General features: G+C 53.9%; 106 protein-coding genes and 3 pseudogenes (1 of these 109 running past the window's edge). 59 read left to right on the top strand and 50 right to left on the bottom strand.

Annotated features, from left to right (window positions below; genetic code table 11):
* Nucleotides 1-118, bottom strand: the 5' end (the start) of a protein-coding gene (locus tag ACZ5FM_RS25120) for a GMC family oxidoreductase (RefSeq protein WP_464041153.1). The gene continues 1,505 nt to the left of window position 1, outside the view; only the first 118 of its 1,623 coding nucleotides appear in the window; it begins with the start codon at nt 116-118; the stop codon falls past the left edge of the window.
* A 132-nt stretch (nt 119-250) separates the two neighbouring features.
* Between ACZ5FM_RS25120 and ACZ5FM_RS25115 the strand changes: the two genes are divergently transcribed.
* The gene (locus ACZ5FM_RS25115) at nt 251-715 is read left to right on the top strand and encodes a hypothetical protein (protein WP_464041152.1); all 465 of its coding nucleotides are present in this window, start codon (nt 251-253) and stop codon (nt 713-715) included.
* A 26-nt stretch (nt 716-741) separates the two neighbouring features.
* On the opposite strand, the gene ACZ5FM_RS25110 is transcribed toward ACZ5FM_RS25115, so the two are convergent.
* Both ACZ5FM_RS25110 and ACZ5FM_RS25105 read right to left on the bottom strand, forming a co-directional pair.
* Nucleotides 742-1,914 carry a sensor histidine kinase gene (locus ACZ5FM_RS25110; RefSeq protein WP_464041151.1) on the bottom strand — a complete coding sequence of 391 codons (1,173 nt, stop codon included), beginning with the start codon at nt 1,912-1,914 and terminating at the stop codon, nt 742-744.
* A 136-nt stretch (nt 1,915-2,050) separates the two neighbouring features.
* Nucleotides 2,051-4,141, bottom strand: a complete 2,091-nt coding sequence (locus ACZ5FM_RS25105) for a response regulator (RefSeq protein WP_312950895.1) — start codon at nt 4,139-4,141, stop codon at nt 2,051-2,053.
* Nucleotides 4,142-4,354: 213 nt separating this feature from the next.
* Here ACZ5FM_RS25105 and ACZ5FM_RS25100 point away from each other — a divergent pair, with 213 nt between their 5' ends.
* Together ACZ5FM_RS25100 and ACZ5FM_RS25095 are read left to right on the top strand one after the other, a co-directional pair.
* Nucleotides 4,355-5,479: a PAS domain-containing protein gene (locus ACZ5FM_RS25100; RefSeq protein WP_464041150.1), complete on the top strand. Its 1,125-nt coding sequence runs from the start codon at nt 4,355-4,357 to the stop codon at nt 5,477-5,479.
* Nucleotides 5,476-5,898 carry a response regulator gene (locus tag ACZ5FM_RS25095; RefSeq protein WP_275643596.1) on the top strand — a complete coding sequence of 141 codons (423 nt, stop codon included), beginning with the start codon at nt 5,476-5,478 and terminating at the stop codon, nt 5,896-5,898. The genes ACZ5FM_RS25100 and ACZ5FM_RS25095 overlap by 4 nt, the downstream gene beginning before the upstream one ends.
* 125 nt (nt 5,899-6,023) lie before the next feature.
* On the opposite strand, the gene ACZ5FM_RS25090 is transcribed toward ACZ5FM_RS25095, so the two are convergent.
* Together ACZ5FM_RS25090 and ACZ5FM_RS25085 are read right to left on the bottom strand one after the other, a co-directional pair.
* Nucleotides 6,024-6,200 carry a hypothetical protein gene (locus tag ACZ5FM_RS25090; RefSeq protein ID WP_464041149.1) on the bottom strand — a complete coding sequence of 59 codons (177 nt, stop codon included), beginning with the start codon at nt 6,198-6,200 and terminating at the stop codon, nt 6,024-6,026.
* 256 nt (nt 6,201-6,456) lie between these two features.
* Nucleotides 6,457-7,215 (bottom strand): inositol monophosphatase family protein, encoded by a 759-nt coding sequence (locus tag ACZ5FM_RS25085; protein ID WP_464041148.1) that lies wholly within the window; start codon nt 7,213-7,215, stop codon nt 6,457-6,459.
* A 148-nt stretch (nt 7,216-7,363) separates the two neighbouring features.
* Between ACZ5FM_RS25085 and ACZ5FM_RS25080 the strand changes: the two genes are divergently transcribed.
* From ACZ5FM_RS25080 to ACZ5FM_RS25045, 8 genes are all read left to right on the top strand, one after another.
* A complete protein-coding gene (locus ACZ5FM_RS25080) occupies nt 7,364-8,371 on the top strand; it encodes an extracellular solute-binding protein (protein ID WP_464041146.1) in 1,008 nt (335 codons plus the stop codon).
* A 121-nt stretch (nt 8,372-8,492) separates the two neighbouring features.
* Nucleotides 8,493-9,584, top strand: coding sequence for an ABC transporter ATP-binding protein (locus tag ACZ5FM_RS25075; protein WP_464041145.1), 1,092 nt, complete (start codon nt 8,493-8,495; stop codon nt 9,582-9,584).
* Nucleotides 9,581-11,272, top strand: a complete 1,692-nt coding sequence (locus ACZ5FM_RS25070; RefSeq protein WP_464041144.1) for an ABC transporter permease — start codon at nt 9,581-9,583, stop codon at nt 11,270-11,272. Before ACZ5FM_RS25075 ends, ACZ5FM_RS25070 begins: the two co-directional genes overlap by 4 nt.
* A 58-nt stretch (nt 11,273-11,330) precedes the next feature.
* A complete protein-coding gene (locus tag ACZ5FM_RS25065; RefSeq protein ID WP_464041143.1) occupies nt 11,331-12,272 on the top strand; it encodes a sugar-binding transcriptional regulator in 942 nt (313 codons plus the stop codon).
* 127 nt (nt 12,273-12,399) lie between these two features.
* Entirely contained in the window at nt 12,400-13,020 is a 621-nt protein-coding gene (locus ACZ5FM_RS25060) for a flavodoxin family protein (RefSeq protein WP_464041142.1), read from the top strand.
* 129 nt (nt 13,021-13,149) lie between these two features.
* Nucleotides 13,150-13,326, top strand: coding sequence for a hypothetical protein (locus ACZ5FM_RS25055; protein ID WP_275643594.1), 177 nt, complete (start codon nt 13,150-13,152; stop codon nt 13,324-13,326).
* Between the two features lie 104 nt (nt 13,327-13,430).
* Nucleotides 13,431-13,601: a hypothetical protein gene (locus tag ACZ5FM_RS25050; protein ID WP_275643593.1), complete on the top strand. Its 171-nt coding sequence runs from the start codon at nt 13,431-13,433 to the stop codon at nt 13,599-13,601.
* Between the two features lie 92 nt (nt 13,602-13,693).
* Nucleotides 13,694-14,209 (top strand): MgtC/SapB family protein, encoded by a 516-nt coding sequence (locus ACZ5FM_RS25045; protein ID WP_275643592.1) that lies wholly within the window; start codon nt 13,694-13,696, stop codon nt 14,207-14,209.
* 23 nt (nt 14,210-14,232) lie between these two features.
* Here ACZ5FM_RS25045 and ACZ5FM_RS25040 read toward each other — a convergent pair whose 3' ends face one another.
* From ACZ5FM_RS25040 to ACZ5FM_RS25030, 3 genes are all read right to left on the bottom strand, one after another.
* Complete coding sequence (locus ACZ5FM_RS25040) at nt 14,233-15,024, bottom strand: formate/nitrite transporter family protein (protein WP_464041141.1); 792 nt, start codon at nt 15,022-15,024, stop codon at nt 14,233-14,235.
* Nucleotides 15,021-17,300 (bottom strand): FdhF/YdeP family oxidoreductase, encoded by a 2,280-nt coding sequence (locus ACZ5FM_RS25035; RefSeq protein WP_464041140.1) that lies wholly within the window; start codon nt 17,298-17,300, stop codon nt 15,021-15,023. Before ACZ5FM_RS25035 ends, ACZ5FM_RS25040 begins: the two co-directional genes overlap by 4 nt.
* 73 nt (nt 17,301-17,373) lie before the next feature.
* Entirely contained in the window at nt 17,374-17,850 is a 477-nt protein-coding gene (locus ACZ5FM_RS25030) for a hypothetical protein (RefSeq protein ID WP_312950913.1), read from the bottom strand.
* A 221-nt stretch (nt 17,851-18,071) separates the two neighbouring features.
* Here ACZ5FM_RS25030 and ACZ5FM_RS25025 point away from each other — a divergent pair, with 221 nt between their 5' ends.
* On the top strand, nt 18,072-18,776 hold the full coding sequence (locus tag ACZ5FM_RS25025; RefSeq protein ID WP_464041139.1) for a cytochrome c oxidase assembly protein: 705 nt from the start codon (nt 18,072-18,074) through the stop codon (nt 18,774-18,776).
* Nucleotides 18,776-19,276 (top strand): CopD family protein, encoded by a 501-nt coding sequence (locus ACZ5FM_RS25020; RefSeq protein ID WP_464041138.1) that lies wholly within the window; start codon nt 18,776-18,778, stop codon nt 19,274-19,276. Before ACZ5FM_RS25025 ends, ACZ5FM_RS25020 begins: the two co-directional genes overlap by 1 nt.
* Here the strand turns inward: ACZ5FM_RS25020 and ACZ5FM_RS25015 are convergent.
* Entirely contained in the window at nt 19,254-19,751 is a 498-nt protein-coding gene (locus ACZ5FM_RS25015) for a DUF2231 domain-containing protein (protein ID WP_464041137.1), read from the bottom strand. The two genes, ACZ5FM_RS25020 and ACZ5FM_RS25015, sit on opposite strands and share 23 nt — an antisense overlap.
* Before the next feature lie 12 nt (nt 19,752-19,763).
* Between ACZ5FM_RS25015 and coxB the strand changes: the two genes are divergently transcribed.
* The 3 genes from coxB to ACZ5FM_RS25000 are packed head-to-tail and all read left to right on the top strand — an operon-like array spanning nt 19,764 to nt 23,295.
* A complete protein-coding gene (coxB, locus tag ACZ5FM_RS25010) occupies nt 19,764-20,474 on the top strand; it encodes a cytochrome c oxidase subunit II (protein ID WP_464041136.1) in 711 nt (236 codons plus the stop codon).
* Nucleotides 20,474-22,969, top strand: coding sequence for a cytochrome c oxidase subunit I (ctaD, locus tag ACZ5FM_RS25005; RefSeq protein WP_464041553.1), 2,496 nt, complete (start codon nt 20,474-20,476; stop codon nt 22,967-22,969). The genes coxB and ctaD overlap by 1 nt, the downstream gene beginning before the upstream one ends.
* Nucleotides 22,970-22,971: 2 nt before the next feature.
* A complete protein-coding gene (locus tag ACZ5FM_RS25000) occupies nt 22,972-23,295 on the top strand; it encodes a hypothetical protein (RefSeq protein WP_275643585.1) in 324 nt (107 codons plus the stop codon).
* A 119-nt stretch (nt 23,296-23,414) separates the two neighbouring features.
* Here the strand turns inward: ACZ5FM_RS25000 and ACZ5FM_RS24995 are convergent, their stop codons facing one another.
* From ACZ5FM_RS24995 to ACZ5FM_RS24980, 4 genes are all read right to left on the bottom strand, one after another.
* Nucleotides 23,415-24,104 (bottom strand): superoxide dismutase, encoded by a 690-nt coding sequence (locus tag ACZ5FM_RS24995; protein ID WP_464041135.1) that lies wholly within the window; start codon nt 24,102-24,104, stop codon nt 23,415-23,417.
* A gap of 421 nt (nt 24,105-24,525) precedes the next feature.
* Nucleotides 24,526-25,086, bottom strand: coding sequence for a DNA-3-methyladenine glycosylase (locus tag ACZ5FM_RS24990; RefSeq protein WP_312950927.1), 561 nt, complete (start codon nt 25,084-25,086; stop codon nt 24,526-24,528).
* A 61-nt stretch (nt 25,087-25,147) separates the two neighbouring features.
* The gene (glgX, locus tag ACZ5FM_RS24985; protein WP_464041134.1) at nt 25,148-27,217 is read right to left on the bottom strand and encodes a glycogen debranching protein GlgX; all 2,070 of its coding nucleotides are present in this window, start codon (nt 27,215-27,217) and stop codon (nt 25,148-25,150) included.
* A gap of 145 nt (nt 27,218-27,362) precedes the next feature.
* The gene (locus tag ACZ5FM_RS24980; protein ID WP_464041133.1) at nt 27,363-27,752 is read right to left on the bottom strand and encodes a cupin domain-containing protein; all 390 of its coding nucleotides are present in this window, start codon (nt 27,750-27,752) and stop codon (nt 27,363-27,365) included.
* Between the two features lie 212 nt (nt 27,753-27,964).
* Here ACZ5FM_RS24980 and ACZ5FM_RS24975 point away from each other — a divergent pair, with 212 nt between their 5' ends.
* The 3 genes from ACZ5FM_RS24975 to ACZ5FM_RS24965 all read left to right on the top strand — a co-directional run bounded on the left by ACZ5FM_RS24975 (nt 27,965) and on the right by ACZ5FM_RS24965 (nt 29,908).
* Complete coding sequence (locus ACZ5FM_RS24975) at nt 27,965-28,714, top strand: hypothetical protein (protein WP_464041132.1); 750 nt, start codon at nt 27,965-27,967, stop codon at nt 28,712-28,714.
* Between the two features lie 89 nt (nt 28,715-28,803).
* On the top strand, nt 28,804-29,127 hold the full coding sequence (locus ACZ5FM_RS24970) for a hypothetical protein (RefSeq protein ID WP_464041131.1): 324 nt from the start codon (nt 28,804-28,806) through the stop codon (nt 29,125-29,127).
* Between the two features lie 118 nt (nt 29,128-29,245).
* A complete protein-coding gene (locus ACZ5FM_RS24965) occupies nt 29,246-29,908 on the top strand; it encodes a TetR/AcrR family transcriptional regulator (RefSeq protein ID WP_464041130.1) in 663 nt (220 codons plus the stop codon).
* 56 nt (nt 29,909-29,964) lie between these two features.
* On the opposite strand, the gene ACZ5FM_RS24960 is transcribed toward ACZ5FM_RS24965, so the two are convergent.
* A complete protein-coding gene (locus tag ACZ5FM_RS24960; RefSeq protein WP_464041129.1) occupies nt 29,965-30,435 on the bottom strand; it encodes a BA14K family protein in 471 nt (156 codons plus the stop codon).
* Nucleotides 30,436-30,619: 184 nt separating this feature from the next.
* On the opposite strand from ACZ5FM_RS24960, the gene ACZ5FM_RS24955 reads away from it, so the two are divergent.
* The 3 genes from ACZ5FM_RS24955 to ACZ5FM_RS24945 all read left to right on the top strand — a co-directional run bounded on the left by ACZ5FM_RS24955 (nt 30,620) and on the right by ACZ5FM_RS24945 (nt 32,801).
* A complete protein-coding gene (locus tag ACZ5FM_RS24955) occupies nt 30,620-31,705 on the top strand; it encodes an alpha/beta hydrolase (protein WP_464041128.1) in 1,086 nt (361 codons plus the stop codon).
* Between the two features lie 198 nt (nt 31,706-31,903).
* Nucleotides 31,904-32,392: a cupin gene (locus ACZ5FM_RS24950; RefSeq protein WP_464041127.1), complete on the top strand. Its 489-nt coding sequence runs from the start codon at nt 31,904-31,906 to the stop codon at nt 32,390-32,392.
* Between the two features lie 148 nt (nt 32,393-32,540).
* On the top strand, nt 32,541-32,801 hold the full coding sequence (locus ACZ5FM_RS24945) for a DUF2188 domain-containing protein (protein ID WP_312950949.1): 261 nt from the start codon (nt 32,541-32,543) through the stop codon (nt 32,799-32,801).
* Between the two features lie 54 nt (nt 32,802-32,855).
* Here the strand turns inward: ACZ5FM_RS24945 and ACZ5FM_RS24940 are convergent, their stop codons facing one another.
* From ACZ5FM_RS24940 to paoA, 5 genes are read right to left on the bottom strand one after another with little or no spacing between them, the layout of a single operon-like run.
* Nucleotides 32,856-33,482: a nucleotidyltransferase family protein gene (locus tag ACZ5FM_RS24940; RefSeq protein ID WP_464041126.1), complete on the bottom strand. Its 627-nt coding sequence runs from the start codon at nt 33,480-33,482 to the stop codon at nt 32,856-32,858.
* On the bottom strand, nt 33,479-34,396 hold the full coding sequence (locus ACZ5FM_RS24935; RefSeq protein WP_464041552.1) for an XdhC family protein: 918 nt from the start codon (nt 34,394-34,396) through the stop codon (nt 33,479-33,481). Before ACZ5FM_RS24935 ends, ACZ5FM_RS24940 begins: the two co-directional genes overlap by 4 nt.
* Nucleotides 34,397-34,443: 47 nt before the next feature.
* Nucleotides 34,444-36,642 (bottom strand): aldehyde oxidoreductase molybdenum-binding subunit PaoC, encoded by a 2,199-nt coding sequence (gene paoC / locus ACZ5FM_RS24930; RefSeq protein WP_464041125.1) that lies wholly within the window; start codon nt 36,640-36,642, stop codon nt 34,444-34,446.
* A gap of 3 nt (nt 36,643-36,645) precedes the next feature.
* Nucleotides 36,646-37,596 (bottom strand): FAD binding domain-containing protein, encoded by a 951-nt coding sequence (locus ACZ5FM_RS24925; RefSeq protein ID WP_464041124.1) that lies wholly within the window; start codon nt 37,594-37,596, stop codon nt 36,646-36,648.
* Nucleotides 37,593-38,111, bottom strand: coding sequence for an aldehyde dehydrogenase iron-sulfur subunit PaoA (paoA, locus tag ACZ5FM_RS24920; protein WP_464041123.1), 519 nt, complete (start codon nt 38,109-38,111; stop codon nt 37,593-37,595). The genes ACZ5FM_RS24925 and paoA overlap by 4 nt, the downstream gene beginning before the upstream one ends.
* A 270-nt stretch (nt 38,112-38,381) precedes the next feature.
* On the opposite strand from paoA, the gene ACZ5FM_RS24915 reads away from it, so the two are divergent.
* Both ACZ5FM_RS24915 and ACZ5FM_RS24910 read left to right on the top strand, forming a co-directional pair.
* Nucleotides 38,382-38,564, top strand: a complete 183-nt coding sequence (locus tag ACZ5FM_RS24915; protein WP_250985766.1) for a hypothetical protein — start codon at nt 38,382-38,384, stop codon at nt 38,562-38,564.
* Nucleotides 38,565-38,669: 105 nt separating this feature from the next.
* On the top strand, nt 38,670-39,368 hold the full coding sequence (locus ACZ5FM_RS24910) for a glutathione S-transferase (RefSeq protein ID WP_464041122.1): 699 nt from the start codon (nt 38,670-38,672) through the stop codon (nt 39,366-39,368).
* A 125-nt stretch (nt 39,369-39,493) separates the two neighbouring features.
* On the opposite strand, the gene ACZ5FM_RS24905 is transcribed toward ACZ5FM_RS24910, so the two are convergent.
* From ACZ5FM_RS24905 to ACZ5FM_RS24895, 3 genes are all read right to left on the bottom strand, one after another.
* The gene (locus ACZ5FM_RS24905) at nt 39,494-42,637 is read right to left on the bottom strand and encodes a PAS domain-containing protein (protein WP_464041121.1); all 3,144 of its coding nucleotides are present in this window, start codon (nt 42,635-42,637) and stop codon (nt 39,494-39,496) included.
* Nucleotides 42,638-42,704: 67 nt separating this feature from the next.
* Complete coding sequence (locus ACZ5FM_RS24900) at nt 42,705-43,088, bottom strand: response regulator (protein ID WP_312950969.1); 384 nt, start codon at nt 43,086-43,088, stop codon at nt 42,705-42,707.
* 635 nt (nt 43,089-43,723) lie between these two features.
* Nucleotides 43,724-44,959, bottom strand: a complete 1,236-nt coding sequence (locus ACZ5FM_RS24895; RefSeq protein WP_464041551.1) for a benzoate/H(+) symporter BenE family transporter — start codon at nt 44,957-44,959, stop codon at nt 43,724-43,726.
* Nucleotides 44,960-45,067: 108 nt separating this feature from the next.
* On the opposite strand from ACZ5FM_RS24895, the gene pdxR reads away from it, so the two are divergent.
* Together pdxR and ACZ5FM_RS24885 are read left to right on the top strand one after the other, a co-directional pair.
* Entirely contained in the window at nt 45,068-46,558 is a 1,491-nt protein-coding gene (pdxR, locus tag ACZ5FM_RS24890) for a MocR-like pyridoxine biosynthesis transcription factor PdxR (RefSeq protein WP_464041120.1), read from the top strand.
* 369 nt (nt 46,559-46,927) lie between these two features.
* Nucleotides 46,928-48,061 carry a glucoamylase family protein gene (locus ACZ5FM_RS24885; RefSeq protein ID WP_312951049.1) on the top strand — a complete coding sequence of 378 codons (1,134 nt, stop codon included), beginning with the start codon at nt 46,928-46,930 and terminating at the stop codon, nt 48,059-48,061.
* Nucleotides 48,062-48,794: 733 nt separating this feature from the next.
* On the opposite strand, the gene ACZ5FM_RS24880 is transcribed toward ACZ5FM_RS24885, so the two are convergent.
* The 3 genes from ACZ5FM_RS24880 to ACZ5FM_RS24870 all read right to left on the bottom strand — a co-directional run bounded on the left by ACZ5FM_RS24880 (nt 48,795) and on the right by ACZ5FM_RS24870 (nt 50,692).
* Complete coding sequence (locus tag ACZ5FM_RS24880; protein WP_275643563.1) at nt 48,795-49,133, bottom strand: hypothetical protein; 339 nt, start codon at nt 49,131-49,133, stop codon at nt 48,795-48,797.
* 644 nt (nt 49,134-49,777) lie between these two features.
* Complete coding sequence (locus ACZ5FM_RS24875) at nt 49,778-50,047, bottom strand: DUF1488 family protein (RefSeq protein WP_275643562.1); 270 nt, start codon at nt 50,045-50,047, stop codon at nt 49,778-49,780.
* 186 nt (nt 50,048-50,233) lie between these two features.
* Entirely contained in the window at nt 50,234-50,692 is a 459-nt protein-coding gene (locus ACZ5FM_RS24870; protein WP_464041119.1) for a hypothetical protein, read from the bottom strand.
* A gap of 221 nt (nt 50,693-50,913) precedes the next feature.
* On the opposite strand from ACZ5FM_RS24870, the gene ACZ5FM_RS24865 reads away from it, so the two are divergent.
* The 6 genes and pseudogenes from ACZ5FM_RS24865 (at nt 50,914) to ACZ5FM_RS24840 (ending at nt 56,619) form a co-directional block, all read left to right on the top strand.
* Complete coding sequence (locus tag ACZ5FM_RS24865) at nt 50,914-51,123, top strand: cold-shock protein (RefSeq protein ID WP_250985757.1); 210 nt, start codon at nt 50,914-50,916, stop codon at nt 51,121-51,123.
* A 130-nt stretch (nt 51,124-51,253) separates the two neighbouring features.
* Nucleotides 51,254-51,478: a hypothetical protein gene (locus tag ACZ5FM_RS24860; RefSeq protein ID WP_192490323.1), complete on the top strand. Its 225-nt coding sequence runs from the start codon at nt 51,254-51,256 to the stop codon at nt 51,476-51,478.
* A gap of 173 nt (nt 51,479-51,651) precedes the next feature.
* A complete protein-coding gene (locus ACZ5FM_RS24855) occupies nt 51,652-52,461 on the top strand; it encodes a transglutaminase-like domain-containing protein (protein WP_464041118.1) in 810 nt (269 codons plus the stop codon).
* Nucleotides 52,462-52,580: 119 nt separating this feature from the next.
* Complete coding sequence (locus ACZ5FM_RS24850; protein ID WP_464041117.1) at nt 52,581-53,654, top strand: AI-2E family transporter; 1,074 nt, start codon at nt 52,581-52,583, stop codon at nt 53,652-53,654.
* A 268-nt stretch (nt 53,655-53,922) separates the two neighbouring features.
* Nucleotides 53,923-54,204: a hypothetical protein gene (locus ACZ5FM_RS24845; RefSeq protein ID WP_312950993.1), complete on the top strand. Its 282-nt coding sequence runs from the start codon at nt 53,923-53,925 to the stop codon at nt 54,202-54,204.
* A gap of 423 nt (nt 54,205-54,627) precedes the next feature.
* Nucleotides 54,628-56,619 (top strand): annotated as a pseudogene (locus ACZ5FM_RS24840) (BCCT family transporter).
* 159 nt (nt 56,620-56,778) lie between these two features.
* Here the strand turns inward: ACZ5FM_RS24840 and ACZ5FM_RS24835 are convergent.
* The 8 genes from ACZ5FM_RS24835 to ACZ5FM_RS24800 all read right to left on the bottom strand — a co-directional run bounded on the left by ACZ5FM_RS24835 (nt 56,779) and on the right by ACZ5FM_RS24800 (nt 67,799).
* Entirely contained in the window at nt 56,779-58,041 is a 1,263-nt protein-coding gene (locus ACZ5FM_RS24835; RefSeq protein WP_464041116.1) for a glycerate kinase type-2 family protein, read from the bottom strand.
* Nucleotides 58,042-58,077: 36 nt separating this feature from the next.
* Nucleotides 58,078-58,929, bottom strand: coding sequence for a 2-hydroxy-3-oxopropionate reductase (locus ACZ5FM_RS24830; RefSeq protein ID WP_464041115.1), 852 nt, complete (start codon nt 58,927-58,929; stop codon nt 58,078-58,080).
* Nucleotides 58,930-58,942: 13 nt separating this feature from the next.
* Complete coding sequence (gene otnI / locus ACZ5FM_RS24825; RefSeq protein WP_464041114.1) at nt 58,943-59,719, bottom strand: 2-oxo-tetronate isomerase; 777 nt, start codon at nt 59,717-59,719, stop codon at nt 58,943-58,945.
* A gap of 9 nt (nt 59,720-59,728) precedes the next feature.
* On the bottom strand, nt 59,729-61,441 hold the full coding sequence (locus ACZ5FM_RS24820) for an ABC transporter ATP-binding protein (RefSeq protein WP_464041113.1): 1,713 nt from the start codon (nt 61,439-61,441) through the stop codon (nt 59,729-59,731).
* Between the two features lie 11 nt (nt 61,442-61,452).
* Entirely contained in the window at nt 61,453-62,628 is a 1,176-nt protein-coding gene (locus ACZ5FM_RS24815; protein WP_464041112.1) for an ABC transporter permease, read from the bottom strand.
* Nucleotides 62,629-62,639: 11 nt separating this feature from the next.
* Nucleotides 62,640-63,626: an ABC transporter permease gene (locus tag ACZ5FM_RS24810; RefSeq protein ID WP_192490204.1), complete on the bottom strand. Its 987-nt coding sequence runs from the start codon at nt 63,624-63,626 to the stop codon at nt 62,640-62,642.
* A gap of 26 nt (nt 63,627-63,652) precedes the next feature.
* The gene (locus ACZ5FM_RS24805) at nt 63,653-65,767 is read right to left on the bottom strand and encodes a family 10 glycosylhydrolase (protein ID WP_312951013.1); all 2,115 of its coding nucleotides are present in this window, start codon (nt 65,765-65,767) and stop codon (nt 63,653-63,655) included.
* Nucleotides 65,768-65,873: 106 nt separating this feature from the next.
* The gene (locus tag ACZ5FM_RS24800) at nt 65,874-67,799 is read right to left on the bottom strand and encodes an ABC transporter substrate-binding protein (RefSeq protein WP_312951016.1); all 1,926 of its coding nucleotides are present in this window, start codon (nt 67,797-67,799) and stop codon (nt 65,874-65,876) included.
* 194 nt (nt 67,800-67,993) lie between these two features.
* On the opposite strand from ACZ5FM_RS24800, the gene ACZ5FM_RS24795 reads away from it, so the two are divergent.
* A complete protein-coding gene (locus ACZ5FM_RS24795) occupies nt 67,994-69,007 on the top strand; it encodes a LacI family DNA-binding transcriptional regulator (RefSeq protein ID WP_192490201.1) in 1,014 nt (337 codons plus the stop codon).
* A 126-nt stretch (nt 69,008-69,133) separates the two neighbouring features.
* Here the strand turns inward: ACZ5FM_RS24795 and ACZ5FM_RS24790 are convergent, their stop codons facing one another.
* Complete coding sequence (locus ACZ5FM_RS24790) at nt 69,134-69,406, bottom strand: hypothetical protein (protein WP_312951019.1); 273 nt, start codon at nt 69,404-69,406, stop codon at nt 69,134-69,136.
* A gap of 590 nt (nt 69,407-69,996) precedes the next feature.
* Here ACZ5FM_RS24790 and ACZ5FM_RS24785 point away from each other — a divergent pair.
* From ACZ5FM_RS24785 to ACZ5FM_RS24750, 8 genes and pseudogenes are all read left to right on the top strand, one after another.
* Nucleotides 69,997-70,300 (top strand): annotated as a pseudogene (locus tag ACZ5FM_RS24785) (PepSY domain-containing protein).
* A gap of 27 nt (nt 70,301-70,327) precedes the next feature.
* Complete coding sequence (locus tag ACZ5FM_RS24780; protein WP_464041111.1) at nt 70,328-70,936, top strand: hypothetical protein; 609 nt, start codon at nt 70,328-70,330, stop codon at nt 70,934-70,936.
* Between the two features lie 75 nt (nt 70,937-71,011).
* Nucleotides 71,012-71,518: a YciE/YciF ferroxidase family protein gene (locus ACZ5FM_RS24775; RefSeq protein ID WP_250985743.1), complete on the top strand. Its 507-nt coding sequence runs from the start codon at nt 71,012-71,014 to the stop codon at nt 71,516-71,518.
* Between the two features lie 94 nt (nt 71,519-71,612).
* Complete coding sequence (gene katE / locus ACZ5FM_RS24770) at nt 71,613-73,757, top strand: catalase (protein ID WP_312951026.1); 2,145 nt, start codon at nt 71,613-71,615, stop codon at nt 73,755-73,757.
* A gap of 182 nt (nt 73,758-73,939) precedes the next feature.
* Nucleotides 73,940-74,500: a DJ-1/PfpI family protein gene (locus ACZ5FM_RS24765; RefSeq protein WP_312951029.1), complete on the top strand. Its 561-nt coding sequence runs from the start codon at nt 73,940-73,942 to the stop codon at nt 74,498-74,500.
* 102 nt (nt 74,501-74,602) lie between these two features.
* Entirely contained in the window at nt 74,603-74,965 is a 363-nt protein-coding gene (locus ACZ5FM_RS24760) for a ribbon-helix-helix domain-containing protein (RefSeq protein ID WP_192490195.1), read from the top strand.
* Between the two features lie 366 nt (nt 74,966-75,331).
* On the top strand, nt 75,332-75,541 hold the full coding sequence (locus ACZ5FM_RS24755) for a cold-shock protein (RefSeq protein ID WP_192490079.1): 210 nt from the start codon (nt 75,332-75,334) through the stop codon (nt 75,539-75,541).
* A 160-nt stretch (nt 75,542-75,701) separates the two neighbouring features.
* Nucleotides 75,702-75,977, top strand: a complete 276-nt coding sequence (locus ACZ5FM_RS24750; protein ID WP_250984718.1) for a hypothetical protein — start codon at nt 75,702-75,704, stop codon at nt 75,975-75,977.
* Between the two features lie 947 nt (nt 75,978-76,924).
* Here the strand turns inward: ACZ5FM_RS24750 and ACZ5FM_RS24745 are convergent.
* The gene (locus tag ACZ5FM_RS24745; protein WP_192490192.1) at nt 76,925-77,644 is read right to left on the bottom strand and encodes a fumarylacetoacetate hydrolase family protein; all 720 of its coding nucleotides are present in this window, start codon (nt 77,642-77,644) and stop codon (nt 76,925-76,927) included.
* 173 nt (nt 77,645-77,817) lie between these two features.
* Here ACZ5FM_RS24745 and ACZ5FM_RS24740 point away from each other — a divergent pair, with 173 nt between their 5' ends.
* The 10 genes from ACZ5FM_RS24740 to ACZ5FM_RS24695 all read left to right on the top strand — a co-directional run bounded on the left by ACZ5FM_RS24740 (nt 77,818) and on the right by ACZ5FM_RS24695 (nt 85,331).
* Entirely contained in the window at nt 77,818-78,831 is a 1,014-nt protein-coding gene (locus ACZ5FM_RS24740; protein WP_464041110.1) for an ABC transporter substrate-binding protein, read from the top strand.
* Complete coding sequence (locus ACZ5FM_RS24735; protein ID WP_464041109.1) at nt 78,828-79,634, top strand: ABC transporter ATP-binding protein; 807 nt, start codon at nt 78,828-78,830, stop codon at nt 79,632-79,634. Before ACZ5FM_RS24740 ends, ACZ5FM_RS24735 begins: the two co-directional genes overlap by 4 nt.
* Nucleotides 79,631-80,503 (top strand): ABC transporter permease, encoded by an 873-nt coding sequence (locus tag ACZ5FM_RS24730; RefSeq protein ID WP_275643538.1) that lies wholly within the window; start codon nt 79,631-79,633, stop codon nt 80,501-80,503. Before ACZ5FM_RS24735 ends, ACZ5FM_RS24730 begins: the two co-directional genes overlap by 4 nt.
* A 25-nt stretch (nt 80,504-80,528) precedes the next feature.
* Entirely contained in the window at nt 80,529-81,269 is a 741-nt protein-coding gene (locus ACZ5FM_RS24725) for a GntR family transcriptional regulator (RefSeq protein ID WP_464041108.1), read from the top strand.
* Nucleotides 81,270-81,278: 9 nt separating this feature from the next.
* Nucleotides 81,279-82,868 (top strand): gamma-glutamyltransferase family protein, encoded by a 1,590-nt coding sequence (locus ACZ5FM_RS24720; protein ID WP_464041107.1) that lies wholly within the window; start codon nt 81,279-81,281, stop codon nt 82,866-82,868.
* A gap of 236 nt (nt 82,869-83,104) precedes the next feature.
* Nucleotides 83,105-83,395 carry a hypothetical protein gene (locus tag ACZ5FM_RS24715; protein WP_464041106.1) on the top strand — a complete coding sequence of 97 codons (291 nt, stop codon included), beginning with the start codon at nt 83,105-83,107 and terminating at the stop codon, nt 83,393-83,395.
* Entirely contained in the window at nt 83,395-83,661 is a 267-nt protein-coding gene (locus ACZ5FM_RS24710; protein ID WP_464041105.1) for a DUF1488 family protein, read from the top strand. Before ACZ5FM_RS24715 ends, ACZ5FM_RS24710 begins: the two co-directional genes overlap by 1 nt.
* 336 nt (nt 83,662-83,997) lie before the next feature.
* Nucleotides 83,998-84,252: a hypothetical protein gene (locus ACZ5FM_RS24705; RefSeq protein ID WP_464041104.1), complete on the top strand. Its 255-nt coding sequence runs from the start codon at nt 83,998-84,000 to the stop codon at nt 84,250-84,252.
* Between the two features lie 149 nt (nt 84,253-84,401).
* Nucleotides 84,402-84,593, top strand: coding sequence for a hypothetical protein (locus tag ACZ5FM_RS24700; RefSeq protein WP_275643531.1), 192 nt, complete (start codon nt 84,402-84,404; stop codon nt 84,591-84,593).
* A gap of 294 nt (nt 84,594-84,887) precedes the next feature.
* Nucleotides 84,888-85,331 (top strand): hypothetical protein, encoded by a 444-nt coding sequence (locus tag ACZ5FM_RS24695; RefSeq protein WP_464041103.1) that lies wholly within the window; start codon nt 84,888-84,890, stop codon nt 85,329-85,331.
* Between the two features lie 329 nt (nt 85,332-85,660).
* Here ACZ5FM_RS24695 and ACZ5FM_RS24690 read toward each other — a convergent pair whose 3' ends face one another.
* Both ACZ5FM_RS24690 and ACZ5FM_RS24685 read right to left on the bottom strand, forming a co-directional pair.
* Nucleotides 85,661-86,245, bottom strand: coding sequence for a GNAT family N-acetyltransferase (locus ACZ5FM_RS24690; RefSeq protein ID WP_464041102.1), 585 nt, complete (start codon nt 86,243-86,245; stop codon nt 85,661-85,663).
* Nucleotides 86,246-86,630: 385 nt separating this feature from the next.
* On the bottom strand, nt 86,631-87,125 hold the full coding sequence (locus ACZ5FM_RS24685) for a single stranded DNA-binding domain-containing protein (RefSeq protein ID WP_464041101.1): 495 nt from the start codon (nt 87,123-87,125) through the stop codon (nt 86,631-86,633).
* Nucleotides 87,126-87,259: 134 nt separating this feature from the next.
* Here ACZ5FM_RS24685 and ACZ5FM_RS24680 point away from each other — a divergent pair, with 134 nt between their 5' ends.
* The 7 genes from ACZ5FM_RS24680 to ACZ5FM_RS24650 all read left to right on the top strand — a co-directional run bounded on the left by ACZ5FM_RS24680 (nt 87,260) and on the right by ACZ5FM_RS24650 (nt 99,266).
* Nucleotides 87,260-87,922, top strand: a complete 663-nt coding sequence (locus tag ACZ5FM_RS24680; protein WP_464041100.1) for a response regulator transcription factor — start codon at nt 87,260-87,262, stop codon at nt 87,920-87,922.
* On the top strand, nt 87,919-89,292 hold the full coding sequence (locus tag ACZ5FM_RS24675) for a sensor histidine kinase (RefSeq protein WP_464041099.1): 1,374 nt from the start codon (nt 87,919-87,921) through the stop codon (nt 89,290-89,292). Before ACZ5FM_RS24680 ends, ACZ5FM_RS24675 begins: the two co-directional genes overlap by 4 nt.
* A gap of 296 nt (nt 89,293-89,588) precedes the next feature.
* Nucleotides 89,589-90,776, top strand: a complete 1,188-nt coding sequence (locus ACZ5FM_RS24670; protein WP_464041098.1) for a glycosyltransferase — start codon at nt 89,589-89,591, stop codon at nt 90,774-90,776.
* Nucleotides 90,777-90,955: 179 nt separating this feature from the next.
* Nucleotides 90,956-93,196, top strand: a complete 2,241-nt coding sequence (gene glf / locus ACZ5FM_RS24665; RefSeq protein WP_464041097.1) for a UDP-galactopyranose mutase — start codon at nt 90,956-90,958, stop codon at nt 93,194-93,196.
* Nucleotides 93,189-96,431: a glycosyltransferase gene (locus ACZ5FM_RS24660; RefSeq protein WP_464041096.1), complete on the top strand. Its 3,243-nt coding sequence runs from the start codon at nt 93,189-93,191 to the stop codon at nt 96,429-96,431. The genes glf and ACZ5FM_RS24660 overlap by 8 nt, the downstream gene beginning before the upstream one ends.
* A complete protein-coding gene (locus tag ACZ5FM_RS24655; RefSeq protein WP_464041095.1) occupies nt 96,428-98,689 on the top strand; it encodes a glycosyltransferase family 4 protein in 2,262 nt (753 codons plus the stop codon). Before ACZ5FM_RS24660 ends, ACZ5FM_RS24655 begins: the two co-directional genes overlap by 4 nt.
* 109 nt (nt 98,690-98,798) lie before the next feature.
* Nucleotides 98,799-99,266 (top strand): MarR family winged helix-turn-helix transcriptional regulator, encoded by a 468-nt coding sequence (locus ACZ5FM_RS24650; RefSeq protein WP_464041094.1) that lies wholly within the window; start codon nt 98,799-98,801, stop codon nt 99,264-99,266.
* Between the two features lie 127 nt (nt 99,267-99,393).
* Here the strand turns inward: ACZ5FM_RS24650 and ACZ5FM_RS24645 are convergent, their stop codons facing one another.
* The 6 genes and pseudogenes from ACZ5FM_RS24645 to ACZ5FM_RS24620 all read right to left on the bottom strand — a co-directional run bounded on the left by ACZ5FM_RS24645 (nt 99,394) and on the right by ACZ5FM_RS24620 (nt 105,764).
* Nucleotides 99,394-100,488, bottom strand: a complete 1,095-nt coding sequence (locus ACZ5FM_RS24645) for a polyamine ABC transporter substrate-binding protein (protein ID WP_464041093.1) — start codon at nt 100,486-100,488, stop codon at nt 99,394-99,396.
* A gap of 303 nt (nt 100,489-100,791) precedes the next feature.
* The gene (locus ACZ5FM_RS24640; RefSeq protein ID WP_275643519.1) at nt 100,792-101,121 is read right to left on the bottom strand and encodes a hypothetical protein; all 330 of its coding nucleotides are present in this window, start codon (nt 101,119-101,121) and stop codon (nt 100,792-100,794) included.
* A gap of 240 nt (nt 101,122-101,361) precedes the next feature.
* The gene (locus ACZ5FM_RS24635; RefSeq protein WP_464041092.1) at nt 101,362-102,963 is read right to left on the bottom strand and encodes a GMC family oxidoreductase; all 1,602 of its coding nucleotides are present in this window, start codon (nt 102,961-102,963) and stop codon (nt 101,362-101,364) included.
* Nucleotides 102,964-103,185: 222 nt separating this feature from the next.
* Nucleotides 103,186-103,962, bottom strand: a complete 777-nt coding sequence (locus ACZ5FM_RS24630) for an alpha/beta fold hydrolase (protein WP_275643504.1) — start codon at nt 103,960-103,962, stop codon at nt 103,186-103,188.
* Nucleotides 103,963-104,269: 307 nt separating this feature from the next.
* Nucleotides 104,270-105,327 (bottom strand): annotated as a pseudogene (locus ACZ5FM_RS24625) (amidohydrolase).
* 191 nt (nt 105,328-105,518) lie between these two features.
* Nucleotides 105,519-105,764: a hypothetical protein gene (locus ACZ5FM_RS24620; RefSeq protein WP_464041091.1), complete on the bottom strand. Its 246-nt coding sequence runs from the start codon at nt 105,762-105,764 to the stop codon at nt 105,519-105,521.
* 176 nt (nt 105,765-105,940) lie between these two features.
* Between ACZ5FM_RS24620 and ACZ5FM_RS24615 the strand changes: the two genes are divergently transcribed.
* Nucleotides 105,941-107,020, top strand: a complete 1,080-nt coding sequence (locus ACZ5FM_RS24615) for a helix-turn-helix domain-containing protein (protein WP_464041090.1) — start codon at nt 105,941-105,943, stop codon at nt 107,018-107,020.
* 24 nt (nt 107,021-107,044) lie between these two features.
* Here ACZ5FM_RS24615 and ACZ5FM_RS24610 read toward each other — a convergent pair whose 3' ends face one another.
* The 7 genes from ACZ5FM_RS24610 to ACZ5FM_RS24580 all read right to left on the bottom strand — a co-directional run bounded on the left by ACZ5FM_RS24610 (nt 107,045) and on the right by ACZ5FM_RS24580 (nt 115,203).
* Nucleotides 107,045-107,416 carry a hypothetical protein gene (locus tag ACZ5FM_RS24610; RefSeq protein ID WP_464041089.1) on the bottom strand — a complete coding sequence of 124 codons (372 nt, stop codon included), beginning with the start codon at nt 107,414-107,416 and terminating at the stop codon, nt 107,045-107,047.
* Nucleotides 107,413-108,273, bottom strand: coding sequence for a DODA-type extradiol aromatic ring-opening family dioxygenase (locus ACZ5FM_RS24605; protein WP_464041088.1), 861 nt, complete (start codon nt 108,271-108,273; stop codon nt 107,413-107,415). The genes ACZ5FM_RS24610 and ACZ5FM_RS24605 overlap by 4 nt, the downstream gene beginning before the upstream one ends.
* A gap of 256 nt (nt 108,274-108,529) precedes the next feature.
* Nucleotides 108,530-109,270: a response regulator gene (locus ACZ5FM_RS24600; RefSeq protein WP_275643513.1), complete on the bottom strand. Its 741-nt coding sequence runs from the start codon at nt 109,268-109,270 to the stop codon at nt 108,530-108,532.
* A 790-nt stretch (nt 109,271-110,060) separates the two neighbouring features.
* The gene (locus ACZ5FM_RS24595) at nt 110,061-112,586 is read right to left on the bottom strand and encodes a two-component system VirA-like sensor kinase (protein ID WP_464041087.1); all 2,526 of its coding nucleotides are present in this window, start codon (nt 112,584-112,586) and stop codon (nt 110,061-110,063) included.
* Nucleotides 112,543-113,571, bottom strand: coding sequence for a cytochrome-c peroxidase (locus ACZ5FM_RS24590; RefSeq protein WP_464041085.1), 1,029 nt, complete (start codon nt 113,569-113,571; stop codon nt 112,543-112,545). The genes ACZ5FM_RS24595 and ACZ5FM_RS24590 overlap by 44 nt, the downstream gene beginning before the upstream one ends.
* Before the next feature lie 129 nt (nt 113,572-113,700).
* A complete protein-coding gene (locus tag ACZ5FM_RS24585; RefSeq protein ID WP_464041084.1) occupies nt 113,701-114,432 on the bottom strand; it encodes a phosphatase PAP2 family protein in 732 nt (243 codons plus the stop codon).
* Between the two features lie 384 nt (nt 114,433-114,816).
* On the bottom strand, nt 114,817-115,203 hold the full coding sequence (locus ACZ5FM_RS24580; RefSeq protein WP_464041083.1) for a hypothetical protein: 387 nt from the start codon (nt 115,201-115,203) through the stop codon (nt 114,817-114,819).
* Nucleotides 115,204-115,343: the final 140 nt, after the last annotated feature.

Here is a 115,343-nt window from a genome sequence, read left to right as displayed (position 1 = left end):
GCAGCAGGACACGCACGGTTGGATCTTCTGTAAGGCGGGCGGCCAACACACAGCCTGCCGTCCCTGCCCCGACGATCACATAGTCATATTGGCCATCCAGGCCTGTCGTTTCCGCCATGGTTCCTATCCTCATTGGCAAGGGTAGTCGCGTTACATCCTTGCGAACCACCTCACCCTAATTTTGCAAAGCGTTCCAGAAATTCCGCATCTGGCCTGTGAGGGCCGCGTGGATGGCATAGCATCTGCGACAATGTTCGAACCGCTTGGCTTCAGGGCGAAAGTCGCGGGCAACCCGGGTCATTGCCTGGACGGCATCTTCGTAAGAAGGATAATGTTTGACGGCGACTGTCACGCCAATCGCAGCCCCCAACGCTGCAGTCTCCTCGCCTCTGCCACGGTCAGCGGGATTTCCAGAACATCCGCCATCATCTGCGGCCAGTGTGGGCTTCGCGAGCCGCTGCCCGACATGACAGCCCTACTGACAGACAGTCCGGCATTTTCCAGCACATATATATATCGATTGCGTGAGCCCCAATTTTCGCCTGATCAAAAATCACCACCTTTGACTCCGGTCAATCCATCGACCGATGCCGTGTATCCACCAGGGAAAGTCGTTTGGATGATTGGAATTATACACGGCAATGTGTCGGCGCCGATTATGAACCAGATTGCGACTGAAAAGATGGCTCGAACGCTTCAACGCAACACCGCGTAACCGGACAGGGTTTTTGTGAAAACCAGTCAGACCAGAAGCGTGCCGAACGGCAGGTCGATGACGATGTCTACACCGTCATTACGCCATTCGTATGTAATCCTGCCGTTCAAATTGCCCACGGTGCGCTTGATCAGCGTCGAACCAAATCCGGTATGATCCGACACACTTTTTGCCGGTCCACCCCGTTCACTCCAGGTTATTTGCACGCTGTCAAAATGTCGACATGAAATGACGAGGTGCCCTTGATCAGAACTTAGCGCCCCATATTTCGCGGCGTTGGTGGCAAGCTCATGGAGGATCAGGGCAATACCGGTAATATGTGCCGACGGAACCCGAATATCATCCGCTCCGACAAAGGTAATCTTTTCAGAGGACGCTTCACCGTCATAGGGTGCCAGAATATCCACCATTATCTGCCGAAGCGGAACGGCAGCGTCCGAAACGTCCTGTGTTGCAGAGTTCGTTTTGGGACGAACGAGATCATGGGCAAGTGCAAGTGCACGCAGACGCCCCCTGACCGCTGCGGAAAAATGATCCACGCCGGTCGCAGATTTCGCGGTCATTGCAACCATCGCATCTGCCAGCGCAAACACGTTTTTCACCCGGTGGTTCAGTTCATGAATGAGAAGAAGACGCTGCTCTTCAGCACGCTCGCGGGCCAGTTCGTTGCGATAGCGCTCAATGGCAATCGCGGTCGTTCGCGTCACCATGCCAATGACTTCGAGGTCTCGCTCGGTCGGCTCACGTGGTTCCCGGTAGTAATTAGCGAAGGTTCCCAGGATGGTGCCATCCGCGGCGCGGATAGGCATTGACCAGCAGGCACGTAAACCATGCTTCAGCGCAATATCACGGTAGTTTATCCATAGCGGATCGACAGCGATATCGCTGACCATGACCTGCTCTCCGGTAAAGGCAGCAGTACCACAGGACCCAACCCCGATGGCAACCGGGATACCATCCACCGCCGCGTTATATTCTGCAGGCAGGCTTGGCGCCGCTCCTTCAACGAGAATTTTGCCATCCTCTGTGGTTAGAAGTATCGACGCAAGCAACTCGCCATTCGCCGGCTTTTCAACGAGGAGAATGATGTCGTTCAGCACATCCTTGAGTGGGCCACCCAAGGCAACACGCGCAAGAATGTCACGCTCGGCAATTATGAGGTCAGAGGAAACCGACGGGTTGTTTATGTATGTCATCATCCATTCTACTCTGTTGAAGAGAGCCGAATGTCCACGACAGCGGCAAGCTTGTTACAATAGGGTATTTCAATCGAAAGTCATCTGAATTGCGGCGATGAAAGAAGCCTGAACAAAAATGGGACTTCAGCAGCAACCGTCACGACTTACCCGTTAACTCCGCAACGCGTCTCGCAAGTGCATCAGCTGCCACCGGTTTGGTAAGCACCTGCATGCCGCGCTCAAGATGGCCATGGTTCAAAACGGCGTTTTCGGCATAACCTGTTACAAACAGCACTGGCAGATCCGGCAGGGTGGCACGTGCAGCATCGGCAAGCTGTCGACCATTCATCCCGTTTGGCAGGCCAACATCCGTGACGAGCAGGTCGATGTCATTGCGGGAGGCCAGGACCTTCAACGCGGTGGGTGCGTCTTCCGCTTCAAGAACAAAATAACCAAGTTCCTCAAGCACTTCGACCGCTACCATCCGGACCAGAGGTTCGTCATCCACGACCAGAATCGTTGTTCTTCCTGATGCTGGCGCTGCAGGGGTTTCCAGCGCAACAACCTCTACCACTTCACCATCAGCGTGATGCCGTGGCAGATAAATACAGATCATAGAACCTTTACCAACCTCAGAGTAGATCCTGGCCGCGCCACCCGATTGACCCGCAAAGCCATAGACCATTGAAAGCCCAAGTCCGGTTCCCTGCCCCGTCGGCTTTGTCGTGAAAAATGGATCGAAAGCCCGGGATATAACGTCCTGTGTCATACCCGTTCCGGTGTCGCTGACGCACATTGAGACATATTGGCCGGGCTGGACGCCGCGCTCCCTGGCGGCACGTTCGTCCAGCCAGCGGTTTCCCGTCTCAATGGTCAGCTTGCCACCGTCCGGCATCGCATCTCGGGCATTGATGCAAAGGTTTAGCAGTGCATTTTCGAGTTGGCCCACATCAACGAAGGCCGTCCAAAGCCCACCTGCGCAGGCAATTTCGACATCGATTGCCGGTCCAACGCTCCGCGTCACCAGATCCTGCATGTCAGTGACGACGCGATTGATATTCGAGGGTTTTGGATCAAGTGTCTGGCGCCTTGAGAACGCCAGCAGACGCTGTGTCAGACCCGCGGCCCGTTTAACGGCGCCCTGTGCTCCCGTCAGATAGCGGTCAATGTCGCCAATTCGCCCCTGCGCCATGCGCATCTTCATCAGTTCGAGGCTACCGCCAATACCAGCCAGGATGTTGTTGAAGTCGTGAGCAAGTCCACCCGTGAGTTGCCCAACGGCCTCCATTTTCTGAGACTGTCGCAAAGCATCTTCGGCCTGCATGAGGGCTTTCGTTCGATCCTCGACGCGCTGTTCAAGCGTTTCGGTCAAGGCACGAAGTTCACTTGTCGCCCTGTCCCGCTCCTGCTCAATGGCACGGCGATTTTCGATATCGAGCAGCACTCCAGGAAAAAGCATCGCACGGCCGTCGGGGCTAAGGTCGACACGACCATTTGCCTCCAGCCATCGGTAGTGTCCGTCCGACCGCCTTGTTCTATACTGGTGAAGAAACGGTCCTCCCCTTTTCAACGCCTCATCGATCGCTTTGGACAAACTGGCCTGGTCGTCAGGATGGACCGTCTCGACAACCTGCGCCAGACTGAGCCCTGTCCGGCCAAGCGAATGGTCAAAACCGAAAGCTGTTGCAAAGGCATCATCGACGGTGAATTTGTCCGCTTGAACATCCCAAGACCATGTGCCGATAATGGCCCCGGCAGCCAGCGCAAGCTGAACACGCTGGATGTTCTCTCTGGCCACAGCCTCGCTTTCGCGCAGAGCTTTTTCTGCTTGTTTGCGGGTTGTGATATCCCGGAAGAGAACAGAGACCTGCTTGAGGCTTGCAGGCTCAAGTCGCGTTGCAGATACTTCAATGTGGCGATTGATCGCCTTGAACTCCTGCTCGAAGCGCACGGTCACGCCAGTTGTCAGGACATCCCCGTAGATCTTCAGCCAAACGTCGGCGTTATCAGGTTCGATCTCGCGAAGACGCTTGCCAACAATTCCCTTGATACCAGTCTGGCGTTCATACCCCGAATTGGACTCCACATGTACATAGTCACTCATCGGGCCATCGGGACCGTCGATAAATTCTATGATGCAAAAACCGTCGTCAATCGCTTCGAACAAAGCACGCCTGCGAGCGTCGCTGCGAAACAGCGCATCTTCGTCATCACGTTCGGGCTGCTTGACCAAGTTTTCGTTTGTCACCGATGATCCTCAAGGCACACTCGTCCGCTAATAGATATGTGGCTCCGTCTCGAAGTCAATGAAAACACTTGACGATTCGAAAAATTACAATGGACAGTACGTCTCTTGGCTTAAGGGTTGCGTACGACTTTGGCCTATTCTAGTTTTTGCGGCTCAGGAACCAAAATCAACCAACTTCATTGTGAAGTAAGTTGTGCAGAGTACGGAACCAGAATGACGGATAAAGAGCAGCAACAGACTAATGCCCGCAGTGCCGGTGATCGCCTAGTGTCCGGGCACGTTAGCGAAGATCCATTTGCTGCAGCATTCAAGGCAACACGGATGCCGATGATCGTCACCGACCCCAATCAACACGACAATCCCATCATCTTCTGCAATGCTGCGTTCAATAAACTCACCGGCTACACCAATGAAGAAATCATTGGGCAGAACTGTCGCATCTTGCAGGGTCCGAAAAGTGACCCCAAGGCCGTCGAAAAGATGCGAAAAGCAATTGCGGCTGGCGAAGATGTCGCGGTCGACGTCACCAATTACCGCAAAGACGGATCGACATTCTGGAATGCCGTATTCATCAGTCCCGTACGAGATGATAGCGGCAAGATCATATACTTCTTCGCTTCTCAACTTGACTTCACGCACGTGAAGAGCCGCGAGGCAGACCTTGCCGCCGCACGACACAAGGCTGAGGAGGAAGTTGCCAGCCAGACTGCTAACCTTCGATCTGCACTGTCTGCCAAATCACTCCTGGTTCATGAGGTTGATCATCGCGTAAAAAACAACCTTCTGACGATGGCATCCATCGTAAAAATGCAGGCGCGCATAACCACTGACCAGGGACAGAAGCAGGCGCTTGAATCCGTCCTCAACAGGATCGAAGCCCTGAGTACCGTTCAGCGCAAACTTTTCACCTTGGATGATGTCTCGAAGTTCGACATTTCCGACTTCACCCGTGAGCTGGTCACTGACCTGGTCGAGGCAACTGGCCGAAAAGACATACACCTGTCCCTTGATCTTTCGCCAGTGCATGTTCCGGCTGTCAAAGCAACACCGCTATCGCTTGTCGTCAACGAGCTGGTCGGCGATGCGGTATTGCGAGGGCTAAGCCAAGGGGGAGATATACATGTTGTCGTCCGGCGGACTAACGGTCATTTTGTCATCCTGGTTGAAGACACATCAGAGCCGGTTGAGGTGAATAAGGAGCGCGCGCAGTTCAGTCGAAAGCTGCTTGAAGCTTCTGCGCTGCAGCTTGGTGCAAAAATCGAGCGGACCGTACAGAACCGAAAGACAAGTGTAAGCGTTACTGTGCTTGTTGATGTAAACTTGGAGACGACGCATTGAAGGTAATGATAGTTGAGGATGAAATGCTGCTCGCAATGGAGCTTGAGAGCGAAGTCGAGCTGGCAGGTCATGAGGTCACTGACATGGTAATGAGCAGCGACCAAGCCCGGAGGGCACTAGCCTCGACAAAACCTGATTTTGCATTTGTCGACATACATCTCATGGACGGAGCTACCGGGATAGATTTCGGACGCGAACTATCCGAAAACGGCGTACCCTACGTTTTCGTCAGCGGAAACATCAAAAAAATCCCGGACGATTTTGCTGGTGCACTCGGTGCGATCGAAAAACCGTATACCGCAAATGGGATGAAAAATGCTCTGACCTATCTCTCGGCAATTGTTGACGGAGACGAAAGTCTGGAGCCGCCTGCAAGCCTTGTATTGGCGGATGATGCGCGGGCAAGCCGCCGCTCTTGAAAGTGAGACCAGCGTCTGCCACGGCGCTGGCTAGCTCCCAGCGTCCGACCTGTCAGCAGTTCGGAAACGACCTCGTATAACGAACGCAGTTGACGCGGAAAATCTGAAACACCTACCGAAGTGGATCAGATCTCTGCTACCTCGTCCTGGCTGCTCTCTTCGTCAACAGCGGAATGTGCGACAGTCTTGTGATAGCTGTCATCGGAAAGCTCCGCCGCTTGCTCTGTATTCATGATGCCGAATGGCGTGAGATTTCCGTCCGAGTCAGATACGGACACCTCGATTAGCGTTTTTTTCGTCAACGTTTTTTCCTCAGCAATTTACTCGAGCGGCCACAGACCAATCAACCAAAAAAGTCAGCCACCTGTGCAGAAAATGAATTTGCGGAATCATTGTTCCATTATGTAATCCCGCAAAGGGACGATTTCTGAGCTAAAGCTCGATGGGTGAGTCCGAGATACCTCTGCGAACAGAATGAGGCCCGTGATGACCTCGTCGATTTGCGCAAATTAGCTGAGGAATTGCGTTGCAGTCGACTTCGCAGTTGTCGTACCGGGCCTAGAGTACTGGGTCGAAAAGACCGACAATTTCGGGCGTCCCTGCAACGTACGCAAGCCTATCTTCCAGGCCTGTCTCATTCCAGTCGATTGAACATTTACCGCCCATTCGATCAACAATTGCCAGTCCTGCCATCACGTCCCAGCTGCGTGCGCCAAAGCCAAGAACTGCATCGATTTGACCCGTGGCCAACATCATGAAGGCGACTGTCGTGGAGCCGCAGTTGCGGTAGGAAAACTTCAGGTCCTCGAGGATAAAGCGCAGCGCCTCAACTTCCGAAGCGACAGGGGTGTCGGTGCTAAAGCCAAGCGACACCACCCCTCTTGAACGATCAAGAGGCGCCAGTTGGTCCAATCTCTTTCCGTTGAAGATAACGTCATCACCTACTCCCCCCGAAATGGTCTCCTGCCGTGCGGGGGCGTGGATCACGCCGAAAATCGGCTTTCCGTTTTCAAAAAGGCCAATTGAAACAGCCCACTGATCCATTTTTCGTACGAAATTAAATGTGCCGTCTATCGGGTCAATCACCCACTGCCGTGCCGCCGCAGGATTGATCACGGATCCTTCCTCGCCAACTATTCCGTCGTCCGGATAGCGTTTCAGCAGTTCTGCAACAAGGAAGCTCTCCACATCCTTGTCGGCGCGGGTAACAAGATCGAGGTGACCCTTCTCTTCAACTTCTGGAGCGATGTCTCCGTTGAAATAAGCCAGTGCGATCTCGCCAGCCTGCTGCGCAATTCCGATTAGTTCATCCCGCATTTGTTCTCTCCCTTAATGCTGACAACACAAATGTCATACGGCATTGACAACTGTCAACGGCCGTGACTAACATTGTGACAGTCGGGAGGAGAGACCGGCTCGTCCGGTCAATGCCGGACTAATTTCTGGTTTGTGGAGGACCGAAATAATGTCAAAGACGCTTTTGAACGTACTCGCATTGACAGGACTATCGTTGCTGGCGGGGACTGCTGCATGGGCGCAAGGCGCCGATCACGAGAAAAAGCTCGTTGTTTATGCTTCCCACCCTTCGGAGATGGTGGATTATTTCACGCAGGAATTCGGGAAGAAATACGGCATCAACGTCACGACTGTGAAGGCCGGAACGGGTGAATTGCTCAACCGTATTCGTGCTGAAAAAGACCGCCCGGGCGGTGATGTGCTCTGGGGTGGATTTTCCGACACCGGGGGGTCGGCCCCTGAACTTTTCGAGCAGTACAAGTCAGCGGAACTTGCCAATATTGAGCCTGCTATGCTCGACGCGAAAGGTTACAATACACCGTTCGCCGCCAGTCTCATGGTCATCATGAGCAATTCAGGCCTGGTCAAGCCGGAGGACGCACCGAAAAAATGGACGGATCTCGCCGCTTCTCAATGGAAGGGCAAGGTCGTTCACGCCGATCCATCCAAATCAAGCTCGTCGCTTGCGGCACTGAATACCTGGCTCATGATCTACGGTCGCGGTGACGAGGCATGGAAAATCGTCGAGGACATGACGGTCAATATGAACATCGTTCTCAAGTCGAGCCTTGTTTTCCAGCAGGTCGGCCGTGGCGAATATCCTCTCGGCGTCACCTATGAAGAGGCAGCCTTCAATTACGTGCTCGCCAACACGGCCAATATCATCTACCCGGAAGACGGTACCCTGGCACAGCCGGAAGGCATGTTCCTGATTAAAGGCTCTACCAATCCCAATGCTGCCAAGCTGTTTTCGGATTATCTGTTGTCTGAAGAGGCGCAAAAGAAACTGGTTGAGCATTTCCCAGGTCGCAGGCCGACCCGTAAAGGCATCGAGAGCCATCCTAAGATGACGCCTTTGAGTGAAATCAAGATCATTGATTACGATAGTGACTGGGCAAGCGCAAAGCGCGGCGAGATCCTCGCACGGATGCAGAAAATCATCATCAAAACCCAGTGAGATTAAAATGATGCTGGGGCTTGAATGCCCCGCATCCTCTCCAGCGACTTTCTAACCTTCGCTTGCCTCGTGGTTTTCTCCGCGCGGACAGGGACATTCATGCAATCAAGGTGCCTGCAAGATGACGACATCTGTCACGATCAATTCTGTAACCAAACGTTTTGGCGATACGACCGCGGTCAACAACGTGAATTTCGAGATCGCCAAGGGTGAATTCTTCACGCTGCTCGGCTCCAGCGGTTGTGGCAAAACCACGCTTTTGCGCATGATCGCCGGCTTTATGCGTCAAACATCCGGCAATATCAGCTTCGGGGACCGGATCATCGACGATGTGCCGCCGCACCAGCGAAATACAGGCATGGTATTTCAGAATTACGCGATTTTTCCCCATCTCACCGTCTTTGACAATATAGCCTACGGTCTGCGGGCGCGCAGGCGCAGCGCTGCCGACATTGAAAAAGAAGTGCGCCGAATGCTTGATCTCGTCCGCCTGGGCCATCTTGCCCACCGGCGACCGCGTGAACTTTCCGGGGGGCAACAGCAAAGGGTGGTATTGGCCCGTGCCATGGTCATCCAGCCGGACGTGTTGCTGATGGATGAACCACTTTCCAACCTCGATACCGAAATGCGTGTGCATCTGCGCTCGGAAATTCGAAGCCTGCAACGGCAGATCGGCATAACCACGATTTACGTTACACACGATCAGGAAGAAGCCCTGCTGATGTCCGATCGCATCGCGGTGATGAGCGGCGGGCAGATCGAACAGATAGACACGCCGCACAGGACCTACTCGGAACCACAAACGCTGTTCGTTGCGGGCTTCATTGGCGAGAACAATCTTCTTCCGGCATCTATTATTGCCACCGACGCGGATGGCACAACTCTGATTGAGCTTCCGGGCGGCGGACGCATCAAAGGTACAGGTTTTGGCAACCGACAAGTCGGCAGCAGCTGTACAGTATCCATCCGCCCTCAAGACATCGATATTTCGCCCATCGACGGCTCACGCGCCGACGCGTTTCAGGGAACGCTCTTTGACTTGCAGTTTCTGGGCGGAGCATTGAAGTTGATCTTCGACATCGGTGCAGAACGATTGCTGACAGTTTCCCTTCAGGGAAGACGCGGCATGGAAATGCCGATCATAGGTGGGCGATATCTCCTCAACGTGTCGCGACAGGCTGTCAGAATATTCGAACAGGGGGCGCAATCATGAGCCCTTCAAAGACAAGCCAGATGCAATCCGGGCAGAGTTCCATCGGAAGAATCTTCAGCTTTTGGCCCATTGTTACCGTGTCGGCGCTGGTTATCACCACCCTGCTGCTGCTGTTACCAGTCTACAACATTATCGGCCTGAGTTTTTCAGGCAAGGATGCCCATCAAAGCATCTTTGATAACTACATCATGTTCTTCTCTGAACCGTATTACTACCGGTCCATCATAAACAGCTTCATTGTCAGCATAAGTGCAACCGTACTAGCGCTTCTGGTCGGGATACCCGCAGCATATTACGTCAACCGCTATAACATCTGGATGCGCAGCCTGATCAAGACGGTTGTGGTACTAACCTTTGTTTCGCCGCCATTTATCGGGTCGTATTCCTGGGTGATCCTGCTCGGCCGAAGCGGCTTGCTGACGACATTTTTCGCACAATATGGCATACCGCTCCCTTCAATCTATGGCGCACCTGGCATCATCTTTGTCTTCACGCTGCAATATTTCCCCTTTGTATTCCTGCTTGTCTCGTCCGGCTTGAAATCCATCGATCAGAGTGTCGAAGACGCGGCACGTAATCTGGGTTCAGGGGAGTTTGCAACCTTCGTGAAGGTCATTGCTCCTCTGCTGCTGCCCTCGATCACAACAGCTGGTTTGCTGGTTTTTATCGCATCCTTTACCGATCTTGGAACGCCAATTATTCTTGGCGAAAAGTTCCGCGTTCTGCCCGTACTCATTTACGGCGAGTTCGTGAATGATTTTGGCGGACAGCCGGTGCTTGCCAGCACACTTTCAGTATTGCTTTTGGCGGTGACAACTGCGGCATTGCTGTTACAGCGCTGGTTTTCGGCCCGCTTTTCCTATGCGACGGCTGCCATACGCCCTTTGACCTTGCAGGAGCAGACATTTGGCAAGCGGCTCGCCGCAGCAGCATATGTCTATACGTTGATGGGTATTGCGGTTTTACCGCTTATCAACATCGTCGTGTCGTCGTTCCTGAAGTCCAACGGGCCCGTTCTGACTGCAGAGTTCACGCTTGACAACTATCGCAGGATTGCCGCTACGATCTCGAAACCCCTCTGGAACACCATTCTTTACACCAGTAGCGCGACAATATTGTGCGCAGTAATCGGCACTATGATAGCCTACATTATTGTCAGAAGACCGGGCAGGATCAGTGCACTACTCGACACGATCGTCATGTTCTCCTACGCGGTTCCAGGCATCGTGCTGGGCGTTGGGCTGGTGGTGACATACCATCATCCTCCCTTTGCCCTGACAGGGACAGCACTGATCCTTATTCTGGCCTATTTCATCCGCCGCTTGCCATTCTCTGTCCGCTCGTCGGTCAGCACGCTTCAGCAATTGTCACGCGACACGGAAGAGGCTTCGGTCAATCTGGGGGCCGGGCCAGCCATGACCTTTGCAAAGGTCACGGTTCCCCTTCTCTCGATGGCAATCCTGTCGGGCGTGCTTCTTACGTGGTCGAATACGATCCGCGAACTCAGCGCCACGCTGATCCTGCAATCGGGAGCAACCACGACAGTGAGCATCGAAATCTTCAATGAGGTGGTCAACGGCAATTTCGGGGTGGCATCGGCGCTTGGCGGCGTCCTAATTTTGCTAACATTTTTACCCCTTATTGTACTTTTCACATTCATGGGCAAAAACGAGGAAGCATTGGTATAATCACTACCCTCCAGCCAGATCCCAGGAGCAAAAGGTGCCGCCAAAAAAAGCAGTATCAATGAGCCGCGGCCAGCCGTTTGTTGATGACATCATCCTCGAGGCGGCATGGCTCTATTATTATGAAGAGCGTAACCAGAACGAGATCGCTGAAGCTCTTGGTGTTTCCAGAAGTTCAGTGGTTGGTTATCTACAGCATGCCCGTGAGCGCGGCATCGTTGAGGTCCGCCTCGATCCTTCCAGCTTCGCACGCCATCGATATGCCCGTGAGATGAAGGAAAGATATGGCCTCAATGATGTTCAGATTGCGCCTGGCGACGGTTTTTCGCTGGATCGGGTCGCCATACTGGCAGCGCGCTGCCTGCCCGATCTCGTCGTGGCAGGCGATACACTCGGCGTTGCCTGGGGACAAACTGTTTTCACGCTGTCCGAACATATCGTGCCGCGGCTCATTCCTGAACTGACCGTTGTGCAGATGGTTGGTGCAATGAGTTCGCCCTATGGCTTCGATACCGAAAGCTGCGCGTCCCAGATTGCCGCATCGCTGGGTGGGCGCTGCGTCAATTTGCATGTGCCCGCCATCGTCTCCAGCCATGCCATGGCAGTTGCCATCCAGCAGGAGGCCATTATTGCATCGCAGCTTGAAGAGCTGACGCATATCAACAAGGTGCTGTTTGCCGCCGGGTCTTGCAATGCAGACAGCCATATCGTTTCCAGCGGCATAGCTTCTCTCGAGGATCTCGCGGAATATCAGCGCAACGGCGCAGTCGGTGTCGTCTGTGGCCGCTTCATTGACAACCGTGGTCAGCACATCAAAGGCCACCTTGATGATCGGCTGATCGGGGTAACACCGGACCGGGTACGCGGACTTGAGACTGGAATACTGGTCTCCTGTGGTCCGGACAAGATTGAGGCGATCCACGCAGCACTGCTGGGCGGCTATGCTACCCACCTGTTTACGGACATGCCGACTGCGGCAGGTATTTTGCGTTTGAACCAGTAGGAAACTCTGATCCCGGCCGTTGCGACCACCGTAAAATGTCTATGTGTCTGCAAAGCGGGAACAACATCGGCCCTCGATGGTTCGGCTCAACAACCAACAGCCGACGGTTTGACCGAGGAGATGCCACATGCCCCTGAAAGCTCTTGCCCTGAACGGAACTCTGAAACCATCCTCGACGAAAGACAAATCATCCACGGACAAGATGCTGCAGCTTATCGCTGACGAATTCTCCGCCCATGATGTGCAAACAGAAATCTTGCGACTGGCCGATTACGACATCAAACCGGGCGTCACATCAGATGAAGGCGACGGCGATGCATGGCCGGAAATTCGCGGGAAGATTCTTGCCGCCGATATACTCGTTGTCGGAACTCCAATCTGGCTTGGACAACCATCCAGCGTCTGCAAACGCGCAGTAGAACGCATGGATGCCTTTCTTGAGGAAACCGACGACAACGGAAGAATGGTGTCCTACGGAAAGGTCGCTGCAGTTGCGGTTGTTGGGAACGAGGACGGAGCCCACCATGTATCTGCCGAGTTGTTCCAGGCCATGAACGACGTCGGTTTTACACTTGCCGCCAACGCAGTGTCATATTGGGTCGGTGAAGCTATGGCCAATAAGAACTTCGCTGATTTCAAAAAGCCGCCTGAAACAGTGACAACCATGGTTTCCATGTTGGCGCGCAACACGGTTCACCTCGCCACGCTGCTTAAACACAAACAATATCCCGGAGAAAGCGCGAGTTAAGGCGCTGCGAGCGATCAAAGCCAGCAACAACCGATCGCTATGTTGACTGGTATTGTCGGATGCAATTCAAGGCCTTGCACTCATTTTAAAGCTTCCCATCTGAGCGTTATCACAGAAGGGAGCATCGTCATGAAACAGTCCAAAGCCGATACTCTGTCGGAATGCAAGATCGAAATCCTGCCACCTGACCGCAGATGCGCACCGGGTCCCGAAACCGTCACCTGCCCTTGCTGCCAAAAAGCGCGACCCGCCTCGACCATGGACGCTGATGGCTGCGGTATTTGCGATGAGTGTCTCGCACCATGATAAATGATGTAGTTGACGAGCCAAAATCTCGACAACCGTCTCCTTTTTGGAACTCCAGGGCGTTCGCGGCGTTTGTGATGGGAGTATTTAAGGAAAGGTATTTCATGACGCCGAACGCCCCTGACGATCCAATCTTGCGCAAAACGGAACCGAACGACAGCAAACCGGAAAAGCGGCGGGCTGGTAAATTCGTAATGGCGGCAATCATTATTGTCTGCGTGGTGGTCGTCATAATTTACGCAGCTCTCATTGGCTTCAGTGTTTCGGGGGCTTAGGTGTCTAAATCGACCGATTGCCGTGACCCATCGCTGACAGCTTCGCACCGCGAACTTCCAGATGAGCCCCTGCAATGCGGGGGCTTATCCTTATGATCGAATGGCTCAACTCGTTAGGCGTTCAAATCAATATCGTCCCACACCTAGTGGCACTCCTCTTCGCCTACATCCTCGCATTGCCGATAGGATGGGACCGCGAACGCAACGAACGGAGTGCAGGCCTTAGAACGTTTCCGCTGGTGGCAATTGCTGCCTGTGGCTTTATCCAGGCAGCCGAAACAGTGACAGCCGACAATCCCGAGGCCACAGCACGCATTGTCGAAGGCCTTATCAATGGCGTTGGCTTCATTGGTGGTGGAGCAATCCTCGTGGGCAAGGCGAGTACCCGTGGTACCGCGACAGCCGCCAGTCTTTGGGCAACCGGGGCAGTGGGCGCCGCTGTAGGCTTAGGGGCTTACGACACTGCAATCGTATTATCGATCATGACATTTGCAACCTTGCGGCTCTTGTCCGGCTTCAAGTCGGAAGCCAGTGACAAGGAGCCATCCGCCGGTGATAACGCTGGCGAAACGGTGGCTTCCTCCGTCAAAAGCAGTGCCGAACCATAGCCAGTAATTCGCCGTTATCGTGGTTATCGGTCTCGCAAATAGAGATAACCATAGGTCACGCCGACGATCGCGCCTCCGAGGATGTTTCCGAGTGTCGCGGCTGCGATGTTGCTGACGATTGAAGACATCGCAATGCCGGACAATTCATCTGAGCCGAGTTGAACAATATACCCGTATGGCAGCAAAAACATGTTTGCAACCGAGTGCTCGAACCCACCTGCCACGAAGGCAGCAACCGGCATAAGCAAACCCAGCAGCCTTTGTGAAACAGTATGTCCGGCAAGCGCCAGCCATACACCCAGACACACGAGGAAATTGGCAATTACGCCGCTAAAAAACACCGTCGTGAATGCCTTGTCACCCTTGGTAACGGCAAGTTCCACTGCAGCACCGGCCACGGCATCATCACCGCCAAGATGAAAGCCGGAGAGAAACACTATCACTGCCAGTAACAGCGAACCGGCAAAATTCGCCAGGTAAGCCACGCCGAGAACACGCATAACGGGCAAGAAGGCCAAGTTGCCGAAGGCAACTGACCCAAAGAACAGAGTATTGCCGGTGAACAGCTCTGCTCCCGCGATAACGACCGCCACCAGGCCAAGCGCAAAAACCAGTCCGGAAAGCAACTGGGCAACACCAAACGGCATGGCGTCAGCACCCGATAGAACTGTGATCGCGAAAACGCCCCCCAGACCAATGAACACGCCCGCAAGGGTGCCGAGGATTGCTACCGTCTTCAGCGGTTGAGAGGCTTTGTCCTCAAGCGTTTCAAAATTTGACGCTGTCAGTTCTGCAGGTGTCGGGAATGTACTCATACCGGCACCACGCGCACCGGGACCGATTTGGCAGCGGGTGTTTTACTCTCTTCAGCGAATTGCCACAGAGGGATTAGATTATTGCATTCAGGGTAATAGGCTGCGCAGCTGCCTGGAGGAATATCGTAATCGATAACCTGCAGAACGATATCCCGGATGATGCCGTCATCAACGGCAGTGGACACTTTCGCAAATCCGTCCTTTTGAATGCCTGCGCGAACTCGATCATCGGCGTTCATCATGATGATCGATCGGGACTTGTGAATGCCCCTCAGACGATCATCATAGCCATAGACCGTTGTATTGAACTGGTCATTCGATCGAAGGGTTATCAGCCGGAAGATGTCACTGTCGTCAATGCTTGCGAAACTCGAAGAAAGCGCCTTCGGCAGCAGAAAGTTCGCCTTGCCGGTTTCCGTCTCCCACTCGCGGGTACGCGCTGCCACAGGTCTGGGAAATCCTCCTGGAATGTCCAGTCGCTTGTTGAATTCACGAAACTGCTCTGGGAAGGTCGCTTCAATAGCATCTCGAACCAGGGCGTAATTACCAACCCATTCGTCCCACGGAACCGCCGGGTTTGGTGACAGTGCATGTTTGGCGATCTCTGCAACAATGGCGGGTTCCGACAGAAGCGTATCGCTCGCTGGCTGGTATTTGCCGCGTGATGCATGAATACATGTTGTCGAATCCTCCATCGACACGATCTGTGGTCCCGATGCCTGCTTGTCGATCTCGGAGCGCACAAGGGTGGGCAGGATATAGGTCGTCGCAGCGGTGATCAGGTGGCTGCGATTGAGCTTGGTGGCAATCTGCACGGAGAGATCGAGGTCACTCCATTTTTCTTCCATCAGGTCGCGCTCAGGAATGGCACGCACGAAGTTGCCGCCGAGACTGATGAATGCCTTGATGTGTCCTTTGACGATACCTTCACACGCCTCGACTGTGTTGAGACCGTCATTGCGTGGTGGCTCAAAGCCATACTGCTCGGCAAGCCGGTCCAGCGGCACCAATTCGGTTTTTTCCGCAATGCCGACTGTTCGCTGGCCCTGGACATTCGAGTGTCCGCGCACAGGACAGATGCCGGCGCCCGGTCGACCGATATTGCCGCGCATCAACAGCAGATTGATCAACATCTGCACATTGCTGACACCGTAACGATGCTGTGTCAGCCCCATGCCGTAGATGGCGATGACGGATTTCGCATTCGCGTAGGTACGTGCAGCGGCCTCGATCGACGCCCGGCTCAAGCCGCTGACGTGGAGAATATCCGTCCAGCTCGTGGTGCGGACCATTGTCTCGAAATCAGAAAAACCGTGCGTATGCTCTTGAATGAACGTTTGGTCGATGACCCTTTCGCGGCCATGTAGCTGTGCCTCATCATCCCATTCCAACAGGAACTTGGCCATTCCCATCATGACCGCGATATCGCCACCGGCATTGACCTGATAATATTGCGTGGCAATTTCGGTAGGTTTGTTGGTGATCATCTGGCCGGGTCGTTGTGGATTGACGAACTCTTGCCAGCCGCGTTCTTTCAGCGGATTGAAAACGATCACTGGAGAACCGCGCTCCCGCACCTCCTGCAAACTGTGAAGCAAGCGCGGCGCATTTGTTCCGACATTTTGACCGAAGGAAAGGATGCAGTCCGTATGAGCATAATCCTCCAGCAGAATGGTGCCGACAGGCGTGCCGATACTCTGGGGTAGTGCAACCGAGGTTGTCTCATGACACATGTTGGAACTGTCGGGCAGATTGTTGTTGCCATAAAGTCTGGCCAACAGCTGATACATGTAAGATGTCTCGAGAGATGCCCGCCCCGAGGCATAAAATACGACGCTCTGCGGATCGTAGCTTTTCAGCTTTTGACCAATATCGGAAAAGGCCTCCGCCCAACTCACTTCGACATATTTGTCGCTTGAGGGATCGAAGCGCAACGGGTGCGTCAAGCGCCCCTGGTTTTCCAGTTCGTAATCAGACCAGCCAAGCAATTCAGTAACCGTATGACGCGCAAAGAAATCGGGTGTTGTTCGTTTCGCCGTTAAATCCCAGAAGGTTGCTTTGGCACCGTTTTCGCAGAATTCCGCCAGATGTGGCTTGCCAGGCTTTGCCCACGCACAGCTGGTGCACATGTAGCCGCCTGTCTTGTTATGATCCTTCAACAGTCCTGGCAAAGTTTTCACGGCTCGTTGCTGCACCGCGTTTTTTGCCAGCGACTTGACGGAGCCCCATCCTCCCGTTGGCATGGTATATTTGGCATATTTGACTTTGTCTTTCACTGGTACAACCTTTCGCAACTGGCGGGGAGAGCGCCATTCTGACAACCTGCTGGGCTCAATTTGCGCAGCCGCGCTATTGGGCGTTGGCCAGCTTTTGAAATGCATCCTTCACTTCGAAGAAGCGCTTTTCGGGCACCATCACCCTGACGATGGTCGAGCCTTGTCTGAGTTTATGGTCCACGTCTTCGGGTTCTTCGAAGCCACTGCTCATCAGAAACCCAAGTGCCCCGCCTGCGGTTCCCCCGGTTGCGGCACCCGCCATACCTCCCGTGATCGCAGTCACCAGCCAGCCGGACGCGACAAGTGGGCCAGCACCAGGTATGGCGACCAGCCCAAGGCCCGTGAGAGCACCGCCAACCGTACCCAAAACACCACCAATACCAGCGCCGGCTGTCGCACCTTGCTTGGCGTCCGGATGCGGGGCCAGATCGGCAGTTGGGTCATAAGCGATGACTGAAATTTCAGCGGGATTGATGCCGATATCCTCAAGGTATTTCACCGCGCGGCGGGCACCGTTGAGATGTTGAAACAACCCTGTGACATCTGGCATACGAACCTCCTCAAGTACAATCCAAGGTTATGTAACGAGGAAAATATCGGCATTGTTCCAAGCAAATGCCTATTTTAGGTTGTTTCTCGCAATTTTGTGACAAATCTTGGAACCGTTGGGAGCCAGACGCGTTGCGATAAGTGAACGGATCTCCGAAATCGGAACAAAGGGGGCAACAGAATTTGTCGCGCGTGTTTGAGCCCTACTGCGGCGCTGCTCCTATGCCTGCTAACCTGTCGTCCTCGTGGAATTTTGATCCCGCCTTGATCATCATCTTGGCTGCGGGGCTAACCGCGTTGTATTTCGGGCAATCGCGCGCGCAACGCGGATTGACGACAGCACTTGGCATCGTTGTGTTTGCCGCCTTCATCTCTCCGCTTTGTGCCCTTTCAAGCGCCTTGTTTTCAGCCCGCGCGGTACATCATATTCTTGTTGGAGCAGTCGCCGCACCAATGATTGCGATGATGCTGCCCCGCAACCTCACTTCTCGTCTAAAAGTGCCGGTTGAGGTGGTGTTTGTGCTGCACACCGCAATTTACTGGTTGTGGCACCTTCCCTTCGCCTACGACTTTGCGCTGTCTGGCCCCTGGCAATACTGGGTGATGCAATGCGGGTTAATTCTCGCATCTGTCTGGCTGTGGACTGTCATGTTGTCACAGCGCACATCTGTTTTTGCAGCGCTCGGTCTGTCGGTCGGCACAATGGTCCAGATGGGATTTCTGGCCGCAGTCATAACCTTCGCGCCCTTTCCGATTTTTGAAGCGCACTTTTTGACGACCGAAGCATTTGGTCTCAATCCACTTCAGGACCAGCAACTTGCCGGCCTTTTGATGTGGACCGTTGGCATTTTGCCTTATGCCGTCACTGCAATCTGGATGGTAAGTGCACGGTTGATGGCCCCCGTTGAGCGACGGGGCGGCAGCTGATGGTGATGCTAGTCAAGTTTATTCATCTGGCTGCAATATCGATCTGGGCCGCCGGCATCGTCAGTTTGCCGGGTCTTTATGTTCAAAGAGCCCATATCCGCAAAGATGATGAACTGTACCGTCTGCAGAAGATCGTCCGGTTTTCCTATGTCAGGATTTTGTCTCCCGCAGCCTTCGTCGCCATCGCCACAGGCACTGGCCTGACGTTCCTGCAACATCCCTATAGTAGCTGGTTCTCTGTGAAGCTGGTCCTCGTCGGGATGCTGATTGTCATCCATGTCCTGACGGGCCTCGTCATTATCCGCCTGTTTGGAAAGGGAGAGGTATATCCCGTCTGGAGATTTATCATTGCCACCGTACTGAGCTGCCTGGTGGCCGGCGGCATCATTTTTGTGGTGTTGGCACGGCCAGATATCAACTTAACCCTTCCACCTGGCGTTTTTGAACCTGGTGGGTTGAAAAAAATCGTGTCGGAAGTCAGTCCTTGGGAGATACCATGAGGCCGATACCGTGATCAAATATCAGCTTACCGCCGTGCCAGCCCGCCAATCCTGTGAGCATTGTCGCCAGCACCGACAGACCCAAGCCATGTGGCAAGACAACAATCACATCCGTGACGCGCCCTCCCCAGTTCGCTCCCGCGACGGCGATAAGGCCCATGGCTGCGATGCCATGCGCCCAGCTTGCAACCCGCGCCCTTATGCCGGCTACCAGCAAAAGCTCTGCAGTACCGATCAAACCAGCGGCAACACCACTAAAAAAAGCACCACCGGCTGCCCACAGCCCGGCTCTTTGCCAGAAGGTGTCAGCCGTCCACCAGAACATGATATCGGCTGCAAGGGTGGCGATGACCAAAGCTATGGGAAAATGAACCGTCATGGCATGAAGTGGATGACCGGCGACGGCCACTGCAGAACTCGTCGTTTTCTCTTCAAGTTTGGAAATGACCGGGTTCGGACCTTCAGTCTCTGGCATATTTTCTCTCCTGTGTTCAGACCAACACGCGAAGCACTGATCAGGTTCCAGCATCTCTTGGTTGCAGGCTTCGCCACATCCCTGTTATCCAGCTGCCGCAGTGATCTGTCGACACTCGACCCTGCTGGACCTTCCGCAAGCATGGTCGCCGATCTCTGGTGGGTCATGTTCGGTGGGGCCACGGTTATTTTTGTTCTGCTCATGGCTCTGTTCGCGATGGTGATGTTGCGCACGGACAAGGTACGCCACATCAGCGCAAAACACTGGATCGGAATTGGCGGCATCGGCATGCCTGTTCCGATCCTTATCGCGCTTCTGATCTTTGCATTTTTTCAGGGCGAAACGCTTTTTGGGGCCAACACACCAAAACCCGACGTCACGATAACGGCGACATCGCGCATGTGGAGCTGGGAGTTTACTTACACCATCGATGGAGACCAGGTGCACAGCCGTGACGTGCTTCATATGCCGGTCGGACAAACAGTCCAGATCGACACGACCAGCATCGACGTCATCCATAGTTTCTGGGTGCCAAGGCTAGGCGGCAAGATCGATTCCATCCCCGGACAGGTCAACAGCATCGTCCTGAAGGCAGATGTCGAGGGTACGTTTGGCGGTATCTGCTCAGAATATTGCGGAATAGGCCACGACCAGATGAGCTTCCGCGTCAACACGCACAGCCCGAATGATTTCGAAGAACTGCTAAGGAATTTGCGCCAGTGATGGATCGAACAGAAACCCGACGAACATCATCTTTGGCACTGCACCGCCAGCTGGAACACATCTGGGAAACGGGAACTGGTCTGCGCCGCCTTTCAGCGGTCAATCACAACGTCATAGGCAAACGGTTCATGGTAACGGCCCTGGCTTTTTTCGCCATTGGGGGCTTTCTCGGCATGCTTATCCGCACACAGCTTGCAACCTCTGCAAGCGCCTTCATGGACGCTGGCCAATATGCACAAGTGTTCACCATGCACGGCACTATCATGATGTTTCTGTTTGCCATACCATTTTTCGAAGGTCTGGCGATCTATCTTTTGCCCAAGATGCTTGGCGCGCGAGACCTCGCATTTCCCCGCCTGTCAGCCTATGGCTACTGGTGTTACCTGTTTGGCGGTTCGATGCTTGTTATTGCCTTGCTTGGTGGTGTGGCGCCATCGGGCGGTTGGTTCATGTACACACCCCTATCGTCGTCAAAGTTTAGTCCTGGCATCAACGCCGACATATGGTTACTGGGCATCACCTTCGTTGAAATCTCGGCAATCAGCGCCGCTATCGAAATCGTCGTGACCATCCTGCGCATGCGCGCGCCTGGTATGTCGCTGGTTCGAATGCCAATCTTTGCATGGTATATGCTGGTCGTTGGCGGCATGATGCTGGTTGGTTTTCCGCCACTTATCCTCGGCTCAATCCTGCTTGAGGCAGAGCGGGCATTTGATCTGCCATTTTTCGATCCAGACAGGGGTGGTGACCCGTTGTTATGGCAGCATCTGTTCTGGCTGTTCGGGCACCCCGAGGTCTATATCATATTCCTTCCGGCAGCCGGCGCGCTATCAACGATTATACCGGTTCTGGCGCGCACGACATTAACGGGCTACCACCTGATTGTTGCATCTCTGATTGCCATGGCGTTTCTTTCGTTCGGCCTGTGGGTACATCATATGTACACAGTGGGCATTCCGCACGTTGCCCTCTCGTTTTTTTCTGCCGCCAGCGCTTTGGTTACCATACCGACGGCCATTCAGATTTTCAGCTGGCTGGCGACACTTGCCCAGGGGCGCCCTCAACTCAACGTCCCGATGCTTCACGTCTTCGGGTTCTTTTTCGTCTTTATCATCGGCGGTTTGACCGGCGTCATGCTGGCAATGGTGCCGTTCGATCAACAAGCCCATGATACCCACTTTGTCGTCGCTCACCTGCATTATGTGCTGGTTGGCGGATTCCTGTTTCCCATGCTTGCAGGCCTTTATTACTGGGTGCCCCACATGAGTGGTCGCCAACCCGTTCAGCACCTCTCGCGTGCGGCATTCTGGATGATATTTTCTGGTTTCAACCTGACATTTTTCATGATGCACCTGACTGGTCTGCTGGGGATGCCGCGCAGGATTTCTACCTATCCCGACGCGTCACCATGGGAGTGGCTGAACCTGTTGTCATCCTTTGGCAGTTTCGTCATGGCGATGGGCTTTGTTCTCGCCGCCCTGGATATCGTGCTGATCTTCCTCTACGGCAAACCCTTCAGGAGAAACCCGTGGAAGGCCGGAACACTTGAATGGGCAATGCCTACGCCGCCAGCGTCCTACAGTTTTGCATCGATCCCGCATGTTTCAAAGAGAGCGGACGATTTGCCAATCGATCAGTTGGGGGCAGAGCTAGCAGCGGGAAAGGGCTACCTCGGCTTTGCACGCAACGGCTGGATGGAATCCATCGGGGTCGACGCGGTATCCGGAGAGGCCAATCAAATCATCATCTTGCCCAGACAAACCTACCTGCCGCTACTGACAGCTATTGCGACCGGCGGATTTTTCCTATGTCTCCTGCTCAAATTATACGGTCTCGCGGTCGTGTTTCTGCTCGCCACGCTCGGCATCTTTCTGCTGTGGACGAGAAATGGCGATGCGCGCCAGGATCGCGGCCCTGTGTCTGCGTCACCTGAAAGCACGCTTCCCTTGAACTTCGAGAGCCGGGATGCGCCCAGCATACTTGCAATGCGCCTAACACTGGTCGCCAACTCCACCTTGTTTTCGTCCCTGCTGTTTGGCGGTCTTTTCCTCTGGGTTTCCGCAGCACCGGCGACAAGCGCGATCACGTCCGACAACAACATTATCTGGATCACGGCCACCGCCATGGCCGCGGGCCTATGCGGAATACTGGCCGGATATCGCAAAACATGGAATTACGCGTTTCTGGCAGTCGCTTTTGTCGGTTATCTGATCTCGTCGGCTCTGACGTTGAATGAGTTGCTTCAACAGACATTGGCAACCTCGCACGCGCTTGAGGCGGTGAAGTTCGCCGTTTTCACCTATTTGACAATTCATCTCATGCTGGGGGCAGTGTTTTCCGCCTTTTGCGGCTTCAGACTGTATAGCGGCTACATTTCGTCAGTCCGCCAAAATGACCTGCTGATTGCACGCCTCTGGCACGGTTACTGTCTGGTAGTCACTGTCGTTGCAGCCTCATACCCCTTCATTTTCACGGTCGCGCTGAAGGGGAACTGACGATGACGCGTTATCGAATCATGATGATATTGATCGGACCTCTCCTGCTTTGGGCCATGTTCTTCAGCCTGTTTTATGCAGTGCAATCCGTTGGTTGCCGCGCCGGTTGGGATCTCGTCCTGTGGGGAGACATCAGCCAGTTGCGCGTCCTCATCGTCGCCGTGCTGGGTCTGGCCTTGATCGTGTCGGCCTATGCCTATTTCGCGGTGATCAAAAGCGAAGCGGCAAGCGGCGGCATCAACCGTATAGGACGGTATTGTGCCATCGCCGGAATGGCATCGACAGTGCTTGTGTTCCCGGGGATATTCTGGCTGCAACTGTGCTGAGAGATGACGGCCGCGTGGCGCAGAAGACCGTAAATACGCTTTAGACATGAGCCCTTCAAAGCCGCTTACGATAATGCCCTCGGCGGCACCGAGGGCATACTCAACAATGCCTTTTGCGACTAGGCAGCATTGACCCGATCAGCGACAATTTTCCAATTGATCAGATTGGTCAGCACAGCTTTGATGTGTTCTGGTTTTCGATTTTCATAATCAACGTAATAGGCGTGCTCCCAGATATCGATGCCGAGATAGGCCGGGCGTCCGACTGCCACAGGATTGTTGCCGTCTTCATACCCGACAAGTGCCAGTTTGTTGCCATCGTCTCGTGTCAACCACACCCAGCCGGTGCCAAATACCTCGTCGGAGGCCGCCACGGCCTTGTCGATAAAAGCTTCATAATCGCCGAACGTCGAGGTCAGCTCTTCTGCAAGTTTACCATCGGGCCTGTTGGGGCCACCCGGTGTGAACTGCTGCCAATATACAACGTGGTTCCAGGCCTGTGCAGCGTTGTTGAAAACCTTAGTGTCCTTGTTCTTGGCGGAAGCAACAACGATGCCTTCCAGCTCCATATCCGCGTAGGGCGTGCCTTTCACCAAGGGGTTCAGCTTGTCAAAATATCCCTTGTGATGTTTTCCGTAATGCAGGGCGACGGTTTTGGCCGAGATATGCGGGGCAAGCGCATCCTCCTTGAACGGAAGGGCAGGAAGCTCAAACGGTGCCGCGGCAGAAGCCACATGTGGACTGCTCAAGATGCCCGCAGCCGCAGCTGCACTTGTGACGACCATTAGGTCGCGTCTCGTCATATGCATGGATCTGTCTCCTCGTCCGGTTCTACAAGTAGGGCTAACCATTTTGAGGATCAAAAGTTCGCCAATTCTTTTTGTCTCACCGAAAAATGCTGCTGAGCATGCCCCGACGTGTTTTGATCGGGCGTTCATATTCTGCTGGCGCCTGTTGCCAGTGCTGAACATCTTTGCCGTGCTTTTGCCCATCGAGTTCCCCCATGCGTAAGCTCGCGCTCTAATCCAGTCATTCCAGCATCGGTGATGAGTACGACCTTTGAATAGTGACAAATGGATGGTGGCATGTTGGATCGCGTAGCAAGTCAACCTTTTCGGAAAAGCTCTGGCCTGAAGTATTTCTTGATCGGCCCCTAGCACCCACGTTTTACCACTCGGGAGGATATGGCAGCCTGCGGCATTGATGCCGAGCGAAACGAGCTTGGCTGGTTTAAACCGTGAATGGCGGGAAAGACTTGCTGAGATAGTTGGATCCGCTCAGTCCAAACCGCCAGGGCACATCTTTTGCCTTTGAAATACCTATCCGCGGCCCGCATTGCAGCGGCGAGTGCGACACAGGGATCGTCAGCGAAAAAATCGGCAACTCGAGGGACAGGCCATTGAACTTGCCGGTGATGTCCAGTGCCTGGCACAGTCTGCCCGGCCCGGCACACAGTAGTGTATCATTATGCATTTTCCTGCGCGCATACATCTGGGCCAGTCCGTGCTCGGGTGCAATTGCCCGGATCAGGACGGCACTTGCAGGTAGACACACGAAATTGAGACACCAATGAAGGCCATAGGAACGATAGACATAAACATCCCCTGGCTTGCCAAACATGACGCTGTTGCCTGGCGTTTTACCTCTGAAGCTATGAGAGGCCTCGTCATCGGCCGTATAGGCTTCTGTCTCGACGATGACGCCGCCAACATTGTCGACGGTGAAGGTCGCACCAACAAGATCTCTCGCGACATCAGCAGCGTGTCTGGCAAAAAACTGTTGGTGTGACATCGACGTTACCCTCGCCCGGTTTGCCTCAAGCAAGCATGTGATCCCCTACACATTTCATGCCTCAGTCTGATCGCAACAAAACCACACTGCGATCGGCCACCACATACTCATTGGCGTCTAGCTGCTGTTCCTTGACATCTGGATCGGTCGTCGTGAGCACCGCCGTCCATTTCCCGTTCGCTTGAGGAAGAACGAAGGGCACAGAGGCATCGTGAGGATTGAACAATATCAGAACGTCTTTCCAGCCCTCTTCGTCACTGTCATCTCGGGATAAACGCAGCGCCATGGTCCTGCTTCTCGCATCTGCCCATTGTTCGCCACCACGCTCACTTCCATCGGGATTATACCACGTCACGACTGTTCCGTCGTGCCAGCTGTCGCGCCGGAGGATGGAGTGATTTTGCCGCAGCGAAATGACCTCCCTAGTGAACTCGCGCAAACCATGCGTGCTTTCAGGGAGGTTGTCCCAATGCACCCAGCTCAATTCGTTATCCTGGCAATATCCGTTGTTGTTACCCATCTGGCTGCGGCCGAACTCGTCGCCTGCCAGCAGCATGGGCGTGCCGTGAGAGAAAAGGAGCGTCAGGAGGAAATTGCGCTTCTGTCTTTCGCGTACCGCAATGATATCCTGATTATCGGTGGGGCCTTCCGCGCCGTAGTTGAAGCTGCGGTTATGGTCGTGGCCGTCCTTGTTGTCCTCTCCATTGGCTTCATTGTGCTTGCCATTATATGAAACGAGGTCGTGTAGCGTAAAACCATCATGGGCCGTCACAAAATTGACGCTGGCCCAAGGACGCCGGCCGCGCTGGTCGTAAATGTCGGCTGAACCCAAAAGTCGTGACGCGAATTCCGGGGCGGTGCCATCTTCGTTTTTCCAGTATTCGCGCACAGTGTCCCGGTATTTGTCATTCCATTCCGCCCATCCCGGTGGAAAACCACCAACCTGGTAGCCCCCTGGGCCAATATCCCACGGCTCTCCGACCAGTTTCAGACGGGAAAGCACGGGGTCCTGCCCGACCGCATCGAAAAATCCGCCGCGCTGATCAAAACCCTCCGGTTCACGTCCCAGAACGGTCCCAAGATCGAAGCGGAAACCGTCGACATGCATCTCCTCCGCCCAATAACGCAGCGAGTCCGTGATCAGCTGCAAGACGCGCGGATGCGAGGTGTTTACCGTGTTTCCGGTCCCGGTATCATTGATGTAATACCGCGCCTCATCGGGCATCGTGCGATAATAGGAAAAATTGTCGATGCCTTTGAATGAAAGCGTCGGCCCGAGCTCGTTACCCTCGGCTGTGTGGTTGTAAACGACATCGAGGATGACCTCGATCCCTGCGTCATGGAAGGCGCGTACCATATCGCGGAAGCCCGCAAGGCCGCGCGGCCCGTAATAGCGGGGTGCGGCGGCAAAAAATCCAAGCGTGTTGTAGCCCCAGAAGTTTTTAAGCCCATTGTCGAGCAGGTGGGCATCATCTGGAAACCAGTGGATGGGCAGCAACTCGACAGAGCTGATGCCAAGACTTTTGAAATAATCCACAATCTGTCGGTGACCGAGGCCCTCGAAAGTGCCTCTCACCTCCTCCGGCAACGCAGAGAAAAGCTGCGTGAACCCTTTGACATGGGTCTCATAAAATATGGTCTTGGACCATGATATTCCGGGCTTGATATCACCCGCCCAATCATAGTCCCTGGGATCGATGATCCGCGCCTTCGGCATAACGGGCGCGCTGTCCGTTTCATCGAATGACAGATCCTTGTCTTCACTGTCGAGACCATAGCCAAAATGCGGTTGGCCCCACTCGATGTCGCCAACAATTTCGCGTGCATAGGGGTCAACGAGCAGTTTGTTGGCGTTGAAGCGGTGACCTTTTGCGGGATCATAGGGGCCATGGACGCGGTATCCATAAAGGGTGCCCGCCTTTAGAGCGGGGACAAAACCGTGCCAGACCTCGTTGGTGTATTCTGGAAGCTCAATGCGTTCGATTTCACTTTTTCCATCCTCACTGAAAAGGCAAAGCTCGACCCGTTCCGCATGGGCGCTGAAAATTGCGAAATTCACGCCGTCATCATTGAGCGTTGCACCTAAGGATGTGTAGTCTCCCGCCGTTATACGGGCATTGTTTTTCGGCATCGATCGACCTCGCGTAGATCCAACAAGAAAGAGATGAAGACACGCGAAGCTGATCAGCCTGCGATGAACCGAAAGGAGCGGTTCACGGTTGGCATAACCACATCAGGCGAAAATGGTTCCCGCGATGCAAACGCGACAGCGGTTCTCACTCCAGGTCGGTCTGAATCCAGCGCGGCGAATGGTGAATGTCGATCGTCTGCAATCGACCAGGCCCGAGATTGATAAAACGATGCGGTACGCCTGCGGGTCCCAGAACTGCCTGTCCGGCTTCGGCCTCGATGACCTGATCTCCGACAAAAAAGCGGGCTCGACCGGCGACAATGACGAAGGTTTCATCATAGGGGTGAACGTGAAGGCGCGGACCTTCCCCCGGCGTGTCGTTACCATAGGCCAAAACGGTAACCGCTGAGCCCAGCATTTCTCCAGGTAGCGAGCCACGCCATGGGCCATCTGTTTCGAGACTGAAAAGCGTCGCTTTCGCAGCTGGCCGACCATCTTGTCTGACTGTACCGGGATCAAAATCCTTGCGTGCCATCGCAACCGTCCTCCGCACTGGATGCCATCCTAAGCGGAATTTCGCCAACAGCGAAGTGAATTGATCATCGCGACCAAACGCTCAACTATGTCGAAGGTCAAACGTGAGTGGAGGGGTGCGTTGGCACGACACCATTCCCCAAAGAACGACTGTATCCGACGGAACAGAATGCCTCGCATCCGGTTTGTTGTTTACAACAGGAGGAATGCCCCATGAGTATCAGCTATAACAACGATGCGCCTCGATCGGGAGATGCAGCTACCACGAGCAATTTGACCGCCCTATTCGATAGTCGCGCCGATGCCGACAGTGCCGTAAAGCGACTGAAGGCGGCTGGAATTGACGAAGTGCGGCTACTGCCCGGATATGAAGCCAGCGAAGGCGCTGCAACGACGCTCGATCAAAGTGGCTTTTGGGCTAAGCTAGAGGACTGGTTTTTTCCGGACGATGACCGGGCGACTTATGCTGAAGGATTGAAACGAGGCGGTTTCCTTGTTTCGGTCGATGTCGATCGCAAAAGATACGACACCGCCCATGACATCCTTGATGATGACGGCACGATCGACATCGATGACCGGGCCGATCTATGGCGGCGTGAGGGCTGGGATACTGACAAGGCAATCTCAGAATTCAGACATGTGCAAACGGACCCTGTTTCCGCTGTCGCTGACGCGGACCGACGTCAACAAGCCGCCGGCGCGACGGATGATATTTTTGCCGGAAATCCATCAGGCAATGCTGGCGTCGGGCGGCTCACGCGCACAGCAGAGCCCCGCTCGGGGCGGGTCCGGTCTTACGATGTAGATATGTCGGATATCCCGGAGGATCTTAGAGACGATATCCTACCGACTGGCCATCAGCTTTCGGTAGATGAAGCGAACGACACGGCCAAGAGGGAGATGCGTCAGTCTCAGGACATTGACGGACTGCGGCAGGATCAAATCCTCAACCGTGATCGATGACATAATATCGGGCGTCCATCCCGTCAGTGGGCGCCCGACATTGTCCGCTGGTAAACAACCCGACCGAATTTTTGACTGGTGAGGTGAGGATGATTGAGAAAGTCGAGGCCACACGAGGCACAGAGCGATCAACGGCAACACGGGTCGGCGAGAGCATGTCGATCACGTCAGAGCCGGACAATACGTGGTTCGCCAAACGCCAGTCGACAATCAACGAAAATCTGCACAAGCGGTCCGTGCTTGCAGACACTGATGATGATCGCTCACCCGGTGGGGAAAACGACGCTAGTCAGAATTCAGCCGACGGCGAAAACTCCAACGACGATAAACTGTTTTCAGGCGAAAGCCCCCGAATTGGAACCGGAAATTGGGATGACGATGTCCCGGATGGTGAGCACGTTGGATATCTGTAATCTCCGCTTTGCATACGAACCGGGCACAGCAACCTCGTGACGAATTTACGCATCATAGACGGATAATATTGCTATCATTGATGTCTCCCGCCAAGGTGGAGAAATAGGGGCGGCAGATATGATTACGACGAAAGCCATCGCAAAAACGCCCATAAAGAGTGCCCCTTCTTGCCGACCTCGTGGTCGACCTGTCAAAGGTAGTGAGATGGCGGTGGTTCAGGACATCGTTACCGCAGCCCTGACATTATTTTTCAAGAATGGATATGAGCGCACAAGCATAGACCAGGTGGCGGCGCTTGCGAAGAGTTCAAAGAGAACTGTGTACTCCAAATTCGCGACCAAGGCTGAACTGTTTGATGCCGTGGTCCGACGTTTCATCGGAGAAAAACAGGCTATTGCAGATCCGTATGTTCTATCTGGAACGACGCTGCGAGACCGGCTGATGAACATGGCTGAAAAATCGGTTGAAGGCTTTTTGCAGAACGATGTAAGGGCACTGTACTTTCTCGTGCATCGGGAAGCCAACATGTTTCCCGAGTTGGTCCGGATCGTCGAGGAGGCAGGGCGTAAACCCGCTCAGAGGCGGATCATGAATTTACTCGCCGAAGGTGGAATTGAGGGAGATCATAGCTTCCTTGCTGAGCAGTTTTCATCTCTCCTCTATTGGCCACTGACGCGTCGCGTCATTGCTGGCGACACAGATGTCACCGAAGAGGTGCTCGCAAGTGCACGAGCATCTGTAGACTTTTTCTTGCGAGGGTGCGGCTACACCTATCCTTAAAAACCCCGGCCTTTGCAGGCCGAGGTGATAATCTTCACTATTGGTAATCAACGTCATCAATAATAGGGCGACTGGCACGTTGCACGGACGCCAACCCGCGGTACGTATGTGTTGTCGTACGCGCGATATGTGCGGTAGCGCGCAGAGCACCACTGATAATGACGTGGATTTACACCAGAAGCTGATGGCCGCGAGTTACTGATTGCACCACCGATCACCGCACCTGCTCCGAACGCGGCCAGCGGATACCACCAGCCATCGGAATGACGACGATACCCGTGGCGATACTCGCGGTGGCCGCGGTGACCACCATACCAGCCTCTACGATCGTGACGATCATGGCGCCGGAAATCTCGGTGGTCTCGCCGAAAATGACGATGGTCGCGCCGGTACTGAACAGTCTCAACGTCTTTTTGGTCTGAGATTGTCGGCTTCATTACAGTCATTGGTACTGCGGATGCGGGAATGACAGATGTCATCACGGTGACAGCGGACAATGCTGCGATCAAAGTCTTCTTGAAAAGCATCTCGTTCTCCTGATTTCCATGTCCCTAACTATCGATGGATAAATATTGTTCCCGACAATATAAACTCATCAGTACCTTTTTACGTCACGTTACGGTGAGCACCGTATTTTTGCCGATCGCAACGGGGGTTCTTTTTTCAAGAATTCGAGATAGATATCAGGCAGTTTCAGTCAGAGGTTTTTTCGTGTTCCGTATCGTGGTCCTGTCCTGCGTTCTCTTCCTCAGTGCATGCGCGCGTCCTGGGCCAGCCACCCTCGCCCTCGTGGCACCACTCCAAGATGCGAAGACCGTATCGATCCTCGTGGCTTCAAATCGCGTTCCCGCCAAAGATGACTTCCAGTCTTTTACCTCCGGCAGGTCGGATCGGCTGCACTATCTGGAAGTAACGGTGTCGATCCCGCCGGGTCACAAGCCGCCGAATATCGAATGGCCTACCACCAAGCCTGATCCCCGCACATCTTTCGCAGTCGTCGCACACCGGAATCTTACGAAGACCGAGTTCATCTCGCGTGCGAAACAACGCGCCAAGGAAACTCCAACCGGAATATTTGTGCACGGCTATAACTACAGCTATCAGGAGGCTCTGTTCCGGCTTGCGCAGATGGCCGCAGATTCTTCCGCCGCAGATGTACCGATTTTGTTTGACTGGCCGTCGCAGGGATCAGCGACCGGGTACCTCGCCGACAGAGATTCTGCTGCATTTGCGCGAGATGATCTCGCATCCGTACTGACCGATCTTGGCCGAGCAGATGTTCGCAGCATCGTGCTGGCCCACAGCATGGGAGCCTGGCTTGCCGTTGAGGCGGTCAGGCAATTAAGCCTGACAGGACGTAAGGGTGGCCTCAGTAAGATCGATCAAATTGTACTGGCGGCGCCAGACATCGATGTCGATCTTTTGAGCAAACAACTTGCCATGACCGGCCGCCTGAAAAATCCGATCGTCATTCTGGCGGCCAAGGACGATCTCGCACTTAATTTGTCACGCAGGCTCGCAGGCTCGGAATTCAACGCCGGTGCTCTTGATGTAAATGACCCACGAACTCGCGCTCTTGCCGTACGGGAAAACCTTCAGATCATTGATATTTCAAGCCTTCCATCTGCCAATGGGAGTAACCACGACCGTTTCGCAGCACTGGCGGCAGCTTACCCGCAATTGCGGAATGAAAGAATTGCCAATCCCGTGGCAGGTACCGGCTCGCTTGTCCTGAATGGAGTGGGTGCGGTTGTCTCTGCTCCGTTCCGGTTGGGCGGCGCGCTACTCAGCCAATGACATCGATCGATTATCGCGGGAGCAATCTTCGCTTTGCTTGGATCTCTCAGCAAGTATGGACAATTACAAACCTGCGAGGGCGCATTTCGATCTTGTGACGGAACTGCAAACATCTTCTGAGGGTTATGTCTGCTTCCGAAGCAAGCCAGCCGCTGACAATGTGAAAATTCCGGCCGACTTTATCTCAAACGGGGCCATATGAACGTTGAACACGTAATTTTCCAATCAAGCGCCTGGGTCCCGAACAATCCAGACCTCCCGGTTTTACTTTATCGAGCCGCGTTGCAGGAGTTAGACTGGTCGGACTTCGAAACGGCCTTCGCCGCCAATGGCTGGACGGGAATATGGCGAGACGGCGTATTTGATTTCCAGCATTATCATTCTGGCGCTCATGAAGTGCTTGGAGTGGCCAGCGGTGACGCCAAGCTGTTGATTGGTGGCGTTGGTGGTCACGTCTTCCATGTCGTGAAAGGTGATTGTCTCATTCTGCCAGCAGGTACCGGTCATCGGAATTTGGGAGCATCACCCGACTTCGAGATTGTTGGGGCTTATCCGAAGGACCAGTACGCGGATATTCAAACGGCCGCCCCTACGCAGGCAATGCAAACGACAATTTCAACACTGCCAATTCCCGATACAGACCCTGTGTTCGGTTCGAACGGTGGGGTGCTGGAATACTGGCGCTAGAACGACAGGATCTGGTCGGCAAGAACGCGCCCGTCATTAGCTTCACCCCAACCAACGCAGCCCTTCTTGTCGTACTTTATCGTTTAACAGGAACCACAGCATTAGCGCGAGCATTATAAGTGGGGAATATTGCAAAGGAGCGTATTGAATGGCACTTGTTACCTATCACGTCGACGAGCATGACGGCGGTTACGCATACCGGTCTGGCGATGTCTGGTCTGAAACATTTCCAACTCACGATAATGCGCTGGCCGCTGCCAGATCTGCGGCCGAGCGACAGCAGCTTGAAGGCAGCGATGCAGAGATTTCATTCCAGCTCTCTGACGGTAGCTGGAAGACCGAACATGCATCGGGTGGCGACAGGCCTGACACAGAGATCGTCGATGACACTAAGGCGAGCAGCAAATGAAAGCCGTCAGGTTCTTACAGTAGCCCTTTTAAAATGGGTCAGCCGACAGGGCTGCTACATACGTAGCAGTCCGCCAGCCGAGACGATAGCTTGAGCAGTGTCTACGTCAAACCTTGCAGCGGATCCGATATCGACCAGCCTGGTATCTAAACCACTCCTTTTGATCGCCATTTTGCCCCCATCTTCGTCCCCCAGTGTTTGCATGGCCCCGAACAATGTCCTTGGAATGATGACCGGATGGCCGGGCATACTGCCATGGGCTCCTCGCACAACGACTTGGCCGTCACTCCACGTGAATGCTAGCAGCAACTGGTCGATGTGCTTGGCCTCTATGATGGGCATATCCGCCAGCATAATGAGGACACCGTCACAGTCGAACAAACCCTGATACCGAAATCCGCTGGCGATCGATGTTCCGAGGCCTTTCGCAAAATCGGGGTTGTTCAAGGTGATGACAGGGAGTCCACGAAGGGCCGCTTTCACCTCATGTCCCCGATGCCCGGTAACGGCAACAACACGCGACAGTTTGCTCTCCAATAATGTCGATGCAGACCGCCGAACAAGGGGTATGCCATCAAACTCAGAAAGCAATTTATGAAAGCCTCCTGCAACGCGACTTGATTGTCCCGCAGCGAGAAGTAGTCCTGCGACATTGATATCATCTAGTCTCATCGACGTCATGCAAATGCCTCAAGCCGGGCTGCGGCGACGTCGGCCAAGATCGAAATGGCCAGCGAAACGGCATCACGTGTCGGCCCAAATATACCGATAGGTGCTTTGATCCTGTTGAAACTCTCTGCGGGGACGCCATTGGACCGCAACCTTTCCACACGAAGGCGATGAGTACGCGTACTGCCGAGCGCCCCGATGTAAAACGCCGGCGATGAGAGCGCCTTATCCAGAACGTGCGTTTCCCGATCGAGATCATGATGCAGTAGAACAACCGCGGTAAACGGATCAATATTCAATTGCGCTTCCTGATCACCGCAAACGACTTGATAACCCGCAGCTTCTGCAAGGCGGCAGACCACCTCCACCTCCCCGGTCTGACCTGAAACGACCAGACGCGTCCTCGGGCGATAAACCGTCAGAAACTCGCCTCCTCGCCATCCGCATCTGGAAGGTATTCTGTCAGAGAGCGTAAGCTGCTGGGCCTCAGTGTCCAGGACAAGTCCGGCCGACTGCCGTTTGGAAATTGCCGCAAGTATTCCGGCAATAGGGTCAACGGCGCGCAGCACATGGATGGCCACCGTAATGCCTCCGCCGCAGGGCAGAGCGATGTCGAAAAACGGCGAGCCTTCACCAAATTTGACGATGCGGTCAACACCCTCAGCAATGGCTTCCAAAGCTTCTGCAGCAACCGCGGTTTCAACGCAGCCCCCTGAGACATAACCGCAATATCTGCCGTCGGCTGCAACCGCGACGTGCGCACCCAGTGCGCGAGCTGCACCTCCCCTGATTTCAACAAGAGTGGCAAGCGCCGCCCCGCCACACCGCATTGCTTCCACAGCGAACTGCAGAATCTCTGCAGGATCATCTCCGGCACGAGCTCTAACAGGTATAACTCTCGGCGTTGATGTGACATCACACAACATGTTGCCTCCGACACTTGACGCTTGTTCGGCCAACTCATCGAGTCCAATCATCCGAATTCGGGCAGCTTGCTTATCAGCTTATCCAGAGTGATGGGGTACTGCCGAACTCTGATGGCGGTAGCGTTATAGATAGCGTTAGCGATTGCCGCTGATACACCACACAGGCCAAGCTCCCCGATGCCTTTCGCTTTCATGGGTGATGAATATGGGTCCGTTTCATCCATGAAAATAACGTCCTGGTGTGGGATGTCTGCATGAACAGGCACCTCGTAGCCAGCGAGGTCATGATTGACGAAGAAACCGTGGCGGGTATCGACAGCGAGTTCCTCCGACAAGGCCGCTCCCGCTCCCATTGTCATTGCGCCAATGACTTGGCTTCGAGCCGTGATCGGGTTCAAGATACGGCCTGCTGCACAAACCGCGAGCATACGCCGGATCCGGGTTTCGCCGGTTGCGATATCCACGGCAACTTCAACGAAGTGACCACCGAAAGTCGATTGCTGGTGCGTCTCGGTTAACTTCCCCCATTCAATCGTGTCTTCGCCAACAAGCCCCTCAACTCCGGCAGCATCCGCCAGAGCTACCATCCGGTTGCCACTTCTCACCTGTCCGTTTTCGAAAACAACCTCAGAGGAATTGAAACCGAGTTTACTCGCAACCGCCTCTCGCAACTTTACACAGGCAGCGTATACGCCAGACGTTGCAGAGTTGGCACCAAATTGTCCACCTGACCCTGCCGACACTGGAAAGCGCGAATCCCCCAGCCGCACGTCGACACGCGTAACATCAACGCCAAGCATCTCTGCTGCGGTCTGCGCAATGATGGTATAACTTCCAGTTCCAATATCGGTCATATCGGTTTCCACGGCGATCATTCCGGTTTTATCGAGCATCACCCGAGCGCCGGAAGGCATGACAAGATTGTTGCGAAATGCCGCAGCAACTCCCTGCCCGATCATCCATGTACCTTCGCGCCGTTGAGCAGGTAGCATACGCTTTTTCCATCCGAATTCTCGGGCACCACGCCGTAGGCAGCCGACAAGGTCACGATGGGAAAATGGCCGTTTGGGATTTTCGGGGTCCACGAGTGTGTCGTTTAAAATACGAAACTCGATCGGATCCATGTCTAGCTTCTCAGCCATCTCATCCATTGCAATCTCGAGCGCCATCAATCCCGGAGCCTCGCCGGGTGCACGCATTGCATTGCCCTCAGGAAGATCAAGCGTCGCCAGTTTCGTCGCAGTCATCCGGTTTTCGCCTGCATAAAGAAGGCGTGTTTGCATGACGGCTGTTTCCGGTCCACCGCCTGGCAGATCGCCTGACCAGCTTTGGTGTGCGATTGCCGTGATCTTCCCGCTGTTTTCGGCGCCGATGCGAATTCGCTGAATTGTCGCTGGCCTGTGGGTGGTATTGTTTGCGATCATCGGGCGTGGAAGGGCAACTTTGACCGGGCGCCCCACTGCCTTTGCTGCAAGGCACGCGAGAACACAATCTACCCTGAGAAACAGTTTACCCCCAAAACCTCCGCCGATGAACGGCGACTTCAGATGAATTTTTTCTTTGTCTACTCCAAGCGTCATTGCCAGGTCAGATCGCCACCAATCGATCATTTGACTGGAAGTCCAAACGGTAAGATCATCGCCGTTCCACTGAGCGATAGATGCATGCGGCTCCATCATTGCGTGAGATTGGTCAGGCGTAAAATATTCCGCGTCCAGCGTCACCGGAGCAGTGGCAAACGCACGTTCAAAATGCCCGACAGATGTATCAGGCTCCACTGAGGGGTCTGGCGTGGTCGCATTTTCAATTTCAGATCTGAGGTCAAATCTGCCTTTTTCTGGCGCATACTCGACCTTGAGCAGGGCTGCGGCAGCACGCGCCTCCTCAAACGTGTCGGCAACCACCACCGCAATAGCCTGATGATAATGCTGAACTTCACGTCCACCAAACAGCTTCGCGGTATTGAGTTTGCCCTTGTTCAGCTCAGGTCGATCAAGTGTTGTAACGATGCCAAGAACGCCGGGGGCGGCTTCGGCGGCAGATGTGTCTATTGAGATGACATGGCCTTTGGCGATGGTGGAACCGACGGAATAGCCATAGGCATAAAGCAGGTCTGGATCTGACCACTCGTAAGCATAAACGGCACGCCCACTGGTTTTCAGCTCGCCATCGACACGGTGGACAGGTCGTCCAACCACTTTGAGCTGATCGATTGGGTTGATTGTTGCTGGCTTGTCAAATTGCATGACTTATCCCCTTGCCTCGGCCAGAACGGCCGCAATTGTCCGTTGGACCAGCTCGATCTTGAATTGGTTCTGATCTGTGGGACGGGCACCCGCCATGAGCATGGCGTTCACGGCACGTGATCCCTTTGAAATCTCCTCGTCGGCGGCTTCGATCCGCCATGGTTTGTGCGCTACGCCCCCAACGGCGATTGCGCCTTTTGCATTGGGTTGGATAATTGCAGCGACCGAGACCAGGGCAAAGGCGTAAGAGGCGCGATCACGAACCTTTCGGTAAATCTGGCGACCACCAACTGGTGGCGGCAATACGACGCCGGTAATCAACTCATCTCTGGCCAGTGCTGTGTCGATGTGGGGTTTATCTCCTGGCAGCCGATGGAAATCGGCTATTGGAATTGAGCGTTTCTGGCCATCAGGCTTCACGGTTTCAACCACGGCATCCAGAGCCCGCATCGCAACTGCCATGTCGCTTGGATGCGTCGCAATACAAGCCTCACTGACACCCACAACGCCAAGCTGGCGACTAATCCCGCCGATTGCAGAACAGCCACTTCCGGGACTACGTTTGTTGCAAGCTTGGGCAGGGTCGTAAAAATACGGGCAGCGTGTGCGCTGCATAAGATTGCCCGCGGTGGTGGCCTTGTTGCGCAACTGGCCAGAGGCTCCGGACAAAAGGGCGCGAGCCAACACGCCGTAGTCGCGCCGGACCGTGTCATCGGCAGCAAGATCGGTATTGCGCACGAGCGCCCCAATTCGAAGGCCACCGTCCGAGGTCTTTTCCACTTTGTCGAGACCGAGACCGTTCACATCGACGAGGTGGCTTGGGGTTTCGATTTCCAGCTTCATCAGATCCAAGAGATTGGTACCGCCGGCGATAAATTTTGCATCCGGATTATTTGACACCGCATCCGCAGCTGCCTGCGCAGATGAAACTCGTTCATACGAAAACGCTCTCATGCCGGCACCTCTGCAACTTCGTTGATCGCGTCAACAATGTTTGAGTAGGCTCCGCACCGACAGATATTGCCACTCATACGTTCCCGGATTTCCTCCGATCCTATAACAACCGGGTCTGTCAGGCTTTCGGTGACGTGGCTGGGGATATTTGACCTCATTTCTTCCAGCACCGCCACCGACGAACAGATTTGTCCGGGCGTACAGTAACCACACTGGAAACCGTCATGCTTGATGAATGCCGCCTGCATCGGATGAAGGTTGCCGGGGGCTCCCAATCCTTCGATCGTGGTGATTTTATCATTCTCATGCATCACCGCCAGCGTCAGGCAGGCGTTGATGCGACGCCCTCCTACGATCACCGTACAAGCGCCGCATTGGCCATGATCACAGCCTTTTTTTGTCCCAGTCAGGTGTAGATGTTCGCGCAATGCGTCGAGCAGTGTCGTTCGATTATCCAGTGTGAGATGAACGACGTTTTCGTTGACCTGGAAGGAAACCTCGGTTTTCGTTTGCAATATTCCCACTCCCTAAACGGGCGCGCCAAAGAAGTTGCCGCTGGCGCTGAAGTTCATGACCCTGGACAAAAGCAGTTGCGGTCCCGAAAGTTCCATGAAGCGCACGCTGCGCTTAAGCTATTTCAATGGCTAAGAAGCACCTCTTTGGCCGAGAGCGGCTGAAAGCCAAGGTCCATCACGCTTGGCGATGGAACAATCCAATACTCAAAGCAATTTAGCCCCGAAGATCAGTCTCAAAACTGACTGAAGTGTTTTGGAGGAAACATCACTATGATCTTTAACCAGCCTACATCCCCTGACGAACAAGATACTGGCACATTTCCCGACGGTCTGATCCGCTTCGACAAGCAGCAAATTGTACCAAGCAATCAGTTCAAGCGCCGCGAAACGGCACATGAGCGCGACTATGGAGAGCGTCGCACTATCAACACGCGCGCTGTCGGATTTGTTTGAAACCCGCCATGACTGTTAGATTACGGCTAGTCTCTCTCTGAATAGCAATTGCTCTTTCCGCGTGCCGACAAGTGCGGAGGAGCCCCCCACCCACGGACGTAAAACATGGCGGATTTCGATCTTTACTACTGGCCGGTTCCTTTTCGAGGACAATTCGTCAGAGGCATTCTGGCCCATGGAGGAAGCTCTTGGGATGAACATGATGCCAACGCCATTGAAGAAATGATGGGCCGTGACGTCGACAAGCAGCCGATTGGGTTTATGGGACCACCAGTTCTCATTGACCGAGACCGTGGATTTGCAATTTCTCAAATGCCGGCCATCGCGATGTATCTTGGAGAGCGTCTTGATCTTCTTCCCGCCACCCCAGAAGGTCGAGCCCTGACTACGAAAATCGTAAACGATGCTAATGACGTCCTTGATGAGCTCACCCTCGACGGCGGACGAGAAATGTGGACGATCGAAAAATGGGATAAATTTGTCCCCCGTTTACAGAGGTGGATCACTATTTTCGAGGACACTGGAACGCGAAATGGTCTTTCGGCTGGATCAGGGTTTATGCTTGGTACTGAAAATCCCGGTGTTGCTGATATCGTTACCTCCATCCTATGGATAACTGTCGCTGACCGATTTTCTGTCATAAGGCGTATAATCGAAGACACCTCGCCGACGATATGGTCACTTTCCAAACGAGTTGGAGATACCGCACGCCTGGCTGCGTTAAATCAAAAAAGTTTCCAGTATTATGGAAATGCCTATTGCGGCGGGGAGATCGAAAAATCTCTCCGCCATGTATTGGCCTAGTTAGCCAATAGAAAAGTCAGCGCCACAGGCAGTTGAGTGATACGATCACCCACATCCTGAAAAGCACAGCCCGTAACAGACACAAGATCGCCGGCATAGACAGGAGAAAAAACTCCCGTCTTTTGTCAACGATCAGACTCCTCCTCTTCTTTCAGAGGCACGGGGTTGGCCACGTATAATGCGCTCGCCTTCGACAAAGTAACCGTTAAATCTGCGTGATTGTAAGGTTTTGCGAGAATGAGCGCGTCATGCTGCTCCTTCACTGCCGTCGGATCGCCAGTCGCAAATACAATTGTTATGGATGGTCGTAGTTTCCGCGCCTCGCTTGCCAGCTCAACGCCTGACGCGCCCGGCAGATTGAGATCAGTGACCAGAATATCGACCGGCAACGTCTGCAGTGCCGTGAGGGCATCTTCAGCACTTGCGGCATCGACGACTATATAGCCAGCATCCTGCAACATTTCAGCTGTCGTCAGTCGGATCAGTCCATCGTCCTCGACCAGCAGCACCGTCTTTGCGTCAGCTGTAAGCCGAGCCGATGTGATTGGCGTGGCAATCTGCTCCACGGTATCTGAAACCGGTGTCGCCGTCTTCTCTATGGCCCGCTGTTTCTGGTTTGCCAATACATGGCGGAACTTCCGAGCGAGCGCCTCACGGGTATAAGGCTTGGACAGCAACTCGACCCCAGCATCAAGCTTGCCCCCATGCACGATCGAATTTTCCGTATAGCCTGATGTGAACAGTACGGCGATATGAGGCAGGCGTTCTTTGGCCTTGCGTGCCAGTTCCGGGCTTTTCAAGGTCCCGGGCATGACGACATCGGTGAACAGAAGGTCAATCGGTATTCCGCTGTCGATTACTGTCAAAGCACTCGCAGCGTCCACTGCTTTCAACGTGCGATATCCGAGGTCAGCCAACAGAGCTACTACCGTTTCCCGGACTTCCTCGTCATCCTCAACAACAAGAACGGTCTCCGTTCCACCGGTGATCGGACCATTGTCGACGACAACCTCGATATCCTCGGCTTCCAGTGCTCGAGGCAGGTAAAGTTTGATCGTCGTGCCGTGGCCTACTTCGGAATAGATTTTGACATGGCCGCCCGACTGTTTGACGAAGCCATAGACCATGGAGAGGCCAAGCCCCGACCCCTTTCCCTCTCCTTTGGTGGAGAAAAACGGCTCAAAAACCTTGTCAATGATGTCTGGCGCCATCCCGCTGCCAGTGTCTGTCACAGCCATCATAACATACTGGCCGGGGGAAACTTCGTCGTGACTGCGTGCATAAGCGTCGTCAAGATGTGCATTGCACAGCTCGATCGTCAGTTTACCTGTTCCCTGCATCGCATCGCGAGCGTTAATCGCCAGATTGAGAAGGGCATTTTCGATCTGGTTGGGGTCGATAAAGGTATTCCACAGACCGCCTGCGACAACGGTTTCAACCTCGATAGCCTCCCCGATCGCCCGGCGGATGATGTCATCCATATCACGCACAAAACGACTGACGTTCACAACCTTGGGCTCAAGTGCCTGTCGTCGACCAAACGCAAGAAGTTGGCTGGCGAGCTTCGATCCGCGACTAACACCCGCCAATGCATTCGAGATCCGCATTTCGGCACGTTCGTTGCCGACAACTTCTTTCGACAAGAGCTGGAGATTGCCAGACACGACCTGAAGAAGGTTGTTGAAATCATGCGCAACTCCACCCGTCAGCTTGCCCACTGTCTCCATCTTCTGCGCCTGGGCGAGTTTGGTCTCCGCTTGCCGCCTTTCGGAAATCTCTGCGATCACCCTTGTTTCAAGAGTATCGTTCAGTTGTCGAAGCTGCTCTTCAGCTCGCTCCCGATGTCGAATCTGACGCGACAGGTTTTCTGCCTGTTCACGGAGTGCGCTTTCGGCAGCTCTTTGATGAGTGATGTCCGTATGGACGCCGACCCATTCGACAATTCTGCCAGACGAGCCTAACAAAGGCAGTCCTCTGATTGCGAATTGCCGCCATTCGCCGTCATGCCGACGCACGCGATGCTCATGCACGTACATGGATTTGGTGGCTACCGCATTATTCCATGACACGGTCGACGCTTCTCGATCGTCTGGATGAACGGCATTTACCCAGCCAAACCCTTGGTATTCATCAAAGCTCTGACCTGTCAGTGCCGCCCAACCCGGTTGTTCGCCGACCATTTGCCCATCAGCGGAATTGGTCCAAAGGACTCCATGAACCGCATCCATGGCAGTTCGGAAACGGCTATTGCTGATTTCGAGTTCGGCCTCGCGTACCGCACGTTCCTCAATATCAATGCCAAGGATATGCACGCCTGGTATCGAACCGTCAGGCTCGACATGAGGAACATACCGGATTTCCAGCCGTCGGGGCGCACCTCCGCCATATGGCATATCTGCTTCTGCAATACATGCCTCTCCGGCGAGAGCGCGATCAAGGTCCGGGCGGCGATTGGAATAGGCCTCATCACCGACAACTTCCGACACATGTCGCCCCACCATATCGGCAGGTTTTGACCCAAACCAGCTGTCGTAAGCCGCGTTTGCGAAACGATAGACATGGTCCCGGTCCACATAGGCAATCAGCATGGGAATAGCGTCAGTCACGCGACGAAGTTCTGCTTCATTTGCCGCAATCTTGGCTTTCATCGCAGAGCGATCGCTGTTGTCAACGACTGTACACAGCACGCCACCAACCGACCCATCCGCTTCGTAAACTGGCGTGTAAAAGAGATCGAAAATAAATGTTTTCGGAATGCCTTCTCGGACGAGTTCCATGGGCTGGTCACGGTAGGAACGGAGTTCCCCGCGAAAGCCGGCTTCAAGCATTTCCCTGTTCCAGTCCCATATCTCAGGCCATATGCCGGGGACGGTTCCACCCAGAGCATGTGGATGGTTGGCACCGGCTATCTCTGCGTAACGATCATTGTAGATCATCACGTGGCTCTCACCCCACATTAAAACTTTTGCCACGGGTGAATTCACGACATTTGCAACGGTGGTCCGCAGTTCAGCAGACCATGTCTGAACAGCTCCAAGCGCCGTTGATGCCCAATCAAACTCGCGGATCAGCTGGCCACACTCCCCGCCGCCGATTGGCCAGTCTATTGTGCTAACTGGCTTTGCTTGAACTGGTGCAGCACGTAGGGTTTGAAGAGCCGCGCAAACCACTTCGCTTGCGTTGGCATACTCCCCTTTTTGAAGGCATTCATCAATGAACGCCTCGAACTCGGAGGTCAGCAAAATGTCGTATGAGAATTTATTGGCCATGAGCTTTCGTCGCAGTTGGATGGTGGTGTGTCAATAACCACCGGACACGAGAAAATGCCAGCCGGATTTATTTCATACCTTGTCTGGCGTTGCGCATCCAAACACTCAGTTCGGAAAGGTCGTAGGGCTTTTCAAAAAACTTGACGCTACCTGGCAGAGCAGACTGTGATGGCCGAACCATGCCAGAAGTCATAACCACGCTCATCGAGGGCCATCGCTGCCGGACGAGCCCTGCCAGTTCCATTCCGTCGATTGAACCAGGCATGTTCACATCGGTAAACACGACCTCAATATCTTCGCGATGCTCGAGTATTGAAATTGCTTCGTCAGCATTCGCAGCTTCAATGGTCACAAACTGATCTTCAGACAGATAATCTGCGACATCCATGCGTATAAATGCCTCGTCCTCGACGATGAGAACCGTGATGGGGGGAGAGATCGCTTCTTTCAAATCTTGCATCCGTACCAGTTCTTTTCTCGAAAATCGCGATTCCAAGACATGACTGCGATTTGATCGCTTGCCACAACGTGGAAGCACACGAATGGTTCCAGCCCTTTTTTGATTAAGCAATCAATATTCAAAAACCGTTGATGTTGCCAACCAGGCTCGTCGATGTTTGCGGCACGAAAGCGCGATGTCGTAGCAGGTGAGCCACTGGGTCCCTTCGAGTTTTTGATCGTTGATAATGGTAGCACTATTAAACAGTGTTAGTGCACACCATGTCACGACAACTCCAGTGAACAATACTTGCAACGATCGGGACTGGTGGAAACATCTGCCCGTGTCGATAACCGCGTTCTCCACACCATTTGCGATTATTCTATATCCCGTCTTGGAGAAACGGACATGCAGGCGACTACGCTTACCTGATCAACAAGCAGCTTTCAGTCGTCTCCACGAAGAGCATTGATGTAATGTTAAGTGGTACTCCCTCGTCCACCTTCCAAACGCAGAAGCCAAGAGAATTGGCCATGTTGGCACACAAGCCTCCTATCTTCGTCAAGCGAATGGTTTACGGTGCCCAGTTGTCTTCGGGCCCCGTGTTCACGCAGTTGCTATCGATGTTTATATGCATGACAGGTCCGTCATTTGGCAGTCTCTTGCTTCATCTCGGCTATGCTTCGGTCTCGGGCCAGCAAGCGGCCGTTCAAGCCGACATAGGCGACGAGGCCGATAACCAGTCCCCAGAATGCGCCGCCAATCCCAAGCAGATTGATGTTCGCCGCCGACGCGAGGAAGGTTATGAGTGCTGCCTCACGAGTGACGGGGTTTGCCAGGGCGGCAGCAAGGCTGTTACCAATGGTACCTAGCAAGGCAAGCCCTGCCAGCGCGGTAATGAAGGTCGAGGGAAACGCCATGAAAACGGCCGCCAGCGTCACACCAAACACGCCGACCAGCAAGTAGAAAAAGCCCGCAGCAATACCGGCGATCCAGCGCCTTGAAGGGTCTTCATGGGCCTCCCGTCCTGTTGCGATGGCGGCGGTGATCGCGGCGATGTTGAACGCATGCGATCCGAACGGAGCCATAATGAGCGAGCCAAAGCCGGTCACCGCGATGATGGGATTGGCACTCGTCCTGAAACCATCACTCCTTAAAACAAGCATTCCCGGCATGTATTGACCTGTCAGAGTAATGAGAAACAGTGGCAGCGCAACGCTTAACAATGAATTCAGAGAAAAGACCGGCATGGTCAAGACAGGTGCAGCGAACTGAAGCTGCAGCCCGGACACATCAACTCGCCCCAGCATGACCAGCAACCCAAGCCCCAGACCGAGAATACCGACAACTGCATATCGAGCAGAAAACCTCTTCAGCAGGACGTAGGCGACAATAAGAAGACCGACCAGTAGTGGGTCGACTGTTACACCGGCGAAGGCACCAATGCCGAATTGAAGAAGAATGCCGGCGAGCAGGCCCGATGCGATACCAGGCGGGATCAGGCGGACGATTCTCTCAAAGCCGCCCGAAAGCCCCAGCAGGACAAACGCAGCCGCCGATACGATATAGGCGCCGACCGCTTCGGCATAAGGGGTTGTACCGAGTGCCGTCACAAGGAACGCCGCAGCCGGCGTAGACCATGCGGTGATGATGGGCTCACGGTAGCGCCAACTGAGGATCACCCCCGTCACACCAACGCCGATCGAAACCGACCAGACCCAGGATGCGGTGAGGTCGGGTGTGAGACCCGCGACGCGCGCGGCTTGAAATACCAGAATGAAAGTCCCTCCGTAATTAACGATGACGGAGATCAGTCCCGCAACGATCGGGTGCACGAGATCGGATATGTATGTGAGATATGGTGATTTCAGACGAGTGGACATGGATTTTTGATGTTCCTTCAATCGCGGCATTCGCAATTCTTCTGCTTGACTTCTAGGTGAAAAATGGACGGATATTCCCATCCATTTATCGAGAGAGATGCAGACCAATTGTTCAGGCATTCACAACTGGAAACCGTACAGGCTTGGCTGGCCCATCCCGGCCATGCCGCGATGCCTATTCATGCCAGGATACAACGGGCAATCCGCCAAATGATCATCGACGGGGCACTTCGCGCTGGCAAACCGCTGCCCGCCTCGCGGTCGCTCGCCCGATCACTTGGTGTTTCACGAGATACTATCGAATCGGCCTATGCCCAGCTTCATGCAGAAGGTTTTATCGAGCGGCGTGTGGGCAGCGGCAGCTTCGTCTCGGCGATGACTGAGTTTGCACAGCAGCACCGGCTCAAGCAGCGTGGCACTCTATCGCGCAATCAGGCCCCTGACCTGAGCAAGCGTGGAGCGGCCATGTCGCACAGCGGTGGCGTGCGAGAGATTCTGGCGCCTCGCCCTTTTGCGCACGGTGTTCCAGAAACACGCAATTTTCCGCTGCAGCTCTGGGAACGACTGGAGCGGCAGGTGTTGAAAGAGCATGGCACCAGTGCACTTCTCCACAGCGACCCGCAGGGAACGGAACCCTTGCGACGCGCCATCGCCGATTATGTAAATCTCGAACGAGGTGCTTGCGCGACAGCCGACCGAGTACTGGTACTGACCAGTTCGCAACAAGCGATGACGCTCTGCGCAAACATGCTGTTTGATTCTGGCGACCGAATATTCATTGAAGATCCGGCCTATTATGGTGCGCGAAAGGCGTTTGACGCCGCAGGTCTTGAATGTATTCCGGTCAGCGTTGATCATCACGGGATCGTTGTCGACCAGATCAAGGCTGAGCCCCGCAAGGTCAAAGCGGTATTCCTGACCCCGTCCCATCAGTTCCCGACCGGTGCCACGCTTTCTCTGGACCGTCGCCTGGCCTTGATCGACTGGGCCGCCCGGCAACAGGCATGGATCATCGAAGATGATTACGACAGCGAGTTTCACTATGCCGGGAAGCCAACCGCGTGTGTGCAGGGTTTGGATCCTCATGACCGGACAATCTACATTGGCACCTTCACAAAGGCACTCTTCCCGGGATTGCGCATTGGTTACGCCATCCTTCCATCGCAACTCGTCAAGCCGATGACCGTAGGGCGCACCCTTCTGGACGGTCATACCGCTTCCATAGCGCAACTGACGCTAGCCCGTTTCATGGAAGGTGGACATTTTGGCTCGCACGTACGTGTCATGCGCAGCATGTATGCACAGCGGCTGGACGTCGCTTCGCAACTGGTTCGCAGACATCTTTCGGATTTTGTTGAACCGCAACCACCCGCCGGTGGCTTGCAAATGCCTTGTCGTCTCATCGGCGACCTTTCAGAGCAGGCTGCCGTCAACGCCGCGCGGCGCATGGGAGTGGAACTTCTGGGGCTGTCTGCGCTTTATGCCACCGGAGACGCCAAGCCCGGGTTACTGATGGGCTTTGCCGCCTATACACCGCATGAAATTGAAATTGCCGTCAGGAAGCTGTCTATTGCATTCAGATCGCTCAACCCTTCATAGCGGCGCTTTCGCCAAACTGGTGGCCCTCCGATGTTTTGGAAACTGGCACATTATGGGCGAGTGCGGAGTATTTAACCTGCTTGCACTTCAAAAACCATTCTGGGATCTGTGGTATCTGAGAAAAGTACATAATCAGCATTTCGGCATTTGAAAGCATAACGGCATGGGATCCGAAAGTGTTCGACCACACATCATAATCACCCCACACAATCGATGACCTCACATTTGTCACTTTTCAATCCACCCAGATCCGTTGAACCCTCCCATGTCACGCGCTCTTTACCGGAAGAAATCCATGCGCTGCAGCGCAACACGTTCGAGTATTTCTGGTCGGGTAGTCAGCCCAACACGGGTTTTCCGCGCGATCGGCTGCGATCGGATGGAAAGCCCATCCACGAGATCGCCTCTATCAGCGGGATCGGTTTTGCATTTATTGCAATCGTCGTTGGCGCGTATCGATCCTGGATCACTGCTGCCGATGCCTTGGAGCGGGCAAACAAGATCTTGTCATCGCTTGGGAAGGTAAAGCGTTACCATGGCGCCTTTCCTCACTTTGTGAATGCCGAGACATGCGAATTGATACCATTTGCGAAATTTGATGACGGTGGCGATCTCGTTGAAACCGCTTTCCTCATGCAGGGTCTTATCTGCTCACGTGAATTTTTTTCAGGATCGACGCCCGCTGAACGCAAACTACAGTCCGCAGTTGACGAGTTCGTGCAGGCTGTGGAGTGGGACTGGTATACAAAGGGAGAATCCGGGCCTTTATGGTGGCACTGGAGCACTCGCCACGCCTGGGCTCGTAATCTGCCTATACAGGGCTGGAATGAGGCTCTGAGCTGTTACGTCCTTGCTGCCGGCTCCTGCAAATATGGGATTGATCCCGCCTGCTATCATTCAGGGTGGGCACGAGATGGAGCAATATTGAATGGCAACGAATACCTAGGCGTTCGCCTACCGCTTGGCGACCCTTTTGGCGGTCCGCTTTTTTTATCCCAATATTCATTTTGCGCCTTAGATCCAAGGGGTCTGGGAGACCGCTATTGCAGTGATTATTGGATACAAATCCATGCACATGCCAAAATCAATTATCTGCATTGTCGATCGCGATACAAAGATGCCGAAGGATGGGGATTGTCTGCGTGTGACGGCCCGAGAGGTTACTTGGTCAATTCGCCTGTCAATGACAGCGGGGTAATTGCACCGACAGCCGCCCTCTCCAGTATTCCGTTTTTGCCAACGGAAGCAATCGAGGCCGCACATCAATTTCTGTATTGGAGAGGCGGACGCCTTGAAGGCCGCTATGGCCTCATGGACTCCTTCAAGCCGTCTACGGGATGGATGTCCAAAACTCATCTTGCCATTAATCAGGGACCGATCATTGCGATGATAGAAAACCATCGCAGCGGCTTGCTTTGGGACTTGTTTATGGGCGCCCCTGAAACGAAATCTGGTTTGAAACGGCTGGGCTTTAACAGCCATGGACAACAGCCCACGACTTAAACATGCGGAGCCATGTTTGCTGTGACTGACGCTCTGTTATCGTTGCGCAGTACGACGCAGGTGCCCGCGAACATGATCCACAAGAGGTGTTAAGACCGAGCAAAAAACTTAAATGTCCAAGCCTCGCGGCTGCAGGCATTGGCCTTGGAAAGGCCTTGAAATAGCGACTCTGGCAGACACTCACCCGCCCGAAACTGCGACACGATTGTGCCGAGGTGAAAAGGAGATTATTCACCGATTTTTTCTTGAGATGACACCATTCGAGCATCCGGTCGATGAGAGGCAGCACAGGTATCACCGCCTAGTAGCCTCAACTCGGCAGTATCTTGTTCCTCGGGCAGTGATCAAGCGCGCCTTTCCTTTTCTACCACGAGTTCCCATAGCGACCTTCGTGCAAAACACTTGTCAGCGGAAAGACGGGCTCGGGGAAGAACACCACTATGCGACCGAATGCGGTGCCCTGCACGTTTATTCGCAGTGAAGGAACGATATGTGTGCAATGGCGTTTGCGATTGCCGCATCACGTGGCAAGGAGTACGTCTTATGACTGACGTTCGCAAACCTGATCGGAAGAAAGATCAGAAATCGGACCAGCGCTCCCAGACAGCTAATCCATCTAACAAAGACCACGACCAAAAATCCGGTGGATCAAAGTCTGGCGAAAAGAAGAGTGGCTCTGGCGACCGGTAGGCCCCGGTGTCGGCTGGGTACAACCCCAGCCGGAATGTCTTTTTCATACTGATGTTGGTAGATCACCAGTCACCGGAGTAAAACGAAGTTTGCCAATCCGATGATAGGGAAACGGGATAACATGCGCTATTATCCCAAGACGTTTTTGTTCACTGCTGGCTCGTTTTTGAGCATCTCTTTTGTTCCGATAGCCAAACATCAGTGTTTCGAAGCCATCGACAACTTCAACCATCCAGGCATCGTGAGATTTATAGAGAACCACGCTGGAATTCACACGTATACGCGTTACCATTTGTCCGTCCTTTTGTGAGAAAAGGCGAGACAATGCTCCCGCAGTCGGCAACGTCCTGATGAATTTGCTGTCGATCGCAAGAGTATACACATTCTCACTCCGATAACCAATCCGATGGCTCTTACAACAAATCACTAATCCTGAGGTGTCGTTGTTATTTTTGCAGTACCAATCAAAACCAGTGGAGGACCTCCATGCGCGCTTATATAATTGGCAGTATAGTCATCTGGTGCGGGGTGTTTCTGACTTGGTACTGCTTGACAGTCTTTACACGCCGGGACAGCCCCCAGGAGGCGGCTTCCCCTGCGGTTGCAATCCTGTCCGCCTCACAGTGCAAAGCTGCAGTTGAGACGCTTTTTTCGATGACCGACAAACTGTTGCAAGCCGGCGGCCCGGAAGTCCCCGCAAAGTTACGTCGAAACATCGAATCTTGCATTTCGTCGGATCCTGTCACCCGCGACAAAATCACTGCAACACAACTCATCCGGCTTTTCCCGTGAGATATACTGCACACAGTCAAAGCTGCGCCTTCCCTTAAGTCATCATCGGATAAGCCAAGATAGACAATGATTGAAACATATGCCCACCCGCGTCCACACGGTGTGCTGACACGTCGTTTACATCATACGTGATGGCTTGATGGCTTGGTATCTCGCCCAGACATTCACGAAGAGCACTCATTCCGGTCCCATGGCCGAGGAAATGAGCGCCAAGTGAAGGTCAGCCAATCTAAGTTAAGTGAGATCGCTGATTGTCAGAACGTTCAAATTGCGCCCGTATTTCGCATATACTTTTTTGGCCGCCTCATGGATGGGCTTGAGCATTGTGTCAAAACTCGAGAGATACTGGGCTTCCGACATTCGCGTTCTATGTGTCGTGCCCTTGGCCAAAGCCTCAGCTTCAACAAAAAAACGAATTTCGAACATGCCATCATAGCCGAGAAACCGCACGGCGTTTCGCACGTCATCGAAGCTGCGCGCACGGTTGGGAAAAGCCAGTGTCATGATTGACACCTGCTGCGCTCTTGTCTGAGGGTAGCGTTGCGTCGATTGAGTGACAACATGCCGTCAGTCGCCTCAGATATGCTCAAGTCAATGAGCGTGCAGTCCCCTATTCGTACCGGCACTCCCGTGAACACATGGTAGATCGTCCATGAGCGATCTCTCTCAATCCTTCTGCCGTATTGGCTATCAGGTGTATCCTTGACGCAGGCCCCACCCTCGTTTTCCCAACGCTCTACGCTCAGTGCTTGACGTCTGTGTTTGCCGTTCGTGTTCATGGTTTTGGCCTTTCGTTGCAGTTCGAACAAATTCGTCCGCGTAGAGCCAGTTTTCAGCATGAGCGCGCGTACTGGAGAAAGTCCAGCACAAGACGAGCCGATAAAAAAAGCAGATCAAAAGCGCGTGTAATTCATACAATGCGGCTGTAATGGAAAGAAGTTCCGGCGAGATATCACAAGACACGCCGGTATGTTTTCCAATCATGCGCCCTGATTGCGCACAAAACAAGGCCGTATTGAAAGTATTTGGCACCAACCGCTTGCGATCATTGGCCATTTCGTCGGGAACAATCTCTTCCAGTTCAGCCCCCGTGCAGCAAAAACTTCGGTAACACCAGCGCTCTGGGGCGCAAAAGAGTTCTTCAATCACTTACGCAGATCGCCACTTTTGCGCGAGCAAAATAACGACCAAAAACTTTTGGTTGACAATTATTGCAAGACACTTTACGAAGTGTGATCGAGTTTGCTTGCTTAGCTTTGATTATCTCGCGATTGGCACCGCGGTCTGAACGAACCTCTCCTTTCAAAATCGTTATCATCATATACGGCAATGAGTGCTGTGTTTTCTTTATCGTTATGAAAGGGTTCATCATGAACACTGGCACAGTAAAATGGTTCAATTCCACAAAAGGCTTTGGCTTCATACAGCCTGACAATGGGTCCGCAGATGCTTTTGTGCATATCTCCGCCGTTGAGCGCGCTGGGATGCGGGACCTCGTCGAAGGCCAGAAGATCGGCTTTGATCTGGAGCGGGACAGCAAGTCCGGAAAAATGTCGGCCTGTAATCTCCAGTCAGCCTGAGGAGATTGTGCTTTCCCTTGACCACGGATGTAATGGCACGGCTGAAAGCACGTCACCTTTTTATAACGGCAGGTAAATCACCTAGCCCTTTAGCTCGGCCTCGTTGGCCAACTTTGCAACAGGAATTCAAATGACCGAAAAGTACAGCATTTCCCGACAGAAAGCGGAAATTGCTTTCAACGATATCCAAACGCCCTTCTTCGGGAAGGAAAAAGCGTTTGATGAGCTTGAGGCAATAACGCAGAACCGCGAAGCAAAGACTTTGCGGCTCAGGCAAGCACGCCTTGAAAAAGAGCATTCTGATCGTGTCTCTGCGACATCAGCTCTTGTCGCGAAACGCAAACGCACAACTTAAATGTGATAAGGCTCGAACCGCCAAGAACGCATTCGATGGCCACAGCTTAATGCGCTTCCGACACTGAGCACACCAAAGCCGCGAGGCGACACGGCGGTCGTCCCCGATGGAACGTCCCTTACTTGAGTGCGTTGCAATTGAACGGCTTGATGCCTTTCACTAGGAACACCTCTATGAAAATACGTGCCGGCTTTAATATCGGTTATCAGTGCGAGCATGAGACGGCGATGCTGCTTGTCCTCAATATTCACCCCAGCCGGCGCGCCGACCTACTTACTGAACAAACGCTCACCTTTGATCGGCCGATTGAGGCTTGGGGTTATCTCGACATATTCGGTAATGTCTGCAGTCGCATATCTGCTCCATCCGGCCTTACGACGATTTCTACCAAGTTCGATATATATGACAGTGGCCTGCCAGATCCGGTTCCCGAAAATGCCTTTCAGCACGACATAAAGGATTTACCAGATGAGGTGCTGGTTTTCCTGCTAGGCAGCCGCTACTGTGACACCGACAGATTGGCAGACTTCGCCTGGGAGACATTTTCCGGTACCCCGCTCGGCTGGCAACGCGTGAGAGCAATTGTTGATTTTGTCCACGAGCACATAACCTTCGATTATGATAGAGCAGATCCCCTCAGAACAGCTCACGGAGGGTTCACTGACGGAAAAGGTGTGTGCCGGGACTTTGCCCATCTGGCAATTACGCTATGTCGTTGCATGAATATCCCTGCACGTTACTGCACTGGATACCTCGGAGATATCGGCGTTCCCAAGAACCCGCACCCGATGGATTTCAGCGCATGGTTCGAGGTCTACCTGAGTGGACGGTGGTACACGGTCGATGCCCGCCACAATACACCACGCGTAGGACGGATACTGATGGCGGTTGGGCGGGATGCGACCGACGTTGCACTATCGACCGCTTTTGGCCCCGCGATTTTGACGAGCTTCGAGGTTTTTACAGACGAACTTCCGTCATGACCGAAGCCAATTGAAACAGAGTGCACCGCGTTGTTCGGAATCACGACACTGCTATAGTACTACCAAAATCTGTACTTTCTGAAGAGAAAGCTAGGTTCGGCTAGCCAACAAAGGCACACATGTCTATTCAACGAACAAGCTTCTACATCTTGCTGGCGGTAGTGACGATCGCGTTTTTCTGGCTTTTGTTGCCATATTACAGTGCCGTGCTGTGGGCAGTTATTCTCGCCATCATATTCTTTCCGGTACACAGGCGGGTCGAGCATGCATTAAAAGGGAGAAGCGGGATAGCGTCGATGCTAACCGTATTGTTGTGCGTTTTTCTCGTCATCCTGCCCTCCATGATTATCTTGGGGTCGCTCATTCGCGAAGGCTCCAGCCTTTACCAACGGATAAACAACAACGAGATTGATTTTAGCGCCTACGCCACGCGCATCGAGGAGGCTTTGCCCGCATTTGCCAACGACTGGCTAAGATCAATTAGGCTGGATGGCTTCACAGATTTGCGGGAGAGTGTCTCTGCTGCCTTTATGCAAGCAGGACAGTCGATCGCCGGAACAGTACTCAGTCTGGGCCAGAACACACTGCAGTTTTTTATTAGTTTCGGCATAATGCTCTACCTCATGTATTTTTTGTTCAGGGATGGTGCGGCACTTGCCAGAACAATCCAACAAGCAATTCCATTGAGCGATGACTACACGCGCCAATTCGTCGATAAATTCGCAGCGGTTGTGCGCGCTACCGTGAAGGGTAACGTCATCATCGCGATCATTCAGGGAACGATCGGGGGTATTGCTTTCCTATTTCTTGGTATCGAAGCTCCTTTATTGTGGGGCGTGGTGATGACCTTTCTGTCAATGCTGCCGGCCGTTGGAGCAGCTCTTGTCTGGGGACCAGCTGCCATCTGGCTTTTCCTCACCGGAGCATGGTTGAAGGGGCTCGCCATGGTACTCACCGGAGTGCTGGTGATAGGGCTGATCGATAACCTCTTGCGACCATTGCTGGTAGGGAAAAGCACCCGGTTACCAGACTACATTGTTCTGGTTTCCACTGTCGGCGGTATTTCACTTTTCGGAATTAACGGATTTGTCATCGGGCCGCTCATTGCCGCCCTGTTTATGTCAGCATGGTCACTTTTTGGCCGACAACAGAATGCCAAAAAAACTGAAGCAGCCGACGAAGTGATCATGTAGGGCCGCAAGCGACTGGCTCGCCTTTTTGCATCTCGGTTGTGCGATCTGAGTTTGACGACAGACGATTTAATTGAACGAAGACGACAATTTGGAACACAACAGCAAGAAATCGTGTTGAACCGACGAATGGTGCGTTAATGCACGCGCTTTGTACTTGAGGCCGATAGCCGCGGCAAACTACTCCAAAAAATATTAGCTTCACTGCCTATTTGTAGGGCTACCGGGCGACCGAGAGTGAAAACCGTATTCACCGTCGAAGGAAACTATAATGACCGATAACAAAGAGTTTTCAATCAGCAGTAATGGTGATCGTTGGTCGCTTGAGACAAATGACGGAGACATAGTCGTCCTGCATACCGCCAATAAGCCTTCCGGAGGTCAGCAGACCCGCAAGGCTCTGTCTGATTTCCTTGAAGAGAGTGTTGGCAAACCTGAGCACACAGCGCTTCTTCAAATTTTGGGGCAATCCAAAAACGAGATGAACGACCAACTGGGAAATGAAGTCGCAGATCCGTCTGTTTTCGATCAAAGGATGATCGGAAAAGAATGAGGCCGTTCGTGAACTCAAGTGTCGTCACACTCTGACAACGCAAACGCAGACATCATAAACCTCACCGCCAGATAGGATCTCATAGGGCGAAGCTGCGTCTATGGCATGGTTGGTCATATACACACCGTCTCCGACAATACTTCCCTATGATCTGCACAACCTCTGAGACATTACTCCGGCCGTATCATCGATAAGAACCTGAATACGTGCGCCTGTCGTCACAGCGTTCTCTCCTTCTTTTACGGGTCAGTAATTGGGTGGAACGCAGTGCCCTTCAAAGCCGTTCTATCCGCCGATACTTCAAAGACTTTCAGACATATTGATTACAGTTCGGGAATTCGTCGTGAGTAACATCCGCGCGTCAAAATATTTCGTAGTAGACATGATTGCCTGGAAAACCAGACGCTGGAAAGATCAAAACCTATGAAGCCTTTTGTCATAAACCCTCCAGTCTTTTATGGGTCACTCTTCATCATCGGTATCTTTCTCGCCATCGGTGTCTTTATGCCGGGAGAGGCCGGGTTGCTGTTCAGTGCGGTGCAAAAGTCAATTTTGAGCGCTTTTGGATGGTTTTACCTTCTTGCAGTTGCAATATTTCTGCTTTCTGTGCTGGTGCTGGCATTCGGACGTTTCGGGCAGCTGAAACTCGGTCCTGACGATTCAGTTCCTGATTTTCGTTTCACCTCATGGGTGGCCATGCTGTTTGCAGCCGGGATGGGCATCGGCCTCATGTTCTATGCGGTAGGTGAACCTATGACGCATTACATGGCACCTCCCACAGCAGAACCACGTTCGATTGAAGCGATGCGGGAAGCGATGACAGTGACGTTCTTCCACTGGGGAATTCACGCCTGGGCCATCTACGCTGTCGTGGGTCTGTCTCTAGCTTATTTTGGCTACCGCTATAACTTGCCACTCACGATCCGTTCCGGCCTCTATCCCCTCCTCAAAAATCGTATAGATGGGCCAATCGGGCATGCTGTAGATATTTTTGCAATTGTGGGAACAATGTTTGGCATAGCAACCTCTCTTGGAGTAGGCGTTGCGCAAATCAATGCGGGGCTAAATCACCTGCTGGGCATCCCTATTGGCACAGAGATTCAGCTGCCTTTGATCGCCGCTGTGACCGTGGTTGCGACCTTGTCAGTGGTCTCTGGCCTCGACAAGGGTGTGCGGATCCTTTCAGAAACCAACCTGCTACTTGCAATACTGCTGATGATCTTCGTGCTGATCGTCGGACCAACTGGCCAGATTTTCAGGGACTTCGTGCAGAACCTCTGAATGTATCTGGACACGATCGTTTTACGCAGCTTCAACATATATGCCTACAAACCCACCCCATGGATCGACATTTGGACATTGTTCTACTGGGCTTGGTGGATTTCGTGGTCGCCATTTGTTGGCATGTTCATCGCCCGCATATCGCGAGGTCGCACTGTGCGCGAATTCGTGATCGCGGTGCTTTTCATACCGGCCGGCTTCACGTTTTTCTGGATGACGGTGTTCGGCAATACAGCGATGTTTATCGATACCGGTGTGGCATCTGGCGCCTTGGGCGATGCTGTGGCCAATGATATGTCGGTCGCGCTTTTCCGGTTTTTCGAATATCTCCCCCTTCCCGCTATCACCTCAACCCTGGCGGTCGTTCTGGTTTCGATCTTCTTTGTCACGTCCGCAGATTCTGGTGCACTTGTCGTCGACGCAATAGCAGCAGGCGGCGAAACCACCACAACCACGGGGCAACGCGTCTTCTGGTGTATGATGGAGGGATTGGTAGCGGGTTGCCTGCTTCTGGCCGGCGGCCTTGCGACTTTGCAGTCCGTTACAGTTGCGAGCGCGCTACCCTTTACAGTGGTGATGCTCGCTCTGGTATGGTCCCTGTTTAGGGGTATGAGGGAAGATCTCGCACAGCGGGAGGCTCATCAAGGCCAGAGTGTCCTTCCACCGGCGCAGCCTGCCAGCGGACAAACATGGCAACGTCGTCTTGGTTTAATGTTGACTGCAGCAACAGAACAAGACGTTCGCCGCTTCATGGAAACGAATGTGCGGCCTGCCCTTGTGCAGATGGCGGAAGAACTCACGGCGCAGGGCAGAATTTCAGAGATTTTGACAGAAGACGACGATGCAATTGTCCTTCGATCACCAGCTGAAGGCGTGCGCGACTTCGTATATGGCGTGTCCCTGACGAGCCACCGTGTTGCAAGTTTCACAACGATACGTGCAGGACAGCCCGAGCTCAGATACGAGGCAAGGACTTATTTTTCGAGTGGTAACCGGGGGTACGATTTGATGGGAATGTCACGAGATCAAATTCTAGCCGATGTGCTTATCCAATTTGAACGATACCTGCATCTGGTAAACTCTCCCGATATGCAGCTTGTCCACGGTGCCCCGGAACATCCCTCGGGAGTTTGATACAATCTCACAATGCAGGAGATCAACGACAGGGTTTTCCAAAAACATCCAGTTCCTCTATAGACCAACGGTCCCATATGCTGATCGAAACTGGCATGCTGTTGTTGAAGCGACAACTAGCTCAGCCGTACAAGTGACTTTGACCCCACAGGGCCCATTTCAGGTGATCAGGATAGCGCGAAAATCGTTGACGTTAACACCGGTTGGCCCACAGACGAACAAATCCCCGGCCAGGGAGAAAGCCGAATAACTGTCGTTGGCGGCAAGCAGGGCCTGCCCATCAATGTGTTTCGCGCGAAAGCGCTCCATACTGGTTCCGTCGACAAATGCTCCAGCATTGTTTTGCGAACCATCGATGCCATCAGTATCAGCTGCTAGGGCGTGCACCTCTAAACCGTCGATGGAAAGCGCCAGCGAGAGAGCAAATTCGCCATTGCGCCCTCCCCTGCCACCTTTAGATTTTAATGTCACGGTAGTTTCTCCGCCTGAAAGCAGCAGGCAAGGTTTTGCAAATGGACTGTCACGTGTGGCAATTTCACGGGCTATGGCAGCGTGGACGCGCGCAACATCCCGCGCCTCGCCTTCGATGGCATCGGACAATATCACCGCGTTGACACCACCATGCTGTGCAAATTCTGCGGCAGCATCGAGCGCCAAACGCGCCGAAGACAAAACGTGCCATGTATTGCCCTCAAAGACAGCACTTTTTGGACATGGAGCATCCGCAGCGGGCGTGCTGAGAAAATCCAGCAGTTTTGATGGCAGCTCCATGCGGTAACGCGCAATTATGTCCAGTGCCTCCTGACGGGAACTGTCGTCGGGAATCGTTGGACCAGACGACACGAGAGCAGCAGTGTCCCCGGGAATATCCGAGACGACAAAAGTGACGACGCGTGCTTTCGTCGCCGCAGCAAGGCGCCCGCCCTTGATGGTGGAGAAATGTTTTCGTACCACATTCATTGCTGAGATTGGTGCGCCTGACGCAAGAAGTACCTCGTTCAGACCTATCTCGTCGGCTAGGGTAAAGCCATCCGGTGGTGATGGCAGAAGAGCTGAACCTCCTCCGCACACCAGAGCAATTACGAGATCGCAAGCAGAAAGGCCTGACAGGATCGTTTTCAGCCGCTTTGCAGCGGCAAGCCCGGATTCATCAGGCACCGGATGAGCCGCTCCGATTACTTCGATATCACGCGTTTCGCACTCGTAGCCATAAGGCGTCACGACAAGGCCGCTGAGCGGACCGTCCCAGACATGTTCAAAGGAGCGTGCCATCTGGGCGGCTCCCTTCCCGACACCGATCACCACGACGCGACCATTGGCCGGTGGCTCAGGCAGGAATTTCGTCATGCCATTTGCAGGATCTGCCGCTTGCACAGCCACATAATAAAGAGAAGTCAGAAAGCGGCGTGGATCTAAGATCACAGCAGGTTCCTCTCTAATGCGACCACCGGAGATCGACTACAAAAGCTCAAACAACGCCGAGTGATCCTTGTCACCGAGGCCCTTGGCCAAGGCACTGTTCATGAGTTGTTGCACCAACGCTGCGTTTGGCAACATCAGCTCGAGAAGTCGTGCCGATTCCATAGCAAGCGACAAATCCTTGTGATGCAGACGCATGCGGAAGCCTGGTTCAAACGTTCTGTTGATCATACGTTCGCCGTGCACTTCAAGGACACGAGACGCGGCAAAACCACCCATCAACGCCTTGCGCACGATCGCGGGGTCGGCGCCTGCCTTTTGAGCAAACCTGAGTGCCTCTGAAACCGCCTGGATATTGAGAGCAACAACGATCTGGTTCGCAACCTTCGCAATCTGGCCGTCCCCGACGCCACCAATCAAGGTGATGTTCTTGCCCATACGCTCAAAAAGCGGTCTGGCACGCTCAAAGACCTCAGTCTTTCCCCCGACCATGATGGTCAGAGACGCTGCCTTTGCGCCAACCTCGCCACCCGACACAGGTGCATCCAGATAGTCGCAGCCTAGGGCTTCAACTCGAGCCGCAAAGTCTCTGGTTGCCAACGGCGAAATGGAGCTCATATCGATGATGAGCTTGCCGCTGCTGAGACCTTGCTGAACGCCATCCTGCCCAAACAGAACTGTTTCGACATCAGGCGTGTCGGGCAGCATCAGAATGATCACCTCCGCCAACTTCGCAACCTCCGCCGCTGTGTCGCAAGCAACCGCACCACTCTCAACGAGATGCGAGGAGACGGGCTTGACCCGATGCACATAAAGGTCATGACCGGCTTCAATCAAATGCTGCGCCATCGGGCGACCCATAACGCCCAGTCCAATAAATCCAACTTTCAACGTACCTTCTCCCTTATTGATATGCCTTCAGCCAGCCGAGCCCCTGGCTGGTATCACCCGCCGGGCGGTACTCACAACCAACCCAGCCATCGTAGCCAAGCGCGTCCAGACGTTTGAAAATGAAATCGTGATTGATCTCGCCTGTGCCAGGTTCATGGCGCCCTGGATTATCGGCGACTTGAACATGGCCAATGGAGCTCTGCAGCCTCTCGAACGTTCTGACGATGTCGCCCTGCATGATCTGCATGTGATAAAAATCGTACTGTATCAACAGATTGGGATGGTTGACCCGCCCGATGATACGTTCGGCATGATCTGTGTTGGTCAGATAATAGCCAGGAATATCGCGGGTGTTGATCGGTTCGAACACCAAGGTCACACCTGCATCTGCAAGCCGCGTTGCCGCATAACGCAGGTTTTTTACCAAGGTCTCCTCCAGAATGTCGGGAGCCACATCCTTGGGAGCGATACCGGCAAGACAATTGAGTGTGTGACAATCAAGAGCACCAGCATATGCCAGTGCAGTGCCCACCGACACCTCGAACTCGGCGACCCTGTCGGGCAGGCAGGCTATGCCACGCTCTCCTGCCGCCCAATCACCGGCCGGCAAATTGAAAAGAGCTTGCGTCAAACCGTTTTTCTTCAATTCGGCGGCGACCGCCTCGGGTGTCTCCTCGTACGGGCTGACATACTCGACGGCCTTGAAACCGTCCGCAGCGGCGGCAACAAAACGCTGGATGAATGGGTGCTCCGTATAAAGCATGGAGAGATTGGCTGCGAATTTGGGCATGTGCTGGCCTCAGGTTTGCTCTGCGCGCAGACGATGAAGCATGCGCTTGTTGCGTGGATCGGGATTTGGAACGGAGGAAATCAACCGCCTCGTATAGGGCTGCGACGGGTTGGTGCAGATTGTCTGCGCATCTCCAACTTCGACGATCTTTCCCTTGTGCATCACCGCCACGCGATCACAGAAGTAGCGCACGACCGAAATATCATGAGAAATGAAAATGAAGCTGAGATGCAGCTGCTTCTGGATATCAAGCAGCAGATCGAGGATCTGACTACGGATCGATACATCAAGTGCAGAGGTTGCCTCGTCTGCAACGATCACTTTGGGATCAACTGCCAGCGCTCTTGCTATGCCGATGCGCTGCCGTTGGCCACCAGAAAAGGCGTGCGGATAACGCTCCATCGCCAGTGGGTCCAGGCCCACTTTTTCAAGCAGTTGGGCAACGCGTTCTTCGACGGCTTTCCCGCTCATTTTCCCCGATACGATCAGTGGATCCGCAATGATCTGCTTGACTGTCATTCTTGGATTAAGAGATGCAAAGGGGTCCTGAAAGATCAGTCGCACATCCTGATGGTAGCGACGCAGATCAGTTTTACCTAGCGAGGTGACCTCAACAGGTGCAGTGTCACCATCGGGGCGGAAATGTACGCTGCCCGCGGTGGGCTCTATCACACGCAACATCATGCGCCCTAAGGTCGTCTTGCCTGAACCGCTTTCGCCAACAATGCCCAGATTTTCACCCGGAAAGAGGTCAAGAGTGGCATTGTCCACCGCAACCAGTCCCTGACCAGCGCTTGCGCCGAAAAGTTTCGATGCCCCACCGTAAATTTTCGTCAGTCCGCGTATCGATAGTACCGGCTCGACCGAAGAACTGAGGGAGGAAGGTAGTGCTCGTTTTTCGGCAGCGCCCTCTAGCCTCACTGTCGCGTTCAAAAGTTGGCGCGTGTAGGCATGCTGACTGGCGTGGAAGATCTCATCGACTGGTCCCTTCTCAACGATCCGCCCAAACCTCATCACCGCAACATCGTCAGCTACCTCGGCGACTACGCCCATATCATGGGTGATCAGCAGCATTGCCATGCCACGCTCGTCTTGCAGGCGTTTAATGAGGTCAAGGATTTCCGCCTGGGTGGTCACGTCCAGTGCTGTCGTAGGCTCGTCAGCAATCAATACTTCAGGATCGCAGGCCAGAGCCATGGCGATCATAGCTCTCTGGCGCATTCCGCCCGAGAACTCGAAAGTGTATCGCTTGGCCATCAAAGCTGGCTGCGGGATCTCTACCTGCCTCAACAGATCGATACAACCCTCCCAAGCTTCTTTCTTCGAGACCTTGTTGTGCAGTCTGATAGCCTCGACAATCTGCGATCCGATCGTGTGGACGGGAGACAGAGAGCTCATCGGTTCTTGAAAAATCAACCCGATGCGACCGCCACGAATGGCAAGCACCTCGCGACTGCCCTCTGCCATTTTTGCGACGTCAACCGGACCGCCTGGTCCGTCGAGAAGGATCTCGCCGGCGATCATGCGACCAGGCTTGTCGATGAGCCTCATCAATGACCGGGCAGTAACCGATTTTCCCGATCCACTTTCCCCGACAAGTGCCAGTGTCTTGCCGCGTTGCAAATCGAAATTCACGTCACGCACGGCATGAAGGATGTGTGTTCGCAAATGGAAATCGATGGAGAGATTGCGCACCGAGAGCAATGTTTCAGATTTTATCATCGTGATGCACCTCATGTGTCATAAGGGTCGGCCGCGTCGCGCAGACCATCGCCAAAGAAATTGAAGGACAGCACAGCCAGCACGACGGCCAGGCTTGGCCAGATCAGCAACCAAGGAGCCGTTGCGACTGTACGGACATTTTGTGCGTCCTGAAGCAATACGCCCCAACTGACGACAGGCGGTTTGAGGCCGACCCCTAGAAATGACAGCGACGTTTCCGCAACGATCATCGTGGGAATGGCAAGCGTCACGACAGCAAGGATATGGCTGGTAAGCGACGGAAGAATGTGACGAAAGATGATGCGGCGCTCGCTTGCTCCATCCAGCCTGGCGGCTGTTACAAAATCTTCGCCACGCAGAGAGAAGAACCGCCCCCTGACCTCGCGGGCAAGTCCTGTCCATCCCAACAGTGAAACGATCAGCGTGACCATGAAATAGACGGATAAGGGCGACCATGTCAGAGGAATGGCGGCGGCCAGCCCCAGCCACAACGGTATGGTCGGCATGGCGCTGACGATCTCGATGATACGTTGTATCAGGGTGTCGACCCAGCCTCCGTAATATCCCGACACCGCTCCCATGATAACGCCAAGGGTGAGCGAAATGGCCACACCCACGAGGCCAATCGACATTGACACTCGAGTTCCGTAGATCAGTCGGCTCATCAGATCTCGTCCAAGACGATCCGAGCCGAGAAGATACATCGGTTCCCGCTGGTCGAGCGGTCCCATCAAACGAGTTTGCATGGGGATAAGCCCCCAAAGCTTATAGGGCGAACCTTCCACAAACAGGCCAATGGGAATGATCTTTGTTTCGTCAACGACAAAGCTGCGGCGCAGGGCCTTCGGATCAATCTCGATCTTGTAACCTTTGACATGGGGAAGAAACTTGCTTCCACCATCCGCCGAGGGGGCAAACAGGGCAATTCTCTGCGGCGGGGCAAATGTGTATTGCGGCCTTGATGCGTTGGGCAGACCCGGCGCCAGGAATTCGGCAAAAACACCAATGACGTAAAGAATGAGAATGATCACACCAGCAACGGCGGCGACCTTATGTCTGAAAAAGCGCTGGCGGATCAGTGTCCATTGCCCAGCCGCCACCAGACTCTCGACCTTACCGCTGCGTTTCAAAGGACTGATTGCGGGACCTGTTTCCAGCGTGGAGACGCTATTTGTGTCACTCAACATGGAGAGCCCCTTCAGTTGAAACGGATGCGCGGATCAAGCGCAGCCAGAAGAATGTCGGAAATCAGCATGCCAACCAGGGTGAGCACGCCCATGAGAAGAATGAAACTGCCGGCGAGATACATGTCCTGCCCCACAAGCGCCCGAAGGAGTAGCGGGCCTGCGGTTGGCAGATTGAGGACGATTGCAGTTATGGTCACACCGGACACAAGATCGGGCAAAACCCAGCCAATTGAGCTGACGAAGGGGTTCAGCGCGATACGCACCGGATATTTTACAATGACTTTCCGTTCGGGAAGCCCCTTTGCACGCGCCGTAATCACATAGGGTTTGCTCAATTCGTCGGAGAGATTGGCACGCAGAATGCGGATCATTGCCGCAGTACCGGACATTGCGATGACAATGATCGGTATCCACATGTGACTAAGCATGTCCGTGAATTTGGCAACACTCCACGGCGCATCGACAAATGCAGGAGAAAAAATGCCTCCGACGCTTTGGCCCAGAAAACGGTAGCTCATATACATCAAGGTCAGTGCCATGATGAAGTTGGGCACTGCCAGGCCGATAAATCCAAGCAGGGTAAAGGCGTGATCACCGAACGAATGCCTTTTTACCGCTGAGTAGATACCGATGGGCAGTGAAATGGCCCAGACCATCAACAGACTGGCAAACGAGATGAGCAGGGTCGAGCCCATGCGATCCCAGATCAGCGTTGATACAGGCTGGTTCCACTCGAACGAGTAGCCGAAATCGCCCCGCGTCAGAATACCCGTCATCCAAACGAAATACTGGACATAGACCGGCTGATCGAGACCATACTGCGCGCGAAGGCGGGCAATGGTTGCTTCATCCAGGTTCTGTCCCCCATCAGCCATGGTGGACAGAAGCGAGGTCAGATAATCGCCAGGCGGCAATTGAATGATCATGAAGGCGATTAACGACATGCCGAACAATGTCGGTATCATGTAGAGAATACGTTTCAGCACATAGGCCAGCATGGCTTCCTCCCACTGGTTTTCTCGGCTTATGAATGCCAGGTCAGGTGGACCGTCTCCATGGCCTCGACCGATGGCACCTCCACCTCGACCCGGTCACCCACGATACGGCAGGTGCACTCCTGACCTTTCACCAGCATCTTTGCGACGGCAGACCGCTTTCCTTTCGGCAGTGCTACTGAAAGCGTCTGGACCCCAATGGGGTACACCTCCCGCAGCGGTCCCTTCATCATCATCGGGTTGGTCAGATTGACAAGGAATACCACCAGTGCGTCGTCCTTTTCGTAGATCGCAATATCGATAATCCCCTTGCCATCAATTCTAACACGATGGTCTTCACCGAAAGCCCAGTTGACTGCATTAGCAATCAGCCGCCCGTGGTCCGGTGCCAGCACTTTCCAATAGACTTCACCGAGGTTGAAGGGGATGTAAACCACGCGACCGCCATACCCTGTGTCCCTCGCGACAACGGCTGCGCCCCTCGGCTCTTGTCGCGGATAGACCTCTTCCATAGGCAAATCAGGAAAATCGGGAACGTAGAGAAACGGTGTTTCTGCAGCTTTTTCTGCATTGACGGCTATCAGGTGCGTACCACCGATGATGCGGGCAGCACCGTCGTAACCGATGTTGATTGGATGGGTACCTGAAAGAGCAATGTAGGTGTTTTTGACCGGCCCGCGGGTCGACGAGGTCAAATGTGCCCCAAAGACGTTTGCCAGACCAAAATCAGCGCGCGGCTTGCCCACCTGGTCGTAAAGCGACGTTTCGTATGCAGCAACAACCGATCCGCCGCGTTGGACGTAGGCTTCGATCGCGCTACATTGTTCATCGGAAAGGTAGGCGGCGTTTGCCAATATGATTAGCTTGAAGCGATCCAGCGTTTCTGCTGTCATGACTTGATCGGAAACAAACTCGAACGGAATACGTGCCTCGACCAGAGCATGATAGAAGCCGAGATCGTTTTGCTCGGCAATATGCCGTTCTTCTGGCGCCCAGTGCCGCAGCGTGGTTGAAGGATCAATAATCGCAATCTCGGCAGTTGGTTGCATGCCGTCGATATGCGGCTCGATGTCAGCATGAAGATTGAAGGCCTCGACGACCGGCTGTACCCAGCGATCATCTGGAACACATGCATTGAATTTCGTGAACCACGGGAAAAGTCCCTGCGCCATGCCGTCATGGATCCAGAGCTTGATTTCCTCTCCGCTCTGAACGGAATCCTTCCAGCGATATTCCTCCTCTGGCCCGATGGACGTAATCAAGCCGACAGGCCGATCTCGAAATGTTGCGCGGATGCGTTTGCCGTTTCGCCCCGCGGACCAGCCAACCTCAACGCCTTGACGTGCCTGATGGTCAACGAAAAGAATCGGGCAATGTTTCTGAATAAGTGAAAGGTCAAATTCCATGAGCGATGAACCGCTCATGTTGGGGATGAAGCTGGCATGCGGCCGAATGCCTTTGACGGTTTCGTCCCAATAAACAACCAGCTCTGTCAGAATACGCCTGCGCCACGCAGCCCATGCCTGCCAGGCAGGATCACTCGCATCCGGTTTTAGCGGCAGGTCAAAGCCGGTCTCATCCTTGAAACGCCGCTGGTTGTCCTCGCTGTAGGACACCCCATGACCTTGCCATCGATTGGCAAACACCGCATCAATGTCGTATTTCGAAACAATCTCACGAATGACGTCTGTCGTAAAATCGCGGTTGTAGCTTCCCAGTGCGTCGGTCACATAAATGCCAGGAAACGCCCAGTGCTCACGCGGACTGCCATCCTTGTTGATCGCAACCCATTCAGGGTGGGCCTGCGCTGCATCCGCATGAATTGCATGCGGATCGACACGTGCCATCACGTGCATTCCCAATTTGCGTGCACCCTCAACGATCGTGCCAAAAGGGTCTGTGCTGCCAATGAACTTGGACACATAATGCAAAGGGATTTCGCTGGGGTAGTAGGCAATGTAACCGCCCGCCGAAAGGCATAAGGCATTCGATTTCGTGCGCCGGAAAACATCGATCCAGAATTCTGGATCGTATTTTTCCGGATCGTCCTCCGCAAATGTAAGCTGTGTCCATCGGGTGGCAGATTTGTACCACTCATGGGAGCGGCTGGCTGTATCGGTGGACGTATTTGGTCGGTGAAGCATGTTGATATCCATGGCAATAGGTTGCCGTCGCGCCGGGGACGGCACGTGCGACACGTGGAGATTTACTCTCCCCGAACCGGTTTCTCAGTTCGGGGAGGGAGAGCGATCAGGCTTTGAAAAACGTCTCGGGATTGGCTGGAGCAGGTGTCGGATAGCCCCATGAATTCGGCATGGTTTCAGGAACGTTGCGCATGTCCTTTTTGACAACCCCGTAACTGTCCGTTGGCAGGCATATGCCAAAAACGTAGAATTGATCGGCTGCAATTTCCAGAATCTCAGCCATCAGTTTCTTCTGCTCGTCAGGATTGGCCGAGCCAAGCACGCGGTCATAAAGGGCCAACGCATCCTTGACCGGTTGAGGTGGCTCGACTGCGCCCTTGGAACTGGGATCTCGATACCACAACTGCCATCCCTTGGCGTAAAGCGCTTCGGTGGTATTTGGAATATAGTAGCGAGGATCAAGAATGGCGGCAATTCCGCCGTTGCCGCCGAAGCGGTGAGCCGTCGCATCATATTCGATACCCTGACGCACCCTTACTTCCCACAACGAGCGGTCCATCGTTCGCATTTGAACATCAACACCAACAGCCTGGAACATAGGCAGCGCCAGCTGAAAAATGTCGAGGAAGGTTGCGCGCGCCTGATCAATTTCAAATATGACCGTTACACGTTTACCGCTGTCATCCAGACGGTAACCCTCACCGTCCTTGTTGGGAAGGATCTTGTCGAGAAGGGCAATTGCGCCTTCCGGGTCATATTGCGTGAACTGCGTTGCGAGGCGCTCGTTGTAGAGCGGATCTTCTGCTCTGAGTGCGGGTTGCGATACTGTGCCCTGGCCGATGAAAACCGTGTCGATGATGGCTTGGCGGTCAAGCGACATCGATAGAGCAGCCCTGAAATCCTTGTTGTTATAAAGCTGGCGCTTGAACTCGTTGGGGTGATTGAGGTTGAGCTGGAACACCATCTCGTTCGTTTCGGTTGACGTCAGGGTGTAAAAACCGAAGTTGCCCTGCTCCTGTGCGTCATAAAGCACGGCGCGATTGGCCGGGGTTGCGATGTACTGGTCCATCAGGTCAATCTCGCCCTGCATCGCTTTCAAAAGCAACACCTGGGGATCGGCGACCATCTGGTATACAATGCGGTCCAGATAAGGCAGCTGCTTGCCGTCAGTATCGACCTTCCAGTAGAAAGGATTGCGCTCGGCAATTGCCCTATCGGTGCTTTGTCCGGGAGCCACGGTCATCTTCCAGGCGTGGATGACGGGGCGTTGCGAATTCTGGAAGAATTCATTGTCGACAACCAGACCGGCCTCGCGCTGGAATAGCTGGATCCAACCGGAGGCGCCCTTTTTCTTTGCCTCTTCCTCAGCATTCTTATTGTACTTGATGTGGAACTGTTTGAGATAGTGCTTTGGTGCCCGGGTCGTCTGATCATCATTCGCCCACGCCAGTCTCAACGGGAAAAGCCCGTTTGGCGCGGCGAAGATTACCTTGAATGTCACGTCGTCAACGGCTTCAAACCGTGCTTTCTTTCCACCGGAACGCAGGTGGTTCTGGCCGACGTCATCCAGCCCCTCATAGTTGAAGATATCTTCGTACCAAAACAGGATGTCTTCGGTGGTAAAGGGTTCACCGTCCGACCATTTCATACCCTTCCGAAGCCTGAAGGTGAATTCTGTCGCATCAGCATTGGCTTCATAATGTTCGGCGACATTTGGCACAACGCCCGACCAGTCTGGTGAATATCGCAACAGCGGTTCATAGGCTTGGTACCGGAAAAGCATCGACAAGGAACCGCCGCCAACAATGGCACTGTTCCAGTCGCCACCGTGTGAGCCGACGCGCTCAAGCGGTGTGACAATCAACGGGTTCAACGGCAAACGATCCGCCAGCGCAGGCAGTTTTCCTTCGCCGACAAGGTCTTTCAGCATTTCAGCTTCAGTGAAGGTCATTTGAGCCCAAACAGGTAGGGCAGGCAGCAAAACAGCTGCTGTTCCCGCAGCGAGAAACGCGCGGCGTTTTAATCCTTGCATGTTTTCCTCCTCGTTTCATACGCCAAGTGAATCTCCCCTCCTCTGGGCCGACACCTCAGCTTTCTTGCAGATCATTCTCCGTTGAGTATTTGTTTTGCTATTTTGTTAGCTTGCATTATGTATTTTGTTAGGTAAAGCGTTATGTTAAATTTTTTTATCACTGCGCGATGCGTCAATATTCAGGAGGGTTCGACATGGGTCGGGTCACGCTGCAGGACATTGCCAGCTACACCGGGCTGTCCAAATTTGCCGTCTCCCGCTCCCTTGCGGGAAAGGAAGGTGTGAGCGAAAGCACGCGACAGCGGGTTGAGGAGGCTGCAACCGCACTCGGGTACAACCGGCAAAAGCCGATTGAGGAACAGCGCGAAATCACCCTCATCTTTCATGATAAAGTGGATAGTGTGAGCTATGAGCTGCGCACGATGCTCCAGGATGGCATGCAACGGGAGGCCCACCGGCTCGGCCAGCCGGTTCGGTTGCAGTGGACCCACGATGCCAATCGCGTAGAGGCAATGGCCAAAGATAGCGCTGGCATCATTCTTGTTGGCCCTCACGAGCAGACCACGCTCGACATCGTCAAAGCTTCAGGTGTACCCGTGGTCCGGCTGGGCTGGGTTTCCCCTTTGGAGCAGGCGGATCATGTGGGCGGAACCGATCATGAGGCCGGAATTGCTGTGGGTGAATATCTGCTTGGTCTTGGCCACCGCAAGATCGTCTTTCTTCAGGGTGAAGAAGGATATCGCGGACGACGGGAGCGATACTATGGTCTGAGGGAGAGCCTGGAGGGTTGCCCGGATGCTGAACTCCATGACCTGCGTTTTGCAGAAGACGGCGGCTTTATCCCGGCCCTCTTAACACTCCAGAAATCCGGCGTCCTCCCCACGGCAATGTTTTGTGCTCATGACGGGTTGGCACTGACCGCGGTTTCCGAGCTTCTAGCCCGCGGGTTCAGGATTCCCGAAGATATGTCGGTTGTCGGCTTTGGCGACTTCTCCGCTGCAACCCAGATATCTCCACAACTTACGACGATTAAAGTACAGGGCCTGGAAATGGGTGCAACGGCGCTTCGGCTTTTGCTGGAGCGGCTTGAAACGCGCGACCTCTCGGTTCCGGCACGACGCATTCTTATTGCATCGACATTCATTGAGAGGAGATCATCGGGGCCGGCTCCCGTGCAAGCGAAACAACTCAATGAGGCTTCGAGGTAACTTGCCTTTGGCCGGGTTCGAACCGGCAATCCAACAGCATGTTGGTTAGGCCATGGAAGCAGGAGGCGTGAAGAACTCACGATCATCCAGCGAGACACGATGGCCATTTTCACGACCGTGGTGAAATCAATCGCCAGAGGCGTAGAGTAAGGAAATATCGCGGTGGTGTAGCTGACAGTTGGCACTTTCACTCTTCACCACAGCACGTTTTCGCTCCAATACGACCAAGCAACCACTTCGATAAGCATATTCCCGATCTCCGTTCGGCAGGGTCTTTTGAACTGGCACTTCGTCCATTGGCCGTACTTCCTGCGCCGTTTCTTTTTGCACATCAGCAGAGGAGCAAGCGGCGAGCGTTGCCATAATCGGGAGGGCAAAGATGAGGCTATATTTCAGCATGTCTGTTTCCTTCTTGATGTCTTACGCTAGGAGCAAGATGAGGCGAAAAGACGAGCGCGCCCGCCTCTCGGTAAAACATCGATCGCCGGGCCACACAGCTCAAATCGGCGGCACTGGCATGTGCAAAGCACTCCGACACTGACGTCGCCGATCGGAGCAAGGTTTTCAGCAGGCTAAGCTGAGTTGGAACAAGCCGTGTCCCATCTCAACTGGTTTCGGCCATTCATGCCGTCCTCGCCCAACGAAGTAGTCGCGCCAGGGGTACGAGAGAATCGAGGCGATGCGTCAGCACTCCACGCGTCCACCATGAAACTCGATGAAAGCTTTTATCCCCTTAGATCTTCGTCAGGCAGATGGTCAAAGCACCAGTGGTCGGTCGCCCTGGCGTCCCCGCGACATCCGTGCCCCCCATTATTTCCGCTGTTGGTCTGTGAGCGCTCTTCAAAACCGGGCGTGTGGCCCGCTCAGGTCAGTCGGCAAGTTAAACTAGTCTCCAGCAGCATGGAACAATTGCCGGGTCCTGGGGTTAGGGACTGAGGAGTTCGTAACTACGAGTTCCAAACGAGAGGAATACCCCAGTGAAAAATTATATGCTTGCCGCGGCGCTGCTCAGCGCCAGCGCGGTTTGCGCATTCGCTCAGACAGCGCCGACCGCGAATTCTGATGCAACGACACCAGCTATCGCCACACCGCAGCCTAGGAATGCCACCGCACCCGTTGAAGGGGCAAACAGCTTCACCGAAGCACAGGCGAAAAAAACGGATCGAAGAAGCAGGGTTCTCCGTCAAGGACCTGAAAAAGGATGACAATGGCATCTGGATGGCCACCGGCGTGAAGGACGGCAAGTCCGCTTCGGTCGCACTAGACTATCAGGGCAATGTCGTCGCGAAGTAACCCAATATAACAATAGGAATTTCAATTATGAAAACTGTAACCGGCCTTTTCGACAACTATTCCGATGCAAGCGCAGCTGTCGGCGCGCTTGAGTCAGCGGGCGTAAAATCCAGCGACATCAGTATCGTTTCTCGCAATGCGGACGATCGGCACGCGGATAATTCAAATGCAGCCGAGGGCGCTGGCACAGGTGCCGGCATAGGTGCCGCCATTGGCGGCACTGGTGGCCTGCTCACGGGTCTCGGTCTGATGGCAATCCCTGGCGTTGGACCGGTCGTGGCCGCCGGATGGCTTGCCGCCACCGCTGCCGGTGCCGTTGCAGGCGCAGTCGCAGGCGGCGCGACCGGCGGGATAATCGGTGCCATGACAAGCTCGGGCGTAACCGAAGACGACGCGCACGTGTATGCCGAAGGCGTTCGCCGCGGCGGAACGCTGGTAACGGCTAAAGTCGAAGACACACTCGCTCCACAAGCAGACGCAATTTTGAAGCGCTCGAACCTGGTTGATCCGACAGAGCGGCGAGCCGCTTACGAGGAGCAGGGTTGGACGCGTTTCGACGATACCCTCGACCCCTACCCCGCCGAGGAAATCGAGCAGGAACGTAACCGCTATCGCCGCACAGGCGCTGGTCTCTAGCCCAGACAAAGCCCGCCCATAAGAGGCGTGTTTTCAAGTTTCAGTTCACCCCATTTAAAAAACAGGACAACACCAATGGCTAACGAAAAAACATTGAACGACCTTTTCCTTGATACGCTTAAGGACATCTACTTCGCTGAAAAACAGATCTTGAAGGCCTTGCCGAAAATGGCGCGCGCCGCGCAATCAGAAGAAGGCAAGGCTGGCTTCCTCCAGCATCGCGACGAAACTCAGGTTCAGATCGAGCGTCTGGAGCAGATTTTCGAGCTTCTTGGCAAGCCCGCTCGCGGCAAGACATGCGAAGCGATCCAGGGCATTCTCGCAGAAGGCGAAGAGATCATGGAGGACTACAAAGGCACGGCAGCGCTCGATGCCGGACTGATTTCTTCCGCGCAGGCTGTCGAGCACTATGAGATCGCCCGTTATGGCACGCTGAAGTCCTGGGCCAGCCAGCTTGGAATGAAGGAGGCAGCGTCGTTACTGGATGCCACCTTGCAGGAAGAGATTGCCACGGACCAGAAGCTCACGGCGCTCGGTGAATCTTCAGCGAATGCCAAAGGCACGATGAAGAAAGCCAGCTAGACTGCCGACACTACGGATCAGGCCGCCCTTCGGGGGCGGCCTTTCTGCTTTCGGGCCGCAGGCGCCCGTCGAACCCAGTTCATCAGGAGCCCACATGGCCAAGAACACAACCGCTAAATCGCCGCATTCAGCACCCGATACCGCCACGATACACGATGTGACGCTACAGCGCGGGCCGGGTGGTGAACTACACCAGATAGCCGAAGGCGACACACCCATATTGACGACCGCCCAGGGCGGACCAATTGCGGACGACCAGAACTCGCTGCGCATCGGGGCCCTGGGACCACTCGTCGTCGACGACTTTCACTTCCGTGAGAAGATGTTTCATTTCGACCATGAGCGGATTCCCGAACGGGTCGTGCATGCGCGCGGTTATGGTGCGCATGGATTCTTCGAGACGTACGATTCATTTGCTGCCTATACGAAAGCTGATTTCCTGCAGCGTAAAGGTGAAAAGACGCCCGCCTTCGTACGTTTCTCGACCGTAGCCGGAAACAAGGGGTCTGCCGACCTCGCACGCGACGTGCGCGGGTTTGCTGTCAAGCTCTACACCCAGGAAGGCAACTGGGATCTGGTGGGCAACAACATTCCGGTCTTTTTTATCCAGGACGCCATCAAATTCCCGGACCTCATTCATGCGGCCAAGCAGGAACCGGATAGGGCTTTCCCCCAAGCGCAGACCGCCCACGACAATTTCTGGGACTTCATCAGTCTCACTCCCGAAAGTATGCACATGGTCATGTGGACCATGTCCGATCGTGCCATACCGCGGTCTTTCCGCTTCATGGAAGGTTTCGGGGTGCACACCTTCCGCCTGGTGAATGCCAAGGAGGAGTCGACTTTCGTGAAATTCCACTGGAAGCCAAAACTGGGCCTTCAGTCCGTGGCCTGGAACGAAGCGGTCAAAATCAACGGCGCCGACCCGGACTTCCACCGTCGCGATCTCTGGAACGCCATCCAGTCAGGCAACTTTCCGGAATGGGAGCTGCAGGTCCAGCTTTTCGATCAGGCGTTCGCCGACAGCTTTGATTTCGACGTACTCGACCCGACGAAAATCATCCCCGAGGAAATCATCAAGCCTCAGCCGATCGGGCGGCTGGTCCTTGACCGCATGCCAGACAACTTCTTCGCGGAAACTGAGCAGGTTGCCTTCATGACGCAGAACGTACCGCCGGGCATCGATTTCAGTAACGACCCTCTTCTGCAGGGCCGCAACTTTTCTTACCTCGACACACAATTGAAACGCCTGGGCGGGCCGAATTTCACGCACCTGCCTATCAATGCCCCGAAGTGTCCGTTCGCACATTTCCAACAGGACGGTCATATGGCAATGCGCAATCCTGTCGGTAAGGTCAATTACCAGCCGAACTCGTTTGGCGAAGGGCCGCGGGAATCGCCGACCCGTGGGTACCGGCATTTCCCCGCCGAAGAACAGGGGGCAAAAGCCCGGCTACGTCCGGAGAGCTTTGCTGACCACTATAGCCAAGCAAGGCAATTCTTCATCAGCCAAACACCACCGGAACAGCGCCACATCGCCGCTGCTTTGACATTTGAACTCAGCAAGGTTGAAATCCCGGTCATTCGCGAGCGCATGATATCCCATCTTTTAAACATCGATGAGACGCTTGCCACGACCGTTTCCCAGAAGCTCGGCATCAAGAAAATGCCAAAGCCTGCTGACGCTGCGGTACCAACGCGCCAGGATCTCGAGCCATCCCCCGCGCTCAGCATCATCGAAAACGGGCCCCAGCGCTTCGAAGGGCGAAAACTTGGTATTCTGGTCACCGATGGTGTGGATGCCAGCCTACTGAAAGGTCTGACAGATGCCATCATAAAGGAAAAAGGTGTTGTCGAGCTGATTGCACCCAAGGTCGGCGGGGTCGAAGCGTCTGATGGGAGCTGGATCGAGGCTCAGCATATGATCGATGGCGGACCGTCGGTTCTGTTCGATGCCGTGGCCATTCTCACGTCGACCGATGCGATTGACGACGTTGTGAATGAGGCGACTGCCAGAGACTTTGTAGCCGACGCTTTTCAGCACTGCAAATTCATCGGTTACGATCAATCAGCGCTCCCGCTGCTTGAAAAAGCGGGGATTGCAGACCTTGATGAAGGCGTTCTGGCTTTGCCCGGAGAAGACGGCCTGTCAGCTTTCGTTTCGGAACTTGGCAAACTTCGTGTCTGGGGCCGTGAGCCGTCGGTAAAGCTTGGTAAGGCTTCTCCACCTGTCAAGTAACCGCTAATGGGGCGCGGCAGAATGAACCGCGCCCATCAACCAGCAAACGATCGCACATCCAAAGTGACACACGGAGCGTTGCGAACATGAAAATACTACGGTCGTAGTATTGGAATAACACCCGTTTCAATGGACTTCGCCTAATCTGTAGCTGCAATCATCGCGGCTATAGGGAGGGATGTATGATGGCGAAGATTCTTATGATTACGGGTGACTTTACCGAGGACTATGAAACCATGGTCCCGTTCCAGACGCTTCTGGCCTGCGGCCACAGCGTCGATGCCGTATGCCCCGGCAAAAAGGCGGGCGATAAGGTCAAGACCGCGATACACGATTTCGCAGGCGACCAGACTTACTCCGAAAAACCCGGCCACAATTTCACTTTGAATGCCGATTTCGCATCGGTCGATCCAGCGCATTACGATGCGTTAGTCGTCCCGGGCGGTCGTGCACCGGAATATCTCCGGATGGACCCCGATGTCCTTGCCAAGGTGAAGCATTTTTTTGACGAGGGGAAACCGGTTGCCGCAATATGCCACGGTGCTCAATTGCTCGCTGCAGCAGGCGTTCTGAAGGGTCGTATCTGCTCGGCGTACCCGGCCTGCGCTTACGAAGTTACAGCGTCTGGTGGAACATTCGCTGAGATTGCAGTGACAGAAGCCGTCACCGATGGCAATCTGGTGACGGCGCCGGCATGGCCCGCACACCCGGCATGGCTCAAGCAGTTTCTTGCCATTTTGTAAGTGCAGTCTCCAGCTCCGGGCGAACCAGTGCGCAGTAGGGTTGTTGCCAGCTAGAGGAATGGTCACACTGCTCCGACATTAAAGGGAAGGGAGGCCCTTGCGATGTGCGAACTCTTTATCAAGGCCGATGCCAGTCAGTGGCAAAGCTGCACCCATAGTCTGCGCATCGATGGTGTGACCACCTCGATCCGGATCGAAAATCATTTCTGGTATACGCTGAGCGAAATCGGCCTGCGCGACGGCATGACTGTCGCGCAGCTCATAACAAGGCTATGGCATGAGGCGATGGATGCCGATCATGATCTCGGCAACTTCACCTCATTCTTGCGCGTATGCTGTGCCCGTTACCACGCCCTCATCGCTGCCGGCGAAATTTCGGCAAATCTGAGCATCCCGATTGCCGATCACGCGGCACGCGAAATACTTGCCCGGGAGGCACAGCAGTATAGCACGATAGTCAACTGACAAGGGTGCTCTGCCGTGATTTGCCTTCTGCCATCCACCTCACGCACCTGGCCTGCCGGGACGTTTCAGATCCTGTGTGGCGAAAGTGATCTTTCGCTACATCCCAATCTGCCGATCACCGACGAGATGAAAATGAGGTGGCGGCGGCTTTAACACCCATAGGTAGAATCACCTTTAGGCAAAACTAAAAGTTGACAATCAGATTTAGATCCAGTATCTATCCATTATCGATATTTTCTTGCTGAGCTTTGGTTACCGCGCGATTAGCACCGCGCTTTCAACGAACCCTCCCTTTAAAACAATCGTTATCATCATCCGCAGCGCAGTCGCGCTGAGGTCATCTATATTGCTATGAAAGGGTTCATTATGATCACCGGCACAGTTAAATGGTTTAATTCCACCAAGGGCTTCGGCTTCATCCAGCCTGACAACGGCAGCGCTGACGCGTTCGTTCACATCTCTGCCGTCGAGCGCGCTGGAATGCGCGAAATCGTCGAAGGCCAGAAGCTTAGCTACGATCTGGAGCGCGACAACAAGTCCGGCAAAATGTCGGCTTGCAATCTTCAGGCTGCTTAAATCGGTATCTGCTTTCCTTTGACCACGGATGTACTGGCACTGTTGAAAGCACAATACCTACTGAGGTCAGGCAAGTTGCCTGGCCTTTTTTTTGGCCTGATGACACCGCAACTGCGCGGGTGGCCCAAGTGGCCAGTGGCCGCAATAACAGGAGTTCTCGATGACGAACCCAGCCAACGAACTTCAGGCAATCAACACGGCTTGGCAGATTGCCGTGCAGGAAATTCTGCGTATGGTCGTTCGAGACCTGTACAAATCAGGGGACGAGGCGTCCTTCCAAGCGCATATCAAGAGAGTTGAAGAGGCGGCCGTCGACAGCATCTACACCGGGCTGATGCTTCGCGGGACGGATGAATGGACGGAAGTCCTGGTCAAGGAAAAGGCCAGTAACTTCGTCACGACGCTTTTGACGTCGTTCACTTATGACAAGGTTTGATCATAGTCCGCAGATGCGAAGCTGTCATCGCGATGATCAGCTTCAAAGGGATCTTAGAGCCGAAGGCCTGAACCCATCAAGAGATGATGGAACAAGGCGGTAAAAGCCAATCATCAATTCGCAGTAAAATGGTCCGACGAATTGATTGGCTCAGCAGTCTCGACTGAGTGGCGACTGCCTGCAACGCGGCTCGCAACGGTAGACCTGACAATTTTCCACATCGCGCGTCGGTACGCTGTTTCGGGCAGCATATTCACCAATCTCGCATTGCCGGGCACTGCGGACGTAACGGTCGTAGAGTTTCATGTCACGAACGCGTGTTGATGGATAACGGAGAATGACTGCACCTTCCCTGTCAATCGCACTTTGTACCGCTGCGCAGTTCATTGCGGGCGTTTCATAGCGGGATATGGCAGATGCTGGTGAAGCTGCAAGAGTAGCAAGCACAATCATAAAGGTTGTCTTGAGCATGGGTTTGCCTTTCATTAACGTCGAGACCACTTGCGTCAACCGCAGACGCTGCCCAACCGAGAGTCGAACAATCGAAACACCAATTAGTTCCTCAGCCCCATGCAATCGCTGAGAAGCAGGCGCCTATGGTGATTAGCGGTAGCGGCCTCGTCCGCGCTGTGGCAATTCCATGACCAACATATTAAAGAACTTTGCCAACCAGACCGTCACGGACGAAGGCAGTTGCAAACCCACCGTCACGGTAGAGGAAAAGCAACAGACTGCTACAAAATCTCTTTCACCAACTGAGGCAAAGCGGCTTTCCGGTGCGTTTCGCCCGCTCGTCCGCGAGCCCAGGTTTTCGTCTCGTGAGATGGTAGAGCACAGCGCATTATGGCATGAAACCCTGGCGACTTGACGTAATCGGCCAGTCATTGCTGCCTGGCCGATCCACGTAAAACAGGTACTTATTCCTTGCGGAGCAGAAATCTCCTCGATCAGGCAGCAGCCTTGACGGGCGCCCCGATCGTCACGGTTAGCGTGCCGAGATTGTCAATGCTTCCCACGAGCACATTTCCCTCCGTAACGGGCCCTACCCCGTCCGGCGTACCGGTCATGATGACATCTCCCGGCTCCAGCGAGTAATAGCGCGATAGAGTTGAGATGATTTCCGGTGTGCGCCATATCATCAGGCCAAGGTCTGAGTCCTGATGAGCCTTACCGTCGACTTCCAGTTTAATACGGCCCGTTGCCGGGTGACCGACCTGTTCAACGGGATAGACGGGACCGCAAGGTGCAGACAGATCAAATGACTTCTTCAACTCCCATGGCGAACGTGGCCCTTCTGCGGTGTCGAGAAGCGTTCGTCGTGTCATGTCGAGGCAGATGCCGTAGCCGAATACATGCGATAACGCCTCGGCTTCGGGAATGTCATATCCCCCTGACTTCATGACGACCATCAGCTCAAGTTCGAAATGAAAATCATTGGTTTTAGGCGGATACGGCACGGTCCCCCCATCCTGAACAACGCAGTCGCGGGGCTTTTGGAATACAAGCGGAAAATCGCGTGTTTCGTCTCCGCCCATTTCACGCACATGGGCAACATAGTTGCGCCCGATGCAATAGATGCGTCGGACAGGAAATCGTTTGTCACTGCCAACGACAGGCAGGCTCGGTTGCTCCGGTGCAGGCACGGCAAAGGTGGCTTCTGGCTTCATTTAGGCAATCCTGAGAGTTTGATACGCCCCAGAACAATATGCATGTTACTGCGCCTGTCTATCAAAATCTGCATATTTTTAAAAAAAAGAAAAAAATATGAATATTGATTGACAGTCCGCAAAGTTAGTGACTTCCTGAAGACGTTGCAGAAGACAACGAAGGGGAACAGCAGATGATCACACGCAGAACACTGATGGCCTTCACGGCATCCGCCGCGATGTTTCTATCCGGCCATGCCATGTCCCAGGAGAAAAAGGAGCTGGTCATTGCCTATCCAAGCTCCATGGGGCTGGGTTATTTCGCCCTCTACAACGCAATCGGAGAGGGATATTTTGAGGAGGAGAATATTACGATCCGTCCCGAAAGCCTCAATGGTTCCGCCCAGGTAATACAAGCCCTGCTCGCTGGTCAGGCGCAGCTTGGCCATCCCGGCCCCGGTCCGCTTTTGAATGCCCGTGGCCGCGGTGAGGATCTGATCTATATCTACAACTACTTTGCGCGCAGCCAGTTTAACCTGGTAACGACAGAGGATTCGCCCTTCCAAACACCTGCAGATCTCAGGGGCAAAGTCATTGGTGTGGGCACGTCGGACGGGGCCGAAGTGGCTTTCGTGCGATCGATCTTCGATGCCGCCGGAATGAAGGAAGGCAGCGACTATACCTTTATTACCGTAGGTGAAGGAGGAATGGCCGTTGCAGGGTTCGCAAACAAATCAATCGATGCTTACGCTGCCGATACTGCCGGCACCGCGACGCTGCGTTTGCGCGGTGTAAAACTGCGCAATCTGACACCACCCGACTTCAAGGCCTATTTTGGCAATGGATATGTGACGACGCGGGCGTTTCTCGATGACAACAAAGATGTACTGGAGGGATTCGGGCGCGCACTCGTCAGGGGAGTGAAGTTCGGCATCGATCCTGCAAACCGCGAAGCAACGCTGCAACATGCACAGATGGGCAACCCGCAGCAGCTAGAGGACAAGGAATTCGCAAGCGCACTTCTGGATATTTACTTCGATTTAACCACACCGCTCGATCCCACGAAGGGTTATGGATACCAGAACCCCGTGGCCTGGCAGCAGTGGCAGAGCACGCTTGTGGCGGCAGGCGATCTGAAGCAGCCTTTGGACAATCTCGAGCAGGCCTACACCAACGAGTTCATTGAAAAGTGGAACTCTCCGAGATGATGGCAGCACAGAGGAAAGCTGTGGTGGAAAAGCCTGACAAGCCGGTCTTTCAGTTGAGTAATGTCAGCAAGATCTATGGCCAGCGCGACGTTGTTGCGCTGGAGGCTGTCGACATAACGCTGAACAAGGGGGAATTTCATTCAGTCATCGGCTCAAGCGGCTGCGGAAAATCAACACTTCTGAAGATCATGGCGGGTCTGACACCTCCATCCCGAGGCAGAGTCATGCTATCGGGAACGCCGGTTATGGGGCCACGTCCCGATATTGGCATGATGTTCCAGCAAGCGACATTGTTTCCATGGCGAACAACACTGGAGAACATCCTTTTACCCCTCGAAATCCGCGAGGGACGCGCCGTGGCTGCCGCGGCGCGAGTAAAAGCCGAGGCTCTTTTGTCGCTGGTCGGTTTGAAGGGATTTGAACACACCTATCCCGGTCAGCTCTCAGGCGGCATGGCACAGCGGGCAGCAATTTGCCGGATGCTAATTTCAGATCCCGATGTACTGCTGCTGGATGAGCCGTTCAGTGCGCTCGATGAAATCACTCGCGATTTCATGAACATGGAATTGCAACGAGTGTGCCTCGAACGCGGCGCCTCGGCATTTCTCGTGACACACTCCATTTCAGAGTCTGTCATCCTGTCGGATATTGTGCACGTCATGTCCGCAAGGCCTGGACGTGTTGTCAAATCCATCAAGATCGACCTTCCTCGCCCAAGAACACTTGAAATGACCACGCTGCCGGAATTCGGGCATTACACGTCCACCATTCGCAACCTTCTCGACAAGGGGGCTTTCCTATGACCGATGCAACATCCTCCGGCTTGATGTCAGGCCCGGAAGACGACACCATATGGACTGAGCGGGTTTCGTGGATATCCCTGCTCCCCAGGTGGGTCTCAATGACCATCCTGATGCTGGCATTTCTGTCATGCTGGCAGCTTGTGTCGTCGGCAGGCATCGTTTCCCAGCTGATCTTGCCATCACCGCTGGCCACACTTTACGACCTCGGGTTTGTGGGCCGTAACCTGCTGTCTGGCCAGTACATGCTTCCCGCGCTGTGGGTCACCGCGCAAGAAGTCTTCTGGGGGTTCATCCTTGCGCTGGCAATCGGCGTTTTCCTCGGGGTACTCGTCGGTGAGACGTCATTTGGCGAACGCGCAGTGATGCCCTATGTCGTAGCAATCGATACCATGCCCAAGCTTGCATTTGCGCCATTGTTTGTTGCGTGGCTGGGTTTCGGCATCACGTCCAAGGTCGCACTTGCAGCCTTCATATCTGTTTTCCCCATTGTGGTAGGTACGGCTGCAGGGCTGCATGCCGCAGATGAGAATGCCAGAATGCTCTTTAAAAGCATCGGCGCATCACGGTTGCAGACACTACTCAAACTCAAAATTCCCACCGGACTGCCACAGTTCTTTACAGGTTTGAAAATTGCTTCGATAAGCGTTGTATCTGGCGCGATTGCCGGTGAGTTTCTGGGTGGGGGCAAAGGATTTGGGGAACTGATCCGCATCGCTGCTGCTCAACTCGATACGCCGCGTGTATTCTCGCTAATTATGTATCTCAGCCTACTGGGCCTGCTGATGTTCGGACTGGTTTCGTGGATGCAGTACCGGTTTGTTTTCTGGCAGAGAGGCCCAGATGCGGTCAGAAAGACAAAGAAAAAATGAAGCTTCTGTCTCATGGAAAGAATGAATGGCAAAGGTGAGCGACAAGACAACGCTGGCAACCGCAGTGTACCAGAAGTTGCGAATGGATATAATCAATGGCTCGTTCAAGCCTGGCGAAAAGCTTCGCATTGAAACGATTGCCGCTAATTATGAAGTGGGTAGCAATGCGGTTCGGGAGGCATTGTCGCGGCTTTCCTCCGAGCGGTTGGTCGATCGCCACGAGCAGCGCGGGTTTTCTGTCCCGTCCATAGCGCTTGAGGAATGGCGCGTTTTGGTGAAAACACGCTGCTGGCTTGAAACCAGGGCGCTGGAAGAATCCATCAACAATCGAACCGCAGTCTGGGAAGAAGGCATCGTTGTCGCATTCCATCGGCTGTCACGCTATAAGTCATCGGGTTTTCCCGATGACAGGCCCGGCTGGGAAGATGCGCACCGCAGTTTCCATCGTGCGCTGTTATCGAATTGCGGCTCGCCCTGGTTGCTCGACTTCTGCGACATCCTTGCCGATCACGCCGCACGTTATGTTTCTGTTTCCAATGCGTATCGCACCGTCCCCCGTGACGGCACCGCCGAACATGAAGCCCTTATGAGGGTTGTGATCGATGGCAACAGCCAGGATGCCTGTGCAGCGCTCATCACACATTACACAAGAACGCTCCAGTTGATTGAGCACCTGTTCGATGGAGGTGTCATGACCGGTAATCCCGGAAAGACAACCGATCTTCCCGCGATTGATCCTGCCGAACTGTTGAAACTCAATTTTTGAAAGATTAAAATGAAGTTCCCGGTTTCCCCGAAATACGCTTCCCGCCGCTCACCTGTCATGGCACGCAATGTCGTTTCGACATCGCATCCGCTGGCCACTGAAGCCGGTCTGTCGATGTTACGCAAGGGTGGCAATGCGGTTGACGCCGCACTTGCTGCAGCGATTACCCTGCCTGTGGTAGAGCCTACTGGTAATGGGCTTGGCTCGGATGCCTTCTGCATTCTTTGGGACGGCAAGGAACTTCACGGCCTCAATGCCTCGGGACGTTCACCCGCCGGTTGGACGCCGGAACGCTTCACTGGTTCTTCAATGCCCCGCAGAGGTTGGGAAAGTGTTACGGTCCCGGGCGCTGTTTCCGCCTGGGTTGATCTCTCGTCGCGCTTTGGCAAACTTCCGTTCGAAACTCTGTTTGAACCGGCGATCCATTACGCCTCGCACGGCTTTCACGTTACGCCGATTATTGCCGACCAATGGCAACGAGGAGCTGATGAGTTGAAAAGCCAGCCGGGTTTTGCGCAAACCTTTATGCCTGGAGGGCGGGCTCCGGGTGCTGGCGAATTATTCCGCTCGGCCGATATAGCGCAAAGTCTGCGCCTGATTGCGCAGACGAAAGGCGAGGCATTCTATAGCGGCAGCCTGGCTGAAAAGATCGCGGCATTCGCAAGAAAACATGATGCTGTCCTGAGTGTTGATGATCTCGCGCAGCATAAAAACGACTGGTGCGGGACCATCAGCCAGACCTTTGGCGACACAAGCCTTCATGAGATTCCCCCTAACGGACAGGGTATTGCAGCGCTGATGGCGCTCGGCATCTTGCAAGGCACCGAAATTGCGGATCTGGATCCCGACAGCAGCGAGGCAATGCACTTGCAGATCGAGGCCATGAAACTGGCATTTGCCGACATTCACGCCTATGTCGCCGACCAACTTCATATGACCGACGTCACCATTTCACATCTGCTAGAGCCAGCTTATCTGGCCCGACGCGGCCGACTAATTGATCGCACAAAGGCGACAAACTTTCCGACCGGCGCGCCGAAAGACGGTGGTACGGTATGCCTTGCCACTGGTGACGAGAGCGGAATGATGGTCTCGTTCATACAGTCGAACTATGCAGGTTTTGGCTCTGGCGTGGTTGTGCCTGGTACGGGTATCAGCCTCCAGAACCGTGGCTTCGGCTTTTCGACCGCCGATGGCCATCCCAATCAGGTCGGCCCTTCGAAACGGCCATTTCATACCATTATTCCAGGTTTCGTGATGGGCAAATCGGCACCGGTCATGGCTTTCGGCCTTATGGGGGGCCCAATGCAGGCTCAAGGTCATCTCCAGATGATGCTACGTACACAGGTATGGGGCCAGAACCCGCAAACCGCCGCCGATGCTCCGCGCTGGCGGGTGATTTCAGGGCTTGATGTCGCGCTGGAAAACTCAATGGATGCGGCGACAATCCAAGGACTTGCTGCACTGGGTCACCGCGTCACAGCCGAGGCCCCCGAGGCAAGCTTCGGGTTCGGCGGCGCCCAAATGGTCCATCGCATCGATGGTGGCTATGTTGCGGGGTCAGACCCGCGCAAAGACGGTTGCGCGGCGGGATTTTAGAGGAAACATCGCGGTTGCAAGGCTTCCAGTTGCTTGAGCATCAACCGTCGCATGGCATGGCCGACGGATGAGCTGCGAGGGAGCGCCAATAGGAAAACTGATGCCTAACTTTGTTCACTCGAACGAAGAGGCCTTGTAATCGGATAAATCGGCACGACCTTGGGTTATAGTGACAGCTTGTTTTCGGACCGCTGTCGCCGAGGGGCAAAACCTTGCCCCCAACCAAGGAGGCCAGCATGTCTTCCACTCCAGCAGAAACAGTGCAGATCGACAATGCCGGCTTCAAGCTGATCAGGGACGTCCTGAGGGCTGCCGGTCTTCGGGGTATTGAAGCCGACGCCAGTTCCGACATGAAGCGCGACGCACTGATTTTTCTTACCACCGAGTTCCGTGATGGAACCAGGACGAAAGCCAACCTTTTAAAAGCGCTCACTCAGCGAAACCGTTCTGCAACAGCCACGGCCCGCGTTGGGCACTTGTCGACGGGAGACGCCATCGACAGGTCACGAGATGAAGGAGGCTTTTGATGGCTATCACCTTTCCCAATGAAGCACGCAGTTTCGACGATAAAAACAGGTGTGTGCGATTCAGCGGTTATGACGGAATGTTCGAGGTGAAATTCTATCTCGCGACCGAGGTACTCGCCTGTGAGAAATCACACCGAAACACCAGCGAGAGCGACTATTTGACATCGTTTGACACGCTGCGGCCGAGGATCTTGAAAGCAGCTGCCTCTGCCTATGCGAAAGAAGCAAGCAAAGCCATTTCCCTCAGTCTCGAAAATTTCCGCTGAGGAGATCATGACACGGGAAGGAACGACTGTGCACCATTCAGCCACTGCAACACCTCCCTCATCAGCGGAGGTAAAAACCGTCCTGGTCAGCGAGTTCGCAAGACGGTTTCGCCTGGATCTGGTCGAGGAAAACAGATTACGGAAGCTACTCGGCCCAGTTGCCAAAGAAATTGATCTTCTCAGAAACGCGGGCCGATAGGCGCGGGTAACCATTGGCCTTTTGCGCTCAGGTTAGGACGCCCATGGCCCATGCAGTCTCGATTGTTGTGTGATGACAAAAGCGTAGCTGATGCTGCGGACGACAGCCTCAACCTTCAAAAACAAAGGACAAGCAGCATGAAGTCAATTCAGGAATGGCTCGATGACAAGTACGAGGAAATGGCCACTTCTTCAGGGTTCTCCAACGAGACAGTCTATTTCGAGCGACAGGCGGACATCCTGCGCACTCAAGCCCAGGAAGACGGCTACGGTACTCTGGAGCTCGCGGATCAATGCCAGGGCAATGTCGCCGCCTATCTCATGAACAGGGTCAATACGCTGAACAAAGCCGAGATCGTACGCGCGGTCGAGAACGCACCGTATGGAGAATGACGACTATAGCTCAGGCCGGTCCGAGCCCGTCGTGTGAGATCAGCAAGTGAGCCGACAACCAAGTCAAAGGCGTGGGTCAAACGGGCAATTACCACTCGCCTCATTCCTGACGCCGTCCAATATCGTGTAACCGCTTAACAGGAGCAATCATGACCAAGGACAATGCAGACACAACAGCGCAAGAAGCTATTGAGGAGACGGCAAAGACGGCACCGATTGCCTCGGACAACCCAGCCGCAGGTCCCCACGCCAAGCAGCACTTGATGGACAAAAGCAAAACACCGGGCACTGGCGCTTCACCGGATGTTGAAGACAAAAGCGTTTCGCCCGGCGGCGGCTGATTTCAATGAACACAGGAGAACGCGACAGGATCGCCAAACAACGCGCGGTCTTTAATGCTGCGTATCGCTCGTCTGATGTGCGACACCATTCGTCGGCCCCTGCGCTCCATGTAGGATCACAATCGGCCGGCATTCGTCGATTATGAAGCGGTAATCTGCTCAATGTTTAGCAGTGAGGGAACCGCTTACTTCCAGGCTTGTTAGAGCTACGTACCAATGCTGGTACGGTCGTGGCGACAATCCTGCTGGTTAGTCAGTTACGGAGCAGGCGCTATGCGCAGTGGAGAGTGGACGATGTCAAATGTGACCAAAACAAGCGGCCTCGAAAACGATAATAAAACGAGTGAAACACATTTTGGGCAATCAGTGGAAAGCCTGGCGCAAATGCGGGATAGTGCATCCGCCGAAGGATTTGCTGGTGAGCCCCTTAATATCTACAGGCTGGAACCAACCGCCAGCATTGACGATCCAAGGTGGCAGAATGCTCCTCCGAGTGGCCCCATCACTGTTGCTGCTCGCACGTCAGGCGACGCCCGGTTTGTCGCTTCGAGCCGCGAAGTCGACTTCATGGAGATCGATTCCGCTCCAGCGGAAGACGTCACAACGGTCAATGCCAGTGCATTTCGAGACGAGAAGCTTTATACCGTCATCGAAATCGAACACGGCCGGACCGATGTCCGTCGAGGTGTGATCGAAGGAACCGTTCGGGTCGATGCAATCCGGCCTCTGCAGGACTAGCAGCGCAACACTCGCTTCAGACATTCACGCGGTACATCTGTCTACTCCGCAGGTGTATCAGTGAGTTGAGCGTTTAGTCAGTTCGGCACAACAGCCGACTGAGCTATAATCGCCCCCAGAGATTAGCTGACATCTTGAAGGTGGAAGATTGCTCGCTACGCATTGGCTTCGAAATTAGCAGGTACCAGTGCATGGCTGTCATCAGCGTCTTCCACCTGATGGAGATATCAGAAAGGCTCTGCGCAACAGCGGTATTGCGGACCTTCATCGCCATGCAGTTGCGAGTGGCGTTACGGCCCTTATGGGTCCTTACCTTTGTGGACGCCGCATCAGATGTCCAGATCGGTTGGTGCCACGACTTTGTTCGCTACCTCTCGATCCTCCCGCTTTACGTCCCATTCCTTCCGCAGAATTGCATTCTGAAATGTGTTCTCGTAAATCGGGCTCCCATCATTAGCGTTTCTGAACGAAACGAATTCTTTGAATTCCCCCTCAAGGCGCATACCTAATCTTTCACACAGGCGCTGAGATGCAGTATTGTCATCCTCGACATATGCATAGAGCCTGCGTGCACCTTTGACCTTAAAAAGAAATGAGAACAAAGCATAAGCTGCTTCTGATGCAAATCCGCGACCACCAAAGGCGGGATTGAAGTTCCACCCAACTGAAAACGTATCCTCTTCACGTATTGCGAACAGATCGCCTACGAGCGTACCCTCGTCTTTTACGCATACAGCAATGTAGTCATCGCTCATGCTGCGCTTTTTTGCTTCTGCAATTGCCGAGTCAATATGTTCGAGTTTGAGGGACAGGAAACAGCTGACAGTCGGGTTTTGAAGATATGCAAATAAATCTGTGGCGTCTTCCGCTTGAAAGTTTCGTAAAATGAGACGAGGGGTGTCAACAATATCCATGGAAGCACAATGCCAGTCTTTAAATTGAATGAAACGGTGTCAGTTTTAACACTATTGGCAAGGCGTCACATCTGTGCCGTTCTCGGTTAACCTTCGGAAAAATCAAAGAGCATTACAAGAGCGAGCACTATCACGAAAAGGCCGCCTGCCACCATAGACGGCTTCGAGAGGTCGCTATCTATCGCGGGCTTTCGACTGGAAACTCGGGATATCCACCGATCATCGCGGAGAATGATATTGAATAGGCGAGCGCCGGGCGATGTACGAGGCTGAGAGCACCGCCTATTAACCTGCGAGAGACCATGTTGGGAACCACGCGACCTGCGCCCTGCACGATGCTGGAGCGAGCTCCAAGCGCGAGCCCGCTCTAACACCGTTTACCCGCTCAAGGCTTGAGGTGCTTGAGCATTTCGAGCGGCCGCTTATGCGGCGGCTTGCCTGCGGGGCCCAGCGCCTCGGTGCGTCCATCTTCGTGAACGATGTAGCTTCCGTGCAGGAAACCGTCGTCAAAGCGCCCCTGTATCGTCACAAGTTCACTTGATGCGACAAGTTTACCGCCCTCGCCTTGTGGCCCGGTTTCGACAAGTGCACGACCGGAGTCGTCCTGAACGATGAACTTGTTGCCAAAAATCTCGGCCACCTTGCCTTTGATTGTAACGAGGCTGTCATCCGCCATAGCGGATATTGCGACAGGCGTCATCGGAGCCATCTCGACGCTGGGCCTTACCAACTTCATGGCGCCCGCGCCTCCTGCTAGGCCAACAACGAGCCCAAGCGCGGCCAGTCCAAATGCACCAGCGTGCCTGCGTCTACGGCTGGGATGATGTGGCAGATGCGGCTCGGTTGGATCAACGGTATTAATGTTATCGGATATGGACATCGTCGTCTCCTTTGCTTCAGACAACACCGTTCTACGCCACTCTGCCCGGCAACAGCCTGAACCAATCGGTTCAGCTTGAGTTAAGCCTCAAACTCATAGAACATTGCTAAACTTAGCCAGGATCGGACCTTCGCATGCGCGTACTTCTCGTCGAGGACGATATGGATCTCTCCGGTCGTATCGCAGCGAGCCTCCGGACGGAGAATTTCGTTGTCGATATCGCACGCAATGGAGAGGACGCCGAGCATGCCGGTCTGACGGAGATCTTCGACATCGCAATTCTTGATCTCGGCCTTCCGAAAATTGATGGCGTTTCAGTCCTGAAATCCTGGAGGGATGCAGATAGATCCTTACCCGTGCTGGTTTTGACTGCACGTGATGGCTGGCCCGATAAGGTGGCAAGTTTCAAGGCAGGCGCCGATGATTTTCTCACCAAACCATTCAAGATTGAGGAACTTATCCTGCGCATTCGGGCGCTTGTGAGGCGTGCCACCGGCCATGCAAGCGCTCGGATTAACTGCGGGCCGCTGACGTTTGATGCTCAGCTTGGCACCTTCGAGCATAACGGCGTACCCCTGAAGTTAACGGCGCTCGAATGGCGGGTACTGTCCTGCCTGACCCTGCGAAAAGAAGCAGTGGTCGACAGACGTGAGCTTTTAGAAAGGGTCTACGACGGCGACGCGGAGGTGGATTCAAACTCGATCGAAGTGATCATAGCACGCCTGCGCCGCAAGATAGGCCCGCAGCATATCGAGACCGTGCGGGGTCGTGGTTACATGCTGACGGCGGCATCATGAATATCTCAAGGCTTCTGCAGCGCTCAACGATATCCGGGCGGTTGATTGCGTTCTCCGCTATTTTTGTGCTCGCCGCAATCGTCGTCGCTTCAGTCGTCCTCTGGCTGATCGTGGCTGGTGTCGTCCGTTCGCAGGTCGATCAGCGCCTCGACACTCAGATCCAGGCGTTGCGCAGCGCCCTCGTGACTGCCCCCGACGGTGCAGTAACACTCTCCGTTCAACTCGACGGGCCACCCTTTGATAGGCCGGGGTCCGGGTGGTACTGGCAGGTTTCCGGACAGTCCGTTCGGCTTACGTCTCGCTCGCTTTCAAACGGCACGATCGAGACGCCCGGTCACGCTTTCGAATGGCGCCAGCTTTTCGTCGGCATACCCAGGCCCGGTGGCACCACGTCACTACGTGGACAGGCTTTGCACTCGAGAACGACGCAGGCGACCGTCAGCAACAGGATCGTGACGATCACCGCCACCGCACCACAATCTGCCCTGACCTCCCCCGCATTCCGGTCATTGATGTGGCTCCTCCCCGTCATGGCGCTGCTTGGCGGCAGCCTTATCGCAGGTACTGTCTTGCAGGTCAGGTTTGGCTTGCGCCCCCTTCGCCAAATGACGGGTGATATTGGATCTGTGTTGACCGGCCATCGGTCGAGCCTTCCGGAGCCGGGCGTTGAGGAACTTCGACCTGTCGCAACCGAGATCAATCGCCTGATTGATCAAAGTGCGCGGCGTCTTGCCGACACACGCGTGCATTTTGCAAACATGGCACACGGGCTTAAAACACCGGTGGCCAGTCTGATGCTGGCTCTCAATGATACAAATGACCCTGACAAAAGCCTGAGAAAGCTGATTGAAAGAATTGACCGGCGTATTCAACATCATCTCGCCGACGGACGTAAAGCAACAGTTGGCGATATCGCTCGCTCAACATCAACGGTCAAACCTCGCCTTAAGGACCTGCTCTTTGTTTTGGACCGGATCTACGCACACAAACATCTTTCTGTTGAATGCAAGGTCGACCCTTCTGTTGTTGTAGGCTGCGCAAACGAAGACTTCGATGAAATTTTTGGCAACATTCTCGACAACGCATTCAAGTGGGCAAATGAAACCATCCGGATTTGTGCGCAGATCGAAGGTTCAGCCGTAACGATCGGTATTTTCGACGATGGACCAGGCCTGCCCGATTCCAGAATCGAAGACGCGCTTCGCCCCGGATTTCGACTTGACGAAACGGTTGCAGGAGATGGCTTTGGCCTAAGCATATCGAAGGAGATTGTCGACCTGTACGGCGGCAGCATTGAATTGGCACCGATAAACCCGGGCCTGATGGTTAATGTGAAGCTCCCGAGCTCCAACGCTCTTTTGGCGACGTAAGGTATTACCCACTTGGTACAATCCGGCCAGTGACAAGATGCGCAACATGGCGTTGCGTCTGCCCCGCAACCAGCAGCGGCGGCATCCAGACCTGCTGGCAGGATGACACAAGGAATTTACCTGAACCCTTCCCTTGGAGGCGATGATCTGCCTCCCTCAGGCCAAAACAATTTTCTGAACGCAAGTCGCTGGGGAAACTTAAAAAGATCTGCGGTGTTATTGCATAGGCTGAGCGGATACCCAGGATTTACAAATGTACCCCGACCGTCACAGCACGAACTCTGATACTGGAAACCATGGAAACTGAAAGCACCATTGAGGTTCGCGACCAGTCCAGCGGCACGAAGCTGCGGCGCTTAGTGGTGATCAGTGATCTTCAGGAAGGGCCGCCCGGTTCTGTGGACACGCTATCTGTCGAACGGTATCGCCAAAAGTGGATCAGCGGCTCACGAGGCCCTCCTCCCAGTCCTTTATCGTCACCACATCAGGTGATTGTTGAGGGCGGTTACATTGAACGACTTCCCCTCGCCGCGCTCAAGGATGAGCTTGTCGACTGCGCGGAAGTCTGGACACACTGGCGTGGAGATCTGCCGCCGCAAGACCTGCTATCTGCCAACCCTTTCTTGAGGCGTCGCTCGTTCAGGATGAACGGTCCAGAGGCCCCGTTCTCGTCAAATGACATGCTGGGCCATATACAGGCCTTCGGGCCACCCGCAATATTGTGTGTCTGGGGTCTTGGCGTGAGTGAAGACATTCTTCTGGCATGCAGCGAAAGCTTCAAGATCTACAATTCCATCGATGCTCCCGCCCTTCGGGTGCCTGCAGACGTCAGCCGCCACTTTGATCTTGTTATCAGCGGGGCTGAGTGGCAATCGGAAATTGTTCGAGTTCGTCATCCAGGAATGCGAACCGCAGTCATGCCCATCGGTCCTGAATTTGCTTCCGAGATCACGTTCAGACCGTTGAACCTGCCCAAAATATATGACGTGATCTACGTCGCGGCAGCGCAACCTTACAAACGGCATGACATCCTGTTTCAGGCTCTCCACAAACTGCCGCGAACCTTAAAGGCGCTCTGCGTGTGCGGTTATGGCGAAATGATGAGCGATTTACGCCGCCAGGTGGAAGAACTCGGCATCAACGTCGACTTCGTGGATCCTCCAGGCGTACCCTTCGCGGAAGTAAATCGGCTGATGAACCAGTCGCGCATGGGTGTCGTATGCGGTATCGACGATGGTGCTCCAGCGATACTGACCGAATACATGCTGGCTGGCATCCCTGTCCTTGCCAACAGCCGTCTGTCCTGTGGGTTGCAGTATATAACCCCAGACACAGGCCGAACCGCAACGGCTGAACTTTTCCATGAAGGCATCAGCCTTATGTTGAGTATCCCAGATGCCTTTCATCCGCGCAAAACTGTGCTGGAAAACTGGACCTGGCCACACACCATCCAGAAACTGCAAAACATAATCTCCGAAACATAGCCAGATATCTTCAGCAACTGGAACCTTATCTGACAATTGTTGTTAGGGGGCTGTCTGTTGCGAGGTAAGTCATGAATCGCCTGAGCTCATTCCCCGAGAAGTTTCTACCCGAAAATGCCCCGCTCATCTGTTTTTCACATCTGAGATGGGATTTCGTGGTGCAGAGACCGCAGCATCTCATGCAGCGCTTCGCTGCAGATCGCCAAGTATTTTTCTTTGAAGAATTCATCCCGACTGATCATCACCTCGCCTATCTCGAAATCCACCCTTTCGACGGCACTCCAGTCAAGGCGGTTCGCCCACGGATTCCGCACTGGTGGAACGAGACCGAACGCGAGGCTGGCCTTGCAGGTCTGCTCAGCGAGCTCCTTGCGCTACACGGCGGCGAGCGGCCGGTGCTGTGGTTCTATACGCCACTGATGTTTGGTTTTGCCAAGCATGTTGATGCTGCAGCAGTGATTTATGATTGTATGGACGAACTTGCAAACTTCAAACTGGCACCACCACACCTTAAGTCGACGGAAGCCGAACTGATTGATCGTGCGGATGTTGTCTTTACAGGCGGCGTAAGCCTGTATGAGGCTAAAAAGCATCGTCACGACAATATCCACCCCTTTCCATCGAGCGTCGACAAATGTCATTTTCTATCCGCTCGAGGCAAGCTGCCTGAGCCGCTTGACCAGGCATCGATTCCTCACCCGAGGTTTGGTTACTACGGTGTCATTGACGAAAGGCTTGATCTGGAACTGATTGGTTCACTGGCCGCTAGCCGTCCGGAGATGTCATTCGTCTTTCTTGGACCTGTGGCAAAAATCTCGGCGAGTGACCTGCCACAAGCACCAAATATTCATTATCTTGGCCAAAAACGTTACGACGATCTGCCTGCCTATCTGTCAGGGTGGGATGTTGCGCTTATGCCATTCGCACTCAATGAAGCGACACGGTTCATAAGCCCGACCAAGACCCCCGAATATCTTGCAGCCGGTCGCCCGGTCGTTAGTACAGCCGTGACAGACGTCGTGCGCAGTTACGGAAATGTGCCTGGCGTGTTGATTGCCGGCGGGACTGAGGATTTTTGCAATGCTTGCGATAAAGCGATAACGATTGCAAAGTCAGGTACTTCCTGGCTGCGCGATGTTGATAGTGTCCTCGCTTTATCGTCCTGGGATATAACATTCCGCTCCATGTCCGCTCTGGTGGACGAAGCAGTTTTGCGAAATGGCAGCGCGCTCGCTGCTGCTAAAAAGCCGCTTCTGCGGGAAAGTAGCCAGGTCCAGAGCGATACATATGATTACCTGATCGTTGGCGCAGGTTTTGCGGGTTCAGTTCTTGCCGAGCGGTTGGCTGCTGATGGAGACAAGAAGGTTCTCGTTTGCGACAGACGCCCTCACGTCGCCGGTAACGCCTATGATCACTATGATGAAGAAGGGGTTCTTGTTCACAAGTATGGTCCACACATTTTTCATACCAATAGCGACGAAGTCTTTGCCTACCTATCCCGCTTTACGGCGTGGCGCCCTTACGAACACCGGGTATTGGCCCAGGTCGGAGAATTGCGCGTGCCGATCCCGATCAACCGAACCACACTAAACATGATTTACGGGCTCGACCTGCCGAGCGAAGCAGCAGCGGCACTTTTCCTCGCTGGCCGCGCCGAACCATGTGATCCGATTTCGACGTCAAAGGACGTCGTCATTTCGCAAGTTGGCTCTGAGCTCTATCGAACATTCTTCGAGGGATATACCCGCAAGCAATGGGGTCTTGATCCCTCCGACCTGGACCGCTCGGTGACCGCGCGTGTTCCAACCCGCACGAGCACCGACGATCGCTATTTCCTCGACACGTTTCAGGCCATGCCGCTCAACGGTTACACCCAGATGTTCAAGCGTATGCTGGATCACGATAATATCACCTTGATGATGGGCACGGATTTTGCCGAACTCAAGCAGGCACGCCTTGCAAAACATATTATTTTCACAGGTCCGATCGACGAGTATTTCGACTATCAATTCGGGCGCCTGCCCTATCGAAGCCTGAAATTTCGACATGAGACACACGACGCCGAATGGGTATTACCAGTCGCAGTCGTGAATTACCCCTCAGAGGAGGTCGAGCATACCCGCATCACCGAATACAAGCATCTGACAGGCCAGTCTCACGAGAAAACCAGCATAAGCTATGAATATGCCTGTGCAGACGGAGACCCATATTACCCTATACCTCGGCCTGAAAATCAGGCTCTCTACAAGCGATACGAGGCACTCGCGCGTCAGCTGGGTGATGTGACCTTTGTCGGTCGGCTTGGCACCTACAAATATTACAACATGGACCAAGTGGTTGGTCAGGCGCTGGCGACTTATAGACGCCTGAAGAAACGACACGATGTCGGCGCGGTACTGGCCGATATCCATCGTGACTGACAAGCTGCGGATAGTGCTCGCCACAGACAGCCTCGACCCATCAGGCATGGGCGAACACATGATCGCACTTGGTCGAGCACTGAGTTTGGACTGGGATGTAACTCTGTCTTTGATGACGGAAGACCGGACAGGTGTGTTACCTCGCGCTGCGCGTCATGGTCTCGGCGTACGGCTGTCTGGCAATCACGAAGAATTCGGCGACTGGCTGACCACAGCCGATATAGACCTCCTGCATGTCCACGCCGGGATCGGATGGGAAGGACATGATCTTGCAGCGACAGGACGTGAAAAAAACATTCCGGTCATTCGAACGGACCACCTCCCGTATTTGCTGACAGATCCTGCACAAAAGGAGCACTACAGGCAGCAGACCCTGGGTGTCGCGCACCACATAGTCGTTTCCGCCGCCTCGGCGGAAAGCTTTCACAACAGTATCGATCCAGCCCGCCTTTCGACCATCCGTAACGGTATTTTTCCTTTTGACCCCAGCCGCGAAACTTATAATTTGAAACAGGAAATAGGGGTTGAGGGACGGATCGTTCTGTTAACCGTCGCGCGTTTCACTGCACAAAAAGACCATGCAACCCTCCTGCATGCCATGCCGAAGATTGTTCGGTCTTACCCGACCGTGGTTCTGCTGTTGGCCGGCTCGGGAAGCGAGCGGCAAAAAATCGAGACCCTCGTCACAGAGCTTGGTCTTGAGGACCACGTCCGCTTTCTCGGGCAAAGACAAGATATTGCCCGGCTCATGGAAATCACCGATCTTTTGGTTCTCCCGTCGCTTTTTGAGGGCCTTCCCCTCGCGATACTTGAGGCCATGTCGCTTGGAGTTCCAGTCGTTGCCACGCGTATTGGTGGCACTGTTGAGGCGCTGGGCGACACTCATCCGTTCTTTGCAGAACCGGGCGTTCCAGATGCCATGGCCTGCGCCGTCATCGAAGCTCTCGCTGATCCTCGCCGCATGGCAGAGGCAGGCACAATGGGTCACGATCGCTTCTGCGACAACTTTTCTGCCCACCGCATGGCAGCGGAGACGGCCTCGATCTATCAGCGATTTATCAGCAAGCCAGCCAAGCGCTTTCACAAGGACAACTCCATGCAAAAGACACGTCTGGCCTTCATCGGTGCCGGGGGGATTGCCCAACGTCATCTGGATATCCTCGCGCAGTTTGCCGAAGTGGAGGTGGCAGGATTTGCTGATCCTGATTTGGCCAAAGCAGACCTGGCCGCCATCCGGTTTGGCGCGAGATCGTTCGAGCATCACCGAGACATGTTGGACGCAGTAAAACCCGATGCTGTTTATATCTGCATCCCGCCTTTCGCCCACGGGATACCGGAACATGACCTGATCGAACGCGAGCTCCCGTTCTTCGTTGAAAAACCGGTTTCGCTCCATCTACCGACTGCCGAAGAAATCTCGGCGGCCGTCATCGCCAAAGGGTTGATCACGGCCGTCGGTTATCACTGGCGTTATCTCGATATCGTTGATGAAGCGCGGGCTCTTCTGGAGAACAATCCCGCCCAACTACTGTCGGGTTACTGGCTGGATTCTACCCCGCCACCCGAATGGTGGTGGAAGCAGGACAAGTCAGGCGGACAAATCATCGAACAGGCGACGCACCTCCTTGATCTGGCTCGGTTTCTTTTCGGCGAGGTGACCGAGGTCTACGGCCGTGTTGGACACAAAGACCGACCCGACTTCCCCGGTTTGGATGTTCCAACAGCCACAACAGCCAGCCTCACCTTCCAGACCGGAGTGATCGCCAACATCGCATCCACCTGCCTGCTCGGCTGGAACCACCGCGTCGGCCTGCATATCTTTGCCGATCGACTGGCTATCGAACTGACAGACCGCGAAATAATGGTTGACGTTGGGAGCGGTCGACCGGTGCGTGCTGCCGACGGCGATCCCGTCTGGCGCGAGGATCGCGATTTCGTTGACGCCGTTCGCGGCGGCGAGAACCGTATCCGCTGCTCTTACGAAGACGCGCTTGCAACGCACAGGCTGGCGCTGGCTGTCGTGTCTTCTGCACGTGCGGGGAAACCCGTGCGGCTCGAAGCAGCACCTGTGCCACGAACGCCATTGGCCCCCCTGACACAACAGCCGCGTTCAGAAGAGCCGCAGGCAGTGATGCCGCCTGGCCACCGCCGTATTTGTTCTCTCGGTGTGGAGGCGCCCGGCCGGACCTACTTCTTCGAATATGAAGAAGGCCCTCCCGTCGATGGTCAGGTCAGGCTGGACACGCTCTATACTGGTCTTTCTGCGGGCACCGAACTGACTTTTCTTAAGAACACTAATCCCTATTTCCGATCTCGGTTCGACCGGGATCGTGGCGTGTTCATCGAAAACGAGCCCGATCTGCATTATCCCGTTCCCTTTCTGGGATACATGGAGGTGGCGCGAATATCTCAATCCCGCGCCTTCGGACTTTCCGATGGCGCACTTGTCGCATCAGCTTACGGGCACAAAACCGGCCACACCGCTGACCCTTTCCACGACGTGCTGGTACCCTTGCCGAACGAACTTGATCCCTTGCTTGGCGTGCTGGTCGCTCAGATGGGCCCTATTTGCGCCAACGGTATCCTTCATGCTGATGCGGAAGCGTTTGGGCTACACGTTCCTGCTCTGGGGGCCGGCGTCAACGGTCGCCCCATTATGGTAATCGGTGCGGGAACCGTTGGCCTGATGACGGCATTGTTTGTCCGCTCGCTCGGTGCTTCGGACGTGATCATTACTGATCCGTCTGAATTCCGCCGGGGCAAAGCCGACGCAATGGGCCTCACGGCCATGACAGAGGAACAGGGCTGGCAGCATGTAAAGGCACGCTGGCATGATGGCGCGATGGGGCGCGGCGCTGACCTTGTATTTCAGACGCGAGCCCATGCTGGCAGTCTGCACACAGCGCTAAAGGCCTTGCGTCCTCAAGGCACCGTGATCGACCTGGCGTTCTATCAGCGCGGAGCCGATCACTTACGGCTCGGTGAGGAGTTTCACCACAATGGCTTGAACATTCGCTGCGCACAGATCAATCGCGTTCCGCGCGGGCTGGCACCGCTCTGGGATCGGCGCAGACTGGCCCAAGCCACGGTGGATCTTCTACTCACTGAAGGAAAAATCATCCGTGAGCACATGATTTCGCATGTGCTTCCTATCGATGACGCGCCTGGCTTTTTAGCCGACTTAATCAAGAACCGGCCGGAATTCCTGCAGATTGTCTTCCAGGTGAACGAATGATTGGGGAGGCCTCACCTGTGCGAATTCTGTTCGTTTTTGCCTGGCTGGTCGTAGGCGGTGAGGAAACCGAAGTACGGCTGCTTGCAAAGAATCTGGATCCCAAACGGTATCGTATCGACGTGACAGCATGCTTCCATAGACCTGGAATGACAGAGCAAACTCATGAGCAACTCCGCGCACTTGGCGTCGACGTCGACACGACACCCTATGGGCTGTCCTTCGATGACACGGTCGAGTATCTGGCCGGGAAAATTCCTCTCTACGACGTCGTAATATCTTGCCAGAACGTTGCTGATATTTACCCGGCACTCGAGCGATTACATCTGCGCCCGCCGCTAATCGAACACGGCGGGCTTGTATCGGAGGCGCTGGCGGGACCTAAGCACTACACGACCAGATATGTCGGCGTCTGTCACACCATCCGCGATGCAGCAGCTTCCATGATGCCAGGTCGAGAACATCATGCCTTGGAAATACCCTCCATGGTGGATCTCACTGCCTTTGATGCGAACGACCGTAGCGCCATGCGCAACACGCTGGGAATTCGCGACGGTGACATGCTGGTAGGATGGGTCGGACGGCTGGATCCAAAAAAGAATGTTGAGGATTTTATCAAGGCGGCGGCAATCGTTCACAATATGCATGAATCCGCACGCTTCGTCATTGTTGGCGGCCCGGACGCTTTTTACCCCGACTATGCAGAGCAGCTGAAGGAACTCGCGGCCACCCTTGGACTGGACAATACCCTGCAGTTTCTTGGGGACCGCAAAGATGTCCCCACCCTCCTTTCGGCTTTCGACATTTTTGTCTGGCTATCAACTGGTGAGGGCATGCCGCATGTTATAGCCGAGGCGGGTGCGGCAACACTGCCCGTCATCGCGACACCTGACAACGGCGTGCTCCAACAAATCGATCCTGGCACGTCAGGACTTCTCGTACCATTCAACGATCCGGCTATCGTTGCGCAATGTCTCAACGATTTGATTGTCTCACCGGAGCTGCGCAATGCCCTGGGTCAGGCATTGCGTTTGAAAGTAGAGGCAACCTACTCCGTCGAGGCGGTGCTGCCGCAATGGGAGAACCTTATTGACGAGGTCGTAAAAGAACGCCGGCCAGCTAAGCCGACGGGTCTTTTTCACTCCTTCCTACAGGGAGGATTTGAATGTTCTACACATCGTCTGCGTCCCAATGAAAATCAACCTACCGGGCGGCGCCTCGACCTAATAGCATCGACTGGTCACGATACTTATGCTGCTCAAGACTACCGCCAGCTTTCTGATCTTGGAATACGAACAATAAGGGACGGTTTCCGTTGGCATCTGATCGATCGGCCAAGCGGCTATGAATGGACAAGTGTCAGACCGATGTTACGGGCGGCCTCGGAGGTTGGAACACAGGTCATCTGGGACTTGATGCACTACGGATGGCCAGACGATGTCGATATCTGGTCTCCCCGGTTCGTTGACCGTTTTGCGGATTATGCAGCCAGCTGCGCACGAATTGTTCAAGAAGAGTGTGACGGCATCCCTTTTTATTGCCCCATTAACGAGATTTCGTTCTTATCCTGGGGAGGTGGTGATGCAGCCTATCTCAATCCGTTCGCACATGGTCGCGGTTTCGAGCTCAAGGTGCAGTTGGCACGTGCCGCGATTGCTGCCATGGACGCAATTCTGACTGTAGACCCGCGCGCTCGTTTCGTGCACTGCGAACCAGCTATCAACGTTGTCACGGATCCAGAACGCCCTTGGGAGGAACGTTTAGCCGACGGACACCGGAAGTCACAGTTTCAGAGTTGGGACTTGATTGCAGGACGGTTATGGCCCCAGATCGGTGGTGCGGAACGCTATCTGGACGTCGTTGGTGTCAATTACTACTTTAATAATCAGTGGATCCACGGGGGACCGCCACTCGATATCGGGCACAGTCTGTACAAACCCCTCAGCAAAATATTGATAGAGACTTACGCCCGCTACGGCAGGCCAATGCTGATTTCCGAGACAGGTATCGAAGATGAGCGAAGAACCGTCTGGTTCGAGTATGTGACGGCGCAGGCTGACATCGCAATGGAGGCCGGCGTACCGTTGGAAGGCATTTGCCTGTACCCGATCGTCAACCACCCCGGCTGGGACGACGAACGGGCCTGCCAAAACGGATTGCTGTCTGCTGTGGCTAAACCTCCGAAAAGAGACGTTTATCAACCTCTTGCAATTGCCATAGAGATGTATTCCCTGGCTCACCGGTGTTCACGAGCCAGATGACTTCTGAAACAGGGACACGCCCAGAGCCCAAACATCTAAGTTTTTCCTTATCGCGATATTGATTTTCGCGATGCGAGAACGTAAATCTTTGAGTGACAGGAGCACTCAAATGACTGATAAAGCCAATCCCCCGCCCCCTTTAACCGCACAGCTGTGCTACTCGATCTACTCGGCCGGGATCGCAATACAGCGAGCATACAAGCCTTTTCTTGACGAACTCGGTCTGACTTACCCCCAGTATCTCGTGCTAAATATTCTTTGGGCTCAAGATGAGCAAACGGTTGGATCGATCGCCAACAGCCTCGCCCTGGAATCCAGTACACTGACACCTCTCCTGAAGCGACTGGAAGTTGCAGGCCTGTTGCATAGAACTCGCAGCAAAGAGAATGAACGACAAGTTGTTGTGGCGCTTACTGAAGAGGGGCGCACGTTGCAGCGAAAAGCTGGTTGTCTCAGCGACGCGTTACTATCAGCGTCTGCACATAGTCCACATGATCTGGGCCTTCTCAACCGCGACATCAGAAATCTACGCGACGCAATTTACGCGAACATTGAAGGTTGGAGTGCTCCCGTCTGACCGACGAGAGCCCAGCATCTGTGTCAAGCACTTTAACGACACTGTAAATGCATCCCCCCCAAGATCAGTGCGTTCGTAACGTGGGCCATTAAGAAATGGCCCACCGCATTTTCTTGGGGCAGCTCGCCTAATTCTCTGATTTGAGCGCTGTCCACAGCCTGTTCAGCACACGCTGTTGCGTAGCGTCGTATGGTGAAATTGTAAAAAGCCTGTCGAGGACCGCCGCTGAAGGATAGACTGAGGGGTTTTTGCGAACTTCCTCATCTAGAAACTCTTGAGATGCAAGGTTACCATTTGCGTATTGTACGTAATTGGAAGCTCTGGCAATGACTTCGGGCTTCATCAGATAATTGATGAAGGCATGTGCTTCATCCACGTTTTTTGCATCGGCAGGAATGGCCAGATTGTCAAACCACATATAAGTGCCCTCTTTGGGAATGACGTAACCCAAATTGACCCCGTTGCCAGCTTCTTCCGCCCTTGCCTTCGCCTGCAGCACGTCACCCGAGAAACCGATCGAAATGCAAATGTCGCCTGTTGCAAGCTCATTGATATAGGCCGACGAGTTGAACGAGCGCACCGACGCACGGATTGATTTGAAGACCTCAACACCACTCTTGAGATCATCCGACTGTTTGCTATCGGGATTTTTACCGAGGTAAGACATGGCAATAGCGACCGTCTCGTCAGGCGCGTCCAAAATATTGATGCCGCACGCTGCGAGCTTTTTTGCATTGTCGGGGGCAAAAAGTACGTCCCAGCTGTCGACTGCGACATCGCCTAACGCAGTTTTGACCTTCTCGACATTATATCCGATACTTGTCGTTCCCCACATGTAATTGACGGCATATTGATTTCCAGGGTCATAAGCGGCAAGCCGTGTCATGATGTCCGGCCACATATTGCGGAGATTGGGGAGCTTTGATTTATCCAGTTTCTGGAAAACCCCTGCGTTGATCTGTCTGGCAAGGAAGGGGCCGGTCGGAACAACAACATCGTAGCCTGATGCTCCTGCGAGGAGTTTTGTCTCAAGCAGTTCGTTGTTGTCGAATACGTCGTATATAACCTTTATTCCTGTTTCTTTTGTAAAATCATCAAGTATTGACTGTTCGATATAGTCGGACCAGTTGTAAACATGCACAACGCGGTCAGCAGCAATGGCGGAAGTCGCACTACCGATAACGGCAGCGACGAAGATTACGCGCAACAATATTTCGTGCATAAAAGCCTCTTTTATGAAGTTGATGACATAGCGTCGCGAGTAATTCAGTGTGAGAGGGACGCTTTGACAGTGCCGACAAAGAATTGCCAGGCCGCGCCCCTACGGGGCTAATGGCAGCAGCCAAGACGTTTCTGGATCAAACTGGGCACACCTATTGAAATACGGACGACGGCCAAAAATGCGTGCGGCCTGTTTCGTCTGTATTTCCGTTTTATGGATTCACATTTCAATTGCAGTACGACACCTGCGAGTTGCGCTATGGTGACTGGCGAAACTAAAGCAAAGAATGGTGCGCGCAGAACATTATCGATGGCACAGAATCAAATATAAAACGGCCATGATGCTCAGCAGAGATAAGGCTGCCGCGCCGATCGTGTATAGTTGTCGGAATTCATCTGGTTCGCCATCGGAAGAATGGAATGACTGTTCATTGCGTTGACTCACATCCAACGCAACGGGCAAATCAGGAGCGCATTTGGCACCAATTTTCTCCCCGGATTTATCAAATAACCGATCTTGATAATCCCACGATATCAGCGCTTTCCTGCGTCTCTTGGATCGCTTTGTATTGAGGTCTTCAGGTCTGTCACTACTTGGCGCTTTTTCAGCATAGTCCTCGGGTCCAAATCCCATTCCCTCACCTCCGTCGCGTGAGAGACTAGAATTTCATGGCCTCTTTTCAGCCGAGTTACATTTCATTACTCATGTCTTATAAATGAAACATGCCCAATTATTTGAAAGGTCTGCTCACACAGGGTGGCGAAGTTCGTCTCACTCTTACTGAGGGGTCACAACAAGGCGGCGTTGCCACTAGCTCCCATCAATACGACGCAGCTTACAGGCTCTGAGTAGCCTGTAAGCCAGTCTTAAAGGTCAGGACGAAATTCCGTTATCCGCCTTTAACATGTCTGCCGCACGCTCGCCGACCACCACACACGGAGCCATCAAGTTGCCGACGGGTATTCTCGGCATAACCGAGGCGTCGGCAACGCGCAGATTTTTGACACCATACACACGCAGGCGTGAATCAACGACTGACATGGCATCTCGTCCCATTTTGGCCGTACACGACTGGTGCCAATACGTGACGGCAGAGTTGCGTATAAAGTTCTCCATACTTGCACGGTCGCGTATGGCGGGAATGACTTCCCGCTTGATCAAGGACCGAAAACGATCACTATTGCCCAATTCCCTGCACAATTCGATAGTGCGAAAGGCTGTGTCCATGTCCTGAGGATCGCTCAGTGAGTTGGGTGTAACAATAATCGGGTCGTCGGGTTGCGGGCCGGACAGGTGAACGCGTCCACGGCTCTTGGGCTGGGCAAGCCCGGCGAACATCGTCCAACCGTGTTCAGGCGCTTGCAATCCTACCTCAGGTGGCGGCGGCACTGCGAATTCCAGCTGGCACTGCACAATATCAGGCGCAGGCAAGCGCGCGTCGCTCTTTGCATAGAGCACTGCTTCGCAGCCGCCACCACCGACCAATTGAGGTTTCAGATATTCCCAGGTGCAGCCGAAGGCTATGTGGTCCTGATGGTTTTCCCCAACCCCCGGAAGGCCCTGGACGATAGGAATACCGTGGCGTCGCAATTCATTTGCAGGTCCTATACCGGATTGCATAAGCACTTTGGGCGTGTGTACCGCCCCAAGTGATAGAACCACTTCGCGATCCGCACCGAAACGCAAAATCTTATCACCAACCATGGCTTCTACGCCGACGGCTGTCTTGCCTGAAAGAATGATCCGAGTGACAAGCGCGCCCGTCAAGACCGTGAGGTTTGGCTGATCCATGATCGGTTGCGTATAAGAGCGAAAAATCGACTGCCGCTTGTTGTCACGGATTCGCAACTCAGCAATGGCGGCTCCGCCGTCACCCTCCATCATCTCGCCATTGGCGCTTTCAAATTTCGCGATGCCGAGATCCTTAGCAGCGTCAACCGTGATTTCCGCAAGCGGCTGAGGGGAATGGGGTTGTGCGACATATACCGGTCCACCCGCCCCCCGTCGTGTCGGATCGGCTTTACCCTGCCAATCTTCAATACGACGGTAATAGTTCAGAATAGAATCGTATCCCCAGTCCGGATCACCTGTCTCATCAGCAAAATAGTCCCAGTCAGCCTTGTGACCGCGGGCCCATACCATCACATTGATACTAGACCCACCGCCGAGTACCTTGCCCATGTTCAAGGGAAGACGACGACCATTAAGGTGTGGTGAGGGCTCGCCTTCGAATGCCCAGTCGTGCGATGAACCAAGATTAAGCGGCCATTGTGCCGGGTCTGAAATCGAAGGCGCGTTGTCGTCGCCACCAGCCTCCATAAGAAGGACCTGAACGTTTTTGTCCTGGGCCAGTCGAGTGGCAACCACAGAGCCGCTAGAGCCAGCTCCGCAGATGATGAAATCGAAATGGGTACGAAATTTGGTGCGATGAGCCCGTGATTCCGGACCGTCGCGGTCTGTTGTGGCGTGTTCCATAAGTCACCTTGTATGTTGAATTACATGTGTTGTTGCGCCGAGCGCAATGCTCAACCGATCTATGTCGGGAGCCGCGTTAGATAGAGATTTCAGCTTGTGGCCCGTCAGTTTCATTTGAAGTGAACGGGCCGAACTCGTCTGGAAAATGTTGCATTGGTGTTTTCAAGCGAGTGCATTTTTGCACTCGCTTGATGTTTCTGTTGTCAGTTTGCTTTGTTGTTGTCAGTTGGCTTTGTTCTGGATTGTCTTGGCGGCCTCATCGATCGTGTCTGCGACCACCTTTGGCTGCGTCATGAACAGCGCATGGCTGGCTGAGACCTTGGTAATCTTCGCCTTGATCCGCTCAGCCATGTGAATGAGCATCGCCTGATCAAAGGCCTTGTCTTCCGTGGCAATGACAGCCCAGCTGGGCTTGGTGCGCCAGGCAGCATTTTTGAGCTTTGTGCCAAACACCTCCAGATTGATAGGAACCTGCGAGTCTCGCATGAAGGCAGCATCTTCATCACTGACATCATGGGCAAACCCGGCTTTGAATTTCTCGGGGCTGACAAAACCGAAGCCGTCATCAGCCTTGTCGATCACAAATTCGGAGGCTGGGGCAAAACCCTCATATTGCTGGCCGGTCGTTTCACCAGCATCTGGCGACAGGGCCGACACGTACACCAGGCCAGCGACATTGGCGTGAATGCCTGCTTCCGTGATGACGGTACCGCCCCAGGAGTGACCGACAAGAATGGTTGGGCCGTCCTGACGGTCGAGTGCGCGGTTTGTCGCGGCAACATCGTCGTCAAGAGATGTCAGGGGGTTCTGGACAATCGTGACCTTGTAGCCACGCTGGGTGAGCTGATCGTAAACGCCGCGCCACCCCGAACCGTCTGCGAATGCACCGTGGACGAGGACGACATTCTTGACGGGCTGGGCTGCTGATACTGAAGTTGACTGTCCTGCGGCGGCGATAGCGATAGCGGCGGCAGCTGTGAGGAATTTGTTGTCGGTCATCTGCATCACTCCGTGTTATGCGATAACTATTATCGCGATAACTATATAAAACCAGACATCAGCAGGACAGTCAACTCCTTTTTTTCGAGACGGGTTTATTGGCGCTCGCAAGTCCGGCTGGTTATGATGTTACCGTCGCGCCGTAATGTTGTTTTGTCGTGCACAGACTGAGACAAAATCTTTTCTCTTCAAATAGTTGGATGGCATTTGCAACAATGCCATCTATTTAGATGCAAGCATGGGCATACGCGTGCCCCTCGCCACCTGCTCGAAAATCAGCAGGATATTGAGCTGCGCCACCACGCAGTCATTCATCATGGGAGAGAATTGTCTCAACGAGGCGAACCCAGTAACTCACGCCGAACGGGATGACGTCATCGTTAAAATCGTAGGCGGGATTATGTAATCCTGGCGTATCGCCGTTTCCTATGATTATGAAAGCACCCGGTCTGCTTTCCAGCATATAGGCGAAGTCCTCTGTTGCCATGCGGGGCTTGATGTCAGACGCTACCGCCTTTTCACCAACGACCAGTTTTGCCACTTCTAGAGCAATCTCGGTCTCCTTCTCATGGTTGAATGTTACGGGATAACCGTGGTTATAAGACACGTCTGCTGTGGCCCCAAAGATGCTTGTCGTTAATCGCGTCACATCCTTCAGTCTCCTTTCCGCAAATGCGCGCATTTCAGCGTTCAACGTTCGCACGGTCCCAGTCAATCACACCGTGTTGGGGATGACGTTATGCGCATTCCCCCCTTGAATGGATGCGACCGTAATCACCAGTGCATCTGATGGTTCGGTTTCGCGCGACTCGATTGTCTGGAGCGCGATGACAAGGTGGGAGGCGACCACAATGGGATCAATGGAGAGATGTGGTTGGCCAGCATGCCCGCCACGACCGTGAACAACGATATCAAAAGTGTCGGCAGCAGCCAGAATTGCTCCTGTCCGGATTGCAAAATATCCAACAGGAAGCATAGGCTCGTTATGCATCCCAAACACACGTTCTATGTTAAACCTTTCCATGAGCCCGTCCTTGACCATGGCAAGCGCCCCAGCCCCACCTTCCTCAGCTGGCTGAAAGATAACAGCCACTGCACCTCGAAAATTGCGCGTTCCACTGAGATAACGAGTGGCTCCGAGGAGCATGGCCATGTGACCATCGTGCCCGCAGGAATGCGCACGACCGGATATCCTCGACGCCCAGGATTTGCCGCTTCGTTCAAGGATCGGCAGGGCATCCATATCTGCCCGCAACCCGATGACCGGCCCCTCGCCCAACGTGCCTTTGTAAGCCCCACAACCCCGGTTTCGCCGATACCAGTCTCAATCACATCGCAACCGAATTGCGAGAGTTTGTCAGTGATGAAACGGGCAGTCGCATGGACGCCGTAGAGAAGTTCCGGGTTCTGGTGGAGATGTCGCCGCCAAGCAATCACGTCATCACCCACCTCGCAAATACCGTGCGCAAGCAGCATCTTGAAAATCCTATGTCTTGAATAATGACAGACCACCATGCTGATCGCACACTCGCCATCAGCACATTCGAGCCGGGTGGTCAGTCGTTGTGATCTGGATCCAATGGAGCCACCTTGTCTTGACCGTCCGTCAGGCGGCCGTCGATTTGCAAATGCGGAAAATCGCCCTCGTCAGCCAACGGGTAATATGGAGAGAAGTAGTAGGCTACACTGCCAATACCGACGATTTGTTTGAGAAACGAAAACACTCTGCTGGCGCGCTTGAGAAGCGCAGAGTACAGCGGGCTAAGCCACGAAATGGTTCCTGAAGAAACACTCAACTTCATGACAAATCTCCCGCCTTTAGGCCGCCTTAGGAAGCCTGCAGGTTGGCGAGGTGAGGTTTCGCTTTCGTATCAGCGATGGGTGTGTTGACTACAAATGGAATAGATTGCCAATTCCAACACTTCTTGCATATTTTCCATATTTTACTATATCTAATGTTCAATGAGTGGGTAAGTACGTGAAAGATATTCTGACTACGGCGGACGCTGCGGAGTTATTAGGTGTTTCTGTGCGAACTGCCCAGTTATGGGTAGAAAGCGGTCAATTGCCGTCTTGGAAAACACCAGGCGGACACAGACGAATTCCCCGCCAGGCGGTTCTGGATCTGATTGATGATCCCCATTCCGATGATGTTCGGGTTTCAGCCCGCGGTGTGGTTGTCGCGGCTCAAGGTCGCGGTGCCCACTGGCAGCTGACCGGCCTTCCAGGATCGGGCTTGCTCCTGGATGTCGTGGAAGATGTCGAGGCCTTGTCCAAGTTGATCGCGGTCATCCCTCCTATGCTGATTATCGTTGAAAACGCAAATGAACCTGATCGAAAGCGGCTCATAACCGCGCTCGGCAACGATGTTCGCTACAGACAAACGCTTATCGTCAGTGCAACCGAAGCCGACGTTAATCATCCAGCGACGCGGATGTCCCGGCGGGTACAAGTGAAGATGTCGAGCGACGTCTCGCAGATGAGCGCAGCGGTCGTGGATTATCTGCGATCTACCAAGCCAGCTGATAATTTGTCCGCCGGCTTTCCGACGCCCTGGAATGAACGTGCGCGTCTGGAGGCAGTGAAGCAGTCCGAGTTGCTTCAATCGGCACCCGACACGAGCTTTGATCGCCTTGTACGCTTGGCAGCCGACGTCACACATGCTCCTGTCGCAATGTTCACTTTGATCACCAAGGACGCACAGTGGTTCAAATCGCGAATAGGGTTTGAGGGAGAACAGACCCCTCGAGACTGGGCATTCTGTAACAGTACGCTCATGGCAAACAAATTTACGGTGATAGAAGACCTTTCGAGAGTTGAGATATTCGAGGGCAATCCGGCGCTTGCAGCGCCATTTGGTTTTCGATTTTACGCGGGCGCTCCCGTTCGCGACAAATTCGACTTTGCGCTTGGCTCAATATGCGTCATCGACGTTGTACCGCGTACCTTGGCCCCTTCTGAGTTCGAAGCGCTGACAACTATAGCCGAGGCAACGACCAACTTAATTCGCGTTCGCGCCCAACAACGAGAAGAGCAAAACGCGTATTCTGCCATCTGAGCAGGACACACACGTCGGCAGCGCTTACGTGGCCACGGATGGGTAGGTGAGGCCCTGCCAATGCGCCAACTTACCCGCAAATTCCCGCTGAAATGATAGCGGTCCTGACCTCGCGGCATATGGCTCGTCGTAGATGCCTATGAAAATAGTGAGATTGAGAAAAAAATGTGCTCCCATCTCAAACAAAGCCACGAAGTCATGTGCGGTGAGCGCGTTGCGCTCATCTGCCGTCAAGCTCATAACTGTCGATTCCTCAGCTGAATTTGACAGCAGAGTCGCACCGATCGTTTGTTCCCAGCGTGCGACAAGGCCATGTGGATCGATGGTATACTGCCGCAACAAAGCGGGATCACGGTCCACCATGAAGAGAAACTTGTTGACGAAGTATTTACTCACGCGGCAGGCTCCTTTGGATACCAGGTAAAATATGCTTCCATTGTGTGAAACAGATCGAGATTGTCGACGTAGTCAGCACATTCCGCACCGGCGACCCCCAGCATCAGTATAAAATTCAGAAAACCGTGCGTCGCATTTCCGCTTTTTTGCATACTCTCGTGGCTGACATTTCGAAGTAATGCTTCGACGTCACCATTACGTAGCCACTCAATAGCTTGCCGGTCAAATATCGGATCCGGGCCGGTCTCCGTGAATTGACGAGGTCCACCCAACTCTAGGGAAAGATGGCCGGTACCGATTGCTGCGACCCTTTTCGAAGATGGAAAGTCCTCGATCGCTCGGCGAATAGCCTGCCCAAGGTCATAAAACCGTCTGATTGACGGTAAGGGTGGTGCAAAGATATTGGTGTATATTGGCACAATGGGCAGGTCGTTTTGGGGCCGTAAAGTAATGATCGGGCAAACGATCGAGTGGTCGATCTTCAGTTCATTGGAAAATGCAAAGTCGAAGTTCTGATCAAGCAATGACTGGTGCATGAACGCCGACATAGCCTCATCGCCCTGCAACATATATTTCGGCAGGCCGAATTCGCGCTCTTCGTTATAAAATGTCGCGTCATACCTTGGGGCCTTGCCGATCAGAAATTGCGGACAATTATCCAGAAAAATCTGATGAAAATGGTCAGATCCGACCATGACGAGGATATCAGGCTGCGCGCGTGCCAAAGTCTCGCGATACGCTTCAACTTTGAGTCTCCATTCCCGCGCCTGAGGCATCTGCTCCTCGACAGGCGCTGTGGTCGCTCTAAGATAAAATGGGTGGTGAGTGGATGCCAGTGTGGCAACTAGTTTAGCCAATGCCCTGCTCCTAAATAAACAGATAGGGTTAAGTCGGGCCAGACTGAAGCATTGAGAATGCCAGTGCGATTTAACCTGCCCGAACTGTAAGGTTTGCATCAGCTTTCGTAGGCAGGAATGCTTTCGCGGTTGTTTCAGATATGCATGTTTCTGTTGCGGGTGTAACAGTTAGTCGGGACGCGCGGTGACAGCCGCGCGCCGTATTTCGAGGACATCCTCGTCCTTGATCGCTTCATGACACTGCAGGGAGCGACACCTATGCTCTGCCGACCATCCTGCTAGCCGCGCCTCTGTACGTCGCGGTTACATCCGCATCAAACATGTAACCGGCGCCCCTCTCTGTCTTGATTAACGCTGGCTGAGAAGGATCCTTCTCCAGCTTTCGGCGTAATCTCAGGATCAGAACATCGATACTCCTATCGAACACTTCTTCATTGTAAATTCGGCTTGCCGAAAGGAGCTGCTCACGTGACAGGACCTGACGCGGCGACCGCAGAAAAGCTGTCAAAAGGTTGAACTCACCTGCCGTCAGCTTCACTTCTTGTTCGCCGCAATACATCAGCTTACGAAGCTTGATGTTGAGCTCCCATTCGTTGAATGAATATATTTTCTTGTCTTTATTGACTTCTATGGCAGGTTTTTCACGCAACGATGATCGAACGCGTGCCAACAACTCCCGCGTGCCAAAGGGCTTAGTGATGTAGTCGACAGCTCCCAGTTCCAGACCAACGACTTTGTCAGCCTCTTCAAGTCTGTCTCCGCTTATGATTATAATCGGGTAATCAGACGTGCTTGATAGCTTTCGAACGATGTCGAGACCGTCTTCGTTTCCCAAATTAAGATCGACGATGATTAGGTCAATCGGGTCTGTGCTCAGAACTCTGGCAAGGTCCTGGCTTCCGCTGAGAACAGTTACCCGAAAGGCATGCTGCGAAAGGTAGTCCTTCAACAAGCTGCGCATGGCGGAATCGTCGTCTATCACCAATATGTGTTTCACGGCGCGGCTCCAATCTCCGCAAGGCAAATGACGGCTAATTGCTCGTCTCTACCTAAAACGTTGCAGTCCATGGGTCTTCGGTTCGGAACGGAATGTTTTGACCGGCACGTGTCCACTATCAGATCCTCGGCCCTTGCAGACCCGCAAGCTATTCGATGGCAGTGGCCCAAGAGGCGTTTCAGCAAATCATACACTTTGAGTTTCCTTTTTTGACCTATCAAAAAGTTACGTCTATCGAAGGTTGAAATTACCGTAAATATCATTTGTATCAATTTTATCATTTTGTAAAGCGCCCTTGAAGTTATTAGTTGTTCTGGTTTCGCGTTCCGCGGTGATATTTTTGGGCGGGGTATGTGCTCTCCCTCCTGAGTTTCGGGCTCATGTCCGGAAGCTGGTGAAGGATTGCAAATGCAACATTGCAAAGGGGTCCCAGCCAAGGATCGTTGAGACCGGCACGGTGAGCGGTTGCCTGTTCACTGATCGCTGATTTTTGAGTTTGGTGCTTTTGTAGAGGGGGAGCCAAAGCTAACTGATGTTAGGACACCGCAAATAAATGACCTTACAAGAAGGAGACGACAGCAATGTTTTTCGTTTGAAGCATCGACAGGCAACGAGAAAGGCAATAGCTAAGCCACTGAAAGGACCACAATATATCCTTCTTTGGCTTCATAAATCCATGGAACGCCATGCGACAACGAGGATGTGTTTTGTCGAAAACCAGTTCGAGCAGCACAGGTTTTAAGGCTCAGTCATTGATGACCGTGGCTGCCCGACAATATTAAGTACCCTGTCATATGGAACGGGTCAGACTGTCGAAAATGGCATTTGCCAACGAAGCGGAACTGAACGGGGTTTTCAATATCCTCGATCGAAGGTGAGAAAGTTCCGGGGAAAGTTCGAGGGTTCTGTCGCCCAGCAACAACATTCTCCCCTGCCCAAACACAGTTTCGATGTGACCAAGATCAGCCTTGGCGATAACGCATTTTTGATTGAAAATAGCGAGATCGGCACGCATACCGCGATCAAGCTCCCTGCGTAAACCGACCATGTCGGTGTAACCAATCGGCTCGTAGCCCAATGCGGCGACCTTCTCCTCATAGAGTTCCCGCAGCATCTTGTCCTCCTCAACAATAATCACCTGCTCCCCATTTCCGGTCGGCACCGCGCGCTCATTAAAGAAACTGTCTATCGGTAGCGGCGCTTTGGCTGTGGACGGAAAATAAAGCGAAAACTCAGTGCCTTTGGCGCTTTCACTTTCCACGTTGATGCAACCACCCAAAGCACTGACTATTCCGTGGACGGCAGAAAGGCCAAGACCCGAACCACCAGAACTGGAATTCGTCGTAAAAAATGGCTCAAATATATGGGGCATTACATGGTCTGGGATACCAGGCCCCTCATCTTTGACCGAAAGACAGACATATGCACCTGGCGCAATTTCGCCATGGGACAAAGCCTTTTTGCGAGCGACATTAAAAGTTTGAACCTCGATTTTCACTCTTTGCCCACGAGCCGATGCCTGACTGGCATTTTTGCACAAGTTCATAACCAGCTGGTGGATCTCCACCGGATTGCCTTCGATGACGGCTGGCGTTTGGCAAAGGTACCAGTCCAGCACGACCTTGTTGCCCAAGGTAACCTGCAGGAGAGGCAGGATGTCGGCAATGGCATCAGCAACATCAAATGGTTTGACAATCCGCTCGCGCTTGCGGCTGAAAGTCAAAATCTGATCCACGATATGTTTCGCCCGCGCCCCGCTCTTGAGTATTTCCTCGACATAATTGCGTGTCGCTGACGGTTTTCGAAGAAGCTGAACTGCCATCTCACCGTATCCGAGAATTGCCCCTAAGACATTGTTGAATTCGTGGGCAATGCCTCCAGCCAAAGTCCCGACGGCCTCCAGGCGTTGTGCGTGCTGCAGCCGCGTTTCGAGCCCGTCGCGCTCCTGACGTCCCTTAATTGTCTCGATGAATTCCATGAATGTCTTTAATGTCGCCAGCAACAGGTGCATCTCATCTGTCGTGAAGTGCGCGCGTGCATTGTCAAGCGCAAGAACAAGTACCGCAATGTCATGTTCACCCACTTCAGCACCAACAACCAGATGGCAAATGTTCCTGTCGCGGACATCAAATAGGCTACCCAATCTCATAGAGTGGCAGCAGGATGTCTTGTCGTAGAAGCGAAATGTCGGAGCGCCTTTCTGGCGAATATGATTGCGGGTGAAATCCTTCAGGATAGCCCTGCTTTCACTGCTGTCTGAAAACTGGTGTGCGTCCCTCAGTTCGGACCGATCGGAGTTGTAGATGGCAAAACTTGTGCGATGAGCACCAAAAATGGTTGAGATACGGGCCAGAGCGCGATCCATGAAGTCAGGGAATCTTGAAGGACAGCAATCAACCATATCGTCTTTGATATCCGCTATGACTTGCTCATAGTGCAGTCGTCGCTTGAGACGGGTCGTTTGTGCACGAAGTCGATAGACAAGAACACAAATATAGACTGACAGAAAGGATGCTATGATCCCGAGCATAATGCGGCTGGTAGACGCTCGCGACGACGCATCGGCCGCAATGCTTACGTACTTTGACTGAAGTTTTTCCGCACGAAGTGGTGTTGGCGATGCCTGGATAGCTGCGATCTTGGAATCAACCCGCGGCAACACGGCAAGGATCATCTTTGCGTGCACAATCACGGTACCAAAACTTTTCAAGACCGGAGCTGCGGTGTCGAATTCGGGCAAGTGGGACAGCCTTGCCTGGATCAGGGACTGGAGGCTTTCGTCAGGTCTTGTCGAAAACCGCATCATGAGGTTTCCAAGGTCGCTTGCACGGGCCAGCGCACGTTTGACCACCTCGTTGTCGGATTCGTGTAATGTCGTCAGTGTCTGGCCAAACACACTAATCGAGTTTTGCAAAAGAGCGTTGCGTGTCTTGAACCCTTCAACCAAGACCTCATCTGAATCTATGCCTTTGGCCAAGTCCGTCAGCAGCTGGTGTAATTCGTCGTCATCATTGAAGGGCGGGGTTTTCAGAAGCTCGGTCAGTTCGCTAATGGTACGCCTGAGATTGGAAACAGAATGGACGAGCGCGTCATATGACGGCAATAATCCTGCTCTGGCGCGCAGCACGTCGCGCTGTAAAGACGCATGATTGACATCAACTGCCCTCAAGTTCTGCATAACGGCTTCATGGACAGCACGCCCAGGATCTCTGCCTGCTACCACAAGCGCCAGAATGATTGCCGATATCGTCAGGATCCCGATTGGGAGGATTTCACCGAGACTCGTCAGTGACAGCCGTCGAGAGACGCTTACCATTATAAACCCCGGTCAAACTTTTCAGGAAAGCTTCTAAAGCTGCAATATCTTCGTCGTTGAGCTGGCGACCTAACTGGCTCTCCCCCATGATCGCGATCGCCTCCCGCAACGTTTCGGTTCGACCATCATGAAAGTAAGGCGCGGTGACCTCCACGTTGCGCAGACTTGGCACGCGAAAGACGTTCTCTTCTTTATCGTGGCGCTGCAGCCGCTTTTCCAGATCTTCAGGCTCATGCAAGGAGCGCGCATCCGGATCCCCGAAAACGCCAAATATCTGGAACATGTTGCCACCGATGTTGGATCCTTGATGACAAGACACGCAGCCATACTCCATAAACAATTTCAGGCCCTGTTTCTGGATCGGAGAAAGAGCCTGCTGATTGCCTTCAAGGTACTGATCAAACGACGAGTCCGGGGTAACGAGTGACATTTGGTATGCCACCAGAGCATCTAGAACGTTTTCGCGGTCTGCCTGCCGTCCATATTGCGCTGTAAAAACCTCGATGTAACTTTTTTGCCCATTGAGCCTTGAAAGCAACTCAGGCCATTCAATCGCCATCAGATTTGGATCATGAAGAATGGTCTCGTTCTGCACCGCTAAAGACGTAAACCTGCCCCGCCAACCCAACCGGTAATTGTTGCCTACGTTAAATATCGTGGGCGCGTTGAACTGGTGCACTTTCCCCTTGTATCCAACCGTTCTGGAAAGACGGATCGTGCCACCTGTTTGCAGGTTGTGACAGGTACTGCATGACATTGCATTCTGCCCCGACAGAACAGGGTCGTGAAAGAGACGTCGGCCAAGCGAAATCTTACTTGGATCAAGAACCGGCGGAGGTGGCAGCGGCGCCAAAGCCTCTTGATGGCCCGGATAAGGCTCCAGGCTCGCCGCAAATGTCGTGACAACACTGCACGATATTACAGCCGCCATCGCCAGAGGTTGGACGTATCGTGTTACCGGGAAGCGACGGCGTACTTCATCCATACAGCGTTTCGCTCCCCACGGCTCAACTTTGAAATGACAATCGTGCTCACCTACCAAGGAATGACTAGCCTCCTAGAGCACTTCCAGTAAAGATATCAAATTTCAATTATTTCACAAGTATCAATTTAATCATTTATTGCGTCGTCTAAACAAGGCTGATTGGTCATTATAGGTGAGCGACGGGCGCTTGAAAAAGAGCGGCGAAATGATCGCCGCGCACAGCCACCCTAAGATACATCCACCGAGTACGTCGGTGGGCCAATGCTGCTCAGTAAAGATACGTGACAGGCCAATAAGGACCATCATCCCGAAAGCAGTTCCCCGCCATCCGGGTAATCTCGAGACGATGCAGTAACAAACGGCGCCCGAAAGAGCAGCCTGGGCGGATGGGAACGATTCAAAGGCTCGCGAAACAGAAAATGGGCTGAAGAAAAACATATCGGGCACTGTCAACGTCGTTGGACGAGCCCTGCCAATGGATACTTTCGCAATGATGGCGACTAACAGTGCAAACACGCCGCTGACTAGAACAAAACCAAGAAGTTTTGCAAATGCTGAAGCCAAAGTACGTCTCACGACAAATGCGAAAAGCGTTGTGAGAACGAGTAACGTCGCGATTGCGGACAATAGGTTTGTCGGTTCGGTAAATTCGGTCAGATCCTGAAAAAAAACCTTAACGACTGCTGGCGTTTCTCGAGCAGCCATCACGACGGCCTCGTCAAAAGAAGCCACAGCTCCAAATGCGATGACCACGAGGCAGGCCCTAGTTATTCTGGCTTTACGCGAGTCCGGAATTTGCGAGCTGTCTTTACTGGTATCTGTTGATAGGCCTGACAGCCATTTTACGGATTTCAACACCATGGGTTCTCGAGCCTTAATTGTACGATGGTCTAGACATGCATGTCGCATCACGTGCGATTCACGACCGCAAGGCCGGAATGCGTTTCAGACTTTTGAACTTCAGCGTTATGTCGGTGAGGTGGAAAATCATTACACTTGAAATACGAGACTGCGACGCGCCGGGTAAACATTCGCGCATCAAAGGGGCACCGCTAGCTGCCTATGATTGAGAGTATGCGCTGTTGTGACGCTACCCATCCCACGACCTCCGCCAGCCGCCCCGATGGACGTCACTGGTCAGGTTAACAGCTCGGCTCGCCCGATAATCGCCTTTTCACTCATTTGGCGATGCCGTTGAGGTTGTACTATCCCCGCCCTGCGCTCAACAGACAGCCGCGTCACCGCTCAAGGGTACCAGTCCGGATAGAGTGGCGCAGACTGCAGGAGAACGGAAAAGATGGTAATGTGAATTATGCTGAGAGCGAGCAAGAGGATTAGGGGAAAGATACCATTGAACCAAACGTCTTCTGCACTGTTTTCAACCGCCATCTCGCTGCCTGAAGCCGTGGTTGCAGTTTCATCAACATGCTGAGATATCACAATTGGCTCGGTTGGTTTGAACGGCGGTTCACCAAGTATGGAGATGATGCTCTCAGCGATTTGTGTATAGTGCGGATCGTCAACTTCCGTCCGAAACCGCGGCCTGCGCAGTTCATCTTCAGATCGAACGCTTACCAGATGGAGATGGCGGCTCTGAGGTTTCGAGGTGGCCTCTTCGTGGTAATCTTGCATGCGGATTTCTCCTTTGAAATAAAGGTTTGGTGTGCAGGTAGTGCTGTGGGGGTGAAGTCAGGGATTGTTTTGGGGCGCACAATCAAGTTTAAGCCGAGCCCTCCCGGTACGGAGGCGCTTGGCGTCACGCCGCAGGGATT

It is taken from the genome of Agrobacterium sp. 5Ca50 (assembly GCF_055381905.1).
This window is presented reverse-complemented; position numbering and strand designations above follow the sequence as displayed.

Coding starts and splice junctions, on each gene's coding strand:
- ACZ5FM_RS25115 (WP_464041152.1), top strand. CDS start 251: ATGTTCGAACCGCTTGGCTTCAGGGCGAAAGTCGCGGGCAACCCGGGT.
- ACZ5FM_RS25110 (WP_464041151.1), bottom strand. CDS start 1,914: ATGATGACATACATAAACAACCCGTCGGTTTCCTCTGACCTCATAATT.
- ACZ5FM_RS25100 (WP_464041150.1), top strand. CDS start 4,355: ATGACGGATAAAGAGCAGCAACAGACTAATGCCCGCAGTGCCGGTGAT.
- ACZ5FM_RS25085 (WP_464041148.1), bottom strand. CDS start 7,215: ATGCGGGATGAACTAATCGGAATTGCGCAGCAGGCTGGCGAGATCGCA.
- ACZ5FM_RS25080 (WP_464041146.1), top strand. CDS start 7,364: ATGTCAAAGACGCTTTTGAACGTACTCGCATTGACAGGACTATCGTTG.
- ACZ5FM_RS25075 (WP_464041145.1), top strand. CDS start 8,493: ATGACGACATCTGTCACGATCAATTCTGTAACCAAACGTTTTGGCGAT.
- ACZ5FM_RS25070 (WP_464041144.1), top strand. CDS start 9,581: ATGAGCCCTTCAAAGACAAGCCAGATGCAATCCGGGCAGAGTTCCATC.
- ACZ5FM_RS25065 (WP_464041143.1), top strand. CDS start 11,331: ATGAGCCGCGGCCAGCCGTTTGTTGATGACATCATCCTCGAGGCGGCA.
- ACZ5FM_RS25060 (WP_464041142.1), top strand. CDS start 12,400: ATGCCCCTGAAAGCTCTTGCCCTGAACGGAACTCTGAAACCATCCTCG.
- ACZ5FM_RS25055 (WP_275643594.1), top strand. CDS start 13,150: ATGAAACAGTCCAAAGCCGATACTCTGTCGGAATGCAAGATCGAAATC.
- ACZ5FM_RS25050 (WP_275643593.1), top strand. CDS start 13,431: ATGACGCCGAACGCCCCTGACGATCCAATCTTGCGCAAAACGGAACCG.
- ACZ5FM_RS25045 (WP_275643592.1), top strand. CDS start 13,694: ATGATCGAATGGCTCAACTCGTTAGGCGTTCAAATCAATATCGTCCCA.
- ACZ5FM_RS25040 (WP_464041141.1), bottom strand. CDS start 15,024: ATGAGTACATTCCCGACACCTGCAGAACTGACAGCGTCAAATTTTGAA.
- ACZ5FM_RS25030 (WP_312950913.1), bottom strand. CDS start 17,850: ATGCCAGATGTCACAGGGTTGTTTCAACATCTCAACGGTGCCCGCCGC.
- ACZ5FM_RS25025 (WP_464041139.1), top strand. CDS start 18,072: ATGCCTGCTAACCTGTCGTCCTCGTGGAATTTTGATCCCGCCTTGATC.
- ACZ5FM_RS25020 (WP_464041138.1), top strand. CDS start 18,776: ATGGTGATGCTAGTCAAGTTTATTCATCTGGCTGCAATATCGATCTGG.
- ACZ5FM_RS25015 (WP_464041137.1), bottom strand. CDS start 19,751: ATGCCAGAGACTGAAGGTCCGAACCCGGTCATTTCCAAACTTGAAGAG.
- ctaD (WP_464041553.1), top strand. CDS start 20,474: ATGGATCGAACAGAAACCCGACGAACATCATCTTTGGCACTGCACCGC.
- ACZ5FM_RS25000 (WP_275643585.1), top strand. CDS start 22,972: ATGACGCGTTATCGAATCATGATGATATTGATCGGACCTCTCCTGCTT.
- ACZ5FM_RS24995 (WP_464041135.1), bottom strand. CDS start 24,104: ATGCATATGACGAGACGCGACCTAATGGTCGTCACAAGTGCAGCTGCG.
- ACZ5FM_RS24990 (WP_312950927.1), bottom strand. CDS start 25,086: ATGTCACACCAACAGTTTTTTGCCAGACACGCTGCTGATGTCGCGAGA.
- glgX (WP_464041134.1), bottom strand. CDS start 27,217: ATGCCGAAAAACAATGCCCGTATAACGGCGGGAGACTACACATCCTTA.
- ACZ5FM_RS24980 (WP_464041133.1), bottom strand. CDS start 27,752: ATGGCACGCAAGGATTTTGATCCCGGTACAGTCAGACAAGATGGTCGG.
- ACZ5FM_RS24975 (WP_464041132.1), top strand. CDS start 27,965: ATGAGTATCAGCTATAACAACGATGCGCCTCGATCGGGAGATGCAGCT.
- ACZ5FM_RS24970 (WP_464041131.1), top strand. CDS start 28,804: ATGATTGAGAAAGTCGAGGCCACACGAGGCACAGAGCGATCAACGGCA.
- ACZ5FM_RS24965 (WP_464041130.1), top strand. CDS start 29,246: ATGATTACGACGAAAGCCATCGCAAAAACGCCCATAAAGAGTGCCCCT.
- ACZ5FM_RS24960 (WP_464041129.1), bottom strand. CDS start 30,435: ATGCTTTTCAAGAAGACTTTGATCGCAGCATTGTCCGCTGTCACCGTG.
- ACZ5FM_RS24950 (WP_464041127.1), top strand. CDS start 31,904: ATGAACGTTGAACACGTAATTTTCCAATCAAGCGCCTGGGTCCCGAAC.
- ACZ5FM_RS24945 (WP_312950949.1), top strand. CDS start 32,541: ATGGCACTTGTTACCTATCACGTCGACGAGCATGACGGCGGTTACGCA.
- ACZ5FM_RS24940 (WP_464041126.1), bottom strand. CDS start 33,482: ATGACGTCGATGAGACTAGATGATATCAATGTCGCAGGACTACTTCTC.
- ACZ5FM_RS24935 (WP_464041552.1), bottom strand. CDS start 34,396: ATGTTGTGTGATGTCACATCAACGCCGAGAGTTATACCTGTTAGAGCT.
- paoC (WP_464041125.1), bottom strand. CDS start 36,642: ATGCAATTTGACAAGCCAGCAACAATCAACCCAATCGATCAGCTCAAA.
- ACZ5FM_RS24925 (WP_464041124.1), bottom strand. CDS start 37,596: ATGAGAGCGTTTTCGTATGAACGAGTTTCATCTGCGCAGGCAGCTGCG.
- ACZ5FM_RS24915 (WP_250985766.1), top strand. CDS start 38,382: ATGATCTTTAACCAGCCTACATCCCCTGACGAACAAGATACTGGCACA.
- ACZ5FM_RS24910 (WP_464041122.1), top strand. CDS start 38,670: ATGGCGGATTTCGATCTTTACTACTGGCCGGTTCCTTTTCGAGGACAA.
- ACZ5FM_RS24905 (WP_464041121.1), bottom strand. CDS start 42,637: ATGGCCAATAAATTCTCATACGACATTTTGCTGACCTCCGAGTTCGAG.
- ACZ5FM_RS24895 (WP_464041551.1), bottom strand. CDS start 44,959: ATGTCCACTCGTCTGAAATCACCATATCTCACATACATATCCGATCTC.
- ACZ5FM_RS24875 (WP_275643562.1), bottom strand. CDS start 50,047: ATGACACTGGCTTTTCCCAACCGTGCGCGCAGCTTCGATGACGTGCGA.
- ACZ5FM_RS24865 (WP_250985757.1), top strand. CDS start 50,914: ATGAACACTGGCACAGTAAAATGGTTCAATTCCACAAAAGGCTTTGGC.
- ACZ5FM_RS24860 (WP_192490323.1), top strand. CDS start 51,254: ATGACCGAAAAGTACAGCATTTCCCGACAGAAAGCGGAAATTGCTTTC.
- ACZ5FM_RS24855 (WP_464041118.1), top strand. CDS start 51,652: ATGAAAATACGTGCCGGCTTTAATATCGGTTATCAGTGCGAGCATGAG.
- ACZ5FM_RS24850 (WP_464041117.1), top strand. CDS start 52,581: ATGTCTATTCAACGAACAAGCTTCTACATCTTGCTGGCGGTAGTGACG.
- ACZ5FM_RS24845 (WP_312950993.1), top strand. CDS start 53,923: ATGACCGATAACAAAGAGTTTTCAATCAGCAGTAATGGTGATCGTTGG.
- otnI (WP_464041114.1), bottom strand. CDS start 59,719: ATGCCCAAATTCGCAGCCAATCTCTCCATGCTTTATACGGAGCACCCA.
- ACZ5FM_RS24820 (WP_464041113.1), bottom strand. CDS start 61,441: ATGATAAAATCTGAAACATTGCTCTCGGTGCGCAATCTCTCCATCGAT.
- ACZ5FM_RS24815 (WP_464041112.1), bottom strand. CDS start 62,628: ATGTTGAGTGACACAAATAGCGTCTCCACGCTGGAAACAGGTCCCGCA.
- ACZ5FM_RS24810 (WP_192490204.1), bottom strand. CDS start 63,626: ATGCTGGCCTATGTGCTGAAACGTATTCTCTACATGATACCGACATTG.
- ACZ5FM_RS24805 (WP_312951013.1), bottom strand. CDS start 65,767: ATGCTTCACCGACCAAATACGTCCACCGATACAGCCAGCCGCTCCCAT.
- ACZ5FM_RS24800 (WP_312951016.1), bottom strand. CDS start 67,799: ATGCAAGGATTAAAACGCCGCGCGTTTCTCGCTGCGGGAACAGCAGCT.
- ACZ5FM_RS24795 (WP_192490201.1), top strand. CDS start 67,994: ATGGGTCGGGTCACGCTGCAGGACATTGCCAGCTACACCGGGCTGTCC.
- ACZ5FM_RS24790 (WP_312951019.1), bottom strand. CDS start 69,406: ATGCTGAAATATAGCCTCATCTTTGCCCTCCCGATTATGGCAACGCTC.
- ACZ5FM_RS24780 (WP_464041111.1), top strand. CDS start 70,328: ATGAAAACTGTAACCGGCCTTTTCGACAACTATTCCGATGCAAGCGCA.
- ACZ5FM_RS24775 (WP_250985743.1), top strand. CDS start 71,012: ATGGCTAACGAAAAAACATTGAACGACCTTTTCCTTGATACGCTTAAG.
- katE (WP_312951026.1), top strand. CDS start 71,613: ATGGCCAAGAACACAACCGCTAAATCGCCGCATTCAGCACCCGATACC.
- ACZ5FM_RS24765 (WP_312951029.1), top strand. CDS start 73,940: ATGATGGCGAAGATTCTTATGATTACGGGTGACTTTACCGAGGACTAT.
- ACZ5FM_RS24760 (WP_192490195.1), top strand. CDS start 74,603: ATGTGCGAACTCTTTATCAAGGCCGATGCCAGTCAGTGGCAAAGCTGC.
- ACZ5FM_RS24755 (WP_192490079.1), top strand. CDS start 75,332: ATGATCACCGGCACAGTTAAATGGTTTAATTCCACCAAGGGCTTCGGC.
- ACZ5FM_RS24750 (WP_250984718.1), top strand. CDS start 75,702: ATGACGAACCCAGCCAACGAACTTCAGGCAATCAACACGGCTTGGCAG.
- ACZ5FM_RS24745 (WP_192490192.1), bottom strand. CDS start 77,644: ATGAAGCCAGAAGCCACCTTTGCCGTGCCTGCACCGGAGCAACCGAGC.
- ACZ5FM_RS24740 (WP_464041110.1), top strand. CDS start 77,818: ATGATCACACGCAGAACACTGATGGCCTTCACGGCATCCGCCGCGATG.
- ACZ5FM_RS24735 (WP_464041109.1), top strand. CDS start 78,828: ATGATGGCAGCACAGAGGAAAGCTGTGGTGGAAAAGCCTGACAAGCCG.
- ACZ5FM_RS24730 (WP_275643538.1), top strand. CDS start 79,631: ATGACCGATGCAACATCCTCCGGCTTGATGTCAGGCCCGGAAGACGAC.
- ACZ5FM_RS24725 (WP_464041108.1), top strand. CDS start 80,529: ATGGCAAAGGTGAGCGACAAGACAACGCTGGCAACCGCAGTGTACCAG.
- ACZ5FM_RS24720 (WP_464041107.1), top strand. CDS start 81,279: ATGAAGTTCCCGGTTTCCCCGAAATACGCTTCCCGCCGCTCACCTGTC.
- ACZ5FM_RS24715 (WP_464041106.1), top strand. CDS start 83,105: ATGTCTTCCACTCCAGCAGAAACAGTGCAGATCGACAATGCCGGCTTC.
- ACZ5FM_RS24710 (WP_464041105.1), top strand. CDS start 83,395: ATGGCTATCACCTTTCCCAATGAAGCACGCAGTTTCGACGATAAAAAC.
- ACZ5FM_RS24705 (WP_464041104.1), top strand. CDS start 83,998: ATGAAGTCAATTCAGGAATGGCTCGATGACAAGTACGAGGAAATGGCC.
- ACZ5FM_RS24700 (WP_275643531.1), top strand. CDS start 84,402: ATGACCAAGGACAATGCAGACACAACAGCGCAAGAAGCTATTGAGGAG.
- ACZ5FM_RS24695 (WP_464041103.1), top strand. CDS start 84,888: ATGTCAAATGTGACCAAAACAAGCGGCCTCGAAAACGATAATAAAACG.
- ACZ5FM_RS24690 (WP_464041102.1), bottom strand. CDS start 86,245: ATGGATATTGTTGACACCCCTCGTCTCATTTTACGAAACTTTCAAGCG.
- ACZ5FM_RS24685 (WP_464041101.1), bottom strand. CDS start 87,125: ATGTCCATATCCGATAACATTAATACCGTTGATCCAACCGAGCCGCAT.
- ACZ5FM_RS24680 (WP_464041100.1), top strand. CDS start 87,260: ATGCGCGTACTTCTCGTCGAGGACGATATGGATCTCTCCGGTCGTATC.
- ACZ5FM_RS24675 (WP_464041099.1), top strand. CDS start 87,919: ATGAATATCTCAAGGCTTCTGCAGCGCTCAACGATATCCGGGCGGTTG.
- ACZ5FM_RS24670 (WP_464041098.1), top strand. CDS start 89,589: ATGGAAACTGAAAGCACCATTGAGGTTCGCGACCAGTCCAGCGGCACG.
- glf (WP_464041097.1), top strand. CDS start 90,956: ATGCAGCGCTTCGCTGCAGATCGCCAAGTATTTTTCTTTGAAGAATTC.
- ACZ5FM_RS24655 (WP_464041095.1), top strand. CDS start 96,428: ATGATTGGGGAGGCCTCACCTGTGCGAATTCTGTTCGTTTTTGCCTGG.
- ACZ5FM_RS24650 (WP_464041094.1), top strand. CDS start 98,799: ATGACTGATAAAGCCAATCCCCCGCCCCCTTTAACCGCACAGCTGTGC.
- ACZ5FM_RS24645 (WP_464041093.1), bottom strand. CDS start 100,488: ATGCACGAAATATTGTTGCGCGTAATCTTCGTCGCTGCCGTTATCGGT.
- ACZ5FM_RS24640 (WP_275643519.1), bottom strand. CDS start 101,121: ATGGGATTTGGACCCGAGGACTATGCTGAAAAAGCGCCAAGTAGTGAC.
- ACZ5FM_RS24635 (WP_464041092.1), bottom strand. CDS start 102,963: ATGGAACACGCCACAACAGACCGCGACGGTCCGGAATCACGGGCTCAT.
- ACZ5FM_RS24630 (WP_275643504.1), bottom strand. CDS start 103,962: ATGACCGACAACAAATTCCTCACAGCTGCCGCCGCTATCGCTATCGCC.
- ACZ5FM_RS24620 (WP_464041091.1), bottom strand. CDS start 105,764: ATGAAGTTGAGTGTTTCTTCAGGAACCATTTCGTGGCTTAGCCCGCTG.
- ACZ5FM_RS24595 (WP_464041087.1), bottom strand. CDS start 112,586: ATGGTAAGCGTCTCTCGACGGCTGTCACTGACGAGTCTCGGTGAAATC.
- ACZ5FM_RS24590 (WP_464041085.1), bottom strand. CDS start 113,571: ATGGATGAAGTACGCCGTCGCTTCCCGGTAACACGATACGTCCAACCT.
- ACZ5FM_RS24585 (WP_464041084.1), bottom strand. CDS start 114,432: ATGGTGTTGAAATCCGTAAAATGGCTGTCAGGCCTATCAACAGATACC.
- ACZ5FM_RS24580 (WP_464041083.1), bottom strand. CDS start 115,203: ATGCAAGATTACCACGAAGAGGCCACCTCGAAACCTCAGAGCCGCCAT.